The sequence below is a fragment of the Alkalihalobacillus sp. NPDC127517 genome, from assembly GCF_050276055.1.
GTDB lineage: Bacteria > Bacillota > Bacilli > Bacillales > Bacillaceae_D > Alkalicoccobacillus.
Genome location: NZ_JBNNQX010000009.1, coordinates 57,672 through 173,014 on the forward strand (window position 1 = coordinate 57,672; position 115,343 = coordinate 173,014).

General features: G+C 40.1%; 126 protein-coding genes, 1 other RNA gene, 1 pseudogene and 2 other annotated features (2 of these 130 cut by a window edge). Of the genes and pseudogenes, 96 read left to right on the top strand and 32 right to left on the bottom strand.

Annotated features, from left to right (window positions below; translation table 11 throughout):
- A protein-coding gene (locus tag ACQKKO_RS13415) for a hypothetical protein (RefSeq protein WP_498647989.1) crosses the window boundary here: on the top strand, positions 1-405 show its 3' portion. 12 nt of this gene lie to the left of the window's left edge; only the last 405 of its 417 coding nucleotides appear in the window; its start codon lies beyond the left edge, outside the window; the stop codon is at positions 403-405.
- 134 nt (positions 406-539) lie between these two features.
- Here the strand turns inward: ACQKKO_RS13415 and bla are convergent, their stop codons facing one another.
- Positions 540-1,478, bottom strand: coding sequence for a class A beta-lactamase (gene bla / locus ACQKKO_RS13420; protein WP_498647991.1), 939 nt, complete (start codon positions 1,476-1,478; stop codon positions 540-542).
- Positions 1,479-1,647: 169 nt separating this feature from the next.
- Between bla and ACQKKO_RS13425 the strand changes: the two genes are divergently transcribed.
- The 7 genes from ACQKKO_RS13425 (at position 1,648) to ACQKKO_RS13455 (ending at position 8,438) form a co-directional block, all read left to right on the top strand.
- Complete coding sequence (locus ACQKKO_RS13425) at positions 1,648-3,399, top strand: BlaR1 family beta-lactam sensor/signal transducer (RefSeq protein ID WP_498648294.1); 1,752 nt, start codon at positions 1,648-1,650, stop codon at positions 3,397-3,399.
- Between the two features lie 19 nt (positions 3,400-3,418).
- Positions 3,419-3,814 (top strand): penicillinase repressor BlaI, encoded by a 396-nt coding sequence (blaI, locus tag ACQKKO_RS13430; protein WP_498647993.1) that lies wholly within the window; start codon positions 3,419-3,421, stop codon positions 3,812-3,814.
- 125 nt (positions 3,815-3,939) lie between these two features.
- Positions 3,940-4,467, top strand: coding sequence for a GNAT family N-acetyltransferase (locus ACQKKO_RS13435; RefSeq protein ID WP_498647995.1), 528 nt, complete (start codon positions 3,940-3,942; stop codon positions 4,465-4,467).
- A 463-nt stretch (positions 4,468-4,930) separates the two neighbouring features.
- Positions 4,931-5,614, top strand: coding sequence for a response regulator transcription factor (locus ACQKKO_RS13440; RefSeq protein ID WP_479827260.1), 684 nt, complete (start codon positions 4,931-4,933; stop codon positions 5,612-5,614).
- On the top strand, positions 5,611-7,029 hold the full coding sequence (locus ACQKKO_RS13445; protein WP_498647997.1) for a sensor histidine kinase: 1,419 nt from the start codon (positions 5,611-5,613) through the stop codon (positions 7,027-7,029). Before ACQKKO_RS13440 ends, ACQKKO_RS13445 begins: the two co-directional genes overlap by 4 nt.
- Positions 7,030-7,137: 108 nt before the next feature.
- Positions 7,138-8,103 carry a 3'-5' exoribonuclease YhaM gene (gene yhaM / locus ACQKKO_RS13450; protein ID WP_498647999.1) on the top strand — a complete coding sequence of 322 codons (966 nt, stop codon included), beginning with the start codon at positions 7,138-7,140 and terminating at the stop codon, positions 8,101-8,103.
- A 62-nt stretch (positions 8,104-8,165) separates the two neighbouring features.
- Positions 8,166-8,438: a sporulation YhaL family protein gene (locus tag ACQKKO_RS13455; RefSeq protein WP_498648001.1), complete on the top strand. Its 273-nt coding sequence runs from the start codon at positions 8,166-8,168 to the stop codon at positions 8,436-8,438.
- 34 nt (positions 8,439-8,472) lie between these two features.
- On the opposite strand, the gene ACQKKO_RS13460 is transcribed toward ACQKKO_RS13455, so the two are convergent.
- Positions 8,473-9,417, bottom strand: coding sequence for a peptidylprolyl isomerase (locus ACQKKO_RS13460; protein ID WP_498648003.1), 945 nt, complete (start codon positions 9,415-9,417; stop codon positions 8,473-8,475).
- A 248-nt stretch (positions 9,418-9,665) separates the two neighbouring features.
- On the opposite strand from ACQKKO_RS13460, the gene ACQKKO_RS13465 reads away from it, so the two are divergent.
- Entirely contained in the window at positions 9,666-9,749 is an 84-nt protein-coding gene (locus tag ACQKKO_RS13465) for a YjcZ family sporulation protein (protein ID WP_203087454.1), read from the top strand.
- Positions 9,750-9,791: 42 nt separating this feature from the next.
- On the opposite strand, the gene ACQKKO_RS13470 is transcribed toward ACQKKO_RS13465, so the two are convergent.
- Positions 9,792-9,971, bottom strand: coding sequence for a hypothetical protein (locus ACQKKO_RS13470; protein ID WP_203086257.1), 180 nt, complete (start codon positions 9,969-9,971; stop codon positions 9,792-9,794).
- Positions 9,972-10,142: 171 nt separating this feature from the next.
- Between ACQKKO_RS13470 and ACQKKO_RS13475 the strand changes: the two genes are divergently transcribed.
- Complete coding sequence (locus ACQKKO_RS13475; RefSeq protein WP_498648005.1) at positions 10,143-10,727, top strand: YpmS family protein; 585 nt, start codon at positions 10,143-10,145, stop codon at positions 10,725-10,727.
- A 45-nt stretch (positions 10,728-10,772) separates the two neighbouring features.
- Here the strand turns inward: ACQKKO_RS13475 and ACQKKO_RS13480 are convergent, their stop codons facing one another.
- Together ACQKKO_RS13480 and ACQKKO_RS13485 are read right to left on the bottom strand one after the other, a co-directional pair.
- Positions 10,773-11,369 (bottom strand): HTH-type transcriptional regulator Hpr, encoded by a 597-nt coding sequence (locus ACQKKO_RS13480; RefSeq protein ID WP_203086259.1) that lies wholly within the window; start codon positions 11,367-11,369, stop codon positions 10,773-10,775.
- Between the two features lie 136 nt (positions 11,370-11,505).
- Entirely contained in the window at positions 11,506-11,862 is a 357-nt protein-coding gene (locus ACQKKO_RS13485; protein ID WP_498648008.1) for a YtxH domain-containing protein, read from the bottom strand.
- A gap of 71 nt (positions 11,863-11,933) precedes the next feature.
- Between ACQKKO_RS13485 and ACQKKO_RS13490 the strand changes: the two genes are divergently transcribed.
- Positions 11,934-12,095 carry a hypothetical protein gene (locus ACQKKO_RS13490; RefSeq protein WP_498648010.1) on the top strand — a complete coding sequence of 54 codons (162 nt, stop codon included), beginning with the start codon at positions 11,934-11,936 and terminating at the stop codon, positions 12,093-12,095.
- Here the strand turns inward: ACQKKO_RS13490 and serC are convergent.
- Both serC and ACQKKO_RS13500 read right to left on the bottom strand, forming a co-directional pair.
- Positions 12,092-13,177: a 3-phosphoserine/phosphohydroxythreonine transaminase gene (gene serC / locus ACQKKO_RS13495; RefSeq protein ID WP_498648012.1), complete on the bottom strand. Its 1,086-nt coding sequence runs from the start codon at positions 13,175-13,177 to the stop codon at positions 12,092-12,094. The genes ACQKKO_RS13490 and serC overlap by 4 nt on opposite strands.
- A 104-nt stretch (positions 13,178-13,281) precedes the next feature.
- A complete protein-coding gene (locus ACQKKO_RS13500) occupies positions 13,282-13,707 on the bottom strand; it encodes an HIT family protein (RefSeq protein ID WP_498648014.1) in 426 nt (141 codons plus the stop codon).
- A gap of 155 nt (positions 13,708-13,862) precedes the next feature.
- Here ACQKKO_RS13500 and ACQKKO_RS13505 point away from each other — a divergent pair, with 155 nt between their 5' ends.
- From ACQKKO_RS13505 to ACQKKO_RS13520, 4 genes are all read left to right on the top strand, one after another.
- On the top strand, positions 13,863-14,306 hold the full coding sequence (locus ACQKKO_RS13505; RefSeq protein WP_498648016.1) for a PCYCGC motif-containing (lipo)protein: 444 nt from the start codon (positions 13,863-13,865) through the stop codon (positions 14,304-14,306).
- A 114-nt stretch (positions 14,307-14,420) separates the two neighbouring features.
- On the top strand, positions 14,421-15,164 hold the full coding sequence (locus tag ACQKKO_RS13510) for an ABC transporter ATP-binding protein (protein WP_498648018.1): 744 nt from the start codon (positions 14,421-14,423) through the stop codon (positions 15,162-15,164).
- Positions 15,161-16,375 carry an ABC transporter permease gene (locus ACQKKO_RS13515; protein ID WP_498648019.1) on the top strand — a complete coding sequence of 405 codons (1,215 nt, stop codon included), beginning with the start codon at positions 15,161-15,163 and terminating at the stop codon, positions 16,373-16,375. The genes ACQKKO_RS13510 and ACQKKO_RS13515 overlap by 4 nt, the downstream gene beginning before the upstream one ends.
- A 12-nt stretch (positions 16,376-16,387) precedes the next feature.
- Positions 16,388-17,131 carry an EcsC family protein gene (locus ACQKKO_RS13520; protein WP_498648296.1) on the top strand — a complete coding sequence of 248 codons (744 nt, stop codon included), beginning with the start codon at positions 16,388-16,390 and terminating at the stop codon, positions 17,129-17,131.
- Positions 17,132-17,185: 54 nt separating this feature from the next.
- Here ACQKKO_RS13520 and ACQKKO_RS13525 read toward each other — a convergent pair whose 3' ends face one another.
- Positions 17,186-17,899 (bottom strand): cytochrome c biogenesis CcdA family protein, encoded by a 714-nt coding sequence (locus tag ACQKKO_RS13525; RefSeq protein WP_498648021.1) that lies wholly within the window; start codon positions 17,897-17,899, stop codon positions 17,186-17,188.
- A 227-nt stretch (positions 17,900-18,126) separates the two neighbouring features.
- On the opposite strand from ACQKKO_RS13525, the gene ACQKKO_RS13530 reads away from it, so the two are divergent.
- The 10 genes from ACQKKO_RS13530 (at position 18,127) to hemY (ending at position 28,781) form a co-directional block, all read left to right on the top strand.
- Positions 18,127-18,522, top strand: a complete 396-nt coding sequence (locus ACQKKO_RS13530; RefSeq protein ID WP_498648023.1) for a LiaF transmembrane domain-containing protein — start codon at positions 18,127-18,129, stop codon at positions 18,520-18,522.
- Between the two features lie 13 nt (positions 18,523-18,535).
- Positions 18,536-19,144: a PspA/IM30 family protein gene (locus ACQKKO_RS13535; protein ID WP_498648025.1), complete on the top strand. Its 609-nt coding sequence runs from the start codon at positions 18,536-18,538 to the stop codon at positions 19,142-19,144.
- A 93-nt stretch (positions 19,145-19,237) separates the two neighbouring features.
- Positions 19,238-20,041, top strand: coding sequence for a DUF4097 family beta strand repeat-containing protein (locus tag ACQKKO_RS13540; RefSeq protein ID WP_498648027.1), 804 nt, complete (start codon positions 19,238-19,240; stop codon positions 20,039-20,041).
- 29 nt (positions 20,042-20,070) lie between these two features.
- Entirely contained in the window at positions 20,071-20,814 is a 744-nt protein-coding gene (liaF, locus tag ACQKKO_RS13545) for a cell wall-active antibiotics response protein LiaF (protein WP_498648029.1), read from the top strand.
- Complete coding sequence (locus ACQKKO_RS13550) at positions 20,811-21,869, top strand: HAMP domain-containing sensor histidine kinase (RefSeq protein WP_498648031.1); 1,059 nt, start codon at positions 20,811-20,813, stop codon at positions 21,867-21,869. Before liaF ends, ACQKKO_RS13550 begins: the two co-directional genes overlap by 4 nt.
- Positions 21,862-22,494, top strand: coding sequence for a response regulator transcription factor (locus ACQKKO_RS13555; protein ID WP_498648033.1), 633 nt, complete (start codon positions 21,862-21,864; stop codon positions 22,492-22,494). The genes ACQKKO_RS13550 and ACQKKO_RS13555 overlap by 8 nt, the downstream gene beginning before the upstream one ends.
- A 68-nt stretch (positions 22,495-22,562) precedes the next feature.
- Positions 22,563-24,710 (top strand): transglycosylase domain-containing protein, encoded by a 2,148-nt coding sequence (locus ACQKKO_RS13560; RefSeq protein WP_498648035.1) that lies wholly within the window; start codon positions 22,563-22,565, stop codon positions 24,708-24,710.
- Between the two features lie 653 nt (positions 24,711-25,363).
- Positions 25,364-26,419 (top strand): uroporphyrinogen decarboxylase, encoded by a 1,056-nt coding sequence (hemE, locus tag ACQKKO_RS13565; RefSeq protein ID WP_498648037.1) that lies wholly within the window; start codon positions 25,364-25,366, stop codon positions 26,417-26,419.
- Positions 26,420-26,442: 23 nt separating this feature from the next.
- Positions 26,443-27,384 (top strand): ferrochelatase, encoded by a 942-nt coding sequence (hemH, locus tag ACQKKO_RS13570; protein ID WP_498648039.1) that lies wholly within the window; start codon positions 26,443-26,445, stop codon positions 27,382-27,384.
- Positions 27,381-28,781, top strand: coding sequence for a protoporphyrinogen oxidase (gene hemY / locus ACQKKO_RS13575; RefSeq protein WP_498648041.1), 1,401 nt, complete (start codon positions 27,381-27,383; stop codon positions 28,779-28,781). Before hemH ends, hemY begins: the two co-directional genes overlap by 4 nt.
- 196 nt (positions 28,782-28,977) lie before the next feature.
- Here the strand turns inward: hemY and ACQKKO_RS13580 are convergent, their stop codons facing one another.
- Positions 28,978-29,121 carry a YrzI family small protein gene (locus tag ACQKKO_RS13580; protein WP_343129938.1) on the bottom strand — a complete coding sequence of 48 codons (144 nt, stop codon included), beginning with the start codon at positions 29,119-29,121 and terminating at the stop codon, positions 28,978-28,980.
- A 634-nt stretch (positions 29,122-29,755) separates the two neighbouring features.
- Here ACQKKO_RS13580 and ACQKKO_RS13585 point away from each other — a divergent pair.
- From ACQKKO_RS13585 to pheA, 4 genes are all read left to right on the top strand, one after another.
- Positions 29,756-30,298 (top strand): Spo0B C-terminal domain-containing protein, encoded by a 543-nt coding sequence (locus tag ACQKKO_RS13585; protein WP_498648044.1) that lies wholly within the window; start codon positions 29,756-29,758, stop codon positions 30,296-30,298.
- Positions 30,299-30,352: 54 nt separating this feature from the next.
- A complete protein-coding gene (obgE, locus tag ACQKKO_RS13590; RefSeq protein WP_498648046.1) occupies positions 30,353-31,636 on the top strand; it encodes a GTPase ObgE in 1,284 nt (427 codons plus the stop codon).
- A 123-nt stretch (positions 31,637-31,759) separates the two neighbouring features.
- Positions 31,760-32,200: a transcriptional regulator ThrR gene (locus tag ACQKKO_RS13595; protein WP_343129941.1), complete on the top strand. Its 441-nt coding sequence runs from the start codon at positions 31,760-31,762 to the stop codon at positions 32,198-32,200.
- Between the two features lie 18 nt (positions 32,201-32,218).
- Positions 32,219-33,097: a prephenate dehydratase gene (gene pheA, locus ACQKKO_RS13600; RefSeq protein ID WP_498648047.1), complete on the top strand. Its 879-nt coding sequence runs from the start codon at positions 32,219-32,221 to the stop codon at positions 33,095-33,097.
- A gap of 37 nt (positions 33,098-33,134) precedes the next feature.
- Here the strand turns inward: pheA and ACQKKO_RS13605 are convergent, their stop codons facing one another.
- The gene (locus ACQKKO_RS13605) at positions 33,135-33,674 is read right to left on the bottom strand and encodes a transcription repressor NadR (RefSeq protein WP_498648049.1); all 540 of its coding nucleotides are present in this window, start codon (positions 33,672-33,674) and stop codon (positions 33,135-33,137) included.
- 154 nt (positions 33,675-33,828) lie between these two features.
- Here ACQKKO_RS13605 and safA point away from each other — a divergent pair, with 154 nt between their 5' ends.
- Both safA and ACQKKO_RS13615 read left to right on the top strand, forming a co-directional pair.
- Positions 33,829-35,130, top strand: coding sequence for a SafA/ExsA family spore coat assembly protein (gene safA / locus ACQKKO_RS13610; protein ID WP_498648051.1), 1,302 nt, complete (start codon positions 33,829-33,831; stop codon positions 35,128-35,130).
- 89 nt (positions 35,131-35,219) lie between these two features.
- Positions 35,220-36,143, top strand: a complete 924-nt coding sequence (locus ACQKKO_RS13615; protein ID WP_498648053.1) for a YhcN/YlaJ family sporulation lipoprotein — start codon at positions 35,220-35,222, stop codon at positions 36,141-36,143.
- A gap of 35 nt (positions 36,144-36,178) precedes the next feature.
- Here the strand turns inward: ACQKKO_RS13615 and ACQKKO_RS13620 are convergent, their stop codons facing one another.
- The 6 genes from ACQKKO_RS13620 to ACQKKO_RS13645 are packed head-to-tail and all read right to left on the bottom strand — an operon-like array spanning position 36,179 to position 41,195.
- Entirely contained in the window at positions 36,179-37,015 is an 837-nt protein-coding gene (locus ACQKKO_RS13620) for a carbohydrate ABC transporter permease (RefSeq protein ID WP_498648055.1), read from the bottom strand.
- A 15-nt stretch (positions 37,016-37,030) separates the two neighbouring features.
- Positions 37,031-37,543, bottom strand: a complete 513-nt coding sequence (locus tag ACQKKO_RS13625; protein WP_498648057.1) for a carbohydrate ABC transporter permease — start codon at positions 37,541-37,543, stop codon at positions 37,031-37,033.
- 6 nt (positions 37,544-37,549) lie between these two features.
- On the bottom strand, positions 37,550-37,966 hold the full coding sequence (locus ACQKKO_RS13630) for a carbohydrate ABC transporter permease (protein WP_498648059.1): 417 nt from the start codon (positions 37,964-37,966) through the stop codon (positions 37,550-37,552).
- A gap of 35 nt (positions 37,967-38,001) precedes the next feature.
- Positions 38,002-39,300, bottom strand: coding sequence for an ABC transporter substrate-binding protein (locus ACQKKO_RS13635; protein ID WP_498648298.1), 1,299 nt, complete (start codon positions 39,298-39,300; stop codon positions 38,002-38,004).
- Positions 39,301-39,319: 19 nt separating this feature from the next.
- The gene (locus ACQKKO_RS13640; RefSeq protein WP_498648061.1) at positions 39,320-40,429 is read right to left on the bottom strand and encodes a Gfo/Idh/MocA family protein; all 1,110 of its coding nucleotides are present in this window, start codon (positions 40,427-40,429) and stop codon (positions 39,320-39,322) included.
- 19 nt (positions 40,430-40,448) lie between these two features.
- Entirely contained in the window at positions 40,449-41,195 is a 747-nt protein-coding gene (locus tag ACQKKO_RS13645) for a sugar phosphate isomerase/epimerase family protein (protein WP_498648063.1), read from the bottom strand.
- A gap of 122 nt (positions 41,196-41,317) precedes the next feature.
- Here ACQKKO_RS13645 and ACQKKO_RS13650 point away from each other — a divergent pair, with 122 nt between their 5' ends.
- The 5 genes from ACQKKO_RS13650 (at position 41,318) to ACQKKO_RS13670 (ending at position 45,390) form a co-directional block, all read left to right on the top strand.
- Positions 41,318-42,223, top strand: a complete 906-nt coding sequence (locus ACQKKO_RS13650) for a helix-turn-helix domain-containing protein (protein WP_498648065.1) — start codon at positions 41,318-41,320, stop codon at positions 42,221-42,223.
- Positions 42,224-42,304: 81 nt separating this feature from the next.
- Entirely contained in the window at positions 42,305-43,300 is a 996-nt protein-coding gene (locus ACQKKO_RS13655) for a Gfo/Idh/MocA family protein (RefSeq protein WP_498648067.1), read from the top strand.
- Between the two features lie 190 nt (positions 43,301-43,490).
- Positions 43,491-44,810 (top strand): amidohydrolase, encoded by a 1,320-nt coding sequence (locus ACQKKO_RS13660; RefSeq protein WP_498648068.1) that lies wholly within the window; start codon positions 43,491-43,493, stop codon positions 44,808-44,810.
- 18 nt (positions 44,811-44,828) lie between these two features.
- Positions 44,829-45,137 carry a GNAT family N-acetyltransferase gene (locus ACQKKO_RS13665; protein WP_498648070.1) on the top strand — a complete coding sequence of 103 codons (309 nt, stop codon included), beginning with the start codon at positions 44,829-44,831 and terminating at the stop codon, positions 45,135-45,137.
- A gap of 13 nt (positions 45,138-45,150) precedes the next feature.
- Positions 45,151-45,390: a GNAT family N-acetyltransferase gene (locus tag ACQKKO_RS13670; RefSeq protein ID WP_498648071.1), complete on the top strand. Its 240-nt coding sequence runs from the start codon at positions 45,151-45,153 to the stop codon at positions 45,388-45,390.
- Here ACQKKO_RS13670 and ACQKKO_RS13675 read toward each other — a convergent pair.
- Entirely contained in the window at positions 45,387-46,307 is a 921-nt protein-coding gene (locus ACQKKO_RS13675) for a S66 peptidase family protein (protein WP_498648073.1), read from the bottom strand. The genes ACQKKO_RS13670 and ACQKKO_RS13675 overlap by 4 nt on opposite strands.
- A gap of 230 nt (positions 46,308-46,537) precedes the next feature.
- On the opposite strand from ACQKKO_RS13675, the gene ACQKKO_RS13680 reads away from it, so the two are divergent.
- From ACQKKO_RS13680 to ACQKKO_RS13700, 5 genes are read left to right on the top strand one after another with little or no spacing between them, the layout of a single operon-like run.
- Positions 46,538-47,434, top strand: coding sequence for a hypothetical protein (locus ACQKKO_RS13680; RefSeq protein ID WP_498648074.1), 897 nt, complete (start codon positions 46,538-46,540; stop codon positions 47,432-47,434).
- Between the two features lie 43 nt (positions 47,435-47,477).
- Positions 47,478-47,984: a GrpB family protein gene (locus ACQKKO_RS13685; protein WP_498648076.1), complete on the top strand. Its 507-nt coding sequence runs from the start codon at positions 47,478-47,480 to the stop codon at positions 47,982-47,984.
- A 23-nt stretch (positions 47,985-48,007) separates the two neighbouring features.
- Complete coding sequence (locus ACQKKO_RS13690) at positions 48,008-48,949, top strand: HD domain-containing protein (RefSeq protein ID WP_498648078.1); 942 nt, start codon at positions 48,008-48,010, stop codon at positions 48,947-48,949.
- 12 nt (positions 48,950-48,961) lie between these two features.
- A complete protein-coding gene (locus tag ACQKKO_RS13695) occupies positions 48,962-49,432 on the top strand; it encodes a GNAT family N-acetyltransferase (RefSeq protein WP_498648081.1) in 471 nt (156 codons plus the stop codon).
- A gap of 17 nt (positions 49,433-49,449) precedes the next feature.
- Entirely contained in the window at positions 49,450-49,836 is a 387-nt protein-coding gene (locus ACQKKO_RS13700) for a hypothetical protein (RefSeq protein ID WP_498648083.1), read from the top strand.
- Between the two features lie 54 nt (positions 49,837-49,890).
- Here ACQKKO_RS13700 and ACQKKO_RS13705 read toward each other — a convergent pair whose 3' ends face one another.
- Positions 49,891-51,105, bottom strand: a complete 1,215-nt coding sequence (locus tag ACQKKO_RS13705; RefSeq protein WP_498648084.1) for an MFS transporter — start codon at positions 51,103-51,105, stop codon at positions 49,891-49,893.
- A gap of 108 nt (positions 51,106-51,213) precedes the next feature.
- On the opposite strand from ACQKKO_RS13705, the gene ACQKKO_RS13710 reads away from it, so the two are divergent.
- Both ACQKKO_RS13710 and ACQKKO_RS13715 read left to right on the top strand, forming a co-directional pair.
- Complete coding sequence (locus tag ACQKKO_RS13710) at positions 51,214-52,929, top strand: ABC transporter substrate-binding protein (RefSeq protein WP_498648086.1); 1,716 nt, start codon at positions 51,214-51,216, stop codon at positions 52,927-52,929.
- A 17-nt stretch (positions 52,930-52,946) separates the two neighbouring features.
- Complete coding sequence (locus ACQKKO_RS13715; protein ID WP_498648087.1) at positions 52,947-53,315, top strand: YybH family protein; 369 nt, start codon at positions 52,947-52,949, stop codon at positions 53,313-53,315.
- Here ACQKKO_RS13715 and ACQKKO_RS13720 read toward each other — a convergent pair.
- Both ACQKKO_RS13720 and ACQKKO_RS13725 read right to left on the bottom strand, forming a co-directional pair.
- A complete protein-coding gene (locus ACQKKO_RS13720) occupies positions 53,278-53,838 on the bottom strand; it encodes a nucleotidyltransferase domain-containing protein (RefSeq protein WP_498648089.1) in 561 nt (186 codons plus the stop codon). The genes ACQKKO_RS13715 and ACQKKO_RS13720 overlap by 38 nt on opposite strands.
- Before the next feature lie 10 nt (positions 53,839-53,848).
- Positions 53,849-54,625, bottom strand: a complete 777-nt coding sequence (locus tag ACQKKO_RS13725; RefSeq protein WP_498648092.1) for a Cof-type HAD-IIB family hydrolase — start codon at positions 54,623-54,625, stop codon at positions 53,849-53,851.
- A gap of 85 nt (positions 54,626-54,710) precedes the next feature.
- On the opposite strand from ACQKKO_RS13725, the gene ACQKKO_RS13730 reads away from it, so the two are divergent.
- The 3 genes and pseudogenes from ACQKKO_RS13730 to ACQKKO_RS13740 all read left to right on the top strand — a co-directional run bounded on the left by ACQKKO_RS13730 (position 54,711) and on the right by ACQKKO_RS13740 (position 56,700).
- On the top strand, positions 54,711-55,556 hold the full coding sequence (locus tag ACQKKO_RS13730) for a GNAT family N-acetyltransferase (protein WP_498648094.1): 846 nt from the start codon (positions 54,711-54,713) through the stop codon (positions 55,554-55,556).
- Positions 55,557-55,579: 23 nt separating this feature from the next.
- Positions 55,580-56,119: pseudogene (locus ACQKKO_RS13735) on the top strand (tubby C-terminal domain-like protein).
- 11 nt (positions 56,120-56,130) lie between these two features.
- Positions 56,131-56,700, top strand: coding sequence for a DUF6434 domain-containing protein (locus ACQKKO_RS13740; protein WP_498648096.1), 570 nt, complete (start codon positions 56,131-56,133; stop codon positions 56,698-56,700).
- 115 nt (positions 56,701-56,815) lie between these two features.
- On the opposite strand, the gene ACQKKO_RS13745 is transcribed toward ACQKKO_RS13740, so the two are convergent.
- On the bottom strand, positions 56,816-57,118 hold the full coding sequence (locus ACQKKO_RS13745; protein ID WP_498648098.1) for a hypothetical protein: 303 nt from the start codon (positions 57,116-57,118) through the stop codon (positions 56,816-56,818).
- A 55-nt stretch (positions 57,119-57,173) separates the two neighbouring features.
- Between ACQKKO_RS13745 and ACQKKO_RS13750 the strand changes: the two genes are divergently transcribed.
- From ACQKKO_RS13750 to ACQKKO_RS13775, 6 genes are all read left to right on the top strand, one after another.
- The gene (locus tag ACQKKO_RS13750) at positions 57,174-57,437 is read left to right on the top strand and encodes a hypothetical protein (protein ID WP_498648100.1); all 264 of its coding nucleotides are present in this window, start codon (positions 57,174-57,176) and stop codon (positions 57,435-57,437) included.
- A gap of 91 nt (positions 57,438-57,528) precedes the next feature.
- Positions 57,529-59,007 carry a protein adenylyltransferase SelO gene (locus ACQKKO_RS13755; RefSeq protein WP_498648102.1) on the top strand — a complete coding sequence of 493 codons (1,479 nt, stop codon included), beginning with the start codon at positions 57,529-57,531 and terminating at the stop codon, positions 59,005-59,007.
- A gap of 344 nt (positions 59,008-59,351) precedes the next feature.
- Positions 59,352-59,747, top strand: coding sequence for a (deoxy)nucleoside triphosphate pyrophosphohydrolase (locus tag ACQKKO_RS13760; RefSeq protein WP_498648104.1), 396 nt, complete (start codon positions 59,352-59,354; stop codon positions 59,745-59,747).
- 28 nt (positions 59,748-59,775) lie between these two features.
- The gene (locus tag ACQKKO_RS13765) at positions 59,776-62,673 is read left to right on the top strand and encodes a DEAD/DEAH box helicase (RefSeq protein ID WP_498648106.1); all 2,898 of its coding nucleotides are present in this window, start codon (positions 59,776-59,778) and stop codon (positions 62,671-62,673) included.
- On the top strand, positions 62,670-63,152 hold the full coding sequence (locus ACQKKO_RS13770; protein WP_498648107.1) for a GNAT family N-acetyltransferase: 483 nt from the start codon (positions 62,670-62,672) through the stop codon (positions 63,150-63,152). The genes ACQKKO_RS13765 and ACQKKO_RS13770 overlap by 4 nt, the downstream gene beginning before the upstream one ends.
- A 367-nt stretch (positions 63,153-63,519) precedes the next feature.
- Positions 63,520-63,999 (top strand): hypothetical protein, encoded by a 480-nt coding sequence (locus tag ACQKKO_RS13775; protein WP_498648109.1) that lies wholly within the window; start codon positions 63,520-63,522, stop codon positions 63,997-63,999.
- A gap of 36 nt (positions 64,000-64,035) precedes the next feature.
- Here ACQKKO_RS13775 and ACQKKO_RS13780 read toward each other — a convergent pair whose 3' ends face one another.
- The gene (locus tag ACQKKO_RS13780; RefSeq protein ID WP_498648111.1) at positions 64,036-65,127 is read right to left on the bottom strand and encodes a metallophosphoesterase; all 1,092 of its coding nucleotides are present in this window, start codon (positions 65,125-65,127) and stop codon (positions 64,036-64,038) included.
- 163 nt (positions 65,128-65,290) lie between these two features.
- Between ACQKKO_RS13780 and ACQKKO_RS13785 the strand changes: the two genes are divergently transcribed.
- The gene (locus tag ACQKKO_RS13785; protein WP_498648113.1) at positions 65,291-66,370 is read left to right on the top strand and encodes a response regulator aspartate phosphatase; all 1,080 of its coding nucleotides are present in this window, start codon (positions 65,291-65,293) and stop codon (positions 66,368-66,370) included.
- 192 nt (positions 66,371-66,562) lie between these two features.
- On the opposite strand, the gene ACQKKO_RS13790 is transcribed toward ACQKKO_RS13785, so the two are convergent.
- A complete protein-coding gene (locus ACQKKO_RS13790) occupies positions 66,563-66,817 on the bottom strand; it encodes a hypothetical protein (protein ID WP_498648114.1) in 255 nt (84 codons plus the stop codon).
- A gap of 134 nt (positions 66,818-66,951) precedes the next feature.
- Between ACQKKO_RS13790 and ruvA the strand changes: the two genes are divergently transcribed.
- The 6 genes from ruvA to yajC all read left to right on the top strand — a co-directional run bounded on the left by ruvA (position 66,952) and on the right by yajC (position 71,393).
- On the top strand, positions 66,952-67,560 hold the full coding sequence (ruvA, locus tag ACQKKO_RS13795; RefSeq protein ID WP_498648115.1) for a Holliday junction branch migration protein RuvA: 609 nt from the start codon (positions 66,952-66,954) through the stop codon (positions 67,558-67,560).
- 18 nt (positions 67,561-67,578) lie between these two features.
- Positions 67,579-68,580 (top strand): Holliday junction branch migration DNA helicase RuvB, encoded by a 1,002-nt coding sequence (gene ruvB / locus ACQKKO_RS13800; protein ID WP_498648117.1) that lies wholly within the window; start codon positions 67,579-67,581, stop codon positions 68,578-68,580.
- Positions 68,577-68,789, top strand: a complete 213-nt coding sequence (locus ACQKKO_RS13805) for a DUF2905 domain-containing protein (protein ID WP_498648121.1) — start codon at positions 68,577-68,579, stop codon at positions 68,787-68,789. The genes ruvB and ACQKKO_RS13805 overlap by 4 nt, the downstream gene beginning before the upstream one ends.
- A 76-nt stretch (positions 68,790-68,865) precedes the next feature.
- Positions 68,866-69,891, top strand: coding sequence for a tRNA preQ1(34) S-adenosylmethionine ribosyltransferase-isomerase QueA (gene queA / locus ACQKKO_RS13810; RefSeq protein ID WP_498648123.1), 1,026 nt, complete (start codon positions 68,866-68,868; stop codon positions 69,889-69,891).
- 17 nt (positions 69,892-69,908) lie between these two features.
- Positions 69,909-71,048, top strand: a complete 1,140-nt coding sequence (tgt, locus tag ACQKKO_RS13815) for a tRNA guanosine(34) transglycosylase Tgt (RefSeq protein ID WP_498648125.1) — start codon at positions 69,909-69,911, stop codon at positions 71,046-71,048.
- Positions 71,049-71,135: 87 nt separating this feature from the next.
- Complete coding sequence (yajC, locus tag ACQKKO_RS13820) at positions 71,136-71,393, top strand: preprotein translocase subunit YajC (protein WP_498648127.1); 258 nt, start codon at positions 71,136-71,138, stop codon at positions 71,391-71,393.
- 50 nt (positions 71,394-71,443) lie between these two features.
- Here yajC and ACQKKO_RS13825 read toward each other — a convergent pair whose 3' ends face one another.
- On the bottom strand, positions 71,444-71,818 hold the full coding sequence (locus tag ACQKKO_RS13825; protein ID WP_498648129.1) for a TIGR04086 family membrane protein: 375 nt from the start codon (positions 71,816-71,818) through the stop codon (positions 71,444-71,446).
- A gap of 156 nt (positions 71,819-71,974) precedes the next feature.
- Between ACQKKO_RS13825 and ACQKKO_RS13830 the strand changes: the two genes are divergently transcribed.
- Both ACQKKO_RS13830 and ACQKKO_RS13835 read left to right on the top strand, forming a co-directional pair.
- Complete coding sequence (locus ACQKKO_RS13830) at positions 71,975-72,421, top strand: YetF domain-containing protein (RefSeq protein WP_498648131.1); 447 nt, start codon at positions 71,975-71,977, stop codon at positions 72,419-72,421.
- Positions 72,422-72,507: 86 nt separating this feature from the next.
- Positions 72,508-72,774, top strand: coding sequence for a hypothetical protein (locus ACQKKO_RS13835; protein ID WP_498648132.1), 267 nt, complete (start codon positions 72,508-72,510; stop codon positions 72,772-72,774).
- 501 nt (positions 72,775-73,275) lie between these two features.
- On the opposite strand, the gene ACQKKO_RS13840 is transcribed toward ACQKKO_RS13835, so the two are convergent.
- Both ACQKKO_RS13840 and spoVB read right to left on the bottom strand, forming a co-directional pair.
- Positions 73,276-73,500, bottom strand: a complete 225-nt coding sequence (locus tag ACQKKO_RS13840; protein WP_498648134.1) for a hypothetical protein — start codon at positions 73,498-73,500, stop codon at positions 73,276-73,278.
- 219 nt (positions 73,501-73,719) lie between these two features.
- Positions 73,720-75,276, bottom strand: a complete 1,557-nt coding sequence (gene spoVB / locus ACQKKO_RS13845; protein ID WP_498648136.1) for a stage V sporulation protein B — start codon at positions 75,274-75,276, stop codon at positions 73,720-73,722.
- Between the two features lie 134 nt (positions 75,277-75,410).
- Here spoVB and ACQKKO_RS13850 point away from each other — a divergent pair, with 134 nt between their 5' ends.
- The 13 genes from ACQKKO_RS13850 (at position 75,411) to aspS (ending at position 90,015) form a co-directional block, all read left to right on the top strand.
- Positions 75,411-75,695: a post-transcriptional regulator gene (locus ACQKKO_RS13850; protein ID WP_498648137.1), complete on the top strand. Its 285-nt coding sequence runs from the start codon at positions 75,411-75,413 to the stop codon at positions 75,693-75,695.
- A gap of 80 nt (positions 75,696-75,775) precedes the next feature.
- Positions 75,776-77,071 (top strand): protein translocase subunit SecD, encoded by a 1,296-nt coding sequence (gene secD / locus ACQKKO_RS13855; RefSeq protein ID WP_498648139.1) that lies wholly within the window; start codon positions 75,776-75,778, stop codon positions 77,069-77,071.
- On the top strand, positions 77,061-78,002 hold the full coding sequence (gene secF, locus ACQKKO_RS13860; RefSeq protein WP_498648142.1) for a protein translocase subunit SecF: 942 nt from the start codon (positions 77,061-77,063) through the stop codon (positions 78,000-78,002). Before secD ends, secF begins: the two co-directional genes overlap by 11 nt.
- 121 nt (positions 78,003-78,123) lie before the next feature.
- Complete coding sequence (locus tag ACQKKO_RS13865; RefSeq protein WP_498648143.1) at positions 78,124-78,441, top strand: LapA family protein; 318 nt, start codon at positions 78,124-78,126, stop codon at positions 78,439-78,441.
- Positions 78,442-78,504: 63 nt separating this feature from the next.
- On the top strand, positions 78,505-80,871 hold the full coding sequence (gene recJ / locus ACQKKO_RS13870; RefSeq protein WP_498648145.1) for a single-stranded-DNA-specific exonuclease RecJ: 2,367 nt from the start codon (positions 78,505-78,507) through the stop codon (positions 80,869-80,871).
- Complete coding sequence (locus tag ACQKKO_RS13875; protein WP_498648147.1) at positions 80,871-81,383, top strand: adenine phosphoribosyltransferase; 513 nt, start codon at positions 80,871-80,873, stop codon at positions 81,381-81,383. Before recJ ends, ACQKKO_RS13875 begins: the two co-directional genes overlap by 1 nt.
- 194 nt (positions 81,384-81,577) lie before the next feature.
- Entirely contained in the window at positions 81,578-83,761 is a 2,184-nt protein-coding gene (locus ACQKKO_RS13880) for a RelA/SpoT family protein (protein WP_498648149.1), read from the top strand.
- Between the two features lie 17 nt (positions 83,762-83,778).
- The gene (dtd, locus tag ACQKKO_RS13885; RefSeq protein WP_498648151.1) at positions 83,779-84,216 is read left to right on the top strand and encodes a D-aminoacyl-tRNA deacylase; all 438 of its coding nucleotides are present in this window, start codon (positions 83,779-83,781) and stop codon (positions 84,214-84,216) included.
- A 349-nt stretch (positions 84,217-84,565) separates the two neighbouring features.
- Entirely contained in the window at positions 84,566-85,558 is a 993-nt protein-coding gene (locus ACQKKO_RS13890; RefSeq protein WP_498648152.1) for a LacI family DNA-binding transcriptional regulator, read from the top strand.
- Between the two features lie 60 nt (positions 85,559-85,618).
- A complete protein-coding gene (locus ACQKKO_RS13895) occupies positions 85,619-86,338 on the top strand; it encodes a ThuA domain-containing protein (RefSeq protein WP_498648154.1) in 720 nt (239 codons plus the stop codon).
- A gap of 71 nt (positions 86,339-86,409) precedes the next feature.
- Positions 86,410-86,589, top strand: coding sequence for a hypothetical protein (locus ACQKKO_RS13900; protein WP_498648155.1), 180 nt, complete (start codon positions 86,410-86,412; stop codon positions 86,587-86,589).
- Positions 86,590-86,639: 50 nt separating this feature from the next.
- Positions 86,640-86,880: a binding site (T-box leader), on the top strand.
- Positions 86,881-86,941: 61 nt separating this feature from the next.
- Positions 86,942-88,228, top strand: coding sequence for a histidine--tRNA ligase (gene hisS, locus ACQKKO_RS13905; protein WP_498648157.1), 1,287 nt, complete (start codon positions 86,942-86,944; stop codon positions 88,226-88,228).
- Entirely contained in the window at positions 88,225-90,015 is a 1,791-nt protein-coding gene (aspS, locus tag ACQKKO_RS13910) for an aspartate--tRNA ligase (protein ID WP_498648158.1), read from the top strand. The genes hisS and aspS overlap by 4 nt, the downstream gene beginning before the upstream one ends.
- 165 nt (positions 90,016-90,180) lie before the next feature.
- On the opposite strand, the gene ACQKKO_RS13915 is transcribed toward aspS, so the two are convergent.
- Positions 90,181-90,486: a hypothetical protein gene (locus ACQKKO_RS13915; protein ID WP_498648160.1), complete on the bottom strand. Its 306-nt coding sequence runs from the start codon at positions 90,484-90,486 to the stop codon at positions 90,181-90,183.
- 135 nt (positions 90,487-90,621) lie between these two features.
- Between ACQKKO_RS13915 and ssrS the strand changes: the two genes are divergently transcribed.
- Positions 90,622-90,804, top strand: a non-coding RNA gene (gene ssrS / locus ACQKKO_RS13920) — 6S RNA.
- A 144-nt stretch (positions 90,805-90,948) separates the two neighbouring features.
- Positions 90,949-91,713: a tRNA threonylcarbamoyladenosine dehydratase gene (locus ACQKKO_RS13925; RefSeq protein WP_498648162.1), complete on the top strand. Its 765-nt coding sequence runs from the start codon at positions 90,949-90,951 to the stop codon at positions 91,711-91,713.
- 46 nt (positions 91,714-91,759) lie between these two features.
- Here the strand turns inward: ACQKKO_RS13925 and ACQKKO_RS13930 are convergent, their stop codons facing one another.
- Positions 91,760-92,404: an RsfA family transcriptional regulator gene (locus ACQKKO_RS13930; protein WP_498648164.1), complete on the bottom strand. Its 645-nt coding sequence runs from the start codon at positions 92,402-92,404 to the stop codon at positions 91,760-91,762.
- A gap of 230 nt (positions 92,405-92,634) precedes the next feature.
- Between ACQKKO_RS13930 and ACQKKO_RS13935 the strand changes: the two genes are divergently transcribed.
- Positions 92,635-94,788 carry a sensor histidine kinase gene (locus ACQKKO_RS13935; RefSeq protein ID WP_498648165.1) on the top strand — a complete coding sequence of 718 codons (2,154 nt, stop codon included), beginning with the start codon at positions 92,635-92,637 and terminating at the stop codon, positions 94,786-94,788.
- A gap of 46 nt (positions 94,789-94,834) precedes the next feature.
- On the opposite strand, the gene ACQKKO_RS13940 is transcribed toward ACQKKO_RS13935, so the two are convergent.
- Positions 94,835-96,106 carry a replication-associated recombination protein A gene (locus ACQKKO_RS13940; protein WP_498648168.1) on the bottom strand — a complete coding sequence of 424 codons (1,272 nt, stop codon included), beginning with the start codon at positions 96,104-96,106 and terminating at the stop codon, positions 94,835-94,837.
- A gap of 151 nt (positions 96,107-96,257) precedes the next feature.
- Here ACQKKO_RS13940 and ACQKKO_RS13945 point away from each other — a divergent pair, with 151 nt between their 5' ends.
- The 14 genes from ACQKKO_RS13945 to ACQKKO_RS14010 all read left to right on the top strand — a co-directional run bounded on the left by ACQKKO_RS13945 (position 96,258) and on the right by ACQKKO_RS14010 (position 108,819).
- Positions 96,258-96,965 carry a YczE/YyaS/YitT family protein gene (locus tag ACQKKO_RS13945; RefSeq protein ID WP_498648169.1) on the top strand — a complete coding sequence of 236 codons (708 nt, stop codon included), beginning with the start codon at positions 96,258-96,260 and terminating at the stop codon, positions 96,963-96,965.
- Positions 96,898-97,317, top strand: a complete 420-nt coding sequence (gene cymR, locus ACQKKO_RS13950; RefSeq protein WP_498648171.1) for a cysteine metabolism transcriptional regulator CymR — start codon at positions 96,898-96,900, stop codon at positions 97,315-97,317. The genes ACQKKO_RS13945 and cymR overlap by 68 nt, the downstream gene beginning before the upstream one ends.
- Positions 97,318-97,346: 29 nt before the next feature.
- Positions 97,347-98,507 carry a cysteine desulfurase family protein gene (locus tag ACQKKO_RS13955; RefSeq protein WP_498648173.1) on the top strand — a complete coding sequence of 387 codons (1,161 nt, stop codon included), beginning with the start codon at positions 97,347-97,349 and terminating at the stop codon, positions 98,505-98,507.
- A 23-nt stretch (positions 98,508-98,530) separates the two neighbouring features.
- A complete protein-coding gene (gene mnmA, locus ACQKKO_RS13960) occupies positions 98,531-99,637 on the top strand; it encodes a tRNA 2-thiouridine(34) synthase MnmA (RefSeq protein WP_498648175.1) in 1,107 nt (368 codons plus the stop codon).
- A gap of 38 nt (positions 99,638-99,675) precedes the next feature.
- Positions 99,676-100,335, top strand: a complete 660-nt coding sequence (locus ACQKKO_RS13965; RefSeq protein WP_498648179.1) for a tetratricopeptide repeat protein — start codon at positions 99,676-99,678, stop codon at positions 100,333-100,335.
- A 12-nt stretch (positions 100,336-100,347) separates the two neighbouring features.
- Positions 100,348-102,642, top strand: a complete 2,295-nt coding sequence (gene recD2 / locus ACQKKO_RS13970; protein ID WP_498648181.1) for an SF1B family DNA helicase RecD2 — start codon at positions 100,348-100,350, stop codon at positions 102,640-102,642.
- Between the two features lie 112 nt (positions 102,643-102,754).
- Complete coding sequence (locus ACQKKO_RS13975; protein ID WP_498648183.1) at positions 102,755-103,225, top strand: PRC-barrel domain-containing protein; 471 nt, start codon at positions 102,755-102,757, stop codon at positions 103,223-103,225.
- A gap of 14 nt (positions 103,226-103,239) precedes the next feature.
- On the top strand, positions 103,240-103,428 hold the full coding sequence (locus ACQKKO_RS13980; RefSeq protein WP_479823909.1) for a YrzR-like zinc ribbon domain: 189 nt from the start codon (positions 103,240-103,242) through the stop codon (positions 103,426-103,428).
- Between the two features lie 17 nt (positions 103,429-103,445).
- Positions 103,446-103,634 carry a DUF3918 family protein gene (locus ACQKKO_RS13985; RefSeq protein WP_498648186.1) on the top strand — a complete coding sequence of 63 codons (189 nt, stop codon included), beginning with the start codon at positions 103,446-103,448 and terminating at the stop codon, positions 103,632-103,634.
- Positions 103,635-103,690: 56 nt separating this feature from the next.
- A complete protein-coding gene (locus ACQKKO_RS13990) occupies positions 103,691-104,758 on the top strand; it encodes an AI-2E family transporter (protein WP_498648188.1) in 1,068 nt (355 codons plus the stop codon).
- A 43-nt stretch (positions 104,759-104,801) separates the two neighbouring features.
- Positions 104,802-105,006: a binding site (T-box leader), on the top strand.
- Positions 105,007-105,067: 61 nt separating this feature from the next.
- Positions 105,068-107,707 carry an alanine--tRNA ligase gene (gene alaS / locus ACQKKO_RS13995; RefSeq protein ID WP_498648190.1) on the top strand — a complete coding sequence of 880 codons (2,640 nt, stop codon included), beginning with the start codon at positions 105,068-105,070 and terminating at the stop codon, positions 107,705-107,707.
- Positions 107,708-107,789: 82 nt separating this feature from the next.
- Positions 107,790-108,062, top strand: coding sequence for an IreB family regulatory phosphoprotein (locus ACQKKO_RS14000; RefSeq protein WP_203086361.1), 273 nt, complete (start codon positions 107,790-107,792; stop codon positions 108,060-108,062).
- A complete protein-coding gene (gene ruvX / locus ACQKKO_RS14005; RefSeq protein ID WP_498648191.1) occupies positions 108,059-108,484 on the top strand; it encodes a Holliday junction resolvase RuvX in 426 nt (141 codons plus the stop codon). The genes ACQKKO_RS14000 and ruvX overlap by 4 nt, the downstream gene beginning before the upstream one ends.
- 17 nt (positions 108,485-108,501) lie before the next feature.
- A complete protein-coding gene (locus ACQKKO_RS14010; protein ID WP_498648193.1) occupies positions 108,502-108,819 on the top strand; it encodes a DUF1292 domain-containing protein in 318 nt (105 codons plus the stop codon).
- A 25-nt stretch (positions 108,820-108,844) separates the two neighbouring features.
- Here ACQKKO_RS14010 and ACQKKO_RS14015 read toward each other — a convergent pair whose 3' ends face one another.
- The gene (locus ACQKKO_RS14015) at positions 108,845-109,612 is read right to left on the bottom strand and encodes an HAAS domain-containing protein (protein WP_498648195.1); all 768 of its coding nucleotides are present in this window, start codon (positions 109,610-109,612) and stop codon (positions 108,845-108,847) included.
- A gap of 16 nt (positions 109,613-109,628) precedes the next feature.
- Entirely contained in the window at positions 109,629-109,946 is a 318-nt protein-coding gene (locus ACQKKO_RS14020; RefSeq protein ID WP_498648300.1) for a PadR family transcriptional regulator, read from the bottom strand.
- A 253-nt stretch (positions 109,947-110,199) separates the two neighbouring features.
- On the opposite strand from ACQKKO_RS14020, the gene mltG reads away from it, so the two are divergent.
- From mltG to ACQKKO_RS14045, 5 genes are all read left to right on the top strand, one after another.
- Positions 110,200-111,333 carry an endolytic transglycosylase MltG gene (gene mltG, locus ACQKKO_RS14025; RefSeq protein WP_498648196.1) on the top strand — a complete coding sequence of 378 codons (1,134 nt, stop codon included), beginning with the start codon at positions 110,200-110,202 and terminating at the stop codon, positions 111,331-111,333.
- An 81-nt stretch (positions 111,334-111,414) separates the two neighbouring features.
- A complete protein-coding gene (locus tag ACQKKO_RS14030; protein ID WP_498648197.1) occupies positions 111,415-112,053 on the top strand; it encodes an O-methyltransferase in 639 nt (212 codons plus the stop codon).
- Positions 112,054-112,112: 59 nt separating this feature from the next.
- Entirely contained in the window at positions 112,113-112,751 is a 639-nt protein-coding gene (gene udk / locus ACQKKO_RS14035) for a uridine kinase (RefSeq protein WP_498648199.1), read from the top strand.
- 73 nt (positions 112,752-112,824) lie between these two features.
- Positions 112,825-113,301 (top strand): transcription elongation factor GreA, encoded by a 477-nt coding sequence (gene greA / locus ACQKKO_RS14040; protein WP_498648201.1) that lies wholly within the window; start codon positions 112,825-112,827, stop codon positions 113,299-113,301.
- Positions 113,302-113,493: 192 nt separating this feature from the next.
- Positions 113,494-114,186, top strand: coding sequence for a YrrS family protein (locus ACQKKO_RS14045; protein ID WP_498648203.1), 693 nt, complete (start codon positions 113,494-113,496; stop codon positions 114,184-114,186).
- 43 nt (positions 114,187-114,229) lie between these two features.
- Here ACQKKO_RS14045 and ligD read toward each other — a convergent pair whose 3' ends face one another.
- A protein-coding gene (ligD, locus tag ACQKKO_RS14050) for a DNA ligase D (RefSeq protein WP_498648205.1) crosses the window boundary here: on the bottom strand, positions 114,230-115,343 show its 3' portion. The gene runs 680 nt beyond the window's last position; 1,114 of the gene's 1,794 nt are visible here — the last part of the coding sequence; its start codon lies beyond the right edge, outside the window; it ends in the stop codon at positions 114,230-114,232.

A 115,343-nucleotide genomic window follows, 5' to 3' on the forward strand; every position in this document is an offset into this window, starting at 1 on the left:
AGAAAAAAGGAGGCGATTGCCATGGATCAGCAAGCTACTTATCAGCAGCAGATGAAGGAAATGTGTGAGCAACATATGAATCAAGCCGTGACCATGCAAGCGAATGGAATGAATTATGAAGGTGTCGTTGAAATGGTGGATGACAACCACGTCTACATGATGGTGCCGGTGGATGAGCAAGGACAATTCATGAGTATGTATGAAGTAATGGCCGGAATGCAGCAGGAGCAACAAGAACAACAACAGCAGCAACAGCAACAAATGATGAACGGGCAAGAACGCTATGGTTATCCATATCAGCCGTACTATCCAGGATATTATCCATACTATCCACGTCCACGTCCTTACGGCTGGAGACGCCTAGTATTCCCACTAGCGGCGTTGACGGCATTGGCTATTTTATAGAGATATATGGGAAAGAGTAAACCAGCCGGAGTGGGCTGGTTTTTTTGGTGGGTGGAGGAGAGAACCAACAATAAATTATATAGTTCCTTTTCCTTTTCCATTTGAAGCACTTTAATAATCTAATTTTGTTTCTTTTAGTCATTATGAAATGTATGAGCAATTACTTCTGCAGCTTTCTCAATTAATTCATCATCATAACTGGCGTCCTCTTCTTCGCGACTAGACAGGATAGCCATAATAATGGGGTCACGATTTGGTGGCCATACAATCGCTATATCATTTCGAGTTCCATATCCAGCGGCTCCAGTTTTATCTCCAACCTCCCAATCTTCTGGTACACCAGCTCGAATTAGAGCATCCCCTGTAGTGTTTCCTTTTAACCAATTTTTGAAAATGTCTTGTTTTTCAGTAGGAAGATATTCAGTGACTCCAAAAACTTCTAGGTTCGTTGCGAGTGCTTTTGGGGTACTCGTATCTCGTAAATCTCCTGGAACGGCTTCGTTTAACTCTGGTTCTATACGCTCAGCCATGGTGGTAGTATCTCCACTATCTCGTAACGCTTGTTCAACGCCTTCAGGTCCTCCTAATTCTTCAAAGAGAAGGTTTGCTGCTGTATTATCACTATATTGAACAGCTGCTTTGGCTATATCTCCTAAACTCATCCCTTCGTCCACGAATTCTTCAGTAATTGGAGAATATGTAACAATATCTTCCGCAGTAAATGTCCTTACTTCATCAAGTACTGATAGCGGATTTTCTTTTAATAGAATAGCAGCCTGCAAAGCTTTAATTGTAGAAGCGTATGCAAAGCGTTCGTCTTCACGAAATTGAATCATTTTTTCCGTTCCTGTGTCTATTGCATAGATTCCTAGCCTAGCATCATATTCTTTCTCAAGTTGTTCAAAGGACTCTTTGGGCGTTTCTTTTAAAGTTATATCTTCAAAAGAATTGTTTACGCTTTGGCTTCCTAGTTCTACTTGCTGTTTGTCCTGCTGCCGCTCCCCTGAGCAACCTGCGATGATAAAAACTAAGCTTACTGATACTAGCATGTAATAAAAATGTCTTTTATTCATGATGTTTACCTCCAAATAGTTTAATTCTAAAACAAGATTACATTTGTAGTCTTGTTTTGCTTTTGATATGATATTACATGTGTAATCAAAGGAAGTCAATTGAAATTTTTGTTGCGACTAAGAACAAGAGAGTTGGTGTTATAAAGCTATGTTTTTAAATCATTTTATAATGGCATTATGTGTGTCTACCTTTTCCATCGTTGTCATACTATTTATAAAAAAATGGTTTGGAAAACAACTAACAGCAAAATGGCGTTATCATTTATGGATGTTCCTATTAATTATGTTGCTACTTCCATTTATTCCTACTCATATATATAGTTCTAGTTCTCTCTTTGATGCAAGGGGTACAGATCGTATGAGCACGTTACATTCGAATGAGGAATTAACGAGAACAAATATGGTAGAAGGGCTTAAACTTATTCAGGACTTCTCGGTATCTGTAAATCGTCTAGATCTATCCTTTGTTAGTATCACTGTTTTGGTATTATGGACATTGGGCGTGCTACTATTTACGTTTAATATGATTTTGGGATGGAACACACTTAGAAGGATAAAGAAACATTCTTTAGTCTTTGCGAACCAAGAAGTTCTTCAGCTTTTTGAAGAATGTAAGAAAAGGGTTGGGGTTAAGAAATCAATCACAATGTTCAGATCAAAACAAATTCAGTCTCCAATGATCGTTGGACAATTTAAACCATATATCATGTTACCTGCTCAACATGAAAATTGGCTCAGTTTAAAACATTACGAATACATTTTTCTTCATGAACTAAATCATTATAAAAATAATGATTTGATGATAAATTACGTGATAGTTTTTTATCAAATCATCTATTGGTTTAACCCTTTAATATGGTTTGCTTTCAGAGAAATGAGATTAGATAGAGAAATTGCCTGTGATGAATCTGTTTTATACTTACTAGATGAACACTCATTTAGTGCATACGGTAATACCATTATTAATTTTATAGATTCCTCGAAGCGCTCAAGAAAACTACATTTAGTAACTAAAATCAATGGTTCAAAAAGTCAAATCAAAAAAAGAATTGAAAGAATTTCTGTCTTTAAACCAAGCTTTAAAAAAACACGAAGTAAAAATGTTCTTATATACTTTGTAGCGAGTTTGGTAATGTTCGTTCAATTGCCAGTAGTATCTGCTTTTTCAACGCAGAACGATCGATACTATTTCGATTACGATAGAGCAGTTAACGAGGATTTGCAGTTACATTTTGAGGGGTACGAGGGAAGCTTTGTACTATTTGATCAAAATGCTCAACAATATCACTTTTATAATGAGGAGAAAAGTAAATTACGTGTATCACCAAATTCCACTTATAAAATCTACAGTGCCCTATTTGCATTAGAAAAAGAGGTGATAGCTCCCGAGGAATCAACCCTTATGTGGGATGGAACGAAGCAACCTTTTGAGGATTGGAACAAGGATCAAGATGTTTCATCTGCATTACAAAAATCTGTAAACTGGTACTTCAAAGAATTAGATTATAGAATGGGGTTTGATTCAATACAATCTAACCTTAAAAATATAAACTATGGGAACTCTGATATATCAGGTGGGTTAGGTGAATACTGGCTAGAATCTTCATTAAAAATATCTCCAATTGAGCAAGTACAATTGTTACAAGCCTTTTATTATAATCAATTAGGGTATAAAGATTTCCATATACAAACTGTCAAGGAATCATTACTCATTGAAGAGAAAAAAGATATTCGAATATCCGGAAAAACTGGAACAGGAGCAGTAAATGGAAAAGACATTAATGGTTGGTTTGTCGGGTATGTTGAGACGGCGAATAATACTTATTTCTTTGCCACTAATCTACAGAACGAAGATCAAGCTTCAGGAAGTAAGGCTGTAGAAATGACATTACAAATTTTGGAAGAATTAAGAATTTATTAAGTAATTGAAGGTGATAAATATGGCGATAAACATCCCTAATATATCTGAATCAGAGTGGGAGATCATGAATGTACTCTGGACTAAAGCTCCTCAAACAGCTAGTGATATTATAAGTTCTTTACAGGAGAATACCGATTGGAAGCCAAAAACCATTCGAACTCTTTTGGATCGTTTGGTTCAAAAACATGTAGTTGGAGTGAATAAAAATCAAAGAGTTTACACTTTTTTCCCTCTCTACACTCAGGAAGAGTGTCGGCGTGCAGAGACCGAATCATTTATAAAGCGAATATATGGAGGAACATTAAAATCCATGCTTGCTCAATTCATAGAGGAAGAAACGTTATCTAATGATGAAATCAACGAACTTCGCACGATGTTAGATAAAAACGTAAAAGATAATGAAACAAATAATTAGGATGATTTTCTAATCTAACTTCAATGGGATCCCTGTAAATCATGACTGCTTCATTGATCTTATATTTCAGGAGTTTTCGATTTTTAGAGATTTCAGACCAAAAGCGAGAAAGAAGGGGTTAAAAAGTGAACATTGAAATAAAACAATGTACAATTCAAGATGTTAATTTACTCCGCGAGGTAAGCATAGAAACGTTTATTGATACGTATAAAGATCAAAATACTGATGAAAATATGAAGCTTCATCTTTCAAAAGCTTTTAGTTTGAATCAACTAGAGATTGAAATTTCTTGTAAGAACACAGAATTTTATTTCATATTTATGAATGATAAGATAGCTGGATATCTTAAGATTAATTATAATGATGCTCAAACAAAAGATATTGGACCTGAATGCTTGGAAATAGAAAGGATTTACATCAAAAAAATCTACCAGGGTAAAGGCTTAGGAAAATATTTAATTGAACATTCACAAGAAATATTATTACAGTTAAATATGAAAAAAATATGGTTAGTTGTTTGGGAAAGAAATGAAAAAGCAATACAATTCTATTCAAAGAAGGGCTTTATACAGAGTGGTTTTCATTCTTTTTATTTAGGTGATGAAATACAAAAAGATATAATCATGTTAAAGGTTGTAGAAGGTAAAATCTAAACTTGCTTACTTATCAAAAGGATTATTAAAAAGGGTAGATCGAAATGCATTCAGATGATAGTAGATATCGTGATTGAGAACGAGAGACGAGAGATATTGGGAGTTTGCTCATGCAATCAATAGATTAAACTAATTTACATTACAGTGGAGAGCACTGTCACTATTTTGACTTGCTCTCTATTTCAATCAACAGAAGAGAGCTAGATATGAATAAATATAAAATAGGTTCTACGCTTTGCAGCGGGATTCCACGTGTTGTACTCATTCCTCCTTTCCTCAATCCTCTTATTCAAAGCCTCAGGAAACCCCTTCTAAACTACACACGGTTCATGTAAATGTTGTGGTACATTTCGTAAAAAGTCATCGAAACTCGCGATCAGTGGTTTAATGGGTTAAAATAGGTAGATATAGCTATTATATGATTACATGATATGATGTTTGTTGAAAAAGGAGGACTTAAACAATGGAACAATATTTGGTGTACCTTGTAGAAGATGAAGAGAACTTATCAGCTGTACTTCGAGCTTATTTAGAAAAAGAGAACTGGAATGTAAAGGTGTTTGATAATGGAAATGATGCGCTTGAGGCGATTGAGGACAAGCCTCATTTGTGGATTTTAGATATTATGCTGCCAGGAACAGATGGATATCAGTTACTTAAGGCCATTAAAGAAAAAGAAGATCGTCCGGTTATTTTCATTTCAGCTCGTGATCAGGATCTTGATCGTGTGTTGGGACTTGAAATGGGTAGTGACGATTATCTTTCGAAGCCATTCCTTCCACAGGAGTTAATTATTCGTGCGAAAAAGATTCTGAATCGTATTTATGGAACGTCCACACAGGAACAGAAAAAGATCGAGCTTAATCAATATTTGATCGATCCAATCGGACGTACAGTTACAGATACATTAGCTTCTGGAGAAGAGCTTGTAGATTTGACGACAAAAGAAATGGACTTAATTCTTCTTTTAACAGGGGATATTGGGAAAGCATTCTCTCGTGAGAAGATCATTGAGTTTGTTTGGGGCGAAAATTACTTTGGTTCTGAACGCGCCGTTGATGATGTCGTTCGCCGAGTTCGTAAAAAAATGAATCGAATTCATCTTGAGACACTTTATGGATATGGGTACAGGATCCTATCCTCATGATAAAGGTTAATCTGACACAGCGGATTTGGCTTGCCTTTATATCGCTTATTCTGCTGGTTGGACTATCCATTGCGATTGTTTATCCATTATCGATCAAAGGAACGTTAACGGAAGAAACCTATCGTATGATTGAGCAAATTCAGGCTCAAAACATTAACAGTCCTACGGATTTTAATCCGCCAGCGAATCAATATGAATTCATTGACGCACAAAATCAGTCAAGAGCTGTCAGTCATTTTGTTTATCCTGAATCCATTAGTCAGCAATATGGCTCGCCACCACCAAATGAATTATATGTGGAAATGGTCACAAATGCTGTGAATCAAGAGCCGCAGCGTGGCAGATATGAGATTCAATTTGGTGACGCGACCATCTTTTATGTGATTAGCCAGGTAAAAAACCCTGAGTCAAATGAATCTGGTTATTTGATCTCCTACATGTTTGATGAATATCGTAATTCGATGGTAGATCGTTTGTGGGAACGCCTTCTTTATTTATTGATGCTTACGAGTGTTCTAGCCCTTTTACCAGCGATTTGGTTAAAATACTACTTACAACAGCCTTTAACGATTCTTGGGAATCACCTTGATCAAATTGCAAACCGGGATTGGCAGGAGCCACTTCAATTGGAGGGCGATGAAGACTTTGAACGACTGTCTACTCAATTTGAGCGAATGCGATCAAACTTGAATAGCTATGACCGAGCACAGAAAACGTTCATCCAGCACACGTCGCATGAGTTAAAAACACCAATTATGGTGATTAAAAGCTATGCTCAATCCGTTAAAGATGGTATTATGCCTAAGGATAGTTTGGAGCAGACGATGGAAGTCATCACCGAAGAAGCAAATCGCATGGAGCGACGCGTCATTGAAATGCTCTATTTTACAAAGCTTGAGCAAATGAAGCAGAACCAGCTAAAACGAAGCACGTTTGTGTTTGGTAGCCTCGCCTATCAAATTGAAGAGCGGTTCCGCTATCAACGTGAGGATGTCACCATTCATGTGGTCTCTCCAGAGGTTGAAATCAATGGAGATGTGGATCAGCTTGAAGTTTTGCTTGAAAACTTAGTTGAAAATGCATTGCGATATGCAGAAACAAGCATTTGGATATCAGCAGAACCATACACAACAGGTGTTACCATCAGTGTGGAGAACAATGGTGAAGCGATTGATGACAATGAGATTAAAGAATTGTTTAAGCCGTTTTATAAAGGTAACAAAGGGAAATTTGGACTTGGTTTAGCGATTGTGAAACAAATTGCAGAGCTTCATCATGGATCACCTCGGGTTGAGAACACAGAAAAGGGTGTACGTTTTGTGATCACGATCCCAAATGAGACGTATGAAGAGTTAGTTGATACGGTATCAAAGTCTAAAAAAAGAGATCGTAAAAAAGAGAAAAAAACAGATTAGTAAGAAGACCAGGGCATTGTTGCTTTGGTCTTTTCTTGTATTTTTGGTGTAATGAGTAGTAGAGGGTATGGTATACTGACGTTGATGACAAGTTAAAGAGGTGACGGAATGAGCAAAGGAATACGAAATTATCAGGTCGGAGAAAAGGTGGAAAGTTATTTTCTAATTAAGTCTTCCACAAAAAGTATTGCAAGTAACAGCAAGCCTTTTTTGACGTTAATTCTGAGTGATAAGACCGGTGATATTGAAACAAAGCTCTGGGGTGCCTCGCCTGAGGATGAAGCAGCCTACGCAAGTAGAGCATTAATCTATGTGCAGGGAGATTTGATCGATTATCGTGGACGTAACCAGTTGAAACTATCAAGCATTCGCCCTGTTTCAGCCCTTGATAATGTAAAGATTAGTGATTTTGTTCGCTCAGCTCCTATTTCATCTGAGGATATGCATGAAGAAATAACTCAATTTATCTTTGAAATGAAGAATCCTAATATACAGCGTATTACAAGGCATTTAGTAAAGAAGCACCAGCAGGAATTCTTAGAATCACCAGCAGCTACCAGAAATCATCATGAATTCGTCTCGGGATTAGCTTATCACGTAGTGTCGATGCTAAGACTGGCCAAAAATCTATCTGAGCTTTATCCAAGTTTAGATACAGACCTATTATATGCAGGCGTTATTCTGCATGATTTGGGAAAGGTTCGCGAATTATCCGGGCCAATTGATACGAGCTATACACTAGAAGGAAAGCTTCTAGGTCATATCTCTATCATATCAAATGAAATTGATGCTGCAGCCAGAGAACTTAAGATTGAAGGAGAAGAAGTGACTGTGCTTCAACACCTTGTTTTAAGTCATCATGGTAAAGGTGAGTGGGGAAGCCCTAAGGTTCCAATCATACGTGAAGCAGAAGTGTTACATCTGATTGATAATGTGGATGCAAAGATTAATATGATGGACCGGGCGCTTGATCGAGTGATGCCAGGTGCTTTTTCTGAACGAGTGATGCCACTTGAAAATCGTAGCTTTTACAAGCCGAGCTTTCAAGCACCTCCACTAGACGAGAATAGCTAGTTCTAATCATTCTTCTTCTCTCATAGAATCTATCAAGTAGACAAGCGGGGGGAGAAAACCGAATGAGTGAACAGTTAAAACAAAGACTAGCCATCGCTTTTTTAGTTGTTTTAGTGATTGTGTTTATCACAACTCAAACTAATGTGTTATCCATTCTTGCACAAGATCCTTGGTGGATATACGTAGTCATGCTTGGTGTTGTGATTAGTGGATATTTTAGCCTTAAATATCTTCTTGAAGATAAACGACAGGAGCAAGCGTGGATTGAGCAAGAGGGTCACGTGTACATGGAACGTCTTGAAGAAGCAAGACAAAAGAAAGAAAGTAAATCATAATGAAAAAAGGATGCCATCTCGGCATCCTTTTTGTTTATCCTTGTGCTTCTTCTTCCTCTTCTTCAGCAGGTTCCTCATCCGTTTGCTCAAATGGAGTTAGCAAATCCTCATAACGAGAATCCTCAATCGTGATATCAGATTCTTTTACAAGATCTGAGAAGACGTCAGCAGACGATTTAGACTTTTGCTGTATTAACATGTCTTCAATCGCTTCAGCATAGTCCTCGTATGAATCACGACGCTCTAACACTTGAATAATGTGATAGCCAAAATCAGATTGAATAGGGGCACTAATTTCATCAATATCTAATGAGAAAGCTGCTTCGTCAAACTCGGGAACCATTTGACCTTCAGGGAAAAACCCTAGATCGCCGCCACTTGGTGCAGTGCCTGCATCGGTTGAATTCTCTTCAGCCAGCTCAGCAAAGTCAGCACCCTCATCAAGTTGAGCCTTTAGATCGTTCGCCTCATCCTCGTCTTCTACTAAGATGTGACGAGCGTGAACTTGTGTAGGGTAGCTCTCTTCTTGATCTTCATACATTTGTTTCTTTTCTTCCTCGGTCACTTCCACACCTTCAGAAGCAAGTCTTTCAATAACAAGCTGAGGTTTAATGAATTCATTAATAAGCTCATCTCTTGATTCAAGCACAACTTGACCTTGAGATTGCATAGTAATGACTTCTAACAAATCCTCATCGGATTCTGCTCCGAAGTTTTCTTTGAATTTTTCGATTTCTTGATCGATATCTTCATCAGTAATTCCCATCTCGTCTGCTTTATCATTTAATAGCTGAAGTTGAATGAGGGAAAGTAAATTTTGTTCTCCAGCTGTTTCTTTTAGTGATTCAACGAATTCTGCTTCAGTGATATCTGTGCCATTTACCTTAACAACGGCATCCTCTGGGGCAGCTTCATTATTACAAGCTGAAAAAACCGCAATACTTGCTAATCCTGCAATCGCTACAATTATTTTTTTCATTACGTACACTCCTCAAAGTTGTAATCTCATCACTATGGCTAACTTGTCCAACTTCCATCAGCCGTCAACACAACCCTTACTATACCATATTGAGGATATGAATAGAAAGTCATTCCAAAAAAACGATATTGGGCAAAAAAGGCTTTAGCCCAGTACCAATTGTGCAGGAGTGCATAGTATACATTAACAAAGCGCATGAAGGTCTTTTGCTTCATGATGCTTTCTAAAGAATAAAGGAGGCGTTCATTATGTCTGGTTACAATAATGGTTTTGCGTTAATCGTGGTGCTATTTATTCTTTTAGTGATCATTGGAGCTTCTTGGGTTTACTAAGTTAGAAATCTAGAAAAGGTGAGGGGTTGCCCCCTCACCTTTTTAAGTGAAAAACAGTTTTACATACGTAGATGTCAAAAGAATCGTTAGACATATATTTGTTACGCGAAACACTTTCGCCTGTTTTTCGGTCGGAACTTCTCTTCTTGCACAGAACGCATCTGCCATCGTGTTAATGATGTAAAGAATAAAGACCGCAAACATAATAAGAGGGAAGAGCATAAGACTGCCTCCTGTTAACCTTGTATTATCTTAAACTTTATCAAAAAAGCTAAGAAAAAGATAGAAAAATGATCTAACTTCTCTAGTTTTCTATTACTGCAAGCATTTGGACAAGCCTTTACACGGAGTCCGAACTACCCGTATCATACATAAAGAAGGGTGGTTGAGGTGATGATAAGAAACAAATGGAAAGTAGCGTTTATTGTTTTAGCTGTTATTGTAGTTGTTGCTATTATTGCTCTGTTTGTTATGATGAGGAGCATTTTACCAGAGGCCGAAGACGTGCCATATACCGAAAGTGAGCTAACAGATGAACAAGGTCTCGTGGAAATCCGTTCGACGAAAGCACAACTGAATGAACTCATTCAGGAAGCGACAAGTGAACTTCAAGAAGAAACGCCTTACACAGTTGAACTCTTATCAGACACGGTTGAATTTCAGTCAACGTTTCGTTTTTTAGGACAGTCGATCCCAATCACTATTAACTTTGATCCTGAGGTAGCAGATAATGGAGATTTACTTCTTCAAGCCGATTCTCTTTCATTCGGATTCTTGTCGATTCCATCAGAACAAGCCATGCAACTGGTGAAGAATCACACAGAATTACCTGAATGGATTGTTGTGCATCCATCTGAATCGTTTATTGAGGTTCAATTAACTGATGCGCGGTTCGATGACCTTTATTCATTTAGAGTGATTGAGTTTGACTTAGCTCGTGATGAGATTCAAGTAGAAATGTTTATGAACAGGGATTAAATAGAGGGGCTAGAAACAAACATACAGTTTCTAGCCTATTTTTTGTTACGAAGATTTTGATATGTCCTCTTGTTCATTATCAGATAATGATTTTATACAGAGATGCCCATCTTCTTCATTCAGGCAATCTTCAAATTTGAGGAGGGAACTCTCAAATCGATCAACAAAGTCACTCCCGTATACATGACGCACAATACTAAGTAGCTCAGAGAATTCAGGGAACTTCCCGTATAGCTCTTTAATGGGTAAAGCACCACCGTATACACTGTACGTATGTTCATCGTAGCTACGAAAGGTTTCAAGCAATAATTCTTTTCCTTCATCCGTCAAATAAATGTAAGTGTTTCGCTTATCATTTTCTTTTTTTGAAAAGGCGAGAAGACCACGAGCTTCAAGCTTTTTTGAAAAGTTAAAAGCAGTGGAGACGTGCATAACGCCGAAGTTAGCTATGTCTGTAATGGAAGCCCCATCTAACTGATAAGAAATCCAAAGAATGTGGTGTTCGTTCAAGTTCAAGTTAAAAGGCTTTATCCATGCCTGCCAATCCTTTTCAACTGACTTCCAGAGAGCTTTACTTAATTGGGCCAGGCGATGACTAAACATAACTGATTGCTTTAAAGAGTGCGGCGTTTGGTGTTCCATGTAATCTCCTCCATCCATAATCCGTCACAATACTTCCCTGCGTATATCTCTCTATCATTATTTTTGAATACTTTTATTATGACAAGAAATGGGTAAGAAATAAAGTACTAATTTTCGGAATATACAAAAATCCTACCTAATCTTTTTTGACTAGCTTCTGCAATTCTTCTACGTTTTTTTGTACGTCTTCAACTTCTGACTTAATTCGTTCAATAGAAGGAGCTGTTTCTTCTTGCCATTGATCGATTGAATGCTTGATCTCACTACCTGCTGTTTTTAAAATATCTCCACTCATTTTAAAGGTTTCAACAGCCTGTTCTTTGATCTCAATTCCTTCTCTAGACAATTGTTTTGCGGATTGACGCAATGAATTCACTGAACTCTGACAGCTGTTTCTGAGTTCTTTTCCAGAAGTTGGAGCTGTAAGTAACACAGCTACTCCAGATACAAGAGTACCTGCGAGTAACCCAACACCAATTGATTTAAAATTCATAATGGAACGCTCCCTTAAATGTAGTCTGTAAACCAAGCCCTTGCATATACATCACCAAAGGGGTGATACGTATGATTGAAGGAATTATCATGTTGTTTATTGCGTTTAGCCTTGTGGGGCTTTACTGCATCTTGCAAGCAGAGCATGTAAGAAAACACCGCCCATTGCTTCTTGCTTACAGTGTGGCGGTTGTTTTCTTTCTTGCTTGTGCCGTGGCTCTTATGCTGCGTTAGTGAGTGCTTTTAAATTCGTTCATTAGGTCACGTAGAGCAATACAAGCTTCTAATGGAACTGCATTATAGATGGATGCTCTGCACCCGCCAATTGAGCGGTGTCCATTTAGCCCGACAAATCCTCGTTCTTTTGCTAGAGATAAGAAGGACTTGCTAAGCTCTTCATTCGGCAGGGTAAATGTTACGTTCATGGATGAGCGAGAAGAAGGATGGGCATGTCCTTTGTAGAAACCATCGCTTGAATCGATCGTGTCATAAAGGATCTTTGCTTTTTCTTCATTCACCTGTTCTAGCTTTTCTAAACCTCCAATTGAGTCAGCCCACTCGAGCACTTTCCCGAGTAGGTAAATACCAAAAGTCGGTGGTGTATTATATAAGGAGTCATTATCTGCATACGTGCGATAACGAAGCATGGTTGGAACATGATCAACTTGTGCTTGTTGAACCAGTTCCTTTTTAGCTATGACTACAGTTACTCCGGAGGGACCTAAGTTCTTTTGGGCACCAGCATAAATCACTCCAAATTGATTCACGTCAATTTTTTTTGAGAGAATATCACTCGACATATCTGCAATAAGCGGAGCGTGCGAGAGGTCCGGGAATGCCTTCCACTGAGTTCCGTAAATGGTATTGTTTGACGTAATATGTACGTAAGCGTCGTTATCAGTAAACGAAGCATCACTTAAATCAGGGATTGTTGAGTAATTTGTTTCTTTTGCAGAAGCAAGGACGTTTGTCTCGCCAATTAACTTCGCTTCTTTTAGCGCTTTTTCAGACCAAGAGCCAGTGAGAACATACTGGCCCACCTTGTTTTGTGGTAACAAGTTATAAGCGGTCATTGCAAATTGAAGGCTCGCTCCACCTTGAAGAAACAAAATATCGTAAGTGTCTGGAATGGAAAGTAGCTTTTTTAACAGTTGTTTTGTTTGTTGATGAACGGCATCGTAATCTTGGCTGCGATGACTAAGCTCCATCACAGACATACCTGTATCATTGAAATTTAACAATTCTTTTTGTGCGGCTTCTAGAGCAGCTTTTGGTAATGCTGCAGGACCTGCATTAAAATTATATACTGTATTCATCTACGTACTCTCCCCTTTACCACTTTAGTGCGTGTCATTGTAACTCTATCCTACCATAGAAATGAAGGCTCGTTTCTTTTTTTTAGTTACCTAACAAAAATCCTCTAGTTAGAAATTCTTTTTAATACGTCTACACGCATTTCTTCAAACATTTCTTCGGAATACTCAGATCCGTGTTCTTCCCATTTTGCTCCAAATCCGTCTGTTACATCATATCTTGGTATGAGATGAACATGATAGTGAAATACTGTTTGCCCAGCTGCTTGTCCATTGTTATTCACTAAATTTAAGCCAGCAGGAGAAAACGCTTCTTTTAATGCGTGAGCAACTTTTTGTACTGATTGATACACGCTTGTTAACTCTGATTCAGGTAAATCAAACAGGTTTTCATGATGGTGTTTAGGAATGACAAGAGCATGTCCTTTTGTCACTTGACTAATATCAAAAAAAGCATAGGTGTCCTCATCCTCATAGATTTTCTTTGAAGGAATATCTCCAGCTACAATGCTACAAAATATACATGATGACATATCAGTTCATCCTTTCCGATTGGTTATTTCGATTATTCAATTAGCTTACTCTCTAACTTGAGGTTTTTCAATTAGAATTCGTTAGATTGTAAAAAGTGAGACAGTGAGCATGTGATATACTTTTAAGCGAATGGTTAGTTGAATGGAGTGGACAAATGAAACGATTATTTCTTATGGGCTTGATGTTGGTAAGTATATTAGTTGGTTGCCAGGCACAGCCTGAGCAAGTTCAAGAAGATGTACATGAAGAAACAGCTTCTGCTGCGAATCTACCCAGCTTCTTGGAATACTATCCTGATAATATTGGAAATCTTTATAAAGGCATCCCGGACTTTCGAGAAGTGTTAGAGCAGCTCCCAAGCTATGGTGTAGATGGGGAACCAAGTGATCTTGATCATTTGTACCAAGCCTTTGTCTATGAGCACCAAGAGGATGGAAGTGTAACATGGAATGATCATGGAGCCAGATGTAACGCATGTATTGATTCAGCGGCCTACAGCATAGAAGCGTGGCAAAACGGCTCATCCATTGAGGAAATTCGCGAGATGGTTGTGAATCAATACGGTGAGGGCACCGATCCTGAGACGGATAAAGAATAATACGACTTAGAGACTGTCTACGGGCAGTCTTTTTATCTTTTAAAAGATTACATGTGTTTGCTGGTTTTTCATTAGGCAATTTTGGTAAGATAGATACACAAAGGAGTGTTCACTATGGCAGAGCTTTTGAAAATTACTGGATTAACCGGTGGGTATCATCCTAAGAAGCCCGTCCTACATGATGTGAATCTTTCTGTTAATAAACAGGAGATTGTTGGATTGATCGGCTTAAATGGTGCCGGAAAAAGTACAACGATTAAGCATATCTTAGGACTTCTACAACCACAAAAAGGTGAAATTACAATAGATGGGATCAGCTTTAAACAAGATGCTGATCAGTATAGAAAATCATATGCATACATACCAGAAACACCTGTTTTATATGATGAATTAACACTTTGGGAGCATCTTGAACTAACAAAGGTTGCGTATGGACTTGATTCCAAGGATTTTGAAGAACGTGCTGAAAAGCTTTTAAAGGAATTTAAGATGACTAAAATGAAGAAGTGGTATCCAAGTCATTTTTCAAAAGGCATGCGCCAGAAAGTAATGATTATGAGTGCCTTCCTCATCGAGCCACCCGTGTACATCGTAGATGAGCCGATTGTGGGTCTTGATCCGCTGGGGATTCAATCGTTCCTAAACTTTATTTCGGACATGAAAAAAAGAGGGTCTGCTATTCTAATGTCCACCCATATATTAGCTACAGCTGAGCGTTATTGTGATCGGTTTATCATTTTACACCACGGTCGAAAAGTATTAGAGGGAACGCTCTCAGAAATGCAGCAGCATATTGGAAAGCCAAATGCGACGCTCGATGACATTTATATAGAAATGACCAAGGAAGAAATCCTATGAATGGACAAAGCTTATGGCAAGAACGAGTCCGATCATATTGGAAGGAAGCAGGTCGTTATTTAAAGTTGATAGGAAACAGTGGGTTTCTATTTACTGTTTACTTTCTATTTATTGTTGGTAGCTACTACTATCAACAAATTCTAGAGCAGCTACCAGCAGAGTTTCCGACTGTGGAGTTATTTACGGTTGTATTTTTACTTATCCTGACACGAAGTAGAGTACGAACCTTTGTCAAACAAGCCGATGTTGTTTTCTTATTGCCATTTGAAGCAAAAATGGGTGACTATTTCCGTTCAGCCATCCGATACTCCTTCTTTATGCAAGTAGGTGTCATCTTAATTGTGCTATTACTTTTAGGACCTTTATTTGTGCTTCGAATTGGAACGGGTATTGTGTTCTGGTCAACTCTCGTTGTGCTTGTGCTTGCAAAGCTATGGAACATTCTATCTAGCTGGGAAGAACAACGACTACAAAGCAAACAAGAACGAATTTCTCACATGCTCCTGCGTGGATTAGTTAATGTTGTACTACTTTACTTACTCTTTTCACAGGCAGGAGTCTCATTTGTAGTCATCATATTGTTACTCATGTTGGGATTGTACGTTTTTTATTGGAGGAAGATTGGTCAGGCATACTCCATCAAGTGGAATCATTTAATTGAAGTAGAAGAAAGTATGGTTATGTTCTTCTACCGGATTGCAAATGCGTTTACGGATGTACCTAAGCTTCGTAATCAAGTGAGAGAGCGTAGATACTTAAGCTGGCTTATCCCTTTATTAGCGGGGAAAGCTCAGTCAGTTTATTCGTTTTTAATGGCCAGGTCATTTGTTCGAGCCAATGATTACCTAGGCATTTATGTAAGACTTGTAGCAGTGGGAGCCTTTGTGTTAACGATTATCCCTAATGGATGGATTCAGGTTCCGGTATTCCTTGTCTTCATGCATATGGTCATGATGCAGCTCTCTACCATCTGGTACCATTATGATATGAATATGTGGGTTGATATTTATCCAATTGAGCCGGATGGAAGACAAAAAGCGCTCACTCACTTAAGTTTAAAGCTATTAACCGTAATGGCTATTGTGTTAACCGTTGTTCTTCTATTAAGTGGAGATCCACTAGTAGCAGTCGTTGCTTTAGCAGCAGGACTTCTTTTTGCATATGTCGGAAGTGTATCGTTAATTCATCGCCGAAAAAAACAAGCTGTATAGGAGGGGACTCTTATCGTATCTGTCTACGAGCAAGACGCAAAGGAAGAGATGATTCGTTGGAAGAGGAAGCTAGGAAAAAGTCAATCAATGACTGGTCGGTTCGCAAAAAAGTGGCAAAAGAAGGCGAATACCTTTATTCCAGAAAAGGTGCATACCGTAGTGACAGCGAGCGTCAAACACATGGTACAAGGCGCGCTTACTGGGTCAGAATATGTGTCTAAAAGAGAATTAGATCTAACAACAACCTTTGAAGAACGAGAAGATCAAGTACAGGAGCTTTTTCGAACGTACAAAAACACGGCTGTAGTAGAGGGGATTGGAACAGGGGCGGGTGGTATTATGCTTGGCCTAGCTGATTTCCCTTTGCTTCTCAGCATTAAAATGAAGTTTTTGTTTGATACAGCCATCACGTATGGCTATGATTGCAAGACATTTAAAGAGAGACTTTTCATTCTCACCATTTTTCAGTTAGCTTTTTCTGAGGGAGAAGAGCGAGCTTTGCTATTACAGAGAGTGGAGAATTGGGAAGATTATGCTAAAGAGTTACCGGAAGATCCAAACGATCCGCTTGCAATGGATTGGAAAGCATTTCAGTTAAGTTATCGGGACTTTATTGATTTACCTAAGATGCTCCAGCTTGTACCGGGTTTTGGAGCCATTGTAGGTGCTGCAGCCAATTCTCACTTTCTTGAGATTCTAAAGACCACTGCCATGAATAGTTACCGTATGCGCATGCTAAACGAACCAACTGAATAATCGACTGAAAGAGGCGAGTAATCCGCAGATGGATCCCTCGCCTCTTTTTACTTGTTAAATGGAGAATGGTACAAAACGTGCAAAGTATGCGGATAGAATTCGGAAATATCCAGTAAACAGCATAATTCCAAGAATAATCATCAATATACCGCTTACTCGTTGAATCGTTGGTAACCAGCGATTCATGATCTTTAGTTTTGAAAGGGACTTGGACCAGAAAAAGGCGACGATTAAAAACGGAACCCCGAGGCCTGCTGAGTAAATAAACAATAATAAGATTCCAAGTCCCATGGTTTCACTGCTTCCGGCGATGATTAGGATGGAGCCTAGAACCAGACCAATACAAGGCATCCAACCTGCACCAAATAAAAAACCTATCATCAGCGAGTTAGAGAAGCTGGCTGTTTTCCGAGGTTTAATCGGAAGTTTTTTCTCAGTTAAAAGCGATCGTAATGAGATAATACCAGCCATCTGCAAACCAAACAATACGATAAAGATACCACCAAGCTGTTCAATCAGTGTGCGGTTTGTTGAGAAAATCTGCCCGAGGAACGAAGACGACGCTCCCATCAGGACAAAGATAATCGTAAAGCCCAGGATGAACCCAACGCTTCTTGTTAAGATTAAATGTCTCTCAGCCTGTACTTGGCCATTTGATATGGAAGCTCCTGTTAACTGAGCTAAGTAGGCAGGTACCAATGGAAAAATACATGGAGACAAAAAAGAAATCATGCCAGCGAAAAACGCTAACCATATCGAAACCTCCATATGTTTCACTCCTTCTCTCACTTGCCATTCTATCATTCTATGTAGGTCGTTGAACTCTTAGTATAACGAAATTCTGTGCATATAACTATGACAAAATGAAGGCGGATACAGATTGAGGCGGATGAAAGGATCAGCCTTAGGGCGGAGTTAAAACCATGCTCTAGCTCGGCGTAATAACAACATGATTCTCCTACAATAAAGATAACAAAAAGAAAGGAGAGATTGCGATGGGTAACCGTAAGAATTCAGGACTCGGTATTGTCTTAATGACAATAGGAGTAATCATTTTACTTGGTTTGATTGGTGTGCACCTAGGTGGACTTATTCCGTTAGCCTTGGGTCTAGCACTTATGTATTGGGGTTTTAAGAAGTATCAACGAGTAGGAGGCCTGTCCGCAGGCAGTATCGTTCTATTTATTATCGGCGGATTGTTCGCCTTAAGTGGAGTTGGTGCGCTGATCCCATTTTTTATTGCTAGCTTACTTTTGTATTTTGGTTATCGTTCTATCAAATCAGATGATGATTCAGACGACACAAGCTATTCACCTTATCAAATGAAAGATGTAAAAAGAAAAAAAACGTTAGATGAAGAATTTAATCATCTAATGAATAAACAATCATAGGGGAGGAATTAACATGAGTATTTTTACTCGAGTTGAACGACTGGTAAAGGCATCAATCCACGAAGGGTTAGAGCGTATGGAAGATCCACTTTCTTTACTTAAACAAGAAATTCGTGATACCAAACATTCTATTGTAAAGAAAAAAGAGCAGGTAACGAAACAGGAAAGAATGTTTCAAACATTTGAACGTGCGATTGAAACGGCAGGAAAATTAGCCGATAAAAGACAACAACAAGCTGAAATAGCCATTGAAAAACAGGAAGAAGATTTTGCGAAAAGGGCTCTGATTGATAAGCGCCAAGCCCTTAACGAACAACAAAAATTCACAGCACTAATCGACCAGAATAAACAAGTGATCTTAGATTTACAGACGGACATTCATGAGCTTGAAGCTTCACTTAAAGTGAAGGCTGAACAGAAGCAAGAACTTGAACAGCAAAAGGAAGCGGATAAGGCAGGAACGCAGTTGAAGAAAATGTTTGCCGAAACCAGTCATTTTGCTTCAAATGACTCAAAGGAACTTGACCAATGGAGCAAAGCAGCATTTGAGATTGAAAATGACAATTTAAAAGCTGAAATTGAAGCTGAACTAGCTCAACTGAAAGCATCAAAACAAGGATAGTTGCAAGCGTGAGAGCGGGGGAGACCTCGCTTTCGATCTTGTGAAAACGAAAGAAAACAGATATAGTGACTAATAGATAAAGGCGGTGGCCGGATGAAAAAACTAATCGGTTTTGCTATGATCGTTGTTGGATTCATTTTACTCGTACTAACCACGTTTCCGCTATTCTTTTCAAACTTTGCAAATTCTCAGGTGGACCATGTTACGGAATCACTTGATGGAATAAATGACATATCACTCGAGAGTAAAGCTTTTCGTTGGACCATTGTACCTGTTGATGATAATGAACTACGCATTGAATTGTCTGAAGGTGAAACTGGTAAACCTTTTAAAGTAGAGCAGGGACGTAGTCAGCTAAAGGTTAAAACGGAACATAAGAGATTTGGTTGGTTTCCTTCTTTTTCTAACTCGTTTAAGAAAGGTGAAGCAACCGTATACCTACCAAAAAGCTTTACAAAGGACCTGGATATTTCGACTGTCTCCGGCGATATTACACTTGATGGAGACTTTACTTTAGGTGAGCTGACGATGGAAATGGTTTCGGGTGATCTTGTGAATTCAGGTGATCTACAGACGGATGAAATTGATATTGATTCCGTTTCGGGTAATGTTCATTTGGTACAGGTAACAAGCTCTGAGATCCAAGCTGATACCGTTTCAGGAAATGTTTCGGTGCAGTATGACAGAGAGCAAGGCGATCTTTCGGTTGATACCGTTTCTGGTAAGGTTGATGTAACATCTCCTACATGGAACGCAGAGTACGATCTTGATACATTAAGTGGAACAATTATGGACCAGGGAACTCGAATTAAAGCGAGAGAATATAGCAGTTCAATTAGTAATGGAAATGCTGAGGTTGAAATATCCACCCTATCCGGAGACATTACACTCAATTAAAAGTCAGTCAGCATAAAGGAGGGAAGATCTTGCGGAAAACCATTATAGGAAGTATCTTTGCCATTGTTGGTTTACTGATCTTGTTTAATATTCTTGCTTTCTTTTCAAACTCCTTTTTGGCGCCGTTGATCTTCCTCGCCTTAGGAGTATTTTTCGTTCGAGGTAAGAGACGAAGATTAGGCAAACTGTTTATGATGATTGCGTTGATCATTTTTGTTAGTCAGTTATTTCATATCTCTTTAATTACGGTTGTTTTTGCACTCATTTTTATCTATGTTGGTTTGAAGCTGGTTCGTTCTGAAAAACAAGGTAATAAAGTAAAAAAAGAAAAGCACAAAACTCCAAAACCCGTTCCAATCGATGAACATCAAAAATTGCGTCACCAAAATCTCGGAGATGACCAAACGTTTATTAAACGAAATTTGGTTGGTGAGGTTCGCTTTACGTCTACCCCATTTGAGTTAACCGATATGCAAATTTGGAATGGGGTGGGGGATGTACGCATTGATTTAACAAATGCAATTATTCCTGAGGGAGAGACGCTAATCATTGTAGAGAATGTGATTGGTGATGTTCAAATATACATGCCAGAGGATCTTGCGTATACCATTCAATCTTACGTATTGGTCGGTGATAGCTCGATCTTACATTCAAAACAAGGTGGATTTAATCAAACCACCCTTTTACGTTCGGAAGATTATCAAAGCGGCGTTCGCAAGGTCAAATTCGTTCTTTCCTGCGCGATAGGGTCTGTGAAGGTGCGTGAGATATGAAGAAACAATTCTCAAGCTTTTTATGGCAGTTTGTTGGTCATGGACTCGTGCATTCTTTGTTAGTAACCATTCTTGTTATTTTACTTATAACGAATAACGAGAATCGTGGGTTTCTCGTTATTTTTGATCATCAGTTACTTGGGATTCCGATCCTTGGCTGGCTCGCGCTTTTAATGATCGCTTCTGGGTTCTTAAGTGGATTTCTACAAGCAGATCCGCTAAAGCGCAGGATGGAAACCGTTCTGCATGGAGCCACTTTATATGATCGTGGAACCTTTTCTCATCGCATTCGTATAGAAGGTGAGGACGAACTAACAGAACTCGTCACCAAAATGAATTCAATGGCTGAACATGTGGAAGAGCAAGTGGCGTCTTTGCAACGTCTTTCGGCTCGAAATGCAACGATGCAGGACACAGTCAAGCGTGCTGCTATAACAGAGGAGAGACATCGTTTAGCCAGAGAGCTCCATGATGCAGTGAGTCAACAGCTTTTTGCAATTTCAATGATGACAGCTGCTGTGAAAGAAGGGGCAGAGTTAAACAAGGAAATGAATCTAACTCAGCTTCAAAGTGTAGAAAAAATGGCCAATTTGGCCCAATCTGAAATGAGAAGTCTACTCTTGCATTTAAGACCGACTCAATTAAAAGGAAGAAGTCTACAAGAGGGTCTCAATCAACTTTTTCATGAGATGAAAGAAAAGCAAGGCATTCAAATTATTCATGATATTGAACCAGATTTAAACATGCCTCAAGGATTTGAAGATCAACTCTTTCGGATGGTGCAAGAAGCCTTCTCAAATATATTAAGGCATGCGGAAGCTTCAAAAATCGAATGTCGATTAAAGGCAGGCAAAACAGAATGGAAGCTCTCTGTAATTGATAACGGGAAGGGATTCGATCCAACTCAGGTTAATCAAGGTTCATATGGACTTCAAACGATGAAGGAACGAATGAATGAGATCGGGGGGATCCTTCAAGTGAAATCTGCGATCGGTAAAGGTACTCAAATTGAGGCAAAGGTTCCATTCGCCTGGAGGGAAGATATTAGTGATTAAGGTGCTATTAATTGATGATCATGAAATGGTGAGAATGGGTGTGAGTGCCTATCTTTCAACGCAAAAGGACATTGAAGTGGCTGGCGAAGCAAGCGATGGAGAGCTGGGTTCAAAACTAGCACTTGAAAACGATGTAGATGTGATTCTAATGGACTTATTAATGGACAAAATGAATGGTATTGAAGCGACTAAAAGGATTATGGCGAAAAAACCAGAAAGTAAGATCATTGTTCTAACAAGTTTTATAGACGATGAAATGGTGATCCCGGTCATTGAAGCTGGGGCGTTTAGTTATCTATTGAAAACAACCTCTGCAGCTGATATTGCCAAAGCAATCCGTGCCGCAGCTAAGGGAGAGCCTGTTGTTGAGTCAAAGGTCGCAACAAAGATGATGAATAAGATGAGATCCCATCAAGTGAAGCTCTTACATGAAGAACTAACGGCGCGAGAGCTAGACGTTCTTTTATTAATTGGTGATGGAAAAACAAATTCAGAGATTGCAGAGCACTTATATATTGGAATTAAAACGGTTAAAACGCACGTAAGCAATATTTTGCACAAGCTAGATCTAGATGATCGTACACAGCTAGCTATCTATGCTCATCGCCATGGATTGGTAAAATAAATCATTACATGGAATAAGATCACATTGGGACATACTAATGGCATCTGCATCAGAGGGAGGGAAGAAACGTGTTCAAGAGAATAGTAACCTACGTTGTACTGGCTATCTCTGCACTATTAGCCGGTCTTCTTGTCTATGCCATTGTCATATTAGCAGGTAATTATGTCATTGATAACGAGAAGCTAGTTATGAATAATTCTAGCTCATTAGTTGACGAATCAGGAGAACTGATTTCTAGATTATATGTAGAGAACCGTCAGCCAGTGTCTATAGATGAGATTCCCGAACATGTTCAAGAAGCATTTGTAGCTGTAGAGGACAATCGTTTTTATGAGCATTCTGGTATCGATTTTCGTGCGATTGGACGAGCTGTCTTCAAGAACATTGAATCGGGTGGAAAGGCTGAAGGTGGAAGCACGATCACTCAACAATTAACGAAAAACGTATTTTTGACAAATGAAAAATCATGGCTTCGTAAAGTGAAAGAAGTCTTTATTTCTATAAATTTAGAACGACGGTACAGCAAAGATGAAATACTTGAAATGTATTTAAATCAAATCTATTTTGGCCATGGTGCATATGGCCTTCAAACAGCATCTAAGCTGTATTTTAATAAGGATGTTAGTGAGCTTACGGTTGATGAAGGGGCCTTGCTTGCGGGTCTACCAAAAGCACCAAATAGTTATTCGCCTATTAATGATCCAGACCGGAGTAAGGATCGACGGGATCTAATCTTAACGTTAATGGAAAATCAAGGCTTTATTACAGCGGATGAGAGTGTGCGATTAAAGGGAAGAACCATTGCTCTTGATGTGCAAACTCCAGTTGAAAACGAAGCGTTGTATACGTATATCGATATGGTTATGGAAGAAGCGGAGAACCGCTATCATCTCTCTCAGGAAGAATTAATGACAGGTGGCTATCAAATTGTTGTACCGATGAATAAATCATTGCAGCAGTCCACCTATGACAAACTACAGGACCCTATCTATTTTCCAGAAGAAAATGAAGATGCGCAAGCAACCGTTATGATGATGGATAGTGAGTCGGGTGGCGTTCTGGCTGTACAAGGCGGGAGAGATTACGTCCGCTTAGGATTAAATCGGGTAAATGTAATGCGTCAGCCCGGATCGACGTTTAAGCCTATATCTGTATACACACCTGCGCTAGAATCGGGTGCATACAGTCCTTATTCCATGCTTCGCGATGAGCGACTTGCATACAATGAGTTTATGCCAAAGAACTTTAACGACCAGTATAGCGGAGAAATGACGATGTATGATGCGTTAGTTCAGTCGGCAAATGCGCCTGCTGTATGGTTGTTAAATGAAATTGGTGTAAACCGATCGTTGCAGAAGGTAGGGGAATTTGGATTTAAGATTTCAGATCGAGGGTTATCCATCGCCTTAGGTGGATTAAAAGAAGGTGTTACTCCGTTTGAGCTTGTAAAAGCATATCGTGCGTTTAACGAAGAAGGTCGAATTATTGATCCTTATTTTATTAAAGAGCTCTATGACCGCAGCGGTGAAAAAATAGGTGGCGCGAGCCCAGTTCAAACGGAAGTGATGTCAAAGCAAAATGCTTGGAACATGACACGAATGCTTCAATCAGTTGTGACAGATGGAACGGCTAAAGCAGGAACTGCTCGAACGCCGATCGCCGGGAAAACAGGGTCTACGACATATCCCGGTGTGCCAGGTGCAACAATGGATGCATGGTTTGTTGGATACACACCAACCGTTGTTGGGGCAGTCTGGATGGGGTACGATTCTACGACAAAGACACAATACTTAAAGGAAGGTAGCTCTTATCCAACAGTATTGTTTAAAAATATCGTCAATGAATTACCTGACGAGATGCGTAATGTTGCATTTGAGAAGCCAGATGATGTAGAAGATTTGGCCCCGCCTATTCCTCTAATAGCAGTTGATGACTTGAACGCAACAATGCGAGTGGGCGGAAAAGGATTACTTACCGTTGATCTACAATGGACCCCTTCTGAGGATGAGCGTGTTCGCTATAACATTTACGAAGTACACAAAGGCGAGAAAGAGCTCATTGCCTCAGATGTGCAGGGTGGTAGCTACGCTCACTCTAGATTAAACCCATTCTCCTCAAAAACATATGAGGTAGTACCCTACGATGAAAACGCAGGAATCGAAGGAGACGCATCAAATATCGCAGAAGCTGATTTTGATATTGGCTTTTCATTTTAAACTGGGGAGTGAGCTCTCCAGTTTTTTTGGATTGGGGATGGGAGCTTCGGCCTCGCTCTGCCCTATTTTCCTAAGGGAGTCGTCCGCTCGTCTTGTTCGCTATTAATAGCATGTCATACTTTTTATGGATTTCGAGAAAGGATTGATTGTGAGCTTCGTCTTCGCTCCCGTGCCGAGCGGAACGCTTTCCTAGGGAGGGCGCTGAACTAAACCGGCTGCGCCAGGTTCATTTCAGCTTTGCCCTTTTTTCCCTAGGGAGTCGTCCGCTCGTCCCGTCCGCTTTTAATAGTACGTCAAACTATTTTAAAGGAGTAGAGTAGGGGGCGGTTGTGATAATTCAACAAAGAGAGGACGGAATCAACAAAGAGAGCGCGGAATCAACGAAGAGAGGATAGAATCAACAAAGAGAATACAGAATCAACAAAGAGCTTGCACATAATCCATTTCACACAAAATGAGACACCGCAGCCTTCCTATTTTTCATCAAATTTATGACAGTTGAGTGGTGGGTGTATACATAGCAAATTCAGGTTATTATAGTGAATGATAGATTATGATTCGCGTGGAATGCTTTTCTTATTGAAATAAAGTAAACTAGAGAGTGGATAAAAGATCGTTCGGCTTTTAGTTAGAGAGAAGGGTGGATACATACTATGGGAGAAAATCAATTTAATGATACGTTTTTAAAGGCATGCAGGGGAGAGGATCATACACACGTCCCGGTTTGGTACATGCGACAAGCGGGGCGCTCTCAGCCTGAATATCGCAAAATTAAAGAAAAGTATTCTTTGTTTGAGATTACACATCAGCCTGAACTATGTGCTTATGTGACAAAGCTTCCAGTTGATCAGTATAACAATGATGCAGCCATTCTATACAAGGATATTATGACGCCGCTTCCGGCCATTGGGGTAGATGTTGAAATTAAGTCAGGAATTGGTCCAGTTATACATAACCCGATTACATCGTTACAGGACGTGGAGCGCCTTGGCATGATAGAGCCGGAAAAAGATGTAGACTATGTGTTAGAAACGATTAGGCTGCTTAGAACACAACTCGATGTGCCTCTTATTAGCTTTGGCGGGGCACCATTTACTCTAGCCAGCTATATGATTGAAGGCGGGCCTTCTAAAAACTATCATCATACAAAAGCGTTTATGTACGCAAATCCTAAAGCTTGGTTTCTTTTAATGGACAAGCTTGGTGACGTTACCATTTCTTATATTAAGGCTCAAATTAAGGCCGGGGCCGAGGCCATTCAGTTGTTTGATTCATGGGTGGGTGCGTTGAGTCGTGAGGATTATGTCACGTATATTAAGCCGGTAATGGAGCGAGTGTTTAACGCACTTCGTTCCGAGAATGTACCTCTTATCATGCACGGTGTCGGAGCGAGCCACCTAGCAACAGAGTGGAATTCACTTCCTCTTGATGTTGTCGGACTGGATTGGAGACTTTCTGTAACAGAAGCAAGAGAGCTTGGTGTGACGAAAACGGTTCAAGGGAACTTAGACCCTGCTATTCTCCTTGCTCCATGGGAGGTCATTGAAGCGAAGGCAAAGGCTATTTTGGACCAAGGAATGAAGTCAAACCACTTTATATTTAATCTTGGTCATGGTGTCTTCCCTGAAGTGGATCCTGCGGTCCTAAAACGACTTACAGCATTTGTACATGAATATTCAGCTCAATATAAGCAAACACATACATTATAGGTGACTAGAAGGAGCGTTTTGTTATGGCTAAAAAGAAATTAGGAATTTTAATTATGGCTTACGGAACTCCGCGTTCAAAAGAAGAGGTTGAGCCTTATTACACACATATTCGACGTGGGCGTAAGCCAAGTGAAGAAGCCTTACAAGATTTAATGGATCGATATGAAGCCATAGGTGGCTTAAGTCCTTTAGCAGTCATTACAGAAGAGCAAGCCGAGGGAATTGAACATATTTTAAATGAGACGCTTGATGAGTATGAAGTAAAGGCGTATCTTGGTCTGAAGCACATTGAACCATTTATTGAAGATGCGGTAGCAGAAATGGTACAGGACGGAGTGGAGGAAGCGGTTAGCTTAGTTCTTGCGCCTCACTTCTCAACCTTTAGTGTGAAATCGTATAATCAGCGTGCGCAAACAGAAGCGGAGCGTTTGGGTGGGCTTACGATCCATAGTGTGGAGAGCTGGTACAAAGAACCTGGATTCTTAAATTATTGGTCAAGTCAAATTAAAGAGACGATGGACCGTGTTCCAAATCCAAATGAGACCTGTGTCATCTTTTCAGCGCATAGCCTTCCAGAAAAAATCATTGCAGCTGGTGACCCTTATCCAGATCAATTAAAGGAAACGGCGGACCTTTTAGCGGAAATGACAGGGATCAAGCACTATGAAATTGGTTGGCAGAGTGAAGGGAATACACCAGATCCATGGATCGGACCGGATGTTCAGGACTTAACAAGAACGCTTTATCACGATAAGGGATATAAGGCATTCGTATATTGTCCGGTAGGGTTTATAGCTGATCATTTAGAGGTTTTGTTTGATAACGATTATGAGTGTAAGGTTGTTACGGACGAGCTGGGTGTTGATTACTTTAGACCCAAAATGCCCAACACAGATCCTGAATTTTTAGCTAGTTTAGCCAATGTTATTCGGAAAAAGCTAATAGAAGGAAGGGACTCTTTGTGAAAAAAAGAGTAGCAATCATAGGTGGCGGCATAACAGGTCTTGCCGCTGCCTTTGAGATTGAAAAAGCAAACCAGCGTGGAGAAACTGAACTAGAATACAGTGTGATTGAAGGGTCCAATCGACTAGGTGGGAAAATTCAAACGTATAGACGAGACGGCTTCGTAATCGAGGCGGGTCCTGATTCATATTTAAAGCGAAAAACGAGTATGACCACTTTAATTGAAGAAGTGGGTTTGAAAGATGATTTGACTACAAATGATACGGGACAATCCTATATCTTAAAGGGGACAAGTCTGTACCCGATTCCTGCTGGAGCCGTAATGGGTGTGCCTACAGAAATAACACCATTCGTCCAGACAGGTTTGTTTAGTCCATTAGGGAAAATTCGTGCGCTTGGTGACTTTGTTATTCCTAAAACAATGGGACATAATGAAGATATCTCGCTTGGGCACTTTTTTAGAAAGAGACTAGGAAATGAAGTGGTGGATCATCTCATCGAACCTCTCCTATCCGGAATCTATGGTGGAGATATGAATAAGCTCAGTCTAAAAGCTACATTTCCTCACTTTCAACAAATGGAAGAAGCGAATCGCAGCTTGATCAAAGGAATCAAGAAAAGTCGTCCAAAAACACAAAAGGTAAACGGCGCACCAAAGAAAAAAGAAGGTATGTTCCAAACGTTAAAACATGGTATCGAATCGCTTGTTGAAGCAGTTGCTGATAAGCTTGATTCAGAGGCTATTCACCTAAATGAAAATGTGAAAAGTATCACAAAGACAGAAGCAGGCTTTATCCTTCAATATGAAGATGACAAAGAAGAAGTGTTTGATTACGTCATTGTGACCACGCCACCACCAGTCACTGCAAATCTATTAGCTCACTATCCTTATTTTGATTACTTTAAGCAAATGGAAATGACCTCAATTTCCACAGTGGCTATGGTATTCCCAGAAGAAGCGGTTGTTCAAGCTGAAGAAGGAACAGGTTTTGTTGTCTCTAGAAAAAGTGGGTACACCATTACAGCCTGTACGTGGACAAGTAAAAAATGGCGTCATACCACTCCTCCAGGAAAAGTGATCCTCCGTTGTTATGTTGGACGTCCGGGGCACAGTGAAATTGTCCGCAAATCTGATAAAGAAATCATTCAAACGGTGCTAAACGATTTATCGCGCGTAATAGAGATTAAGGAAGAACCAGAATTTTATTATGTGAGTCGCTGGTCTAATCCACAATACCAAGTGGGTCATACGTTCAAGCTAGACAAAATGAAAGAGGACGTTGAGGCATTCCTGCCAGGACTAGCCATCGCAGGAGCTGGACTTGAAGGCGTCGGTCTACCTGATTGTATTGATCAAGGCAAGGCTAGTGCAAAAGCGATTATTGAGGCAGAACGATAGAAATAAAGCTTGGACATAACAATCAATTACCTATGTAAACACGAACATAGCAACAAATTCGCTACAGGAGAATCCCTCGCGTTCTCCCTTCGCTTGTCCAATAAAATCACGAATGGCGAATGATTCTGCAATCGAATCATTCGCCATTTTTTCATTGTTTTTTAGTTGTGTTCCAAACTCCTTACGTAAACCGAAATTAGCGGGTATACGTAAGATATTTTGTGCGCGTTGCTTCTAATTCTTCAGAAAGCTTCTGCTGACGTTCAATTTCTTTTAATTCAGCATCTGTATACACGCGCTTTTTTATCACAATTGTAAAAAAGATAAAGTGCAAATTCATGTTCAATTCCTCCTGTCTAAGTCAATTCCTTCAGGTTAAGCCTTTCACCTTCTTATACCAATCTAATACGAGTGAGCCTTTCATCATGTTCGTCACATTTTCTTCCTCCTATTCTAATAATTTCTATTAAAAAAGAGCACAAAAAATCCGCAGCGTACACACCGCGGATTTCACAAGATATAAAAGCCGCAGGAATGATCTCATCCCTGCGACTATATCAAGATCCTAAACATTGGATTAGTGGTCTTTTAATAGCCAGTTTCTATCGAAAACAGATGGGCGTGAGCATATGAATATTTAGTTTGTGAAGAAGTTCTCATCATTGGATCTAGATGTAGATTAGTCATAGTACTCAGCTCCTTTCGATTTGTTAATACGTTTCAAAGTATAGCTAATAACAGACACAATGTAAAGGTTTTTTGTGAAAATAAGTTGACAATTTTATAAAAAGGGTTGACAAACTTAAAATTAAATTATATTAAGATAGTAAATATATGGATGTGGATGACGAATTTCACTAAGTCCTTATACACAGATTCCGAACTTTGCTGTTTGTACGGGATATTCTATGATAAAATGGTTTGTACACTTTATACACTCTGTTCATACAAGGTGAAAAACGAGGAGAGTTTGAATGACCCGACATGAGGATCTTTTATCGACACTTACACATACACGACATGATTGGTTAAATATTCTACAACTGATAAAAGGAAATTTAGCTCTTGGTCATTATCACCGAATTGAAGAAATCATTGAGCAAACAACTCAAAAGTCAATTTCAGAAAGCAAACTTTGTAATATTGGAGTTCCTGAATTGAGTCTTTTTCTGATCGGTTATAATTGGGGTAGTCAAAAGGTTGATTTAAATTATGAGATGACTGGCGAGGAATGGTCACTTGAAAGCTGGGGAGAATCCCTTCTTTTAATGACTCGCTCAATTATGAATCAATTTGATCAATCGTCTTCTTTTACATCTGAGAACAGCGTCATGATAACGTTTGACTATTCGGAGCAAGATTGCTTACTAACATTCCGTTTTATTGGGGAAACAGAGTTAAAAGAAGCCGATTGGAAAGACTTATTAAAAGTAGCAAACGATTCAAACTTAATATGTGCCCTGTTGCATCAAGATGAGTATGAATGCGTAATTACTATATTGATAAAGAAAGTGTAAAGAATAGCAAGAACGTTTGTTAAACGCGTTAAATACGTATTCGAGGTGAAAAACATGTTCGTAGATAAAGTAAAGATTTATGCTAAAGGAGGAGATGGCGGGAACGGTCAAGTCTCCTATCGTAGAGAAAAATACGTTCCTGATGGCGGGCCAGCTGGTGGAGATGGTGGTCGAGGAGCAAGTGTTGTGTTTATAGTTGAGGAAGGCTTACGTACGTTAATGGATTTCCGCTACAACAGGCATTTTAAAGCGCCTAAAGGAGAAAATGGTCGTCCTAAAAACCAGCATGGTAGAAACGCAGATGATATGATTGTTAAGGTTCCACCGGGTACCACTGTTGTGGATGAATTAACGGGTCAAATTATTGCTGATTTAACAGAAGCTGGTCAACAGGCTGTTATTGCAAAAGGTGGTCGAGGTGGACGTGGAAACACTCGTTTTGCGACACCTGCAAACCCTGCTCCTGATACGGCGGAGAACGGAGAGCCGGGACAAGAGCGTGAAGTTACTTTAGAACTAAAGCTACTCGCGGATGTTGGTTTGGTTGGATTCCCAAGTGTAGGTAAATCAACATTATTATCTGTTGTATCAGCGGCAAAGCCTAAGATTGGAGATTATCACTTTACAACGCTAGCTCCTAACTTAGGTGTAGTTGAGACAGTGGATCATCGAAGCTTTGTAATGGCGGATCTGCCTGGATTAATTGAAGGCGCACATGAAGGAACTGGTCTTGGACATCAATTCCTTCGACACATTGAGCGTACAAGAGTTATTGTCCATGTTATTGACATGGCAGCTATGGAGGAACGTGACCCGTATCAGGATTATCTAAGCATCCAAGATGAGTTAAAGCAGTATAATCTGCGTTTGACGGAACGTCCAAAGGTAATTGTTGCTAATAAAATGGACATGCCTGATGCTAGTGACAATCTTGAGAAGTTTCGTGAACAGCTAACAGAAGATACACCCATTTTCCCTGTATCTGCATTGACAAAAGATGGTTTAAAATCGCTGTTATCAAAAATTGCTGATGAGCTTGAAGGGGCTCCAGAATTTCCTTTATATGAAGAAGATGATGAAGAAACTCGTGTTTTATATAAGCATGAAAAACGAAAAGATCCATTTATCATTACTCGTGCTGATGACGGTGTATATGATATTGCTGGTGTGGAGCTTGAGAGAATCTTTAAGATGACTGATTTCCAACGTGATGAATCGGTTCGTCGCTTTGCGCGTCAACTTCGTAAAATGGGCGTAGATGCTGCGTTACGTGAACGTGGAGCTCAACATGGAGAACTTGTACGAATCTTAAATTACGAATTTGAATTTATCGAATAGCAGAAAAGGAGGTGCTTGCATCTCCTTTTTTGGTTGTCAAATGTAGATGTACCTCCTATAATAGGGGAGAGTACTTTTGTACACCCGTAGTGAACAGTGTATAAATCAGGGAGATGAAGTGGCATGTCAGCGAGACGGTTCTTCCTTATAAGAGAAGATATCTTAACAGATGCAATGATTAAAACATTAGAAGCTAAATCCATGCTACAGTCTGGAGAGGCAAAGAAAATTAACGAAGCGGCTCAGAAAGTCGGATTAAGCCGAAGTGCATTTTACAAATATAAAGACGGGATTTTCCCCTTTCATGCAATGGCAAAGGAAAAAATCGTGACATTATCAATTAATTTGGTGGACAAGTCAGGAACGTTATCAGAATTATTAATGATCGTAGCCAATACGGGTGCAAATATTTTAACGATTAATCAAACAATCCCATTACAGGGAAGAGCTCATATTACGTTATCTATTGATACGGCTCCGATAACGATGCAGCTCGATGAGTTATTTGAGCAAATGAAAAAACTGAAGGCTGTTGAGAAAGTGGAACTTGCTGGTTCAGGTTGAGAAAGGAAGAGTTTTTAAATGAAAGTCGGTTTTTTAGGACCAAAAGGAACATTTACAGAAATGGCGGCTACCGCCTTATTTCCTGAAGAAGAATTGATTCCTTGTCAAACAATTCCTTTGAGTATGGATAAGGTATCAAGTCGCGATCTAGATGTAACGGTTGTTCCAATTGAGAATACGATTGAGGGATCTGTTAATATTACGCTTGATTATTTAATTCATAAGCAAAGACTGCCAATTATTGCTGGTGTAACAGTTACAATTGCTCAGCAATTTCTGATGCACCCGGTACAGATTGAAAAAGGGAATCATCCGGAACGTGTACTGTCACATCCTCATGCCCTTGCACAGTGTCATGATTTCTTAAAAGAGACCTATCCAGACTCAACGGTTGAATACACAAATTCCACCGGATCGGCAGCTGCGTGGCTTGCGGCAAACCCAGCTGAGCCTGTTGCATGTATAGCAAATGAATTGGCTGCGAAAGAATATGGCTTAACGATGGTCCACCAGAACATTCAAGACTATAGCAGTAATCGGACACGCTTTTTAGTTCTTGGACGTCACGATGAATCACATGATGTGATTGGCCCATACAAAATCAGTGACAGGACCACTCTAATGATTACGTTACCAGAGGATTACACGGGGGCACTTCATCAAGTGTTGTCAGCTTTTGCTTGGCGTAAGCTAAACTTGTCCAAGATCGAATCAAGACCAACAAAAACAGGGCTTGGGAATTATTATTTTATAATTGACATTGATCAAAAGATGGACGATGTACTAATCCCCGGTGCCATTTCTGAGCTTGAGGTTCTTGGTTGCAAGGTAGAATTACTTGGAAGCTATACGTGCTATTCGTTAAGTGATCTAAAAGAAAATTCGGTTATACGTTAAAAAATGGAGGAGGTCATTTAGGACCCCCTCCATTTTTTTAATTGTCTTCGAGTAAGATGTGTTTATTGCGTAAAGCCTCTTTAGCCTGCTCTATCTGCGCTACCTCTTCCGCTTCAACGGTATGTAAGTGCACACCTTCTGTGAGTGCTGAAAGAAGCTGCGAGCCTGATTGGCTTATCTGGAGGTAAAAGAGGTCTGCATCAGCGCGTGTTTTGATCATAAGTGAGGCTGTTAATTCGCCATATAATGAATGTTCCACAATGACATCACGGATAGTTAGTCCATGATCAACCATGATGTATAATTCTTCTTTTGTTTGTGTAAGGTCATGTTTACAAGCAAGCAACTGAGTTACTTTGGATGTCTTGGGTTTGGGAAGTAGCATATATCCTTGAGCTGTTGCAAAGATTTCATGGTTTTTAGCTTTTAATATAGAAATATCCTGAACAATAATTTGTCTACTTACATTTGATCGTCTTGCAAGTTCACTTCCGGTAATGGGTTTGGAATCCTCTGATAACCAATTCAAAATGGCTGTACGCCTAGTGTCACCAACTAATTTATCACCTTTTGACATTTTCACAACTCCCCTTAGCCTTCTGTTATCAGTATAACATGGTCTATTTTAAAAATGGATCACATACACTATTGGCGGTAGGAAATTAAGCGAATGTGTCAATATGCCCAAGTCCCGCATACAATAAACGGATGACTAAGAAAGGGTTGATCATGTGAAAATTCATATCGTGCAAAAAGGAGATACGCTTTGGAAGCTTTCGAAAGCGTATGGTGTTGATTTCACGGAATTAAAGAAAGCAAACTCACAGCTGGCTAATCCTGATATGATCATGCCTGGAATGAAAATTAAAATTCCTTCAGGCAGTGTCGCTGTAAAAAAAGAAGCCGGAGTTGCTAAGGATTATTCAAAGGAAACAGTTAAACCTAAAGAAAGTAAAAAAGAACAAGTAAAAACAGAAGCGCCTAAAAAAGAAGTAAAAAAACCATCCATGCCTAAAGCACCACCAGTTATGATGCCACATAAACCAGCTAAAGAACCAACGAAAAATTATCAAGCAAATATGAACATTTATATGCAGGAGAAACCGGCAAATACACCACCACCCCCAAAAAAAGCAGCAGAAAAACCGACCGCTCAAAAGCCTGCTCAAACAAAAGGGAGTGCAGAGCCTACTGGAAAGCCAACGGCTCAAAAAGGAACGAGTCAGCCAAACCAAAGTATGCCAACTGCTGAGCAAGGTGCGATGAAGCCAAACCAAGGAATGCCTACTGCACAACAAGGATCGATGAAACCGAATCAAGGATGGCCAACCGCACAGCAAGGAGCAATGAAACCGAATCAGGGTGCACCAACCGCACAGCAAGGATCGATGAGTCCAAATCAAGGATGGCCAACCGCACAGCAAGGATCGATGAGTCCAAATCAAGGATGGCCAACCGCACAGCAAGGATCGATGAATCCAAACCAAGGATGGCCAACCGCACAGCAAGGATCGATGAGTCCAAATCAAGGATGGCCAACCGCACAACAAGGATCGATGAGTCCAAATCAAGGATGGCCAACCGCACAACAAGGATCGATGAATCCAAACCAAGGATGGCCAACTGCACAACAAGGATCGATGTACCCGAATCAACCAATGCCAATGGCACAACAAAATATGCCAGTTCCAAATCAATCATGGGGTGGGATGGAGTATGGTGCTAAACAGCCCTATACACCAATTAGTCCAATGATGCCAGGATGTGCTCCGTGCTCACCGCCTAGACCACATCATTCGGGCCACCATCATGGTCAATGGAATATGGGATCTATGCCAATGTATGGCAATCAACCAAATTCATACATGCAGCCCGAATCATACAAGAATGGGTATCAACAGCCTGAAGGGTTCGGCTATGCACCAACTGAACCTATGATGATGAATCCGCAAGGTCAGATGATTCCAATGTCTAGATATCAGCAGCCTGAACAAATTAATCAGTACAAGGAACAGGATGATTATGAGGATTAATCATTAATCCTTACAGTGTGCCCAAGAACTAACAGTGTAAGATGAGCCTCCTTTAGACAAAATAATGTCGAAAGGAGGCAAAAACAAATATGAAGAAACTAACGCTTACAGTCACAACAGCCGTGCTTTTATCAACTGGACTCTTAGGTGCGTGTGGTAATAACGATGATTCAGGTGTAAACTCTCAGGGGATGAACCGGACGAATCGTACGCATATGAATTCAGAAGGTCCGGTAACAGATATGATGACCCCAGATGATGGGTACGCAGGAATGCGCGGAAATCGTTATGGGACAAACTATCAGGGTGGCACTTACGGACAAGGGAATTATAGCGGAATGAATGGTACAAATGATCAAGGTGGCATGCATGGTCAAAGCGATCATGGTGGCGCATATGGGAAAAACCAAAATCGTGGATTGAAAATGGACGGGACAAGTGTCAAACGTTCTAACTACGAAAACCGCAACCACATGAAAGGTCTTTCACGTGGAATTACTGGTAACGACCGTGTCGGAATGATTGATGATAACGGGATGATCTACCGTGGTGCTACGCGAATGGAAACAGGTCATGGGAAAAAACTTCCTAGAGACGATCGTTTTGGAGTAGAGAGCCGTGACAATATGCATAATCAAGGCGCGCGTTCAATGAACTATGCTGATGGTTATGATGGCGAAACGGTTGAAAACGTCCGTGCACATGTAGCGAAAATGGATGGCGTAAAAGATGCACGTGTGGTATCTTACGGCGACCAAGTTGTTATTGCTGTGATGCAAGACGGAAAACACAAAGAAGACGTAACTGAGAAGATCAAAAATGGAGTCAAAGACTTAACGAATGGAAAAGATGTTCGTGTAGTAACCGACTCAGAAGCCTTTAACAAAGTACAAAATGCAGACGATAAGCTGCGCAATGGCGAAGCGTTTGATAACGTCCGTGACACAATGGACGACATGATGAAAGATTTAGGCGATGCTGCAAAACGTCCTTTTGAAGGAATGCGTCGTTAATAGAAAAAAATCGATGAGGTGACTCATCGATTTTTTTATCCCTTAATACCAGTGAATGTAATCCCTCGTATAAAGGTTTTTTGCATGAAAAAGAACAAAATAATGATAGGAAGAGTCATTAACGTTGATACAGCCATCATCATATGCCACTGTGATCCTTGTTGATTTTGGAACTGTTGAAGTCCTAAAGAAAGTGTGTAAGACGTTTCATTTGTTAAATAGATAAGAGGTCCAAGAAAATCAGTCCAGGATGCCATAAACTGAAATAAAGCGATAGCTAACACTGCTGGCCTTGCGAGCGGGAACATAATTTGCCAATAAATTCGCCATTCACTGGCTCCATCAATTTTTGCAGCTTCGCGTAAAGTATCGGGTAGCCCCTTAAAAAATTGTCTCAACAAGAAGATTGAAAACGGAACTCCAAAAAATGCCGGGACAATTAAAGGTAAATTTGTCCCTACCCATCCGAGCTGGTTAAAAAGCAGAAAAAGGGGAATCATTGTAACCTGGGCAGGTATCATCATCACACCAATAGTTATGACAAACAAAACATTTCGTCCACGCCACTTTAGTTTTGCAAAGCTATAAGCGACGAGAGGGCAACTAATAATGACGCCGATCGTACTTAATATGGTGATTACCGCCGTGTTAAATGTATATTTCCAAAATGGAATATACTTTGTAGATTCAACATAATTCTCCCATTGAACAGGACGTGGGATAAATTCTGGAGGGAAGCTAAACACTTGTGTAAGAGGTTTTAGTGAAGTCGATACCATCCAGATAAAAGGAACAAGAAATAGGATGGAAGCTAAGATTAACACGGAATGAGCATAATTCGTCTTCATTCTTTTCTGGGTGATCGCACTCATATTCTTGAACCTCCTTTAATCTCCTTGGTAATGTACCCAACGTTTTGATGTCCAGAAGACAAAAGCTGTTAAACCCATGATTATAATGAAAAGGATCCAAGCCATTGCTGAAGCATAGCCCATTCGGAAATAATTGAAAGCGTTATCATAAAGATACATGACATAGAATGTTAAAGAATCGGCGGGGCTACCCGAACCGTTTGTCATTGTGTAAGGCAGTGTAAACTGTTGGAATGCTCCTATGAATCCCATGACAAGATTAAAGAAAATAACTGGAGTTAAGAGTGGGAGTGTAATTTTGAAGGTTTTTTGTAGGAAGCTTGCACCATCGACATCTGCAGCTTCATAATATTCTTCTGAGATATCGCCTAGTCCAGCTAGGTAAATAATAATCGCTTGGCCCATGCCCCATAAAGACATAAGTATTAATGAAGGTTTTGACCAAAATGTACTGCCCAGCCAAGCGGGACCATCAATTCCGATTAATCCAAGACCTGCGTTAATAAGACCAAATTCTGGATTTAACAACCATATCTAAAGAATAGCGAGGGCGACATGTGGAACAAGTGTCGGTAGAAAAAAGATCGTCCGATACACCGACATTCCTTTAATTTTCATATTTAACACCATCGCTAAAGCAACGCCAAATATAATGCTTAGTGGAACAAAAAGTACTGCAAAATAAATGGTGTTACCTATGGATATCCAGAACAATTCATCAGTCATAAGCTCTTTATAGTTACTCATCCCAACGAAATCCCCGGCCTGAAAAATACTATAATCCGTAAAGCTGTAGTAAATAGAAGAGATCAGCGGATAGGCAAAAAACAATAAAAGCCCTATGACCCAGGGTGAAGCAAACAACCAACCTGTTAAGGTCTCATTTGAACGTTTTGATTTAGGAGCACGAGCAATTTTTTTATGTACGGAAAGCTTTTGATCAGTTTTCATTTCAAATCCCTCCACTCAAAATTAGCGAGTGACGACTACTGTCTCTCGTTTACTCGTTTGTGGACCTTTTCCAGCAACTCTTCGGGCTCTCCTCTGCCATGAATTGCGTATTCTACCATTTTGTCGAGTTGGTTCCATAAGAACTGACCATTTGCAATAGGAGGGCGCGCATTCGATTGAGGTAGTATATCAATGAACTCGCTCATAATAGGGTCATCTCGATATAATTCCTCATTTACAGTATCAATTACAGACATTTGGTTATCGATTTCACTATTTGTTCGTTGACCCTCTTCACTTCCAAAATACTTCATGAACTCCCAGGCTTCATCTTTATTCTTTGCTCCTTTTGGCATAATTAATGACGTGCCTCCAGACCAAGTTGAGAACTGATCACCAATAGGAGTAGGGATTGGAGTGACTCCAAAATTCAAATCAGGGTTGTATTGTTTGATGTTAGAGATAGCAAAAGGACCGTCAATTTTCATGCTGTATAATTCAAGATTAAATGGGTCCATTTCGTTGCTTCCTTGAGCAGTATCGAAACTAGTGATCGTAGCCGCATCATATTTATTTGCAAAGCTGACTAACCATTCAAGTGCTTCAACGTTTTTTGGATCTGTAAGCGTTAATTCACCTGTTTCTTCATCATAAAATTCGCCACCGAAGCCCCAACCCCATGTATAGAACCATCCTTGAGCAGTCCATGGAACCATACCCATTTGTTTTATGTTACCGCTTTCAAAAACAGTGAGACGTTCAATTGCATCTTCTAATTCACTAATGGACGCTGGAGGGTTATCAGGATCAAGTCCAACTTCTTCAAAACGATCCTTATTATAGAACAGCAAACGTGAATCAGTTGTTAGGGGGATGGCATAATATTCATCCTCATACATAGTTTCGAGTGAGGCATAATCATAGTACTTTTCCATCTCAAATTGATCTCGTTCTATAAAAGGTGTTAAGGATTCCAGTGAATTCTCCGAAGCATACTGAGCCACCTTGAATCGATCGAAATGAGCAAGATCAGGAGGGTTACCACCGGCAATAGCCGTTAGTAACCGTTGATCGTCTCCTTCAGATGAGGCGCTGTATATAGCTTGCACGAAGATCTCATCCTGACTCCTATTAAAATCCTCAACAACTTGTTCTAGAGCTTCTAGACCTGACCCTGTACGGTTGTGCCAATAAGAAACCGTTGTTTTACCTTCTACAGTAATAGGTGCTTCAATCTCTTCTGTAGTCTCTTGAGCTTGACAGCCGGCAGTGATTAAGATTGTACTGAATCCAATGCAATACAAGGAACGTTTATAAGCAGTTACGTTCATCATAGCCAAGCGGCATCACTCCTTAGATGGAAGTAGTGGATTCTTCTTTCTGATCAAAATAGATCGTTTTCCCTGTTTTAGATGATTCGTAGATCGCTTCTAAGATTTCACTGACAACGAGTGCCTGTTCCGGTTTTACAAATGGTTCTTTATCTTCTAGAATGGCTTCAATCCAAAGTCTTGCCTCGCGATCAGCCTGGCTTTCTGAGCCTCCACTGTAATAAGCAACTCCGCCTGCATTCAGGTCTGGTTTCGTTACATAAAGTCTGCTAAGCTTCTCACCGTTAATGCGAAGACCATCGCGCATATCTGCACCAGCTTTTGTTCCACAAAGCGTTGCTTTTGCTTCGTCCACATCCAATGTATTTAAAGCCCAGCTTGCTTCAAGTGTGACGGTCGCTCCATTCTCCATTGTAATGAATGCGAACGCAGAATCCTCTACCGTAAACTCTTTAGGATCCCAAGGTCCAAAAGCGTTCGCTGCATTTTCTGTTTGAGAAAGCTTGTAGTATACATTTCCGACTACACTTTTTACTTTGTAGTTGTTCATGGTCCAAAGCGTCAGATCGATTGCGTGAGTCCCAATATCAATAAGTGGACCGCCACCTTGTTCGTCTTCATTTAAGAACACACCCCAGGTTGGAACAGCTCTTCGTCTTACAGCGTGCGCCTTTGCATAATATACTTCACCCAGTTCATCTTGCTCTACTAACTCTTTAAGGTAAAGTGAATCATTACGATAACGGTTGTCGTAGCCAATGGTAAGCTTTTTACCAGTACGCTTTGAAACCTCAACCATTTTACGAGCTTCTTCAGCTGTTTTTGCCATTGGTTTCTCGCAGAGTACGTGCTTGTCAGCTTCCATAGCAGCGATACTGATAAAAGAGTGTGATTTGTTTGGTGTGCAAACGTGAACAACATCAATCGACGGATCTTTTAATAGTTCCGTGTAGTCTGTGTATACTTTAGCTTCTTCTGTACCATACTCTTCAGCAGCTTTTTGAGCTTTTTCGTAAACGATATCACAGAATGCAACCATCTCGACTTCCTTCACCTTTGCAAGGCTTGGCATTTGTTTCCCATTCGCAATTCCACCGCAACCAATCATTCCAACACGGACAACTCTTTCCATTATGAACACTCTCCTTTAATTATAAGATTGTTTTTAAATATGAAGCACTTTTAGTGATGGATTCTAGTTGATCGATTGAAAATTCTTCTTGCTCAACAATAAACCAGTTAATGTTGTAGGGGCGTGCAGCGGAGACAATGGATTCGAAGTCCATGACGCCAGACCCAATCTCTACATTTTGTTTTTCAGTTAGATTATTCATGTCTTTTATATGGAGGGCTTGGATACGCTCCTGATAAAGATTCATCCAGTCAACCGTTTTTAATCCTGTCACTTCAAGCCAATACGTATCAAGTTCCATTCGAACATTTTTCGCATCGCTGTGAGAGAAGAGGAGGTCAAGACCATAATGACCATCAAATGTTTGAAGCTCAATGTCATGATTATGATAGCCGAATGTAATACCTTGTCGCTTGCACGACTCTCCGATGCTGGAAAATAATTCAGCTGTTTTTTTATAGGCGTCCAAAGAATTACGATAATGATCAGGTAAGCCAGGACAAACGATGAAAGGGTTTTCAATTTCGAGCGAATAATCAATGACTTGATCAAGATTTGATTCAAGCTCATTGATGCCAATGTGACTACCCGCTACTTGTAAACGGTTTGCATCAAGCTGCTTTTTTAACTCTTTGCTTGAAACACCGAAATATCCAGCAAATTCAACACCGTCATATCCTGCTTTCGCCACATCTGCAAGCGTGCCAATTAAATTCTCTGCACAACGTTCTTTTAACGAATAAAGCTGTAATCCAATTTTACTCATTCAGACACACCCTTCTGATCTTTGCTTCAGTAAAAATGTATCACGAGGACGATGTAGGTGATATAGTGAAACTATTATAAAGTATCAGATATTTGTCATTCTTATATAAGGAGCGATAATAAATGTCTAATAGTGAGGTACAGCATGAACCTGTTTTAGAAGAAAATACTTTAAAGCAACCCATTCAATGTCACATGGAGCATAGCTCTCCATTGCTTCAAATTGCCAAGCCCCATTTTCATGAAGCAATTGAATTGCTCTTTTCATTTTCAGGAAAGGCCCGTATCTTTGTTGGTGGTGAAACGTTTTTTATGCAAGAAGGGGATTTAGTCATTATAAACTCTAATGAGGTTCATTCTATTTTTGCAGATGAAGGAGAGGATACTCGTTATTTAGTTATTAAGCTAGAACCTGAAGTCTTGTATTCAACCTCTCGCTCCATCTTTGAATCAAAATATGTACTCCCGTTTACTATGGCTAAGACTAGTCCACAAACGCTACTTACTAAAGAGGAAACTACAGCTACACGCATTGCGATCATAATTGAAGAGATGATGAAAGAGTTTTACATGAAAGCGTATGGGTATGATTTTGCAATACGTATTCATATTTGTTCCATTTTCTTAGAGGTTCTTCGTTACTGGCGGAATCAAGGGGTGGTCGTCAGAGAAACGGACCCTTATAGTGAAACCGAATTTACACTGATGCGTGAAGTGTTTGATCTAATCGAAAAAAATTACGCTTCATCCATTACGGCGAGGGACGCTGCAAAGGAATGCAAACTAAGTTACAGTTACTTTTCCCGGAAAATAAAAGCAATTACTGGACGATCATTTACAGAGCTATTAAATTATGTGCGTATAACAGAAGCTGAAAAGCTATTATCTACCTCCAGTGCGACCATAACAGAAATTGCTGTGACGGTTGGTTATTCTAGTACGAGCTACTTTATCCAGCAATTTAAACAGTTAAAAAAAAGCTCACCTTATCAATTCAGAAAAAAGCTTGAAGCAAACGATTTAAAATAAATATCAGATTTTTGTCTTGACATCATTTGTGCATTCTCATTAGGATAAGAATGAAAGCGATTACGTAATGGGAGTGATTCGATGGTAAAAGTAGCAATGTTGAGTAGGTGGCATGTTCATGCAAATGACTATGCAAGAGAAGCACTTGAACACAAGGACTTGGAAATCACTGCCGTTTGGGATGAAGACGCAAAAAGAGGCCAGAACTGGGCAAATGAACTTAACGTACCTTTTGTTGCTGATCTAGATAAACTTCTTGCACAAGATGATATTGAGGGGGTCATCGTGGACACACCAACGGTCATGCACCGAGACGTCATCATAGCGGCAGTTAAGGCGAACAAACACGTGTTTTCTGAGAAGGTATTAGCTCTAACAACTGCTGAATGCGAAGAGATACTAGAAGTGGTTAAGGATCAAGGTGTTTCTCTAATGCTTTCCTTACCACGACTAAACGATCCGACTTACCTTTATGCCGAAGAAGCTCTGAAACAAGGACTTATAGGATCGTTAACATCGATCCGCTGTAGATTAGCACATGGTGGTGCTGTAGCAACAGAAGCAAATCCGAATGGTTGGCTACCTGAGCACTTTTTTAATAAAGAACAATGTGGCGGGGGTGCGTTAATTGACTTAGGTGCTCATCCGATTTACCTAACAAATCGGTTGGCTGGTGAAATCGAATCGGTCATGTGTGAGATGGGGAGCTTTACGGATAAAGATGTTGATGATCATGCGTCGGTCATTACTCGTCATAAATCAGGTGTTATTGGAGTGATTGAAGCTGGCTTTGTTGCCGGTGGCAGTCCGTTTATCCTCGAATTGCATGGAACCAAGGGTAGTATTTTAATTGAGGAGCAGGAGTTACGAATTCGTTCAAGTGAGCTGGAACGTGATGGATGGCAGACCCCTAAGCTTCCTCAAAAAGAAAGTAGTGCTATGCAACAATGGATCAATGAAATCCTGCACAATCAGACTCCACGAATTACTAGGGATGACATGATCCAATTAACCAAACTAAACGAAGCAGCGAAAAAATCTGCAGAGGAAGGTACAAGGGTATTATTAACTTCGTAAGGTGCATGACAAGAGAACCTGTGAATAACACTTCACGGGTTTTTCATATTAAATCTTTTATCAGAAAATACGATATATTCATAAAGGTAACAAACGGTTAGTTGTGAAACATGCTATACTCTGAATTATAGACTTTAATTTTCCATTTATATAAGAATATAAGCTTACTCAGTAAAGGAGACTGCGAGTCTTGAGACACATATTACACACTTGGACAGGGATGATTGAACCTGAATTAAAGTGCTGGAGACGTGAATTACATCAACATGCGGAAGTGGGTTTTTGCGAGTATGTAACAACCTATTATATCTATAAGAAATTACTAGCACTAGATTTTACGTTACATATTGGTAAAGATGCACTCGACACGGAGTCGCGTTTTGGTGTGCCTAGTCAAGCGACGTTAGAGGAGCATGAGAAGAGGGCGCTTGTTCAAGGTGTACCTAGAGCTTTTCTAGATCAAATTCAAAGCGGTCACACGGGTGTAGTCGCTACACTGGATACTGGTCGGCCAGGCAACCATATTGTGTTGCGGTTTGATATTGATGCGCTTCCGATAGAGGAAGCGGAGGAGCGCACTCATATTCCGAGCAAAGAAGGATTCCGTTCACGCAATGCTGGTATGATGCATGCGTGTGGCCATGATGGTCATACCACTATTGGTTTAGGTATTGCACGGTTCCTTCATCAACATAAGGAGCAATTAAATGGTCGGTACACATTACTTTTCCAACCAGCTGAAGAAGGAAGCAGAGGAGCGAATGCAATGGTTGCTAAAGGGTGGCTTAAGGATGCCAACCTTTTTTTAAGTGGTCACTTAGGCATTAAATCATTGCCAATTGGTACCATTGTTGCACGAGCGACAGGTATATTGGCTACTTCAAAGTTGGATGTCAAGATTAAAGGGAAAACGGCGCATGCTGGAATGAGTCCGCATGAGGGCAAAAATGCTCTTTTGGCTGCATCAACTATGGTTTTAGCCCTTCATTCGATTGCTCCACATGGGGAAGGGGCTACTCGAATAAACGTGGGAACCTTGCAAGCTGGCACAGGCAGAAATATTGTTCCCGGGGATGCGACGCTTCAACTGGAAACAAGAGGTGCGACAACTGTAGAAAATCAGTACATGAAAGAAGAGGCAATTCGTCGAGTTCAAGGAGCAGCTTTGATGTACGGTGTTGAAGTAGACGTAGAGGTTGTTGGAGAAGGAGTAACAGCAGAAACCGATTCGTATTGGGCTAAGCAAATTCCAAAAGCCTTAGCGCATAGTACTGTGGTTAAGTACATTCAACCAGAGATTGAATTAAATGGTTCAGAGGATGTGACCTACATGATGCGAGCTACCCAGCAAGTAGGTGGAAAGGCCGCATATATGATATATGGGACACCGCTCGCAGCGGGGCACCATCATCGGTTATTTGATTTTGATGAGGGAGCATTGGCCGTTGCCGTCAATGGATTAGCTTATTTAATTTGTGCGGAGAATGGTCAAGGAATTCTTCAAGTTTAAGGGGAGAGAAATAAATCAATGAAGCTAGATATAACAGATCAGTTAAGTGTCATACCTTTTACTTCAGAAGATGCACAAGCATTATTTGAATTAACGGACGAGTCTCGTGCTTCCTTGCGTAAATGGTTACCATGGGTTGATCGAATCCAACGAGTGGAAGACACAAGGCAATTCATTCGATTTGCTGAAATGGATAAAGAGGCTCAAAAGCGTTTAATTGGAGCCATTAAGCTTGATAACTCGATCATCGGAGTAGCCGGCTTTAACGAATTTGATTGGACAAATCGAATGGCCAAAATTGGTTATTGGTTGGGGTCTGAAATATGAGGGTAAGGGATGGATGACAGCTGTTGTAAAAGAACTAATCCATTATGCGTTTAATGAGCTGGAGCTAAACCGAGTCGAGATACGAGTAGCTGTTCATAATAGTAGGAGTCAGAGCATTCCAAAGCGATTAGGGTTTGTGAATGAAGGCTGTATCCGACAAGCAGAAAAACTCTATGATCAGTACGTTGATCATACATTATACGGATTGTTAAAGACCGAATGGAAACAGCCGACTGAGAACGTATCACTTTAAGTGACAGTCGGCTCAAGAATTGTAATAATCGAGTTTACCGCATCCATGTTTACATTAGCTCCAATGGGCACACACGCTTTGTAGAATCCATGAGCGGTAGAGAGATTTGTGATTAAAGGTTTTCCTAAAGGGACTAAAAAGCGGCGGATGAGTTCATTGTAATTAACGCCGTAAGCCTCCTGGCAATTTGTGCATTCCCCCATAATGATCCCTGCCACATCATCAAAAACGCCTGCCGCATTTAAATGACTCATGTATCGATAGACGGTATTTATCGGTTCATGAGTTTCTTCAAGCACAAGAATCTTTCCTTTCGTATCAATCTCAAACTCTGTTCCAAGAGTGTCCACAAAAGACGTTAAATTTCCTCCAATTAATTCTCCCGTTACGTTGCCTGGTACTAGACTGATTAAAGGAATATCTGGAGGGTTTGTTAAGAGCTTGCTTGGAATCGGTGCAGAAACAGCTCCGAAAAACTGATCAAAGTTATAAACAGGTGTAGTTGGTCGGAAGTCGATCAGTAAAAGACTCTGAAAGCTTAAAAGATCCGCATATTGATACAGAACATTTTGTAAGACCGTAATGTCACTATACCCTGTTAATATTTTCGGGTTCTCTTTAATGGTATCGAAATCTAGATAAGGCAGGATCCCTGCCACTCCAACCCCACCCCGACTAGGTAAAATCATCTTAACAGCTGGATTTCGAAACATACTCATAAGATCTGAGGCGCGCTGCTGCGGTGTTCCTGCAAGAAATCCATCTTGCTCAAACACATAATCACCAAATAGAACATTGTATCCCTGTGACCTGAGGTAATCTGCACGTGCATTAATGATAGTTGGATCTAGGGGGCTGCCAAGAGTCACAATTCCAATCGTATCACCAGACTGCAAGGGAGCTGGTTTATTTGCCATGGGAGGACCTCCTTTTTATCTACGTGAACATATATATGCAACAGAATAAAAGGAAATCCTTTTTTCTGAAAAGAAGTGTCATTAAGAAAGTGAAGAAAAGGGGGATGAAGACTCACGCATGTTTTTGTTAGTCTTCTTATTCTCTTCTTAAGTGTAAACAATGAAAATCCTTTCTTGAGAAAATGTGGGATCATTTGTTACTCTTATATTAGAAAAGGGGGATGAGAATTTTGAAGAAACATTCGATGACTTTTCTTATCGCTTTTACATGTGTACTAGCAGCCTGTGGTGAACAGGAAACAGAGCCTTTATCGGCTACTAATTCCGAATCAAAAACCTTTGCTCAGGAACAGAAAGAGTCGCTAGCTCTTCAGGAAAACGAAGAAGAATCTGAAGAAGAGAGTAAAGAAGAGTCTACAGAAGAAAGTACAAAAGAGACCGAAGAGAATGTGACGACAAAAAAGGAAGAGGAGCAGGTGGAACCTGAAGATGATTTAACATCCGTTGCAGATCAGAAAGAAAATGATGAGAAAGATGTAGAAACAGAGACAAAGGAAGAAGAACCTGAACCCGAGCAAGAATCAGAACCAGAACCAACCTATGAAACTATTCATCATACAAGAGGGGCTTTGACTGTAGATGGATCAACTGGTGCGACTGTTCAAACAGACTCTGGAACATTTACGGTTGAAGCTTCTCTCAAGAACATTCAAACGCTTCAATCTGGACCCGTACAAGTGCAGTTAAAGAGTGCGAGTAAAATCAGTGGTGAAATTACAGAACCAAGCCTTGCCGGAGTAGCGGGAGAAAACGTCGAGTACATTCAATTAGATGCGGTTGTGACTAATAAAAGTGAAGATCCGATCTTATTTTATCTTGATAATACAAGGTTAGATTCAGGAAGCCAGTCTTTTTATGCTAACGAGATGTTTAGTGGGTCTGGAAGAGGTTACGGGGACCTTCAGCCCTATACAGAGCATCATATTACGTTATTCTATATGCTAGATGGAGTGAGCATAGGAGATGTTTATTCAATTTATGGATTAACAGATGCACCAACAAATCAAACAACTGGAGAATCAGTAGGGGAACCAATGAAATTTCAGTTTTCATTTACAGGGGCTTAGAATAATAAATTTCACGTACCGAATTTAAAGTGAGGCGGAATCGATGCAAACCTTTGAACTGAAGTCAGTGGATCAAACGATACTGAATCGAATGGTGAAAAAGCATTCGATTCAGATTCAACGGTTGATACCGAACGCTGATATTCATCATGTTGGCAGTACGGCTGTACCAAATTCATTAACAAAGGGTGATCTTGATTTTCAAGTACGAGTAAAACAGGATGATTTTCAACCAGCTAAACAATCACTACTATCGCTCTATGAATTAAATACAGGTAGCTCTCAGACATCTTTCTTTAGCGCATTTGAAATAGATGATACCCTGCCAATCGGGATTCAATTAACAGTCATCGATTCAGAAATTGATCACTTTTGGAAAGTAACCAAATACCTCATAGAAAATCCCACCATTCAAGAGCAGTATAATCAACTTAAACGATCTAATAATGGTCAACCGATGGACAACTATCGTCAGAAAAAATCTGCATTTATCGAGTCAATTCTCGAATCAGAAGCATTTATACATTTTTCAAGAACTTTAACAGAATAGAAGTTTAGTAAAGTGAGATGGTCATGATGCTTTTACAGGAACCCCTTTATCCAGATGTCACACCCTTCTTTTGGGAAGTTGAGATCATGCAATCTTCTTATTTCCAGAGACTAAAGCACCTGGCACACTACGGAGCCGGTTCCTTAGTTTCTTCCGTTACTCACAGTCGATTGGAGCACACAGTAGGTGTTTGGAAGCTTACTGCACATTTTTTTTCCGATTGGGTTGAACTCAGAGCGGCCGCCTTATTACATGATATTGGACACCTGCCTTTTTCTCATGCGATTGAGCGTACACTTGGTTACGATCATCATCAGCTTACAGAAACCTACATCCAACGTGATGAAATAAAAAACCTTTTACATAAAGCTGAGATAACATCTAATCAGATCTGCGATTTGCTAAATAAGCAGTCCCCATTAACGGGTACGAAGGCTACCTTAGGGTTGGATCATTTGGACAGCTTTGTGAGAGACACTTATATGATGGGTGAATTAGATGGCAGTTCCTTCGATTTGCTTTCAACACTCTCATGTACAGATGAAGGAATTTCAACCGATATTCAAACGGCAGAGTGGATCCTTGACCTCATTCTTAAAGATCATCACATCATGCATGCGCCATTGTTAAAAGCAGTTGATCAATTACTTAGTGAGGCTGTTCGACTGCACCAGCAACTGGTGGAGGATGATATTTCCTTTTTAGTTGATGCTCAGTTGACTGCCAGGCTTTTGCAATCACCTAGTCAGAAAGCGCAAGACATCATACATACCTTACTGTTTGAGCCGTATCGTATTCGAGTATCAGATAGAATCTCATCTGAAGGTCTCCATGTCCAAAAAGGGAAAGTATACCATCGCTTCCCATTGGTTTTAGGTGAAGATATGTCACACACAAAACGTGCCTTAACGCATACACAACAATTACATCAATTAAGAAAAGAGTATAGAATTACCATCCAATGAGGTGAAGTGAACATGCAGATTCGCACACTAAAAATCAGTGATCAACAACCAATCATCTCTGTTGTAAATGAGTGGTGGGGGGGAAGAGAGATGGAACAAATGCTGCCAGCTTTATTCTTTCATCACTTTAATCAAACAAGCTTTATCATGGAAGTGGAGGGAGAGATGGTTGGCTTTTTAATTGGCTTTCTCTCGCAGGCTCATCCTCTTGAGGCCTATATTCACTTTGTTGGAGTTCATCCGAATTATCGTAAACAAAAAATAGGACAGACACTGTATCAGCATTATTTTCAGAAGGTTCAAAAAGAAAAACGTCGCATCGTACGTTGTATTACTTCTCCACAAAATAAGAACTCAATTGCCTATCATCAAAGAATGGGTTTTGAGGTTTGTTTAGGTGATAAGGTTGTAGACGGGATACAGGTACAAACAAATTATGACGGGACAGGTAATGACCGAGTTGTATTTGAAAAGAGACTATAGCAAAAGGAGAATCATAGATGGAAAATGGTTGGACAGTTGATTTAAAACAAACTCTTTCTAATATATACAGCTATCTAAAACCAAATGGCACATTTATCTTTAGCTGGGAGCATCCAATGCATGACCGCGTCTCATATAAAGAAGGGAACTACATTCTTCACAAATCATATCTCGAAGAAGGGCCTGAGTGGAATGAAGCGTGGCCAGATCGCGTCATTACGCATCATTTGAAGCTAAGCACCTATGTAAATACTTTGGTTGAATGTGGGTTTAAGATTGAAAAGATTCTTGATGATGTGTACCTTCCTGAAGAAACTAGCACAGGTGATCCAAGTAAATGGTATGCCACGCAAAAAGCAGCTCTGCTTCCTGCAACGTTTATTGTGAAGGCAAGAAAAGGATGAAATCGTTTAGAGACTTAAAGAATAATTATTAACTCCCTTTAAGTCTCTAGTTTTTTAGGACGTTAACTCAGCCTTTGAATGGGGAGATCTGATCCTGTGCATGTTGCCTAATCTTCTAAATTGAATCACCGCTCCTAACGACAGGAGGCCGAGAGTAAAGAAAATCCATCTTATATTGATAATCTCAGAAAGAAGCCCTGTGAAGAAGCCGGCCAAAGGCAACGAGGCGAGTCCAATCATCATCACTAAACCATTAACTCTTCCAAGAAGATTCGAAGGAACGATCTGTTGTCTAAACGTTTTATTTAAGACATTAAACATAATGACTGGTGCACTTTGAATGGAAATACAAATCATCAAACTGAACCAATTCCAACTGAAAGCTGTTAGTATAATGCCAATCGCACTAACAAAAAGGACAGTCACCATTGCTTGGATCGTCTCTTTTGAAGCTTTTACAACGTTTAATAACAAGATCCCAGCAAACTGAGCGATACCGGCACCTGCGTAGATCCAACCTAGCTCAGTAGAAGTAACACCAATCTCGTCACGTGAATAAAAGACGAGCATACTAACTAATGCGCCGTTTGCGATATTTACAATAAAGATCAGCCAGGTTAATGATCGAAGGATAGGGTGTGACCAAAGATAACTTGCGCCCTCCTTAAGGGATTGCCAGCTTGTCTTTTTACTGTTTTGACTAAATGAGTGAATCATCGTTAGGAAAAGCAACGAGATCACAATTGGAATATAAGCTACGCCTAGCACAACAAATAATGAATACACCCCCAAGGAACTGATAAGAATTCCTGCTGCCATACTTCCGAATAAAACAGAACTGGTATCAATGATCTGAAAAAGAGAGTTTACACGCATCAACGATTCTTTTTTGAACAGCTGTGGGATGACGGTGCTATTTGTCACATTAAAACAAGCACCTGCGCTTGCCACCAGAAAGCCAATGAGATAAAGAAATCCAGTCTGGAGAAGCTCAAATTGATGCAAGACTGGGATAAGCAAAACTAAGCTCCCTTGAAACATGGCACTGTATACCATAACCTTCTTTCTGGAAAACCGGTCAGCGAGAGTACCAGCAACAGGAGCCATACATATAAGTGGTACTGTTTGCACAAAAAACATAAGTCCAGTGCTTATTGAGGATTGTGTAAGCTCGTAGATTAACCAAGGAATAGCAATGACATACATTTTGTCACTTAGTTTAAACAGAATTGTCACTAAGAAATACAGGATATAGTTCTTTTTAATCACTCAACATCTCTCCCATCTAGTTTAATCGTTTTCATTATCATCTTTTTGAAAAGAGGTAAAAAGACTAGAGAAAAGCGATTGATGTCCCCTTTTAGGAAGGTGAAGAATGTGGACGAGAAGTATTTATTACTTAGAGCGTTTTTATATGAGAAGGAAGTTACGCTATCTGTACAGTTTACACACGAAATGCTAGAGGAGTTGTGGTTTTGTACTAAGAGGAATGTGAAACGAATCCTTAAGCAGCTAGAATCAGAGGGATATATTTTGTACTTGCCAGGTAAAGGCCGAGGGCATTATTCTGCTGTAACCTTTCATAAACCTTTTAGAGATGAAATTAGGGATTATGTAAATGAATATCTACAAACAAATAATCTGGATCAGCTAGCCTTCATTTTAAGGCTGCCTATACCTAAATCATGGATTATTGATGTCTCCGCAGAATTTCAAAAGCTATTAGGATTTAAAAGAAGTGAAGAATCAAAGGACATTCTTTATACCTTCAAGTCACGTGAAATTACCTCGCTTGATCCAGCACGTTCAGCTATTGCTTTGGAAGTACATTTAATTAGGCAGCTCGGTGATACGCTCGTTCAGTACGACGCGCAACAGAACCAGATCGTTCCACATTTGGCGCATCACTTTAAAGTAGATGCATCAGAGCATATCTATACCTTTTATCTTCGTAAAGATATTTATTTTCACAATATGGAAAAGTTGAGTAGCGCAGATATTGTTTATACCATTCGTAGACTTAGAAAAAGCAAACGTTACTCTTGGCTAGTTGATTCCATAAAGGAAGTCAAAGCTGAGTCACCATATAGAGTGAGCTTTTATCTGCGAAAAAAGAATGCCTTCTTTTTGCAAATGCTTTCTACGCCAACTCTTGTTATCCTGCCTGAGGCTAACTCATTTAATGAGTACGAGTGGCTAGGATCGGGTCCCTTTATGCTGAAAGAAAGAACAAAAACCAAGTTAGTATTACAAGCATTCGAACATTATTTTAAAGAACGAGCCTTAATAGACGAAGTACATTTTCATACCATTTCAAAAGAAGCAGAGAATGTTATGTACTTACAGCATCTGCCCGAACAGACAATGCAGCCTGAAGAGTATTTAGTGCATGACATGTGTGTAGTGAGTGTACTCTTTAATCAGCGAACAAATTCTGTGCTACAAGATACATTACTTAGACAAGCGATTTACCAACTATTAGACGTTTCAAAATTAGCTGCAGACTTATCATTTGATGTAAAAGAAGCAAGCACCTTTAGTGGGAATCGTTCAAATCAGGTTATTAAACAAAAACAGAGTATACCAAATCTACTGATACGATCTACTTATCGTGGAGAAGTATTAAAAGTGGGCTATCTTACCAATGAACTCACTCAAAGAGAAGCATTATGGTTGATTGAGGAAGCAAGAGAATATGGTATAAATTTGATCCTCAATCCGATTGCTCACGACCAATTTTATGAACCGACAATCATGAATGAGGTAGATCTCCTCTTTATGAAAGTGGTCTTTTCTGCTGATTGGCATTTATCGTTTTTAAGTATGTTCAAAAATGAACAACTCTATTTTCTACCGTACCTACAAGAAGCGGAAAAAGATAAATTACAGAAATTGATTCAAACATTTGAAGAAACTACTTCGTATCAAGAGAGAGAACAAATCATCATAGACGTTGAATTATTATTAAAAGAAGGCTTTCACCTGATTTTTTTATATCATCCAGTAATAAAACGAAAACTAGATCCAATCATTCAGAATGCTACACATCATTCGTATGGACATCTGGATTTTAGTAAGCTGTGGTTGTCATAGAAAAGGGGGGAAAGAATATGGTTGAATTTGCACTTGAGGAGTATATCCGAGCAACAAACACCCATGATTTTCAAGAGGTTGCGAAATGCTTGCACCCGAATGCGGTGTATTGGTTTAGTGATCAAACATGTACTAGTTTAAAAGCGATTAAACTGTACTTTGAGCGTAGTTGGAGTGCGATACCGGATGAAGTGTATCGTGCAGAAGAGGTAGTTTGGCTCTCTAAAGAGACGACAAGTGCAAGTTGTGTTTACACATACCACTACCAGGGACATGTAGGTGGAGCTTTTAGAGCTGGCAGTGGTAGAGCGACAAACGTTTTTATTTATGTTGAAGGTAAGTGGAGCCTCATTCACGAGCATTCAAGTCCATCTGCGAATGAGTAAGCACCCGTTCGATTCTATTTATAACAGAGGAAGGTAGTGACTGAGTCAGTGCCTGTTTTAGTAGGTAGGACTTTGATACGCCATGCTTTTGAAAGTAATCTTCAATTAAGGTTACTTTGCTTTCTCTATTTGGCATAAGAAGGTAGAGAACATACCAGTCTTCAAGCGAGCTGAGTGGAAATGGGGATTGTTCCAGCGCTTCTACGTGTAAAGGACTGACATACATGCCTTTTTCATGTTTTACACCAAAGTTAGCCATAACATCTATGCCGATTTCATCTATATGAAACTGAGAAAAATAACTTGAAAAAAGGTGAGGATGACTAGACTTCGGCTGTTGTTTTGGTCCTATGGTCTCTAGTACTTGAATAAGTTTGGGTGCATCGCTTTCGGTTACTAACAAATCAATATCATTTGGCGTGGTTTCAAGTCCCCGAATTGAGAGCATAAGTGAGCCACCTACTGCCCATGTTATATTGTGGCTATTTAAGTGTTCGGTGATCTTTAGTAAAGTATCTTGCATCATCTTCCTCCTAAACAGGTAATACTTTAAATGTCTGTAGGGCAAACGTGATTCCGTCATCAATTGAGGATTTCGTCACAAAGTCGGCGATTGATTTCAGCTGATCGTTTGCATTTCCCATCGCGATACCCGTTCCAACTTTTCTAATCATATCCATATCATTTGAACCGTCTCCAAATGCAATGGCTTCAGATGCATCAAGATCGAAGTGAAATAGAACCTTGTCAATCGCAATTGATTTATCAACCTCTTCTTGTAGAACATTACAAATAGAAGGGTGCCAGCGACTAAACGTAAGATCTGGAAACCGATCCTCAAAATGCTTGCTGCCTGCATGATCTTCATACAAGCACATTAAGTATACATCTTTTTTGTGAATGAAGGGATCACACTCAGGATAGTCCTCTAATAACAATGTTTCTTGCAGCGCTGCTTGAATTCTTTCATTTTTAACCCCATTCATACTTAACTCTTCAGTAAAAAACAATAGCCCTGAATGATGTTTTGTTGCATAGTCACTGACATCACTTAAGGTCGTCGGGTCCACCACATTTTTATGTATCACCGTATCCTTATGTTTTACGTATGCGCCATTTGCAGTAATAAATGTCTGAATGCCTAAGCTTACTAATTGGTTACAAATAGACAAAGGTCTTCCAGTGGCTGCAACAACATGAATTCCACTTTTAAGTAGTGCACGCACAGTATGTTGAGTATTTTTAGGGATTGAGCCATCTCTATGATCCGTTAATGTTCCATCGACATCAAAGAAAACAATTTTATACATAACGAATTCCTCCTTCTTGAGTCCACTCTATTTATACCACTTGTGATAAAATTAGGAAATGGATTCATAGAATAGGAGACTGATTATGGTTCAAGTTAAACGATTACAAATACAGGACATCCCCGGTTTGATCAGGCTATCAGAAGAAGTAGGGTGGGATTATACCAGACGTGAGCTGTTAACGATTTTTAATACAGGAATGGTGTTTGGTTGCAAGGAAGAAGATCAACTCATAGCCTGTGCCGCTATTATTCCTTATGATCTGCAGACAATTGCATCACTAGGCCTAGTCATTGTCCACCCTGAATGTAGGGGGTTAGGGCTAGGGAGAAAGGTAACGACAGCTTGTATTCAGTCTGTTAACTTATCTCAGTCTACTGTTATCCTTGTTGCCACCGAGGAAGGCAAGGTGCTTTATGAAAAGATAGGCTTTAAAACGGTTCATTCTATCTACAAATACACACATACGATCAGAGAATCGATTCATGTGCAAGGTAATCCACAGATCCTTCCGTATCAAGATAAACAGTTTCATCAAATGGTTGATATAGATGAAAAAGCCTTTGGGGACAGAAGAGAAGGATTTTTAAGAAAGCGAATAAAGCAATCTGAGAAAAGTGTTGTCTTAATGGATGAAGCTGGAGAGATGAAGGGCTATTCACTTCTAATACAAACGTCTCAAAATGCGATTATAGGACCTGTTGTAAGCGAAAACCGATCCCAAGCAGTGGCTCTAATCCAAGAGCAACTGGTGAATTTATCAGGAAATGTCCGCATCGACCTAACGAATCCTGATCAAGAGATCATTCAATTTTTAAAAGGAATGGGCTTTGAACAAGTTACTCAACCACCTCTAATGGTACTCGGAAAAGGAATTCTGTCTTGGCGAAACAATCAGCTAGTAGCTCTTGCATCACAAGCATTTGGGTAGTTAAGCAAAAGGAGATAAGTCTAATGGAATATGATTACACTTATACATTGCCTGCTCTTCGTAGATCTACAAATTCCATACAGATTTATGATGCGAAGGGAAACGAATGTGGACAGATTCAACCATATTTTAAAGGTACGTTAGACAAGGTCTTATGCAAGTACTTAGCCATTTTAGATAAATAAAATTATACATTTAACTCTACTAAATATAGGGATGGAATGGATTTACAGGTACTATCATTTAAAGAAACCTTATTTAAATTACGATGGCATTTTTATGATCACACAATGCAAAAACAAGGCTTGTTAGTAAATGAATCCAAAACCACACTTAATCCAAAGTTCGCTTATTACAAAGGCAGTCGTACCTATTTCTTTTCAAAAAGCCTTCTTGACCATCAAACCATTCTAAGAACAGATTCGGGTAGAGAGCTTGCTATGATTTATTATAAGCGGTTATCCATTAAGAGTACCTATTACATCAAAATCTATCATGAAGACGAATTATTGTTAGAAGAGATCTTATTACTAAGTCTAGTTGCTGTTAAACCTATGAGTTAGGAGAGATACATATGAGACCTGAATTAACAAAAAGTTGTCGATCAGAAGAGTTTAAACAGTATTATTGGTTAAAAGAAGAGTTGCAAACGTTTTGTAGAGAGCATGGACTAAGTACATCTGGTTCTAAGCAAGAAATCTCAACTCGTATTGAACATTTCTTAGAGACAGGAGAAATCTTAAAGCCGCAACGAAAAGCAAAAGTACATAAAACAAATGTGAGGACTCTTGAATTAAGCTTGGATACAGTCATTATGGGAGATCATCGCTGCAGCCAAGAGGTACGAGCTTTCTTTAAATCAGTCATTCCCTCCTTTCATTTTTCTACAGCTATTCAGACATACTTCAAAACGAATGTAGGAAAAACGTATCGTGATGTGGTGGAGTGTTGGTATGAGGAAGAAAAGCGTAAAAAGAATCCTTCTTACAAAAAAGAAATCTCTCCGCAATTTGAATACAACCAATATATTCGAGATTTTTTTTCTGATCCGGCAAACAAGGGGAAAAATCGTGAGGAAGCAATTCAGGGCTGGAAGGAAATGAAGAAGGGTCCAGGGAGTAATAAATATCTATTCAAAAATTGAAACGCTCTCACTCACATTACGTAAATAGTTTTAGAAGGTGATTCTTTATGGGAGTGAGACGAATGAAGGCAGAGTATTTTGGTGATACCGCAGAAAGCTTACAAATCCTTTGCGATCAAACGGTTTCTTCTCTATCCTTTTTAAACTTATCCTTAAACAATTTTACAATAGCAAAGACTAGAAAGTATCCTGCAGCAGAAAGCAACCATTGAACAAGTTGAAAAGAAGTACGATGAAAGGTAAATAGCTCCCACCTTGCTGGTTCTTCTCCTTCAAAACTATGATAAACGATAAACTGAACGGGAAAGCCGTACGAAATGGTTGTCAAATGTTCGGTTACATATCGACTAGGTGGAGCGATAAAGACTGAAATCAACGCTAGACCTAAACAAATTAAATAGATTCGACCTAAAGACATAGGATCACCCTTTTTGTTTTTTAACAAATCTGATCATGTAAGGAGAGACAGAAAATTGAGTCAATGGCGTAAAAGAGATCTCATCATTCGACTAGTAATTGGCATACCACTTATTACAATCTTACTTATTTATATGAATATAGAGGGTGAACATTTAGTTCCTGTTAGTAGTTATATTGTTTCGTTTGGACTTTTAATTTTAATCGTTGCATTAAGCATTAATTCATGGATGCACGAGAAATACAAACGAGCAATGTGGGGATTCATTTTTGGCGGTTTGTTTCTTATCTTCCTTCTGGTTACTATTTTCTCATTATAACAGACAATAAAGGATAATAAGCCAAAATGTGTGAATTGTAAGGGGGAGACCTGTTAAGCTAACATTAACTCATTGAAAAGAAGGGGATTACATGTATAAACAAGATCTTGGGCAACATGTAGGCTGGAATTTTGATCATACGTACATCCAATTACCAAAGAATTTTTATAGTGAATTGGAACCAAATTCAGTGAAGGAACCTAACCTCGTTTTACTAAATGAGCGTCTTGCGGAGTTGTTAGGCTTAGAAGCCGATCAACTAAAAGAAGACAAGCAAGTCAACGTATTAGCAGGTAACGACATTCCTGAAGGGGGCCACGCGCTTGCCCAAGCGTATGCAGGGCATCAATTTGGCAACTTCACAATGTTAGGCGATGGACGAGCTTTACTAATTGGTGAACAAATCACACCTGATCGCAAGCGATTTGATGTTCAGTTAAAAGGATCTGGACGAACCGTTTTCTCAAGGGGAGGAGATGGACGGGCTGCGCTTGGACCGATGCTAAGAGAGTACATCATCAGTGAAGCGATGTATCACTTAGGCATACCTACCACCAGAAGCCTAGCTGTTGTAACAACTGGTGAACTTGTTCTCCGTGAAATAGGATTACCAGGAGCTGTTATGACAAGAGTGGCTTCCAGTCACTTGCGGGTTGGTACCTTTCAATACGCTGCTGCTAATGGGAATGTAGAAGAGTTAAAAAAACTAGCTGATTATGCCATCCAGCGTCATGATCCGGCTCTTGAATCAGAAGAGAATCCCTACCTTGCTTTTTACCGAAGCGTGTTGAAGCGTCAGGCAGAGTTAATTGCCAAGTGGCAGCTGGTTGGATTTATCCATGGGGTTATGAATACTGATAACATGACAATTAGTGGGGAAACCATTGACTATGGGCCGTGTGCATTTATGAATACGTATAAGCCAGATACCGTATTCAGTTCGATTGATGTTCAAGGACGTTATGCATATGGAAATCAACCATATATCGCCAACTGGAATCTTGCTCGTTTTGCTGAGACACTACTGCCACTTATAGATAAAGACCAGGAAAAAGCAATTGAGCGTGTTCAAGAAGAGCTGGCTACGTTTAAAACAACGTATTTGAATCACTGGTATGAGGGAATGAGCAAGAAACTGGGTTTATTTACTATTGAGCAGGGTGATCAAGACTTAATTGATCAGCTTCTCACCATAATGGAGTCTGCAGAGGCTGACTTCACAAACACATTCAGAGCATTAACTTTAGTCGATTTCAGTGAAGAACCTGCACTATCGTGTTCAAAAGAGTTCTCCGAATGGCATAATCAATGGAATCAAAGACTGACTCGACAATCACAGTCAGATGAAGCCGTTCAACAGCTTATGAAGCAGAACAACCCGGCTATCATTCCAAGGAATCATCGCGTTGAGGAAGCATTAGACGCTGCTGTTGAGGATGATGACTATACAGTATTAAACAAGCTGTTACATGTTTTAAAGGAACCATTCGCTTATTCCTCTGAACAAGAGTCGTACAAACAAGGACCGGGCGATGAAGGAAAGGATTACCGGACATTCTGTGGAACATGACGGGGGTGAGTCTGGGACATAACATGAATGGAGATAGCAAAACACGAACATAGCACAATATCCGCTACAGGAGAATCCCTCCCACCCGCGGAAACGGCCTCAGCCCCCTCCGCGGAAAGGTCGCTGCTACAGTGTCTTCACCACGTTCTGTTCCGTAGGGAGTCTCGGGTTCTCCTTCCGCTCATTTTAAAAAAACGAATGGTGAATGATTCGACAGTAGAATCATTCGCCATTTTTTTTGATTATTAGTTTTGTCCCAGCTCCTTTTTTGAATTACTATGCAATTTTTAATGGATTAATATGTTAAAATGAGTAACGATCTTAAGAAAAAGGAAGAGTGAAAAATGAAGAAGAATATATACGTGGTTGGAGCGGTCATAGTTAAAGAACAACTTATCTTGTGCGCACAGCGAGGAGATTCAAAAGCACTACCATATAAGTGGGAGTTTCCTGGCGGGAAAATAGAAGAGGGAGAAACTCCAGAAGAAGCACTAGCAAGAGAAATTAAAGAAGAAATGAATTGTGAAATTAAAATAAACGATAAGATTGAAACGACTGTATACGAATATGACTTTGGGATTGTTCACTTAACAACATTTTTCTGTGAACTATTAAAGGGAACTCCTGTTTTAACCGAACATAATGAAATTAGGTGGTTACCTGTTACTAAACTGAATGAACTAGACTGGGCACCAGCCGATATTCCTGCAATTGAAAAGATAATAAATCAGATGAGATGATTTAAAGACAGAGTTAGGTAGGGTGAATATGTTTAACTTCTTGGAGAATTTAGAGGCATCTTTACATAAAGGGTTTGTCAATCAGCATCATACAAAAGCTACAACCTACCATCCTCAATTGTTAGTGAACCATTCAAGTGTGAGTAAAACGGTATTAGACACGTTAGTCAGCGAGCTTGAAAGTAGTCAATCATTCTTATTTTCAGTAGCATTTATTACTGAAAGTGGTCTGGCTACTCTGAAGTCTGTTTTATGGGATTTAAAAGAAAAAGGGGTCAAAGGAAGAATATTAACTTCAACGTATTTGACATTTAATCAACCAAAAATTTTTAGAGAATTAAAGAAACTTGAAAATGTAGAAGTGAGATTAACTACCCTTAAAGGGTTTCATGCAAAAGGGTATATTTTTGAGAAAGATACTCACTATTCTTTAATAGTAGGTAGCTCTAACTTAACCGCTCATGCTTTAAAAGTTAACTATGAATGGAACGTTAAGCTTACGTCCCATGTAGACGGAGAAATCATTCATCATTTTCAAGATCAATTTGAACATGTATGGAGTATGTCCGATCGCTTAACTAGTTCGTGGATAGAAACGTACGAAAAAAATTACGCGTTGGAAAAACAACGACAAGAAATTGAACAAGTCATTGAAATGCCAGGACAGTATGTAAATTCAATTGAAGAAGCGCTTCGTATTGAACCTAATAAAATGCAGGAATCTGCATTAATGGAGATCCAAGCCATACGAAGTGAGGGAAAAAGAAAGAGTCTTATCATTTCAGCTACAGGAACAGGGAAAACCTATCTCTCTGCATTTGATGTGAGAAGGTTTGCACCTAAGAGAATGCTATTTATTGTCCACCGTGAACAAATTTTGCTCAAATCGAAAGAAGATTATAAACGTGTACTTGGCGGGTTTGATGAAGAATTTGGTGTGTTGAGTGGTACTTCCAGAGACTTAGAGAAAAAGTATCTGTTTGCAACCATTCAAACGATCTCAAAGCCTGATATCTTAAGCCAGTTTGACTCTGATACTTTCGATTACGTATTAATTGATGAAGTACATAAAGCTGGTGCTTCTTCATATTTAAGAGTGATGAATTATTTTGAACCTGCCTTCTTAATGGGGATGACCGCCACTCCTGAGCGCAGTGATGATTATAATATCTATGCATTATTTGATTATAATGTTGCGTATGAAATACGTCTTCAAGAAGCTCTAGAAGAAGAAATGCTTTGCCCATTTCATTATTTTGGTGTGACCGAGCTGGAGGTTGATGGTTCAGTTATTGATGATTTAACATCAATTAATCAATTAGTGAACGTAGAACGTGTGAGACACGTTATTGAGAAAATAAACTATTATGGATATTCTGGGAAGCGTGTACATGGTCTTATGTTCTGCAGTCGTAAGGAGGAAGCGCACTCCCTGTCAAATGCTTTAAATATATATGGATATCGAACGGCTGCGCTAACAGGTGAGCACTCTCAAAGTGAGCGTGAACAAAGAGTAAAAGAACTTGAAGCAGGTGAACTAGATTACATCCTCACTGTGGACATATTTAATGAGGGAATAGACATCCCGTGTGTGAATCAAGTGGTAATGCTTCGTCAAACAGAATCTAGCATCATCTTCATTCAACAACTGGGGAGAGGGCTGAGAAAACATTCTTCAAAAGAATATGTGACAATCATTGATTTTATAGGTAATTACAAAACCAATTATCTTATACCAGTCGCATTGTCAGGAGATCAATCCTTGAACAAAGATACGATTAGAAGAAAGACCAAAGATACAAGCTATATTAAAGGCGTGTCTACAATTAATTTTGAGGCTATTGCTAAAAGTAGAATTTTCAATTCAATTGATACAAGCAAATTATCTACTATGAAGGTATTAAAGGAAGCATACATTGAATTGAAAAACAGGCTAGGAAGAGTGCCGTATCTTAAAGACTTTCTTGAACATCATTCGGTGGATCCGGAGGTTTTAGTTGGAAAAAGTAATTACTATGAATATCTAGAAAAAGTGAAGGAAGAAATCCCATTTTTGGATGGGTATGAGAAGCAAGTGTTGACGATGCTTTCTCAAGAAATTTTAAATGGAAAAAGGTTACATGAAGTAATTTTACTTGAATTGCTTTTAAAAAATGAAGTTGTAACTCATTCTGAATTCAAACATGCACTTATAACACATAACTTACAAACAGATCATAAAACCCTAAATTCCATACAGAGGCATTTAGATTTAACTTTCCATGCTCAAGTGTATCGAAAAAAATACGGAGAAGAACCAATAGTTATTACTTCAGGCGAAGGATATTCCTTTAGTAAAAAAATATTTAATTGCATTTCAACAAATTATTATCTTCATCAATTGATGAAGGATATACTAAGTAGCGCTCGTATTAAAAATCAAAGGTATTCAAACGTTCGACCACTAACCTTGTATGAAAAATACTCTCGTAAGGATGCATGTAAGCTATTAAACTGGGAAGATGATGAAAGTTCAACGATTTATGGCTATAAGACTAAACATCAGACATGTCCTATTTTTGTAACGTATCACAAACAAGAAGATATCGATGAGAGTATCAGTTATAATGAAGAATTTTTAAATCAAGAAGTGTTGAGATGGAGTACAAGAAGTAAACGAACAAAAGCATCGAAAGAAGTCATCGAAATCATGCAAGCGAAAGAAGCGAGCATTGACTTACATTTATTTGTTAAGAAGGATAACGATGAAGGAACAGATTTCTATTACTTAGGTACGGCACATTATGCAAAAGAAAGCGCAGTGGACACAAAAATGCCGGGTAAAGATGGCCAATTGCTTGACGTCGTTCATATGGACTTAATTCTTGAAAATAAAGTTGAGGATAAACTCTATTCATATTTAGTTGAAGGGACGTTAAATCATTGAAATCTCAAACCCACACTAAAGGTCCATTTCTTATTTCTACGGATAAAACCCAACTCGACACCGAAGTCATTCACCGTTTTTTGACAACGGATTCTTATTGGTGGCCAAACGATACACCAAAGGAACTAATCATCGAGGCCATTCAGAACTCTGTACTTTGTTATGGCGTTTATAGTCACGAAGAAGATAAAGGAGATCTTAAACTAATTGGCTTTGCTCGGGTTATCTCTGATCTGGTTCGCTTCTCTTGGTTATGTGATGTTTTTATTCTTCCTGAGTTTCGCGGTAATGGCTTGAGTAAGTGGTTAGTTAGTGTAATCGTTGAACACCCAAAGCTTAGTGGCACTCGCTTTAACTTGGGGACAAATGATGCTCATGGTTTGTATGAGCAGTTTGGTTTTAAGCCATTGCAAGAGCCAGAGAGAAGAATGGAGCGTGAGATAGATTGGGAGAGGATTTTTAACTCTGTGATTAGTTAACTCATGTGTTAATAAGGCGAGTTAGGATACGCTCGCCTTATTTTTTCTTTATAACATGCAAATAAAATAACGAACCCAGTGTAATATGTGTCATTGATCTAATGATCACACCAATAAAATAAATAAAAGCTCCGTCTTCTTTTGGCAGGAATTCTTTTGTATAGTACTCTATTGCAAGAGCGAACCCAAAGAATAAGATGAATCCAATCCATTTTAACCATTTGTTCCGTTTAGCTTTGATTTTAAGACGATAGGTTTCTATTCTAGATAGAGGGTTAATGTGTTGATCTCGTATACTGTTAATATTAATTAGCCTCCGTGTTAAGACAATTTTCTTTTGTATATAACTGAAAAAGGTGGGGACATCTTGATTGGAAACAAGCTTTCTAAAAATCATCTCCTTGAAACGTCACTAGCCATACTAACCTTACTTTGGTTCTTATCCCATATGGTTAATCTTCTAACTTACTGGCCTGAACTTTCACAAGAGGTCCCGATCCAATCTAATGATACAGAAAGCAAGTGGCTGTTATGGTTATTGCCGACGCTTGCAATCGGATTATGGTTGTTTATACATAGACTCACTCGTTACCCTGAACGCCTTAATTACATTGGCCTTACTGAGGAGAACAAACAGGTAATGTACGCAAAGGGTAGGCGGATGAGTTTGATTTTAAAAAACGGCGGGAGTTTAAGTCTCTTGTTTGCAAATCAGGCTTTTCTTCATTCTGTCGTGGGTCAAAGTCAGGCAATTCCTTTAACGATGGCAATCGTACTCAGTATAATGACTGTGCTGTATCCTGTTTATTTTCTCGTGTGGTCTGCTTTCATGCAAGGAAAGAAGTAATTCAGCTCTCTCAATCACTTGAGAGAGCTGAATTTTTTAATATTGAAGCGTAACTGACATCACTTCAGAACGGCTGCCAATTCGAATGGCTGGTCCCCAGAAACCGAAACCGGATGTTGTAAACGAATGAAGCTGATCGCGCTGGAGATAGCCCCAATCATTTTCATAAATCATGCTTGTAATCAGATTTGCAGGGAACACCTGGCCTCGATGTGTGTGACCTGAAACGATAAGGTCCGCACCTGCCGCATGGGCTTCGGTAATCTCTTTTGGCTGATGATCAATAACGATTACTGGTAATGAATCATCTGCATCTTCCATTAAGGAAGAGATCGATCGTCTATTTTCATCCGTTTCATCTTTTCGGCCAATAATTGTTAAGTCCTCATTTACAGTTACGGCTTCGTCCATTAAAAAGTCAAAGCCGATGTCTTTAAACTCATCCCGTAATAAGAATAGATCGCCACCATAGTAGTCGTGGTTACCAGGAGACACATACACCCCTAGAGGAGCTTTTAGTTGCTTCATTGTTTCTGTTAAATTATTAGCCATATAGGGGGTAAAACTGTTTTCAATGATATCTCCAGCAAGGAGTACGAGATCGGGCTGTTCTTCTTGAACTAGTTGCACAAATCGCTCAAGGTGTCGTTCCCCAATGACTTCACCAAGGTGTAGGTCTGCTGCAATTAAAAGCTTTATTTCTTCTCCTTTTATTTCTTTAGTCGGGTTATTTAGCTCAATCGTATAGTTTCTTACGGTTGGGTTCCATGCGTTAAATGAACCGTAGATCATCACAAACAGAAGGAATGAAAGCGTCACATATCCACTCCATTTTTTCCATGCGTAATTCTTTTTAGTTAGAAAATATACTAGATTAATAACGGGAAGCAGGACACATAAGTAACCGAAGATAATAAGCCAGTAGCCACCTATTAATTCTAGGGTCCTTGAAGTGAGGAACATGGCCAAGATATAAGCTGAGGACAGAAACACAAGTATCACGCAATAGGTTTTGAACCATTTAAACCCTAGCGTTGCCTTGGCCCATTTCCAACCATTGTATCCGATGTAAAAGTTGATTGCTGCATACACAATCATAAAGATGATAAGTCCTAAAGTAGTATTCATTCATATTCTCCTGACATTTACGTTCTATGATTCTTAATTAGTATAACGAATGTTAGTCATACAGGATAGAATGAACAAGCAAGAAAAAGTGAAGATTTTCCAAAACTTAGTGATTGTCAATATGAAAATTTTACCGGTATAATAGATGCAGGGAGGTGGTTGTTTGAGAACAGCAATATCGGCGGCTATGGTTGGAGCAAAGTGCGCAGAATGGTATAGCTTTATGATCGCTAGAGAGATAGATAAATCCATTGCTATAAAAGAAGAAATTACAATGATGCTATCAGACATGGAACAAAGTGATAAAGTCTTGGCCTACTATTCATTGCTGGAATTCAGACATCAACTGTTACTACAAGAGTCTAGAAGTGGAAATCACTCAGATTCATCTGTTGTGACCATACATCAACCTGACCCCTTTTTAGAGTTTTTGTACTATTTTATGAACGGTCAAAACGAATTTTATCATAATCGTTTTAAATCAGCGATCCGATTGTATGTAAGGGCCGAGGCCTTGCTTGAGCATGTGACAGATGATTATGAACGGGCCGAATTTTATCAACGAATCGGTGAAGGGTATTACCGAATTAATCAATATACATTTGCCGTTTCCTATTTGGAAATGGCATTGTCCATCTTCTTAAAAGATGAATCATATAGAGAAAAGGTTCTATACGCTGAACTCGTTTTAGCGGCCATTGACACGGAAATTGTTCGATATGATGAAGCGGAAGTCAGATACCAACGTATTATGAAAGATTCTTTTGATCTTCCTTATGCGCATTCTCTCATTGTACGAGGGCTTGGAATTAATCGATTACGGCAAAACCTTCAAGAGGAAGCAAAGTATTATATGGAGAAGGCTCTTGCCATTCCAGATCATAAAGAATCAATTGTCAGTATAAAAACAAAAGCAGACCTGGCTTTTATTACATTACGTTTAGGAGAAAAAGGTGCCGAGAGCTTGCTTTTGGAAGCAGAAGAGTTAGCATTTGAACATAAAAACGTTGAATATCAAGCAAGATGTTTAATCTGTCGCCATCTACATGTCAATCCTGACGAGGAAGCTGTAAATAAAGGCGTTCAAATGCTAATCCAAGAAGAATTATATTTTGATGCGTCAGAGGTTTGCGAGGAAATCGCCTATTTTTATGAAAAAAGAGGAGATTTTGAATTGGCGTTGAAGTATATGAAGATAGCTCGTGATATGAATGTTCTTCAATTTACACTAGGGAGTGATTAACTATTAAGAAATGGACAAGCGCACTTTGTTTGACCATTTTGTTAATCGGTATTTCAACAGGATTCTCTCACCATGTGCATGCTGCTGATAACAATTCGGTCCAGGATGTAAGCATTACAGGTAAAGTCGATACTGGAAGATAGAAACCATAGGTTGTATTTCCTTTTTAACGTCCTTTCGCGAGGACGCTTTTTATTTGCTTTTTTCTTCTTTTTCAAGCTCGAGCTGTGCTTTTGCTCTTCGGAAATTAACGATTAAGCGCCATATTACTAAGGCAATCATAATGCCAGAGACAATGATTTTTACAGGGAGATTCCAGTTTCCTCCTGGCACAATAAAGATCAGGGCAACTAGAATGAGAATAAACGGAACTAAGAGTAATGTTCGGTAAAAACGTTCCTTAGGCTGGAGTGTCATTAAGGCATTTTCCATATCCCGTCTAAACATGAGCAGTCTCCTTTCGTTTCATCCATATGCTTCCATACCCGTTTCGCGCGTATTCACACCTGAATTCTGGTGTGACCGAACAAGGGGTATGTGCTAAAATAGAAATAAATGTTCGCATAGGAGAGGTTCTACTTTTGATTGATTACGTAAAAGGAACACTTGTTGCAATCGACACACAGTATGTGGTCGTTGATCATCATGGGCTTGGCTATCAGTTATATTGTCCTAACCCATATATATATCAACACGAGCTACATAAGACGATTCAGATCTTTACACATCATTATGTGAGAGAAGACCAGATTCGTCTATTCGGCTTTCCGACGCGTAAGGAGCGTACGCTTTTTGAAAAGCTTCTAAACGTTTCTGGTATAGGACCAAAAGGAGCGCTAGCCATTTGTGCATCAGGTCAGCCAGAACATGTGGTAGCAGCCATTGAGGAAGAGGATGAAGCTCTACTCACTCGATTCCCTGGTGTAGGTAAAAAGACAGCCAGACAGATTATTTTAGATCTAAAAGGAAAGCTGATTGATTTTACCGATGAAATGCCATCTAAAGAGCCAAACTTATTCACACCATATAGCGAGCCAAAAACAGATGCCTTAGATGAAGCATTTGAAGCTCTGAAAGCACTTGGATATGTAGATCGAGAATTAAAGAAAATTAGACCTAAGCTAGAAGAGGAAACGTTAGAAATTGATGAGTATATTAAAAAGGCGCTTCAACTTCTCCTTAAACGTTAAAGAAAGGAGCGTGAGCAAATGGAAGAACGCTTAGTTTCAGCCGAAAGCCAACCGTTGGAGGATTCAATTGAGGGCGGAATTAGGCCCCTGAGCTTTAGTCAATACATTGGTCAGGAAAAGGTTAAACGTAACCTTGAGGTCTATATTCAAGCGGCTAAGATGCGAGAAGAGAGCTTGGACCATGTGTTGTTACACGGACCACCTGGATTAGGTAAAACAACATTATCGGCCATTATTGCCTCGGAAATGGGCGTACAAATGCGAACAACCTCTGGTCCTGCGATTGAGCGACCGGGAGATTTAGCAGCGATTCTTACGGCTCTTGAACCGGGTGATGTGTTGTTCATAGACGAGATTCACCGATTGAATCGCTCTGTTGAAGAAGTACTGTATCCAGCGATGGAAGATTTTTGTTTAGATATTGTGATTGGGCAAGGACCAACGGCCAGGTCTGTTCGACTTGATTTGCCGCCGTTTACTTTGGTTGGTGCGACTACTCGGGCGGGAATGATTTCTGCGCCGCTTCGTGATCGATTTGGAGTCGTTGAACGATTAGAATATTATAACGAAAACGAGTTAGCGGACATTATCCGGCGTACAGCTGATATTTTTGTGACGGAGCTTGAAGAAGGTGCCGCAGAAGAGCTGGCACGTCGTGCGAGAGGCACACCAAGAATTGCTAACCGTTTGTTAAAAAGAGTACGTGACTTCGCACAGGTAGATGGTGAAGGAATTATTACGTATGAACTAGCAACGGGTGCCCTTGAAAGACTCCAAGTAGATAAGCTGGGTCTCGATCACATTGATGATAAACTACTTCGTGGAATGATTGAAAAGTTCAAAGGTGGGCCGGTAGGGTTGGATACCATCGCTGCAACCATTGGGGAAGAGTCAGATACGATTGAAGATCTTTATGAGCCTTATCTTTTACAAATTGGGTTTATCCAGCGTACGCCTCGAGGTCGGGTTGTTACACATTCGTGTTATGAACATTTTCAACTTGAGGTGCCAGGAGAATGAATGAGGCACCCAAGTTCCTGATCATAGCTGGTATCGTTTTAGTGATTGTAGGCTTGCTATGGTATGTAGGGGGTAAATTTCTGCCTATTGGAAAGCTACCTGGTGATATTGTGATTAAACGTGAGAATATGACGTTCTATTTTCCGCTAATGACGTCTATCGTTGTGAGTGTTGTTCTTAGTTTGTTGCTCTTTCTCTTTAGACGGTAAGAGCTTGATTTGACAAGATAAGTCCGTTATTCTAATGAAGGACTTATGAATGACTAGATAAAAAGGTGACATAGATATGAATGTAGAAGATTTCGATTTTGATTTACCAGATGAACTCATTGCGCAGACGCCGCTTCTCGATCGAACGGCGTCTCGTTTGCTTGTTTTAAATAAAGAAACAGGTCAAACGGAGGATCGAACTTTTTCTTCCATCGTTGATGAGTTTAAGTCAGGCGACACGTTAGTCATTAATGATACACGTGTGATGCCTGCACGACTCCGTGGTGCGAAGAAGGATACAGGTGCAGTGATTGAGCTGCTTCTACTTAAACAGGTAGAAGGTGATCGTTGGGAGACGTTAGCGAAGCCTGCAAAGAGGGTGAAGGTTGGTACGGTGGTTGAGTTTGGTGACGGCTTACTTAAAGCAACGTGTGTATCAGAAGGAGATCAGGGCGGTCGAGATTTTGAGATGAGCTATGATGGGATCTTTCACGAAGTGCTCGATCAGCTTGGAGAAATGCCCCTTCCACCATATATCAAAGAGACGCTAGATGATCGCGAACGTTATCAAACGGTTTACTCTAAAAATATTGGCTCTGCTGCGGCACCTACGGCCGGCTTACATTTTACAGATGAATTATTGGATCAATTGAAACAAAAAGGAGTGAGCATCGCTCCTATTACACTGCACGTTGGACTTGGAACGTTCCGTCCGGTTAGTGTGGATACCATTGAAACGCATCAAATGCATTCTGAATTCTACCAAATGACTGCTGAGACTGCCGCAAACCTTCAAGCAACAAGGGAGCGAGGGGGGCGAATTATCGCTGTAGGTACAACCTCAGCTCGTACGCTTGAAACCATTGCATCGGCTCAAGCAGAGTTTAAGGAAGCATCAGGGTGGACTGATATCTTTATTTATCCTGGATATACCTTTAAGGCAGTCGATACGTTAATTACAAACTTTCATCTTCCTAAGTCAACACTCGTGATGCTTGTGAGTGCACTTGGAGGACGCGAAAACATATTACGTGCGTATGCTCACGCCGTACAAGAGAACTATCGCTTCTTCAGCTTTGGCGATGCGATGCTGATTAAGTAACAAGAGGGGACAAATGTATGACAGCTATTCGATATGAACACATCAAAACATGTAAACAATCCGGTGCAAGACTTGGAAAAGTTCACACACCACATGGTACCTTTGAAACACCGATGTTTATGCCGGTTGGAACACTTGCAACAGTAAAAACAATGAGTCCAGAGGATTTGCATCGAATGGATGCGCAAATTATTTTAAGTAACACGTATCATTTATGGCTTAGACCTGGTCATGAAATTATTCGTGAAGCAGGTGGCTTACACAAGTTTATGAATTGGGATCGTCCGATTTTAACGGATTCTGGCGGTTTTCAGGTATTTAGTTTAAGTAACTTGCGTAAGATTACTGAAGAGGGTGTTGAATTCCGTAACCACTTAAATGGTGCAAAGCTTTTCCTAAGTCCAGAAGGGGCTATGGACATTCAAAATGCTCTAGGCTCTGATATTATGATGGCATTTGACGAATGTCCACCATTCCCAGCTGAGCATGATTATATGAAAAAGTCTGTGGAACGGACAAGTCGGTGGGCAGAGCGTTGTTTAGAAGCGCATGCTAGACCGCAGGATCAAGGGTTATTTGGAATTGTGCAAGGTGGAGAATACGAAGATTTACGTAAGCAGAGTGCTCGGGATCTCGTTTCTCTTGATTTTCCTGGGTACGCTATTGGTGGATTATCTGTTGGCGAACCGAAAGACGTGATGAACCGCGCACTAGAATTCACGACACCATTACTTCCTTTTGACAAACCTCGTTATCTCATGGGAGTGGGTTCACCAGATTCATTAATTGATGGAGCGATCCGTGGAATCGATATGTTTGATTGCGTATTGCCAACACGTATTGCCAGAAATGGAACATGTATGACAAGTAATGGACGACTTGTCGTTCGTAATGCAAAGTATGCTCGTGATTTTGGCCCGCTTGATGAGAATTGTAGCTGCCATGTTTGTCAGAATTACTCAAGAGCATACATTCGTCACCTAATTAAATGTGAAGAAACGTTCGGATTTAGACTTACTACTTATCATAATCTGCATTTCCTGTTAAACTTAATGGTGGACGTTCGCCAAGCAATTATGGAGGACAGGTTGCTCGACTTTAAGGAAGAATTTTTTGAGCAGTATGGGTTCAATAAGGCGGATGCTAAAAACTTCTAATTGAAATTTTGTGAAACAGATGATAGCCTTTTCGATCTTTGTTTGGAACAGCTGACATCTTATACACCAGAAAGGGGGGAAATATAAATGGAACTAGCACCACTACTCTCCATCGTGCTGATGATTGTTGTTTTCTACTTTTTCTTAATTAGACCTCAACAAAAACGTCAGAAACAAGTGCGTGAGATGCACAGCTCACTGCAACGCGGAGACAAAATTGTTACAATCGGAGGTCTTCACGGAACGATTGATGCGATTGACGAGGATACGGTTATCCTTCTAGTAAACGATAATCGCAAGCTAACGTTTGATCGCTCAGCTGTTCGTGATATTTCTAAAGATTAATAAAGTGTAAAAGCACAAGCTGATTCATCTCAGCTTGTGCTTTTTTATGGTTAAGCCTTCATTAAGTTTACTCCAATCATTCCTCCTACAGCACCAGTTAATAGATATCCGCCATGAAGCATAAACTGTGTACTCGTAAAGGCCACCTCATATCCCAGTGTGGATATCAGATAAGCAACGGTTGTAAAAAGTAACGCGGTAAGTCCACCAGCTAACCATCCTTTGGTTTTGGCTCTTGCCCCAGATACAAATCCACCAATAAATAAACAAAGAAATGATAAAAATAGGATCAACCACTTTATGGACTGTTCGGTATAGCTTGTCAAGCTTAAAAAGCTAGCTAGCAACAAACTGGCCATAATAGCGCCTGCCATAATGACAACTAATCCACTAAATACTGCTGGGAAAAATAGACGATTATTCATTTAGTAGCCTCCTTCTTTTACATACCTATTGCTATGACTATATTCAGGCTTGGCTAACCTTAGAATGATTTTGTCTAAATTAATCCGTTGGAAGATGCTTCATCACATGCTTTTGCTCTCAAAAGGGGAGAGTAGAAATGTGAGGAGTGAATCGAAATGGGCCATCAACTAACGCTAGCAATTGCTACATTTAGTACGCTTAGTTTATTTCAATTAATGAACCGGGAAAATCAGTTTCAACCGGTATTAATTTTTAGTTTTACATTTATCCTATTACTTCTAAAACCAATTGTTTATACACCTAAAATGAGTGTTGTCCTCCTTCTCTTAAGTGGTCTGCCATTCATTTATCTAACCATGATCAAGCTCATTCGTACTCAAACCACTCTGGAACCAATCGAATCTGTTTATACAAACGCTGTTCCAATGCCTGTCATAATGGACGGCCAAATTCAACACGCGCAGCTAAAACAGATTGATCAGAACGAATTTTGGCTTCGTAAACAAATACGAGATCATGGATTTAAAGATATTAAACGTATCTCTTATTGCAGTGTTAGAGGCGATCAACTATTTTATATTGATGTAAAGGATAAGAATTAGGTGAATGTCCGAGGGGATGAGCGTATACCGTTATACCTGTGCCCCCATATGCTACTCATGAACGCTGATAATGAGGAGGGGAAAGTATGGGAGCTTCTTTGTATCAACAATGCTGTAGCTACAAAGGTCGTTATGTGAACATCCAACACAAAAACGGACAAAGCTATTACGGGCGAATTGTAGAAGTAGACGATCAAAATGTTTATGTAGACATGGGGCGTAACGGTGGAGGACGTGGTTTCGGATATAATGGCGGTTATGGCTATTATGGTGGATATGGATCAAACGTCGTACCATTTGCATTCGGTGCAATTGCCGGATTAGCGCTTGCTGGAGCGTTCTTTTTCTGGTAGGAACATTTGATAGTGGACCGTGGGAGTGTGATGCTCTTGCGGTTTTTTAGTGTAGTGGAAAAGAATCGTCTATGTATGATTCTTATAGAAGCCAGTGGAGGTAGGGCAGTGTTATTTGGGGATGGAATGGGCAAGCTTTGGTGACGTGAGGTTAAGGAATTTGTGAAGATCTCGGTTTGTAAGAGTTGGGTGGATGAGGAGGTGGTAGTCGTTTAGGGCTTGGAGTGGGTCGGAATCATTTTTGGTGTGGCAGTGATTGCAAATCCAAGAACGTTTGAAGCGGATGACTGTGAATGTTTTGCACTCTATACAAAAGAGTCCTCTCCTAAGGTCTTGGGGAAAAAGAAGATGTTCTTGCATGATCGCAAATTCCATTTCGGTATGATGCTGAACAAAAATTGTAGCAAGATCGTAAAGTTTTGTTTGACTTAAAATGGAGTGTGATGATATGGAGCTAAAAAGCTTTCGAAGTATTTCAGGCAGTCTAGCAGCATGAATTTTTTACAACATTAAATGCTGATTAGTTGAATCAGCAACTAAACGGGTTGTCGGGTCACTTATCACAACTAGATCATATATATTTAATAAAGGCCATTTTAAAGACGTAACCCATTCTTTTAATTGGTGTTTTTGCATTTGAGTTTGCAGTAGGGGGTAAGGAAGAACCTCATCTACTGTTTGAAAGGTTCGGATCAATGGTTGTGTAAGAGGGTTTAAAATGATCAATAAAACTCCTCCTTTTAGAAGATCTATTCCATTTTATTTTTAGAAAATCCTTCTTTTATTTTTATTTGTGATAGGTTTATTCATCGGTTTAGCAGAAAATACATCGAGAAAAGAGCAAATACATCGGTTCAACGGAAAATACGTCGATTCAGCAAAGGCTCATGATTTAATTCTAATCACTAAAGAACCCCAGCCCACTCAAGCCAGAGTCCCTCAAATTCATCTTTTCTGCAACTTTCGAAAAAGAGGAAAGTGCTGTATTTCGCTCTTTTTCAGTAGATTCAGCACGAGCATTAAAACTACATACAAAACAGCGGTAAGGGAAAGTTGCAGTAATAATTCAGCTAACGCATTGCTCACAACATGCACGTATGTTTTAAAGAGTGAACTCATATAGATCGTTCCACCAATTAATACGATTAGCTTTAAGACCATTCGAAGTTCGATGCTAAAGCCTGCATTTTTTGCGATGGTTGCGAGGTGGAGTAATGTTACTAATACGAATCCGATCACGATAGCGAGTGCAGCTCCCATTATTCCGAATTCGGGTCTGGTGGCTAAGGCGAAAATGGCGGCTGTTTTAACAACTGCGCCAACCAAGCTATTATACATGGCAGGCTTGGCTAAATCGAGTGCTTGAAGAGCTGCCTGCAAGGGTCCTTGGATGTACAAAAAGAGACAGAAAGGAGCCATTACTTTTAGAAAGCCTGATGCCTCAGGAGCGTGGTACATAAAATTCATAATTTGCTCAGGATAGACGAGTAAGACTACCATGGCTAGTCCTCCGGCCACAAAGGAGAGTCGCATGGCCTGCTCTAGTCTTGTATGAATGAGATTCTGTTGATTCTTTGCTGCGGCTTCGCTAATGGAAGGCAACAAAGAGGTTGATAATGAGAATGTGATAAATGTTGGTAATGTTAATAAGGGAATAATAAACCCGGCGAGTTCTCCATATTGCTTGGTGGCAACCACGGTCGCTACTCCTGCGATGGCTAAGCTTTGAGCAACAATAATTGGTTCAAAAAAAAGTGAGACAGTTCCAATTAGACGGCTACCTGTTGTCGGCAGTGCGATCTTAAGTAATTGTGAAGATGTTTGTTTGCCCTCTCCTAAGTAAGAAAAAAACTTTCGACGCAGTTTGAAGCTTTTCTTTCGTTTGAATAAAAATAACATATAAAGGAGAGAGGCGAATTCACCAGCAATGACTGAAAGCATAGCCCCGGCTGCTGCATACTCGATTCCTAGTGGCAAAAAGGCGGTTGATAGGACGGCTACTAGTGTGATGCGTACGATTTGTTCAAGCATTTGTGAGTAGGCAGTAGGCTTCATATTTTGTCTGCCTTGGAAATAGCCTCGTAGGACTGCTGAAACGGCAACAATTGGAACAATTGGTGCAATTGCAATAAGTGAATAGTACGCTCTGGCATCTGTGAGCAGATGAGACGCTACGTAAGGAGATAAAAGAATCATCGCTGTAGTAAAAATAGCGCCTAGGCTTATTGTGATCGTTAGAGATACAACAAGAATTTGTTTAATTTTACTTGTTTCTCCGCGTGCTTCTGCCTCTGCAACAAGTTTTGAGATAGCAACAGGTAGTCCCATTTGAGTTAATGTTAATATAAGAAGCATCGTTGGGACTGCCATCATGTAAAGACCTACACCTTCAGAACCCATAATGCGTGCCATTACCATACGGTTAATAAAGCCGAGAATTTTGGTGACAAACCCAGCCAATATTAAGATAATGGTTCCCTTAAGAAAAGTTTGCTTGGACATTGGTCACCCTGCTTTCAAAAAAATGATGGAAATTTGGTTTGTTTATTTATATGCTTAGGGAGTGGTCAAGCATGACAAGTCGTTTAAGATCAGATCTATTTTCCTGGCATGATAAGTAGAAAGGGCGAGATCAGATGGATGAGAAGCAGCAATTTGAGGTTTGGAAAGAAGACATGGAACCCGTTTTAACAAGTAAAGTGGAAGAATTCCATATGCTTGGGTATGATAAAGCGACTAAAGATGAAATTTGGCGTTGTGTAACAGAACGATTGCGCAAGAAAAAAGCGTACGTTCCTTTTTATTCGTTTACGGATGAACTGCTAAATCTTAAAGTAAGTGTGTACATGACGTGGCTGACTGTGAATTCTTACAAGGAGCCTGAAGATTGGTTTAGTGAGTTTGAGGAGTCTGACAAGTAGTCGTGTAGTAATTTTCTGATTTACCATAACTTGTGGTAGGATAGAAAGAGTGCTTTATACATAAGGAGGCAAAGAAAGACATGGTTAAAAAAGGCCGCATCTTTGCTTTTTTTCTCATTGTACTTGCTTTTGCTGTATTGATTTCAACAACAGTGATGAGTATAACGAAGGAAACAAAGCTAGGGCTTGATCTTCAAGGGGGCTTCGAGGTTTTATATGAAGTGACTCCAATTGATGATACTGAGATTACTGAACAAACATTATCCGCAACGGTTACGGCTTTAAACCAACGTGTTAACGTTCTTGGTGTATCTGAACCGGTTATTCAAATTGAAGGAGATGACCGCATCCGCGTTCAACTCGCTGGTGTCGAGGATCAAGAAACCGCTAGACAACTTCTTGCTACAGAGGCGGAACTAACATTTCGAGATGTAAATGATAACATTCTTCTTGATGGAAGTGACCTTCAGCAAAACGGTGCAGCCGGTCAGTTTGATCAAACAAACCGTCCCATTGTTACGCTCAAGCTAAAGGATGCTGAACGCTTTGCTGAAGTAACAAGAGACCTTTCGCAGCGTCCTATTGGAGAAAATGTATTAGTGATCTGGTTGGATTTTGAAGAAGGAGATTCGTATGCAGAAGAGGCGAATAGTGCCGAGCCTAAATTTTTATCAGCAGCTAATGTGAGTGAAGTGATTAATAGTCAAGACGTTCAAATTAGCGGGAATTTCACGCCAGATGAAACTAAGCATATCTCTGAAATCTTAAATGCTGGGTCACTCCCAGTGAAGCTGGATGAGATGTTCTCGAATTCAGTTGGGGCATCTCTCGGTGAAAAATCAATGGTGCAAACGGTCTATGCAGGATTAATAGGTATTGCATTAATCTTTGCTTTCATGTTGTTCTATTATCGTTTACCAGGATTTATCGCAGTAGTTACGCTTAGTGTGTATACGTATTTAGTTATCGTGATTTTGAATTTAATGAATGCAGTGATGACGTTACCTGGTATTGCAGCTTTGGTGCTAGGTATTGGGATGGCTGTAGATGCAAATATTATTATGTATGAACGAATCAGAGAAGAACTACGTTCAGGTAAATCAACGATGTCTGCCTTTAAAGCGGGAACAAGACGTTCGTTTGCGACAATTTTGGACTCGAACTTAACGACGATTTTGGCGGCAAGTGTGATGTTCTATTTTGGTACAAGCGCCGTTCGAGGCTTCTCAATTGTTTTGATTGTCAGTATCTTAACGAGCTTCTTAACTGCCGTTCTTGGCTCAAGATTGCTGCTTGGAATGTGGGTAAGCAGTAAGTTCTTGAATAAACGACCAGGCTGGTTTGGCGTAAAGGAGCGTGATATCGATGAGCTTTAATAATCGAAAATGGAACCTTGATTTTATTACGCACCGGAATAAATTTTTCGCCGCTTCGGTCATTTTTGTAATCGCTGGTATTATCTCCTTGTTTACGCTTGGTTTGAATTTAGGTGTAGATTTTGAAAGTGGTTCAAATATCACAATTGATACTAACGAAACCTTAACAAATGAGCAGATCCAAGAGGACTTTGCAACAATAAAAGAAGAGTATTCTCCAAACATTACGTTGGCTGGTGAGAATAATGAAATTGCCACCGCGCGTTTTATTGATGTATTAAATAATGATCAGGTCGCAGAAGTCCGAGCTTATTTCATTGAGAAATATGATGCAGAGCCAACCGTTAGTACTGTTTCTCCTCAAGTAGGGAAGGAATTGGCTCAGAATGCGATCTATGCGGTGTTGATTGCCTCACTCGGTATTGTTATTTATTTAGCATTCCGGTACGAGTTTTTGTATGGAGTGGCAGCGATCGCTGCATTACTCTATGATGCATTCTTTATCATTGCATTATTTAGCTTTTTGCAGGTTGAAGTGAACGTGCCATTTATCGCTGCCGTATTAACGGTTGTTGGGTACTCAATTAATGATACGATCGTTACATTTGATCGAATCAGGGAGAATGTGAAAAAAGCAAAAGTTATTGAGGGATTTGAGGATCTGGCGAAGATCGTCAATAAGAGTTTAATTCAAACGATATCACGCTCGATAAATACAGTTCTTACTGTTGTTTTTGCGGCTTTGTCACTTTTAATTTTTGGTGGAGACGCAATCTTCTCATTCTCGCTTGCTCTTGTTATCGGTCTCGTTGCTGGAACTTATTCATCCATGTTTCTTGCGGCGCAGCTTTGGCTTGTAATGAAAGCCAGATATATTAAGAAACAAAAGTTAAAACCGGCTGAACCTAAAGAGGAAGAGCCTATTGTTTAATAATAAGTGGACCAGATTTAATTCTGGTCCACTTCATTATTTTTACACGCGAGTTTTAAAAAGAGAAGAATAAGGGTATTTACTAAGTGTAGTAAGAATGCTTTTAAAAGGAGAGAGTGGTATGAGAGGACAAAGTGCATTTATTATAGGTATTATTGCCGCTATTATTATTGCGATCTTTGCTGTGATTAACGTAGATCCAGTTCCGGTGAACTACATGTTTGGTACATCTGAATGGCCATTAATCCTTGTTATTTTAGGGTCGGTCTTTTTGGGAGCTGCTGTTGCTGGTGCAATGGGAATGGTTCGGATTCTTAAGTTGCAGTCAGAGATTAAAAAGCTTAAAACAACACCCGTGAGTAAAAAGGAATCACCACCTACAACACCGCCACCAAGCAGTCAACCTAAGGCGCCTGTAACAGATTCGACTAAGAGTTAAAATAGGTTCGCATTGTCACCCCTTGATCCCTCTTGTATAATAGGAGGGTCGAGGGGTGAAGTTATGTTAAAGCCACGAGCAAGATGGCAGGTTCAAACTCAGGACCAGGCTGAGATTGACGCTCTTTGTGAGAGTTGTCAGCTACCGCCATTAGTAGCAAAGCTTCTGTTAAACCGTGGAATCAAAGAGAAAAAGGATGTACAACGGTTTTTAGATAAAGACGGGTTAGCTTTTTATGACCCTTATTTAATGGACGGAATGAAGGAAACCGTCAATCGAATTCATCAAGCGATTAAGCAACAAGAACATATAGTAGTCTTTGGAGACTATGATGCAGACGGGGTAAGCAGCACGGCTGTGTTAATGCATGCGCTTAAAGAGCTAGGAGCAATCGTAAAATATTATGTACCTAATCGGTTTACAGAAGGCTATGGTCCAAATGAGCCGGCTATTCGCCATGCAAAGGCAGAAGGCTGTTCGCTTATGATTACAGTAGATACTGGGATATCAGCTGTGCATGAAGCAAGTGTCGCCAAGGAAATTGGTCTGGATTTTATTATTACAGATCACCATGAGCCGCCGCCGGTTTTGCCTGATGCGCTTTATATTTTAAATCCTAAGAAGCCAAACTGCACATACCCATTTAAGTCGTTAGCAGGCGTTGGGGTTGCTTTTAAACTGGCACATGCGCTCCTAGACCGCGTACCTGTTGATTTGCTAGATATCGCAGTAATTGGTACAATTGCAGACTTGGTGCCTTTAGTGGATGAGAATCGACTGATTGCACGTATGGGTCTCTCTGCCCTGCAACAAACGGAGAGAGCCGGATTAATTGCAATTAAAAAGGTTTGTGGACTTGGTGCGGACGTAATGGAAGCCGATCATGTTGGGTTTGCAATTGGACCTAGAATGAATGCAGCAGGCAGATTGGATTCAGCCGATCCAGCTGTTGATTTATTGCTTTCAGAGGATGCTGAAATGGCAACAGCTTTAGCAGAATCAATTGATCTTCTGAATAAAGAAAGGCAAGCCATTGTAAACGAAATGACCAAAGAAGCGATAGACATGGTCGAAGAATCTTATCCCATTGCCGATAACAATGTACTTATCATTGGGAAAGAGGGCTGGAATGCAGGAGTCATCGGTATTGTCGCTTCAAGGCTTGTTGAGCGCTATTATCGTCCAGTGATTGTCATGAGCTTTGATACAGAGCTAGGAAAAGCAAAAGGCTCTGCTAGAAGTATTGAAGGTTTTAACATGTTTATGGAGCTTTCAAAAAATCGAGACATTCTGCCACACTTCGGTGGACATCCAATGGCTGCCGGTCTGACGATGGAGTTAGCGCTTGTGGATGAGCTTAGAGCCCGTCTTCATAAACAGGCGGACGAGGTGTTAACGGAAGAAGATTACCAACCCATTGCAAAAGTTGATGTGTTAGCTCGAGTGGACGAAGCAACCCTGTCTATTGTTAAACAAGTAGAGAAATTAGCGCCTTTTGGTGTGGGGAATCCAAAACCTAAAATCATGTTTGAAAATGTACAATTAGGACAAATTAGGCGTATTGGAAGTGATTCCTCTCATTTGAAATTGAGCATAACGGATCACGGAGCATCACTTGATGGAATCGGATTTCGAATGGGTCACTTACATGAAGAGATTACACGGTCTGCGGCAATCAAAGCGCTTGGTACCTTATCCGTGAATGAATGGAATGGGACTGTCAAACCTCAATTAATGATTGAGGACTTAGCTGTTGCCGAATGGCAGTTGTTTGATTGGAGAAGTTTAAAACCACCTCGCATCTCTGAAAAAGTGGGCGAGCTTCCAGATGAGCAAACGGTATGTGTTGCGTTTCGTGGGCAGCCTACTCAATCTTTAGTGCCAGATACAACAGTGTATCATTTCGAGGAAACCGACTGGAATCGCGATTTTCTAACCGATAAATATCTTGTGTTACTTGATGTCCCGAGAGAAGAAAAGCAATTGTTAGAACTATTTCAATTGGCTGGTACACCTAGTCGCATTTACTCTATTTTTTATCAAGAGGAGGATTCGTTTTTCTCTTCAAGTCCGACTCGAAACGACTTTAAATGGTTTTATGCGTTTATTCTGCAGCGCAAGCAAGTGGCTTATAAGAAACAGCAGAAGCAAATTGAGCAGCACAAAGGCTGGTCCCAAGGTACAGTTCAGTTCATGGCTGACGTATTTGAAGAGCTTGGATTCATTGAGTGTTCAGATGGTGTCGCCATTCCAGTTGTGCAACCATCTAAGAAAGATTTAAGTGAGTCCTTACTTTATCGTAGTAAGCTAAAACAAGCAGACTTAGAAAATGAGTTTGTTTACTCATCGTATGATCAATTAAGAAATTGGTTTGAAGCCGCATTTCTAAAAGCAGCCGATCCCAACCAAAATGTGAAGGAGCAAGTATAATGGATTTTAAACAATATGTGACGATCGTAGAGGACTACCCTAAAGAAGGAATTCGTTTTAAAGATATTACAACATTAATGCAAGATGGTCCTGCGTATAAAGCAGCGATTCAAGCACTTGGAGACTATGCCGCAGATCTTGATGCTGACTTGATTGTTGGACCAGAGGCTCGTGGATTTGTTGTTGGTTGTCCACTAGCTGTTGAGATGGGAAAAGGGTTCATCCCGGTAAGAAAAGCTGGTAAGCTGCCACGTGAAGTCCTATCAGTTGATTATGGTTTGGAATATGGGAAGGATAGCTTAACAATTCATAAGGATTCCATTACTAAAGGTCAAAAGGTCTTAATTACAGATGATTTACTTGCAACTGGCGGAACGATCGAAGCCACCATTAAAATGGTTGAAGAACTAGGCGGAGTCGTTGTAGGAATTGCATTCTTAATTGAACTTTCATACTTAAACGGAAGAGACCGTTTAAAGAATTACAATACATTTAGCTTAATGACATATTAATTTTAGGAAGAATGATCTGAACTATGTGCGGATCATTCTTTTTTTACCCTTATTTTCCTTATGAACCAAAAACAAGTGGTGGTTCCAACGGTAACTGAGCGATTCTGTCAAAATTCTTCTGTTTATGACTTTACAGCGGTGGTTAAAATCAAGGATAATAGTAGGAAATATTGTTTCGTGAATAAGGTGATGGAATGACCATAGAACAGGTGATTGAAAAGGCAAGTGAATATTTAGGTGATGAAGATATAGCCTTTTTAAGAAAGGCGTATGAATATGCTGAAAAGCACCATGGTGGGCAGTACAGAAAGTCAGGAGAGCCCTATATTCTCCACCCCATCCAAGTAGCTGGAATCATAGTTGGTTTGCAACTGGATCCGAATACAGTAGCAGCGGCTTTTTTACATGATGTCGTTGAAGACACAGATGTGACCATTGAAGACATTACTGCTGAGTTTAATGAAGAAGTGGCAATGCTTGTAGATGGTGTGACAAAGCTAAAGAAATTCAAGTATAAGTCCAAGGAAGAACAGCAAGCAGAGAACCACCGAAAAATGCTAGTTGCCATGGCTAAAGATATACGAGTGATCCTGATTAAATTAGCTGATCGCTTACACAATATGCGTACACTAAAATTTATGCCTCCAGCAAAACAGAGGGTCACCTCAAATGAGACGCTGGAGATTTTTGCGCCCCTTGCGCATAGATTAGGAATTTCAGCGATTAAGTGGGAGCTTGAAGATATAGCCCTGCGTTATTTAGATCCGCAACAATACTATCGAATTGTTAATTTGATGAAAAAGAAACGTGCGGAACGTGAAAGCTATCTTGAGGAAGTTATTGAACGAATCAATGAACAGCTTGTTGATATGGATGTAACCTGTGAGCTATCAGGACGTCCAAAGCATATCTATAGCATCTATCGAAAAATGGTTCTTCAAAACAAACAATTTAATGAGATTTACGATCTACTAGCTGTTCGTATTATCGTAAAAAATATTAAAGACTGTTACGCCGTATTAGGTGTGATTCACACCTGTTGGCGCCCAATGCCTGGTCGTTTTAAGGATTATATCGCAATGCCTAAGGCAAACATGTATCAATCTCTACACACAACGGTTGTTGGTCCATACGGCGATCCATTAGAGGTGCAGATTCGTACTGAGGAAATGCATCGTGTGGCAGAGTTTGGGGTGGCTGCACACTGGGCTTATAAAGAAGGTAAAGTCAATTCCAATCAATCAAATTCGTTTGAGGACAAGCTTACTTGGTTCCGTGATGTCATTGAGTCGCAGGTCGATACAAATGATGCTCAAGAATTTATGGAATCAATGAAAATGGACTTGTTCTCTGACATGGTCTTTGTGTTTACGCCAAAAGGCGATGTAGTTGAATTACCTAGAGGATCAGTACCACTTGATTTTGCATACCGTATCCACAGTGAAATTGGTAATCGATGTATTGGAGCTAAAGTGAATAGCAAAATGGTGCCACTTGATCATCAATTAAAAACCGGTGATATTGTTGAGGTCATGACTTCTAAGCACTCGTATGGTCCAAGCCAGGATTGGTTAAAGATAACACAATCTTCTCATGCGAAAAACAAAATTAAGCAATGGTTTAAGAAAGAAAAACGAGAAGAGAATGTCCAAAAGGGTCGAGAAATGCTTGAGAAAGAAGTAAGGCTTCTTGAATTTGATCCTAAAGAAGTACTGACAGCTGAGAACATAGCTGAAACAGCGTCTAAGTTTAGTTTTGCGGGCGAAGAGGATATGTTTGCAGCAACGGGTTACGGCGGAATAAGTGCTAAGCAAATTGTTAATAAACTAACTGAAAAAGTGCGTAAGAAAAAGGATCAAGAGCAAGAGGATCAGACACTCGACAACGCGTTATCCGATATGAAGACTTTTACTCCGAAGAAAAAGACGAACTCTGGCGTTCGCGTAAAAGGTGTAGAAAACTTGTTAATTCGCATTTCACGTTGCTGTACCCCTGTTCCGGGTGATAACATTGTTGGTTTTATTACAAAAGGTCGTGGCGTTTCAATTCACCGTGCCGACTGTCCTAACATTCTCTCGGAAGATGAAAGTCGTTTTCTTGATGTCGAATGGGAAGGAACGGAACAAGAGAACAAAGCGTATCCAGTTGATATTGAGATCACTGGTTTTGATCGGAATGGTTTATTAAATGAAGTACTGCATACGATGACTGAATCACGTACTTCCATTAATGCCGTAACAGGTCGTTCTGATCCTAAAAATAAGATGGCGACAATTCATATGAGTATTTCCATTCAAAATCTCGGTCATCTACAAAAGGTAGTAGAGAAAATAAAGCAGCTAAAAGATATTTATTCTGTAAGACGTATGATGCATTAAGGCAAGAGGTGTAGGCGATGAGAGTCATTTTACAACGATCAAAAGAAGCAAGTGTAACCATTAATGGAGAACAAGTAGGTGCCATTTCTCATGGTCTTGTTCTCTTAGTGGGTGTCACACATGAGGATTCCCCAAAAGAAGTTGACTACTTGGTTGATAAAATTGTTAACCTTCGAATCTTTGAAGATGAACATGGAAAGATGAATCATTCCCTACTTGATACGGGAGGAGCCATCCTGTCAGTGTCTCAATTTACATTGTATGGTGATACGCGAAAAGGTCGTCGTCCAAGCTTTACAGAAGCTGCGAAGCCTGATGTAGCTAGCGACCTTTATGATTCATTTAATGAACGCCTTAAAGAAAAAGGTGTTTCTGTGGAGACTGGTCGCTTCGGAGCAGATATGGATGTACAATTAATTAATGATGGTCCCGTCACATTAATTTTAGAAAAATAAAATGGTGTAGTAGCGTTTTGAACATATTGCAAACATAAAAAACTGATGATTCTCCTATATGTAGAGTCATCAGTTTTTTGCGTTTTTATCTATACTAGCGTAAGAGGTTATGTAAACTACTGAGAATACAGTACGCTAGCGATACCCTTCCGCGTCATAGGCTGAGACTGTATCCCGCGGTGCAAATGTTCACGGGAGAAGATTCCTTCCTAAGTTAAGGCATCTAACAAAAACAATTAGCTAGATGCTGTCGTTTTAAAAAAAGATTGATTTTTTAAAATCGACATAATAAACTGTATATGATGATAACGCTTACAATTATGCATATAAGGGGAGGGGGATTGGTTCGTTGTCAACGATTAAAGATGTGGCCAGATTGTCGGGGATATCAAGGTCGACGGTATCTCGTGTCATTAATAATCACCCATATGTGAACGAGGAGAAGCGAATCCGTGTGAAAGCTGCGATGAAAGAACTTGGTTATGTTCCTAATTCATCTGCGCAGCGGCTGAGAGGTAGTAAAACAAAAACAATTGCCGTCTTAATTTCCCGGATCGTAAACCCGTTTTTTAGTGGGCTGGTTGATGCAATGGATTCGGTGGCTACAGAAGCAGGCTTTCAATTAATTTTATGTAACACAAGAGGAAGCAAAGAAAGAGAAATGACGTATTTGAACTTACTTAGAACAAAGCAGGTTGATGGCGTTGTCTTTGCTTCAATTGAAAACAATTGGGATGACATCAAACCATATTTGGCGTATGGTCCTATTGTTCTGTGTAATGAATATACCGATCAGACTGACATACCTTCCTTCCGCATTAATCATTTTCAAGCAAGTTACGATGCAACCCTACACTTTATTAGACAAGGTAAAACAAGGATTGGTTTGTGTCGTGGAGATGAAACACTTGGTTCCAATCTAGGAAGCGACCGTGAAAAAGGGTTTCTAAAGGCGCTTTTAGATCATCAGCTTATATTTAACGAACAATGGCTATTCCGAAATGCAACAAACTTTAACGACGGTCGACATGTGTTCCAAAAGGTAGAACGAATGTCTGAGCGACCAGATGCCATCTTCACAGGAAGCGATGAAGTGGCTACAGGTATCATTTCAGAATCAAGAAACTCAAGCATTCATGTGCCGAATGATCTATCCGTTATAGGGTTTGATGATCAGCAAATCGCGGATGTCATTACACCAGGATTAACAACCATTCGTCAGCCCATTCAGAAGATGGGAGAGCAGACGATGCAGCATATGATTCATATCCTCACAAATCAACTGTCCCTTGTAGGACATACGGAATTGCTAAAAACAGAATTGATTGTGCGAGACACATGAGATTTTGTGTTAGCACTGCATGTATGAGAACGATACCACATTTTAAGGAGATGATTTGTTATGAAAGTCACAGTATGGAACGAAAATCGTCATGAACAAACAAATGCGAGTGTACAAGAGGTTTATCCAAAGGGGATTCACGAAGCCATTGCAAACTTTCTAACGCAAGCTGGAATAGTTACAACCACAGCTACTCTAGATGAACCTGAGCATGGGCTTACTGAAGAAGTGTTGCAGCAAACCGATGTGCTGGTCTGGTGGGGCCATGTTGCTCATCATGAAGTATCGGATGAGGTTGTTACACGTGTTCAACAAAGGGTATTGGATGGCATGGGATTAATTGTCCTCCACTCAGGCCATTTCTCCAAAATTTTTAAAACTTTGATGGGAACGACGTGTGATTTAAAATGGAGAGAAGCAAATGAAAAGGAAAGATTATGGGTCGTTCAACCTAATCACCCAATTGCAGAAGGTATAGGTGAGTACATTGAGCTTGAAAAAGAAGAGATGTACGGGGAGCATTTTGATATTCCTGCACCAGATGAGCTTGTGTTTGTAAGCTGGTTTCAAGGTGGAGAGATCTTTAGAAGTGGATGCACATTTCACCGTGGAATGGGGAAAATCTTTTATTTCCGACCTGGTCATGAGACGTATCCAACTTACTATAACAAGGATGTTCAACAAGTCATTATTAATGCGGTAAAGTGGGCGGAACCTTCAAATCGAATAAAGCCTGTGTATGGAAATGCTAAGCCGCTTGAAGAGGTTCCTGGAGAATAAATGAAGGAAGATGTTTAATAAGCGCCTAATTTGGTAACCCTACTATTATCATTTGTTAGGGAGCTGAGTGAATGCGCACAAACGGCAAGTTATCGCAGTTCTTTGAAGTTAGCAATCATCCGATTTTAACTGTAACTGATTTGTCTCACATAGAAGAGTCAGGTTATGTTTCAGGACGATGTCAAACCGAATTTGGCTACAATCATAATGAAAAAAATCTTGCGAAGATCGATCGGATCCTTATTAAGTAGTTGACAGCCCGTCTATTCATTCGTATGATAGATAGCATTAGTAATTCTATACGAGTCCGATGAAAAGGCAGAGTAATTAAGAACAACAGATACCCAGAGAAGAGTGGCCAAGGCTGTAAGCCCTCCTGTCTGTCTTAATGAACGAACACCTTAGAGGAGCTTTCTGAACGGTCCAAGTGACTGAGTAGGAACAGCCGTTTAGCAGACGATACCTGCTTTAAAGCGGAGGCAACGTTTATACGTTTGTCTTAACTAGGGTGGCACCACGGGAATCTAACTCTCGTCCCTGATGAATGCATGCATTCATCAGAGACGGGAGTTTTTTATTTGATAAAAGCAGGGGGAGAAAAGGATGAACATACAAATTCCACGCGGAACCCAGGATATCTTACCTGGAGAAAGTGAGATTTGGCAATTCATTGAAGCAAAGGCACAGGAAGTATGCCGTCGCTATAATTTTAGAGAAATTAGAACGCCAATCTTTGAACACACAGAAGTATTTAAGCGAGTAGTAGGAGATACAACAGATATTGTTCAAAAAGAAATGTACACATTCAAAGATCGTGGTGATCGTGATTTAACGCTACGGCCAGAAGGAACAGCTTCTGTCGCTAGATCTTACGTACAGCACAAACTATTTGGACAAGCTGCACAACCAACGAAGTTGTTCTATCACGGGCCAATGTTCAGATACGAGCGTCCACAATCAGGGAGAATGCGTCAGTTTGTTCAATTTGGTGTAGAGGCAATGGGTAGTGCGGATCCAGCAATTGATGCTGAAGTACTGGCACTCGTTATGGATATTTATAAAGAGGTTGGCATTACAAATACAAAGCTTGTTTTGAATAGCTTAGGTGACAAAGAAAGTAGAGAGGCGCACCGTCAAGCGTTGATCACTCACTTTAAACCAAGCATTCACGAGTTTTGTGGTGATTGTCAGATGCGATTAGAGAAAAATCCTCTCCGTATTCTTGATTGTAAAAAAGACCGTGAGCACCCTTTAATGAGTACAGCTCCTTCTATTTTAGATTACTTAAATGAAGAGTCGAGTGACTATTTTGAACAAGTGAAGGCTCACCTTGATCGTATTGGACTTCCTTACGTCATTGATCCAACTCTTGTGCGTGGACTCGATTATTACTACCACACAGCATTTGAAGTAATGGCTGAAGGCGAGGGCTTTGGTGCCATCACCACCTTATGTGGTGGTGGTCGCTATGATGGGTTAGTTCAAGAATTAGGCGGACCAAGTACACCTGGAATTGGGTTTGCATTCAGCATTGAACGTCTGATTATGGCGCTTAAAGCAGAAAACCTAGTCAGTGTGGAGGAGCCTTCCATTGATTGTTATCTTGTTGCGTTAGGTGAGGAAGCAAAATCAGCATCTGTTGAGCTCTTATACAACTTAAGACAAGCTGGCATTGTAGCAGACAAGGATTATCTTGATAAGAAAATGAAGGGTCAGTTTAAAGCGGCGGATCGTTTAAACGCTAAGTTTACGGCCGTGTTAGGTGAAAACGAATTGGCTGAAAACCGTATCGAAGTGAAAAACATGGAGACTGGTGAACAAGTATCACAGCCATTGGCTGAGTTCGTTGAATATATAAAGAGAGAACTTAGAGGAGGACAAGCAGGATGAGTGGAAGAACGCATCAGTGCGGAGAATTAACAGCACAGCATGAAGGAGTACAGGTTGAATTAAAAGGGTGGGTGCAACGTCGCCGTGATCTAGGACAAGTGATTTTCCTTGATGTACGCGACCGTTCAGGCATAGTACAAGTTGTATTTAGTCCAGATATTAATCAAGAGGCTCTAGCCATCGCTGAGAAAATCAGAAATGAATATGTGGTTTCCGTAACGGGTACCGTTGTAAAACGGAATGAAAAAACAATCAATGATAAATTAGCAACGGGTGAAATTGAAGTACATGTATCTGAGATCGAGATCTTAAATGCGTCAAAATCGTTGCCGTTCCAGATTGAAGCTGATACAGATGCATCAGAGGATGTTCGCTTAAAATATCGTTACTTAGACTTACGTCGTCCGGATATGCAAGATGTATTTAAATTACGTCATCAAACAACGAGGTTTATCCGTAACTTCCTTGATGAGCAAACATTCTATGAGATTGAAACACCGATGCTAACAAAGAGCACACCTGAGGGAGCGCGTGACTACTTAGTTCCAAGCCGTGTTCATCATGGTAGCTTCTACGCATTACCGCAATCTCCACAAATCTTTAAGCAGCTTTTAATGGTTTCTGGATTTGAGCGTTATTATCAAATTGTTCGTTGTTTCCGTGATGAAGACTTACGTGCAGATCGCCAGCCTGAGTTTACGCAAGTGGACATTGAGACTTCATTCATGAGTACGGAAGAATTAATTAAAATGATGGAAGACATGATGTCAAGTCTTCTTAAACAGGTGAAGGGCATTGATATTCCTACACCATTCAAACGCATCTCTTACGATGATGCCATGAACCGATATGGCTCTGATAAGCCTGACACACGTTTTGGAATGGAGTTAATCGACTTAAATGAAGTAGCAAAAACAACTGAATTTAAGGTTTTCCAAAACGCGCTTAACTCTGGAGGTATGGTGAAGGGCCTTAACTTAAAAGGTGGAGCCACAAAGCTATCTCGTAAAGAAATTGACGCATTAGGAGATTTTGTGAAGTCTTACGGAGCAAAAGGACTTGCTTGGTTAAAGGTTGAGGCTGATGGTTTAAAAGGACCAATTGCTAAATTCTTTGATGAAGAAGGAGCAGCAGCCCTTCAATCAGCTCTTGATGCAGAAGCAGGAGACTTACTATTCTTCGGAGCAGATAAAGCAAATGTTGTTCAAAATAGTCTAGGAGCTCTTCGGATGAAGTTTGGTAAAGAATTTGACCTAATCGACAAAGATGCATTCAACTTCTTATGGGTTATGAATTTCCCACTTCTCGAGTACGATGAGGATGCTCACCGTTTTGTTGCTGCTCATCATCCATTTACTAGCCCATTAAAAGAAGATCTTCATCTTCTTGAAACAGAGCCTGAAAATGTACGCGCTGAAGCCTATGATCTTGTATTAAATGGCTATGAGCTAGGCGGGGGATCTCAACGTATTTACAAGCGTGATGTACAGGAAAAAATGTTTAAGGCACTTGGATTTACAGAGGAAGCGGCACGTGAGGAATTTGGTTTCTTAATGGAAGCCTTTGAATATGGCACCCCTCCACATGGTGGAATTGCACTTGGGCTTGACCGTATGGTAATGCTGTTAGCAGGTAAGAGCAACCTACGTGATACGATTGCTTTCCCGAAAACAGCAAGCGCAAGCGATCTATTAACTAACGCGCCTTCTGAAGTAAGTGTAGAACAATTAATTGACTTAAACTTATCTGTTATCGGTAAGAAACGGACAGAAGAAGTGAAACTGTAAGATTAAACGAAATGAGTCTTGAGTATAACTAACAACTAATAAAAAATGGCGAATGATTCGATTGCTGAATCATTCGCCATTTTTTTTATGAATTGAGCAGTAGGAGAACCTGAGTCTCCAGTGAAAAGTGCGAGGTGAAGACTCTTATCTTCACCTCTTTTTTCTCTACATATTGTACTTAGTTGAAGGCATAAGCACTTTAAATTCTTTGATTAAGTCTGTCGGTTCTGTCTTAATATAATAAGTTCGAATGCCACCAGTTGTATGAAGATAAAGGAACCCCATTTTATTATCTCGTTCATCCAAACGATACGAGATATCAAGTACTTGTTTAATAGGATAGCTCGCATCCTTTACTTTGATACGATCCTCATACAACAGTAAGTCAAAGGATGTCTCTACGGTACGTTTCTCAATCCAACCAATCTCTTGTTTCACTTCAACACAGCGATGCACAGCAAGTGGTTCCATGGCGTTCCTCCATACAATTTATTGTCTTATTCGTATCATACCTCATTTATCAACTGAACTAAACTAATCGCAATTAAGTGATGCCTAGTGATTGCGTGAGCGAAGCTTTCGTGATATACTCATTTCAACAAAAACATAATCCTGAGATGTTCGTATTCTCTTGTTCTTTTTTGAGCCAACACTTTTTGATAGGGAGCCTGTCGTTATTTATAGGATTACAAGCCTTGTTAGATAAGAGGACGTAAGAATATAAGTACATGGCACCCACCTGCTTCGCAGGTTCAAAAACCATAGACCTACGGCATATTCGGGATTGATGTTTTCTATATGATTTGTACATGGTTACGCCCTTTTATAGGCGTTTTTTTATTTGTCTTTAAATTGGATTTACCTGATGAAAAGCTCATGATATAGTTATTCGAGGATAATGTACTTTAATGTAAGGAGAAAGGGGCAATACGCTTGTTACATCAATTTTCGCGTAATGAATTAGCGATTGGTCATGACGGACTTGACCAATTAAAAGGAAGTACGGTTGCTGTGCTTGGTATAGGAGGCGTTGGTTCTTTCTCAGCTGAAGCATTAGCGCGTTCCGGAGTGGGTCGTTTAATATTAGTGGATAAGGATGATGTAGACATTACCAATGTGAATCGTCAAATTCACGCCCTACTCTCAACTGTAGGCAGACCTAAGGTAGAATTAATGGAAGAACGAATTCGAGACATTAACCCCGATTGTGAAGTAATTGCGGTAAAAATGTTCTATACAGAGGAAACGTATGAACAGTTTTTTGCATACGGGCTTGATTATGTGATTGATGCTAGTGACACCATTTCCTATAAAGTACATCTTATGAAGGAATGTATTAGTCGTAAAATACCAATTATTTCTAGCATGGGTGTTGCGAATAAGATGGATCCGACTAAATTACGTATCACCGATATCTCTAAAACGTCCTATGATCCAATTGCTCGCGTGGTTCGTCGTAAATTACGTGAATCAAAGATATATAAAGGCGTGGAGGTTGTTTTCTCTGATGAGCAACCCATTCAAATTAGAGAAGATATTCGGAAGGAAATTGTCTCTGAACAAGCGGAGAGTGGACCCATTCGAAAAGCGAAAATGCCTCCGTCCTCAAATGCTTTTGTTCCGTCCGTCTGTGGTTTAATTATGACTGGACATGTTATCACGAATCTTTTAGAGGGTATTGAAATTAATCGTTCATAAGAAAAAGATGTTTGCTACACCTTAGGGTATGAGCAAACATCTTTTTCTATTTCGCAACTTTTTCTAGATTCCCATTCTTATCCATCTTAAATGCTGCACTTGAGAGGGCTTCCTCATCCTCTAAAATAGCCATTCGTCTTGCTCGATTCATAATCTGAATAAGTGACTGGTAATCTTCTTCAATAATACTATTATCTTGTTTAATCTTTTGTAGTTCCTGCTGCATTGTGTAGTTCTGTCTTTTTAATTCTTCATTCTCAGCAAGAATCAGTTTCATCTCACTAGAATTTAAATGTTGGCTGTCTTGATTTTCTGCGTATTGATGAAGTGCTTGAATGATATCCTCTAAAGAATGGTCCTGATCAGATGCCGTTTGAACAGCTGTTGGCACTGGATTTGGATACAGTAAGGAAGCGGGTGCCCAGACTGGTTTTTTAGAAGAGTAGTACGTGAAGCCTGCTGCTCTTTTACGTTCTTTACGCTCTCTCTTAGAATCTTCAATTGCATTAAGATGTTTCTGCCTAACTACGGCATTCCATCTGAAGCCACAAGCGGCTGACGTGCGATTTAATTTATCTCCAACTTCATCAAAAGCTCTTAACTGAGTGCTCCCATCTTTAATGTGAGCGAGTACGGTTTCTGCAAGTAATACATCATCCTCGTGGGACCAAGCATCCTGTCTAATTTTCAAGTAGATCATCCTTTCATTCTACAACGGTGGAATGTGTGAGTTATAAGAATAGTGGTACTACTACTTTTTCCAAATAAAACAGGTTGTATACCAGTGTGATAGAAAAAAAGTCTGTCTGATTTAATGTATTATAAGTAGATCGGTTTTGTCGGTTACTTTCGTTTTTGTCGAAAAAAGTGTAAACTAAGACAATAGTCTTAGTTAGCAGATTCCATACATATGAGGTGCCTATGTTTAAAACGTTACGATCAAAACTGATTTTGTTTTTTTCTTGTGTAACTTTTCTGCCTCTTTTATTAATAGGTACAATTATGTATCAATATCAACGAGATGATCTATCATTACATATGGAAGATCACTTGGTTAGAGTGCTAGAAAGCCGAGTGGCTGCATTAGAAGATTTTCTAACGGAGAGACAGTCAAATTTAGAACATCTAGCTAGAAACCCAATTATACAAGAGCCTAGTTCAAATACATCTGATATACAAGATGAATTAATTTCATATGAAGCAGCATATCCATATTTTCTTGATTCGCTATTTATAAATGAAGATGAATTCATAACTTTACATAATCAAGGTGTGACCTCAAGTTTTACTGCTGAGGAATCTGCCTGGTATACACAAGCTCAGCAAAATGGAATGGGAATGGCGAAAATTGAAAGAGAGGTTTTTGAAGAGCCAACTTTTATTTTAAGCCAAGCTGTATATGATGAGAATGATGCCGTTATTGGAGTGGTTGCGTCCTTTATTGATTTTACTAAGGTTAAAGATAAGTTAAACCAAGCCAGTATCCATTATACAGAAGATAAACAAAGTGAGTATGCGTTTATGTTTGCTCAGGATGGGGAGTTATTAGCTCACCCAGACGATAACCTCATTTCAAGTCAGTTCAACTATTTTGAAGCAAATGATTTCACTGCTCAGAGCTTTGTTGATTTTTTTGAAGATGGTGAGCTTTACTATAATTCGACCAATGAGATGATTCAAACGTACCAGGAGATCTCAACGCCAAGTGGAGATGACAATACGTGGTATGTTGCAATCTCTGTACCTCAAACAGATCTGTACACTTCTCAAAACCATCTATTATTGAGCTATATCGGTTTATTCAGCTGTGTGTTTATGATTACATTGTTCGCTGTTCTTAAACTCGCTAATTATATTGTAAAACCATTGGAACAGTTAGTTGTAGCGACAAAAACCTTTACTTTTTACAGTAAGGTCGATCCGATTACGCAAGGTTTTTATCAAGAGGCGGATACATTAACTCGGGCATTTCGGTTAATGACAACGAAGCTGTTGAATCGTGAGCGTAGTCATCAAAAATCAAGCTTAATTCTTGAAACAACAGAGAATGGAATTCTAGCATATAGGGTTGAGGATCAAGTGATTACAACCTTTAATTCAGCATGTGAAGAGCTTTTTAATATTAAGAGAGATCAGATCGTGGGATTAAACTTGACGGAAGCAGCTATCATCAACCGTCGATTCAAAATCTTTTTGCAATCGGCAGAACTAGAGATGCATACGTCTCCCGAAACTGATCGAAGATATGAATTTAGCTGTCCTTTTCCAGGGGATCATGATCCTCATACATTCTTCATAAGTGTTTCTAAACTTACAGAGAACAAGGAAGTATGTGTAGATCAGGATGTGTTAATAGTCTTTAATGATGTGACGGAAAAACGAGCCATGCAGCAACAACTTGTTCGTTCAGAGAAATCAAAAGTGGTTGGGGAACTGGCGGCAGGATTTGCGCATGAAATTCGTAATCCTTTAAGTACAATTAAGGGGTTTCTACAAATCTTTCAGCGTGAAGAACTTCAGGAAAGTAAAAAGAGTCAGTTTGAGTTGATGGTAAAGGAAATCGACCGTGTCAATAATATCATTAAAGATTTATTGAATATGGCTCGACCAGAACCGCTACAAAAAGTAGAGACCAATGTGTTGGAGATTCTTAATCAAACAAAGCAAATGTTTTTGGCGGAAGCGAATGAACGTAATATCAGCTTCACCTTGACATATGCTGCTGATTTACCTGTGGCGTGGGTAGATGCTGATAAGGTGAAGCAGGTAATGATGAATCTGGTAAAAAATGCGATGGATTCAATGGTAAACCAAGGGGAGTTATCCATTCATGTAAAAGAAAATGAATCAAATCAATTGCTTATTATTGTGCAGGATAATGGAGTTGGTATGAGTGAGGAGACTCTTGAGCGAATTGGGACACCGTTCTTTACAACCAAGTCAGATGGGACAGGACTTGGGTTAATGACGTGTTTCCGGATTGCAGATGAACTAAAAGGTTCATTATCAGTTGAAAGTAAAGAAGGAGAAGGAACGTCATTCTTCTTTCAGTTACCAGTCTATCGAGAAAAGTAAAAAGAAGGCGAATGTTCATTTAATGTGGACATTCGCCTTCTTCTTTTTATCGAGTATTTTTAAGCCGGCTATATAGTTGGGCTAATGTTGCTTCAAATTTCCCCGTTTGTTTAGGGGAATAATAGGATCGATCCTTTAATGCGTTCGGTAGGTATTGTTGTTTCACCCATCCATTTTCATAGTCATGCGGATACTTATAGCTGACGCCGCGTCCAAGATCCTGAGCTCCCTTATAATGAGCGTCCTTTAAATGAGCGGGTACATCACCAACGCCTCCCTTTCTTAAATCAGAAAGCGCATGATCAATAGCCTGAATGGCACTGTTTGACTTGGGTGAGAGACAAAGCTCAATAACCGCATTCGCAAGTGGAATACGTGCTTCAGGGAAGCCTAATCGTTCTGCCGCTTCAATTGCAGATAGCGTTCGTTCGCCTGCTTGAGGACTGGCAAGCCCAATGTCTTCGTAGGAAATGACTAGTAAGCGTCGAGCGATACTCACAAGATCACCCGCTTCAATCAAGCGAGCTAAATAATGCAGGGCCGCATCCACGTCACTACCACGAATGGATTTTTGGAAGGCTGAAAGAACATCATAATACGCGTCTCCATCTTTATCGTGCTGATAGCTTTTCTTTTGGATGCTTTTTTCAGCTATTAGTTTAGTGATCCGTTTAGGGCTATCTTTTGGCTTAGGGGTGGAAAGAATGGCTACTTCCAGTCCGTTCAAAGCAGATCGAGCGTCGCCTCCGCAAGCTGCTGCCAGGTGATCGAGTGCCGCGTCCTCTACATCAAGCTCGTCTTTTCCATATCCGTTTACAGGATCTTGAATCGCTCGAATGAGAGCTTTTTTTATTTCATTTGGTTCGAGCGGTGTTAATTCAAAGATATGACATCGGCTTCTGATGGCAGGGTTAATGGCATGGTAAGGATTTGATGTAGTCGCACCAATCATAATAATTAAGCCGTTTTCTAAATGAGGCAACAGAAAATCCTGTTTTGTTTTGTCTAACCGGTGTACCTCGTCCATTATCACAATCATTTGTCCGTGCATTTTTGCCTCTGCAACAAGAGTTTCCATGTCTTTTTTGTTATGCATCACTGCATTTAATAATTTAAATGGCAGATTCATTGTCCCGGCAATGGCTCGAGCGATCGATGTCTTACCCGTTCCGGGGGGACCGTATAAAATCATGGAGCTAAGTTGGTTAGCATCTATCATTCTTCGTAAGAGCTCGCCTTCTCCAAGTAACTGCTCTTGTCCGATCACATCATGAATGGACTGTGGTCGTATTCGATAAGCAAGTGGTTGCTTTTTCAACGAACTTCTCTCCTTTAAGTATCTTACTCTAACACTAGAGTAACATGTAAAAGGAGGAACGAGAAACGTTTATGAATTGCTATCTTATCAGTATCATCTGATGAGTGAATCATGATATAATAGCTAGGAATTATCGGGAAGAAGGGATCATTTGTTACATGTTCGAAATGGACTACGGGTCCAAACATTAGGGCTTCGTTGGCTCTTTTTTCTTTTTGGCCTGATGGTGATGTCTTTTGGCATCGCACTGATGATTCGTGCAGAGCTAGGAATTGCTCCGTGGGAAGTGTTACACGTTGGACTGATGCAGCAGTTCGGTTTAACTGTAGGCTCATGGTCAATCCTAACTGGAGTTGCGATTTTGATTGGTTCAGGTTTAATGTTAAGAGAGTGGCCAAAAGTAGGAGCAGTTGTCAACATGATCTTAGTCGGTGTGTTTATCGACTTATTTTTATTCATTCTGCCAACGGTTGATCATACAACGCTTCGTTGGATCATGTTAGTTGCAAGTATTTTCATTAATGGATACGGAATTGGATTATATATTGCACCAGGTCTTGGTGCTGGACCAAGAGATAGTCTGATGCTTGCATTAAACAAGCGTACAGGCTGGAGTGTTCAGCGGGTTCGAATTGTACTTGAGATTACGGTATTAACTGTAGGATGGCTATTGGGTGGACCTGTATTTTTGGGCACACTATTATACTGTGTAGGAATTAGTTACGTGGTAGGGATTACATTACCGCACGGGAAACGATTGGTTCAATCATTTTTAGAAAGAGGGATACAATATGAAGATATCAACAAAGGGTCGTTACGGGTTGACCATCATGATGGCACTAGCAAAGAAATCAGGTGATGGTCCAGTCTCGCTAAAATCCATTGCTAAGGAATATAATTTATCCGAACATTATCTAGAGCAGCTTATCGCACCTCTGCGAAATGCGATGCTTGTAAAAAGTGTGCGTGGAGCATATGGCGGCTACATGCTAGCAAAAGAGGCAAGTCATATTACGGCAGGAGATATCATTCGCGTGCTAGAAGGACCAATATCTCCTGTAGAAGTACTGGAAGATGAAGAGCCCGCTAAGCGCGATCTATGGATTAAAATTCGTGATGCTGTAAAGGACGTGTTGGACTCTACAACGCTTGATGATTTAGCGAACTTTAAAACAGAGGGCGAACAAGAATATTACATGTTCTACATTTAAATCAGTTTTAATAAAAAGTAGGTGATTTTTTGGAACGAATCTATCTAGATCATGCTGCAACCTCGCCGTTGCATCCGGATGTACTAGAGGCCATGATGCCGTATTTAACAGAGGTGTTTGGTAATGCGTCAAGCATTCACCGGACGGGCAGGAGAGCAAGGCAAGCATTAGACGAGGCCCGTGCGCGTATTGCAACCGAACTACATGTCACTCCAAGCACCATTCTTTTTACAAGTGGTGGGACGGAAGCCGATAATATTGCGCTCATTGGATACGCCCAGGCAAACCAGCATAAAGGTCGCCATATTATTACAACAAAGATCGAACATCATGCCGTTCTGCATGCGTGTGAACAGCTTGAACAGAAAGGTTTTGACGTAACCTATTTACCGGTGGATGAAACTGGGATGATTTCTCTTGATGATTTTGACCTGGCGTTACGACCTGACACAATTCTTGTTTCAGTTATGTATGGGAATAATGAAGTAGGGTCGATTCAGCCGATACCAGAGATTGGTTTGCGATTAAAGGATCATCAAGCTGCCTTGCACACGGACGCTATACAAGCGGCAGGAAGTCTTGATTTATCTATACATCAGCTTCATGTAGATCTTCTATCTGTTAGTGCTCACAAGCTTAATGGGCCAAAGGGGATCGGTTTTCTGTATGTGGGTGAAGATATGACGATTACTCCTTCATTTTTTGGAGGGGAGCAAGAACGAAAAAGGCGTGCGGGAACAGAGAATATTGCCGGTATTATTGGATTGGCAGAAAGTTTTGTACGAGCCTCAAAGGAACAAAAACAAAAAACCGAGCAATATCGTACCTATAAAGAGCTTTTTTCTGCTATTCTTAAGCAGGAAGAAATTGATTTCTCGGTGAACGGCGAACCGAGTAAATCTCTTCCTCATATTCTAAACATTAGTTTTCCCCGAGTGAACGTTGAATCAATGCTTGTTAATCTTGATTTGGCTGGGATTGAAGCTTCGAGTGGATCTGCTTGTACAGCAGGTTCCATTGAGCCATCGCATGTATTAACAGCTATGTTTGGCGATAACAATGAACGGGCAAAAACAGCTATTCGATATAGTTTTGGGATCGGTAATTCCGAATTTGAAATAGAGACAGCTGCACGTGAAACGGCTAAAATCGTCAAACGTTATCAAAAGCAGCAGCCTTTTATTGTGTAGCATAAAGAAATGGAGTGAGCAAGGTGACTAAACGCCCTGAAGATACCCGTGTGGTTGTTGGGATGTCTGGAGGAGTGGATTCGTCTGTCACAGCGCTATTGTTAAAAGAACAAGGCTATGACGTGATCGGCATGTTCATGAAAAACTGGGACGATACAGATGAGTCAGGTTTCTGTACAGCAACAGAAGACTATAATGACGTGATTCGTGTATGTAACCAATTAGATATTCCGTATTATGCAGTGAATTTTGAAAAGGAATATTGGGACAAGGTATTTACCTATTTCCTTGAAGAATATAAAGCAGGTCGTACCCCTAATCCGGATGTGATGTGTAATAAAGAAATAAAGTTTAAGGCGTTCCTTAATCATGCGATGACCCTTGGTGCAGATTATGTAGCAACTGGTCATTATGCGAGAGTGGAAGAAGTGGATGGTGTATTCCAATTAATTCGCGGTGTGGATAATAATAAGGATCAAACTTACTTCTTAAATGCATTAAGTCAACAACAGCTGCAAAAGGTAATGTTCCCGATCGGAGATATGCCTAAATCAGAAGTGAGAGAACGCGCGCATGCAGCCAATCTTGCCACAGCAGCTAAAAAAGATAGCACAGGAATTTGTTTTATTGGAGAGCGTGACTTTAAAGAATTTTTAAGCACGTATCTTCCAGCTACGCCGGGTGAAATTCGTACGCTTGAAACGGATGAAGTAAAAGGAACACATGACGGATTAATGTATCATACATTAGGACAACGTCAAGGCCTTGGCATCGGTGGAGCCGGTGAGCCATGGTTTGTTGTTGGCAAGGACTTATCCAGAAACGTACTTTTAGTAGGACAAGGGTCAAATCATTATGGATTGTTTTCAAGCGGTCTTGAAGCAATTGGTATGAACTGGATTATGGACGCGGCGCCAACCGAGCCATTTACATGTACAGCTAAATTCCGCTATCGTCAAACTGACCAAGTGGTTACCGTGCATCCTCATGCTGATGGAACGGCAACGGTATCGTTTGATGAAGATCAACGAGCGGTTACGCCAGGTCAAGCAGTGGTCTTTTATCAAGGAGACCGTTGTTTAGGTGGCGGAACGATTGATGTAGTGAAAACAAATTGGGAAAATGCCTGAATGGTGTTTTCCCTTTTTTCAAGTGAGGAGAATAAATGATGAGTACATTAAATGAAAAAGGTATTGAACACATGAGAAATCAGCAATATGAAGAAGCAGGCAAAGCATTTACTGAAGCGATAGAAACTAATCCGAGTGATCCTGCTGCATATATTAATTTTGGGAATTTGCTTTCATTATTGGATGAAAATGAACGTGCCCTCGTTTTCTTCGATCGAGCAATTGGGCTTGATGAGGAAGCTGCTACTGCCTACTATGGTGCAGGGACAATCTATTACAAGCAAGACCAATTTGAAGAAGCGGTAAAAATGTTTAAACAAGCATTGATGAAACAGCTTGATGAAGCGGACTTGTATTTTATGTTAGGGATGAGCTACTACCAGCTTGGTTCGCTCCCTCATGCATGTGCAAACTTCCAACGCGCTGTTGAATTAAACGAAACAGACGTGGACGCAAACTTCCAGCTTGGATTAACGTTTGCTCAGCTTGAACAGCTTGATGAAGCAATGCCTTACCTACTGAAAACAGTTGAGCTAGATCCAAATCATGCAGATGCCTATTACAACCTGGGGGTTGCTTACGCAAGCAAGGACCAAGCGGAAGAGGCCCTTGCTTCCTTCGAGAAGGCCCTTCAAGTGCAACCAGATCACGTACTTGCTGGGAACGGGAAAAAGATTATTGAACAAGCCTTAAATTGAGGGTGAGGAACGTTGGAACAATCAGGAGAGCAAATAAATGACGTACAACGGGGATTTGTAAAAGGAGAGATCTCTCACGTTGTGTTTAGAAACGACGAAAACTTTTACACTGTTGCCGTTGTGCGCGTTCGAGAAACAAATGAAGATCTCGATGAAAAAAAACTAACCGTTGTCGGTGTGCTGCCTCATGTTGAACAGGATGAAACATTTATCTTTTTTGGGAGCATTGCCGACCATCCGAAATTTGGCATCCAATATAAAGTGGAGCAAAGCCGAAGAGATATTCCGCAAAGTAAGCAAGGAATCATCAAATATCTTGCCAGTGATCGGTTTCCAGGAATCGGAACAAAAACCGCTGAAGCGATTGTTGAAAAGCTTGGAGACAAAGCGATTTCTAGAATTGTTGAAAATCGAAAGGTCTTACTTGATATCCCTGGTTTAAAAGAAGAAAAAGCTGCTCAGCTTTACGAAAATTTATACGAACAGCAAGGCGTCGAGCAGGTCCTGATTGTCTTATCTGAACATGGCTTTGGTGTAGATCTTGCCTTGAAGATTTTTCAAGTCTACAAAACACAAGCACTTGAGATTATTAAACACAATCCATACCAGCTCATTCACGATGTGGATGGCATAGGTTTTAGGAGAGCAGATCAACTAGGTGCTTCCATTGGTTTGACAGGGAATCATCCAGACCGCCTGAGAGCTGGCTGTTCTTTTCTCGTTCATGAGTTATGTATTCAGGAAGGACATATGTATATTGGGTCAGATGTCTTAACGAATCAAGCTGTCGCATTATTGTCGTCGCCTACTGACAAAATTACTCAAGAAGAAATTCAAGAACAGCTTGTCCTAATGAACGAAGAAGGATTGCTTGTTGTTGAAGAAACGAGAGTATACACAAAATCATTATATGGCGCGGAAAAAGGCATTGCTTCAAACATTCGTCGTTTGCTTTCGGCAGAGGTAAAGGATGAATTTCCTGAAGCGGAATTTTTAAAAACGTTAGGTGATCTTGAAGAAGAGTGGGGATTGGAATACGCACCCTCTCAGAAGCAAGCGATTCAAGAAGCGATCGCTAAGCCGCTTATGCTGTTAACGGGAGGACCAGGTACAGGGAAAACCACTGTTATTCGCGGAATCGTTGAAGTTTACGCTCGCTTGCACGGGTTATCACTGGATCCTAGGGCGTACACGTCAAGCAACCCTTTTCCAATTTTGCTGACTGCTCCAACCGGTCGTGCTGCCAAACGAATGTCTGAAGCAACAGGTCTTCCCTCAGCTACCATTCACAGTATGCTTGGCTGGAAAGGCGGAGCTGGTGGATTTGATAAAGGAGAGCATGAACCACTTAATGGAGAGTTACTCATTATTGATGAGATGTCGATGGTTGATAGCTGGGTAGCCAATTCATTGTTTAAAGCGATTCCTAAAGGTATGCAGGTTGTGATTGTAGGGGACGAAAATCAATTACCATCTGTTGGTCCTGGTCAGGTCCTGAGGGATTTGATCGAATCTAAAACGATGCCGCTTGTTGCGTTAACCGATATTTATCGGCAAGCAGAGGGCTCATCTATCATCGAACTAGCGCATGCGATGAAGGATGGTTATGCTCCGCCAGATTTAACAGAAGCTCAATCAGATCGCCGCTTTTTTCCATGTAAAGTTGATCAGGTGAAAGATGTTGTCTGGCAGATCTGTGAAAATGCTGTAAAGAAAGGGTACGACGCTAGGGATATACAAGTGCTTGCTCCAATGTATAAGGGCGGTGCTGGGATTACAGAATTAAATGTTATGCTGCAGGAGCTTTTTAATCCAAAGAAAGAAAAAGTGCGTGAGCTTGCATTTGGTGATCTCATTTACCGGACTGGAGATGTGGTGTTACAGCTAGTGAACAATCCGGAAGAGCGCGTATATAACGGGGACCGTGGCGAAATTGTTGCGATTTTTTATGCAAAGGAAAATGCCGAACGTAAAGATCAACTTGTTGTTTCATTTGATGGAACAGAGGTTGTTTATAATAAGACAGAGCTAAATCAATTAACTCACGCTTATTGCTGTTCAATTCATAAAGCGCAGGGAAGCGAATTTCCGATTGTCGTTCTTCCTGTTGTACGCAGCTATAGTCGCATGCTACGTAGAAACCTTCTATACACAGCTGTTACACGTGCGAAGCAATTTTTGTTAATGTGCGGGGAACAGCGCACAGTTGAATATACGATTACAAGTGGAGAGGACCTCAAGCGTCATTCTCAGCTTGTAAACAGACTGCAGGTATTACTTGCAGAGCCGAAGTCGCAGAAAGCATAGCCTTTCAGCGGCTTTTTTTATTTGTTTTGAGCAAACCATTTACCTCATCAGCTTTCCTCATACAAGCAAGCGTTTTGGTTAAACTAAAAACGTTCGGAAGGAAGGTGACTCGTTGCGAACATTTGCTTTTGTTGAGGGTTTGCCTGTGATTGAGATGGAGCAGGGAACAGAATGTGGTCGAATTATTGATATATTAATTTCAAATAATCGGATCACTGGACTGCTCGTTAATATGCGTGGCTGGTTTAATCGTCATCGCCTGCTGTTACTTGAGCACGTATCAAGTATCGGGGATCAAGCCATTATGATTCAAAAAAAGGAAGTACTCGCAACCTGTCAGACAGGGATGTCAGGTGATATCCCACTAAAGCTTGGACGGTGCAAGCTAAAAGGGATGGAGCTTTTTTCTCATTCAGGAGCGATGCTTGGTTTGATTGAGGATGTATATTTCAGCACGGAAATGGGCACGATTGTGGGGTATAAAGTGACGGACGGTTTGCTTGCCGATTTGACTACTGGACAAAAGATGTACCGGGGTCAGCATTTAATTGTAGGTAAGGAGCGAGCCATCCTCTCTAATTAAAGGAGGCCCCCGCAATGCGCTGCCCAAATTGTCGAAGTATAGATATAGGAAAGATCGGAACAAATCAATACTACTGCTGGAGCTGCTTTGTTGAAATGAGTATCGTTCAAGGCAGACTATCTCTTCATCAAGTGGAGGAGGATGGTTCGTTAAGCTCGTTGGATGACTTATTTGAAGACGAACAGCTTCGGATGGAAAAGTAAACCGAGGAGATGAGTGAATGCGTCGAACGATGAAACCATTATTATTAGTGGGGTTAGGTGCGGCAATCTATTCAATGAATCAAGCTAAGTCTACGTCAATGCGTGACGAGTGGCTTCACAAGATAGAAAAGTTTACCTCAGAACCACTCATTTCGAAAAAACAATGGAAAAAAACGAGAAAAAAAGTCATGAAAGCATTTCGTTAAATGGACTTGCCGGGACAAGCTTTTGTTCCGGCTCTCTTTATATAAGGAGGAGAAAATTGAGGGAGAAAAAACAATCTTTTTCATTTATCTTTCGAGCACTTCATCTATTTATTTGGCTCCTCATTCTGTATGCATTCTTTGTGTTATGGCCCTTTATATTGCCTATCTTACATGTGGTTTTAAAGATCATCACACCTCTACTTCTGGCAGGTCTGTTTGCATACATACTGCATCCACTTATAGAGGGACTTCATCAGTGGAGACTTCCTCGGATTGCTGCGATATTACTTGTATTTGGGTTATTCTTAGGCAGTTTAGCTTTAGCTATAATATATGGAGTGCCTGTCTTTATTCGCCAAGTGCAGGAAGTCATGCAGGTGTTACCAAGTCAAGTAGAGCGTGTAATGGATCTTGTGCATTCATGGGAGGATTCCGTTGAACGAATGCCACTTTTTTTAAGAGAGCATTTAGACGATTGGTCTGACGAACTAATTATTGCATCAGAAAAGTGGTTGGATCGACTTGAAATTGGCTTATTGGCTGGACTCAAATCAATTCCATCTCTGGTAGTCATTCCATTTTTAGTTTTTTACTTTTTAAAGGATGTTTCCTTACTTAAAAAGTCAGTTTGGTATCTAACGCCTGTTAAATGGAGAAAACCACTTACATTATATGGCCGAGATGTCGACCACACTTTTGGTAGCTACATAAGAGGACAAATGCTCGTAGCAGCAGGAGTTGCGACATTATCAATCATAGGATTATGGCTTGTTGGCGTACCTTACTCTGTTTTACTCGGACTGTTTATAGGGGCAACAAATATCATTCCATACTTTGGTGCAATCATTGGAATGGTACCTGCATTAATTGCTGCTCTACTCATTTCCTGGGACAAAGCATTGTATACTTTAATTATACTTGCTGTCATTCAGCAGATTGAAGGAAATGTACTTTCTCCACTCATAGTAGGAAAGACCTTACACCTTCACCCCTTGTTTATTATTGTGGCTCTCCTTGTAGGGGTGGAACTCGGAGGAATCATTGGCCTTCTTCTTGCAGTTCCGTTTCTAGCTGTGTTAAAAGTGACGTTATTCCACGTGCGTCAACACTTTCAGAATGATTGACTTTTAGAAAAATGATTTTTATAATGACTATGACAAGCCTATAACCAAAACATTGATGGAACAAGTAAGCGACAGTCCGTTTTAAGAGAGAACCTCCTTTGGCTGTGAGAGGTTTAACGAAGGGTCGAAGAACGCTATTCCGGAGTGCAGTTGCTAAACAACTGCCGTTTGCCGCGTTAAGGTACTTAAGCGATGAATTGTTTTGATTCATAACTAGGGTGGTACCGCGTGATAATCTCGTCCCTTCTATTAGGGAGGAGTTTTTTTGTTATGTTGGAATGGTTAATTTGTAAAGGAGATGAGTAGACGATGAAACATTTAACCTCTGCTGAAGTAAGGCAGATGTTCTTGGATTTCTTTAAGGAAAAAGGGCACGATGTAGAGCCGAGTGCACCTCTTGTTCCTTTTGAAGATCCTACCTTACTTTGGATTAATAGTGGAGTGGCCACACTTAAGAAATATTTTGATGGAAGTGTGATTCCAAACAATCCTCGTATCACAAATGCTCAAAAATCAATTCGTACGAATGATATTGAGAATGTAGGGAAAACAGCTAGACACCATACGTTTTTTGAGATGTTAGGAAACTTCTCGATTGGTGACTATTTTAAAAAAGAAGCGATTGTATGGGCGTGGGAATTTCTTACAAGCGAGAAGTGGATTGGATTTGATCCTGAGAAGTTATCTGTTACGATCCACCCTGAAGATGATGAAGCCTACGATCTATGGATAACGGAAATTGGAATTCCAACTGAACGAATCATCCGCCTTGAGGGAAACTTCTGGGATATTGGTGAAGGACCAAGTGGACCAAACTCTGAGATCTTTTTTGACAGAGGGCCTGAATACGGGGATGATCCTAAAGATCCAGAGCTTTATCCGGGTGGAGAAAACGATCGTTATCTAGAGATTTGGAACTTGGTATTCTCTCAATTTAACCATAATCCAGATGGCTCTTACACACCGCTTCCAAAGAAAAACATCGATACAGGTATGGGTCTTGAGCGTATGGTATCGGTTATTCAAAATGTACCAACAAACTTTGAAACAGATCTGTTTATGCCGATCATTAAGTCTGTTGAAAAACTAACATCAGTAAACTATACAGACCGTGTGGAAACAGATGTTGCGTTTAAAGTGATTGCTGACCACATTCGTACAGTTGCCTTTGCAATAGGAGACGGAGCCCTGCCATCAAACGAGGGCCGCGGTTATGTTCTAAGAAGACTTCTACGTAGAGCCGTTCGTTTTGCTAAACAGATTCAAATTGAACGTCCATTTATGTATGAACTGGTACCAGTTGTTGGGGAGATCATGAAGGACTTCTACCCAGATGTGAATGAAAAAGCTGATTTCATCCAACGTGTAATTCGGACGGAGGAAGAGCGTTTCCATGAAACGTTGAGTGAGGGACTTACGATTCTTGATAAAATTGTGGCTGAAACAAAAGCTGCTTCAAAAGGGATCGTGATTGGTGAAGATGTGTTCCGCCTGTATGACACGTACGGATTCCCCGTCGACTTAACAGAGGAATATGTAGAAGAAGCAGGACTTGCTATTGACCGACCTGGGTTTGAAGAAGAGATGAACAAACAACGTGAACGTGCTCGTGCAGCAAGACAAGACACTGGTTCAATGAATGTTCAGAGTGACCTGTTAAGCAAGATTACAGAGCCAAGTGAGTTTGTAGGGTATGAAACACTCAGAGTAGAAGCAACGATTCAAGCACTAATCGTGAATCAGGAGCTTGTGGAAGAGACTATCGCGGGCCAAGAAGCTCAATTGATCCTGGATCGCACACCTTTCTACGCAGAAAGCGGTGGGCAGGTTGCTGACGGTGGGTTCATTCGCACTGAATTGGGTGTGGCTGAAGTGATTGATGTGAAAAAAGCACCAAACGGTCAACATCTCCACACAGTTCAAGTGAAAGAAGGAACGATCTCTAATAATACAAGCGTTGAGGCGGGCGTCACACGTACAGAACGTAGTGGAACGATTAAGAACCACACTGCGACACATCTTCTGCACCAAGCGCTTAAAGATACATTAGGAACACATGTGAATCAAGCCGGGTCCCTTGTTTCGGAGAATCGCTTACGTTTTGATTTCTCTCACTTTGGACAGGTCACTCAAGAAGAGCTTTCTCAAATTGAGTCTATTGTAAACGAAAAGATCTGGTCAGCTCTTTCAGTCGATATTTCTGAAAAGAAATTGGATGAAGCGAAGCAGATGGGCGCCATGGCTCTATTTGGAGAAAAATATGGTGATACTGTTCGAGTTGTCCAAGTAGGAGACTACAGCTTAGAGCTATGCGGTGGGATTCACGTACAAAATACAGCTGAAATTGGCCAATTTAAAATTGTTTCTGAAACAGGAATTGGAGCTGGCGTTAGACGTATTGAAGCCGTAACTGGAAAGGCTGCCTACTTATATGTGCAAGAGCAGTTGGATATACTGCAGGAAGCAGCTACTTTGGTAAAAGCTAAATCAGTCCGTGATGTTCCAGCGCGTATGGACAGTGTTCTTTTGCAACTGAAAGCTGTTCAACGTGAAAATGAATCATTGTCTGCTAAAGTTGGAAACATGGAAGCTTCAAACATAACGGATTCGGTTGTAGATGTGAATGGTGTATCTGTCCTTGCTAAAAAGGTGAATGCCCGTGATATGGATGCGTTGCGTGCGATCATGGATAAACTGAAGCAAGAAACAGAATCAGGTATTCTTGTTTTAGGAGCCGAAACAGGTGGGAAGGTATCGATTGTTGCAGCTGTAACAAAAGATCTTATCGAACAAGGCTTCCATGCCGGGAAAATTGTGAAGGAAGTAGCTTCACGCTGTGGCGGAGGCGGCGGAGGTCGTCCTGATATGGCACAAGCCGGCGGGAAAAATCCTGATCAGCTTGATAGCGCGCTTGAATTTGTTGCTGAATATGTAAAATCAATTTCCTAATTCATTGATTTTGATGTACAATAAACGAAACAAGCTCCAATTGAGAGCTAAGTCCGGAATTTTCAAGAGAGAGGTGCATGTGATGAGCTCTATGGACAAAACAATGCAGTTTGATTTTCATGACGACTCTGTTAATGTAGATGTCCAGGAGGTGCTGCTGACGGTTTATGCTGCCCTTGAGGAAAAAGGGTACAATCCCATTAATCAGATTGTAGGATATCTATTATCTGGTGATCCAGCGTACATTCCAAGACACCAAGAGGCCAGAACATTAATTCGAAAGTTAGAACGAGATGAATTAATTGAAGCGCTTGTGAAGTCTTATTTAACACATCACCGTAAGGAGAACGAATGAAATCATTAGGTCTTGATGTAGGTACAAAAACGATTGGTGTCGCTTTAAGCGATGCATTTGGCTGGACGGCGCAGGGTGTAGAAACCATGCAACGAACTGAAGGACAAGCTGAGCAGGATTACGAAGCGATTGCTCGGCTTGTGAAAGATAATGAAGTAAGTACGGTTGTCATCGGACTTCCTAAAAACATGGATGGTTCCATCGGTGGCAACGGTGAGTATTGCCAAGCGTTTGCAAATGATTTATCATCGTACATTGACGCGGAAATTGTCATGTGGGATGAGAGGTTAACAACAATGGCTGCCAAGCGTGTCCTTGTTGATGCAGATGTTAGCCGTAAAAAACGGAAAAAGGTCATTGATAAAATGGCAGCAACCCTTATCCTGCAGGGTTATCTTGATCGCGCAGGAAAAACTTTGTAATAGAGAGGTGTCCAATCATGGCACAAGAAGAAAAAGAACGTATTATCATTCCAGACGAACACGGAACCGAGCATTTATTTGATGAGCTATTCCGTTTTACAGTGGATACCACAGGAAATTCATATCTTCTTGTAGTACCAGTAGGGGAAAATGAAGAAGAAACAGATGAAGACGAAGATGAAGAGCAAGAAGTATTCGCGTTCCGTTACGAAGATCGTGAAGGCGAAGAAAATGACATCGCGCTTTTCCCTGTTGAAACAGATGAAGAGTGGGCTGTCATTGAAGAGATGCTTAACACCTTCTCTGAAGAGCAAGAGGACGAAGAAGAAGAATAAAAATGTAAGACGCTTGAGGGATAACTCAAGCGTCTTTTTCTTTCTTTTTCTCGGATCGATTAAATAGTAGTAGATAAAATGCAATACCACCGTAAGTGATAATCATGCTCACAATCAGCTGTGTCTCATAAGCTAACTGAGTAAATCGAAGCAAGTACTCAGGTAACGTTAAAAAGGCTACAATGATGAGACACACCCATGATTTTGCCCAGATGGAAATGAGAATGAGCGCAAGTGCAGCAAGTACACCGATGAGTGCCGTACCAAACGGATTAATGGTAAAGGTAGGGGATGAAATCATTTGATCTGTTAAAAGGACCGTTATGAACAATGATAGAGGTACTGCAGATAGTATACCAAGTAATACAATGGATCTGATTGTAGAAACAGTGTGTGTGGCTAAATATCTAAAGCAAAGTGCGGTACCAACTAAAAAGAGCAACATAATGGTTATGTTTGAAAGAATATAATATAACGAATAAGATAAATTGCCTCGTAACACATCTGGAATTATACTCATTGAGAAAGCACCAATTAAGATCAAGACTCCGTATTTCATCCAACCTCGCACATCATCGTTCATTTCATTTGAGAGTGATTCCATATATTCTTTAGGCGATTGGCCCACAATCCGTTCAATGGGTGTGCCAGATTTCTCAGCTTCAATAAGATGGTCTTCTAGTTCATTCACAATATCATTGATTTCTTCCTCATTTTTTCCACTAGAGAATAAGTAAAGCCTTAAGTTTTCTAAAAAGGATTGGCTTTCTTTTGATAATAATGTGTTCTCCATTAAGTGAAGTTCCCTCCTATTTATCTAATACGTTATGATTCAATACACGATTCACGTTCTCCTGAAGTCCTACCCATCTTTCCTTAAACAATTGAAGCTCTTTTTCCCCTTTGGGTGTGAGTGCATAGTATTTGCGCTTCGGTCCTGCTGTTGATTTACGCAGAGTGGAAGTAACAAGATCTTCTTTTTGCATTCGTAGCAGTAAGGGGTAAATTGTTCCCTCGCTAAATGATTCAAAACCGTACGCTGCAAGCTTTTTGGCTAGCTCATATCCATACACCTCGTTTTCATCTATGATGGACAGCAAGCATCCATCAATGATTCCTTTCATCATTTGCGTTGTAGACAAGCAAGCACCAACTTTCGTTCAACCCTTTATCTTGTATTACAAGGTATATTCATAGTATAAAATGAACTAACTTGTTATGCAAGGGTTATTTATCTTGTTATACAAGATAGTGAGTCAGGTGTACTTTTTTTAAACAAGGAAATACTAAAAGATGTGTAGGATCATTGAATTTCCGCAATTCTATACTGACATTTCTCACATGTATTAGTATAATGGGAACGGCGGAGGGAGGAGAACAATGTCTGATTCCAAAGAAAAGCCGCGAAACACGTTATATGAAGAACGCGTGTCGCAGGCGAAGGTTGTCCGAAAGTGGGTATTCATCTCTTTCATTGCGATTATTATAATCGGTGCTATAATTGCTGTAAGTGGATATGCTTATTTAAAAGGTTCAATTGAACCAATGGACAAGGATAATGGTGAACAAATTGAAGTAAGTATTCCGATTGGTTCAACACCGGGTGGTATAGGTGGAATCCTAGAGGATGCTGGACTCATTTCAAATGGGACAATCTTTAAATATTATGTTCGATATCTAAACGAATCAGATTTCCAGGCTGGCGACTATGCGTTATCAACGGATATGTCAATGGAGGAAATCATTCATGCATTAAAAGATGGTAAGGTGGAGCAGGAGTCTGTTTTTAATTTTACGATTCCAGAAGGCTTCTGGCTTGAGGATATTGTGAAACGAATAGCAGAAGCTACGCAATATAACGAGGACGAAATTCTTGAGAAAATGCAAGATGATGAATACATAGAATCACTGGTTGATCGCTTTCCGATCCTTGGAAAGCAAGTATTAGATGGTGAAATTCGTCATCCATTAGAAGGGTATTTATTCCCTGCAAGATATGACTTCGTAGACGAAAATGCTTCGATCGAAACGATTATTGAAACAATGCTTGAACGGACTCAATCTGTACTGGATCAATATTCGGATCAAATTGAAAGCAGTAATTACACATTGCATGAAATTATGACGCTTGCTTCTATAATAGAACGAGAAGCGCAAACATCTGAAGATCGCTATCTAATCTCAGGGGTGTTATACAATCGTTTAGATGATAATATGAAGCTTCAGGTTGATCCAACAGTTGCTTATGCCGCAGGATCACATCTTTATATGACTTCGTTAGATGATTTAGACGTTGATTCACCATATAACACGTATATGTATGAAGGTATACCAATTGGTCCTATCGCAAGTCCTGGTGAGGATTCAATTAAAGCAGCGCTTGAGCCAAGAGTGACGGATTATCTATTCTTCTATGCACGAGTGACTGGTGAAGTTATCTACAATAGCTCGTATGAAGACCATCAACAGGTTGTAGAAGAGTATCGTCAGGAATGGATCGATGCGGGAGAATAAGTAGTTGAAGAAATAGAATAGAGGATGGAAGGAATGGATTACTCATTCCTTCCTCTTTTTAATCATAAGGAGTAGAACGTCATGTTTGATCAAGAAATACTTGATTATTTAGTTGCTCTTACACCTAAGCGAACTGAATTAATTGAGGAAATGGAACAATATGCCGAAGAACATTCGATTCCGATCATGGATTTGGTTGGGATAGAGAGTCTCCTGCAATTAATGCAGTTAAACCCACCTAAACGAATTCTGGAGATCGGTTCGGCAATTGGCTACTCAGCCATTCGTATGGCTACAGCGCTTCCAAAAACGGAGATTATCACGATTGAGAGGGATCCTGAGCGTGCGCTTAAGGCAAGATCTTATATTAAGCAGGCAGGTTTAGGAAATCGCATTCATCTGATTGAAGGGGATGCGTTAGATGTAGTGGGAATACTTGAAAAAATGCCATTGTTTGATGTATTATTTATTGATGCGGCTAAGGGACAATACAAACGTTTCTTTGAATTATATACTGAGCTGATAGCTTCTGGTGGTATTGTGTTCTCGGATAATGTATTATTCAGGGGGCTGGTTGCAAAAAGCGATCTATCGAACAAGCGGCTCTCAAAGCTTGCTGGTAAGATTCATTCGTATAATCAATACTTGATGGAACATCCTGATTTTATGACTCGAGTTCTTCCAATAGGTGATGGACTAGCAGTAAGTATCAAGAAATAAAGGATAATGAGTAAACGATCTAGAAGAATAGATTTAATTATTGAAAAGAGGATTGCAACATGAATCATAAGCCTATTATCATCGGGGTTGCGGGCGGTACGGGCTCAGGCAAAACAACCGTAGCTAAAGAAATTTTTCGTCAGTTTAATGAACAATCCATCGTATTAATTGAACAGGATGCATATTATAAGGATCAAAGTCATCTAAGTATGGAAGAGCGTTTGCAAACAAACTACGATCATCCACTTGCTTTTGATAATGAATTGCTTTTACATCAGTTGGAACAGTTGACCAACCAGAAGGCTGTGCAAAAACCCATTTACGATTACGCAAATCATACACGCTCAGATGAAATGATTCCGATTGAGCCAAAGGATGTTATTATCCTTGAAGGCATTTTAATTCTTGAGGATGAGAAGTTGCGTAATATGATGGATATTAAGCTATTTGTTGATACAGACGCTGATATCCGTATTATTCGTAGATTGTCACGTGATATTAAAGATCGTGGACGATCCATTGACTCGGTTATTGACCAATATACTAATGTGGTAAGACCGATGCATCTACAATTTATTGAACCAACGAAACGTTATGCTGATTTAATTGTACCTGAGGGTGGCCAGAACAAAGTTGCGATTGATCTAATGGTTACAAAAATCCGGGCAATTATTGAGGCTAAATCATTGCTAACTTAATAAGTGGGACCATTGTCTTAGCTTATCTAGTATAGGAACTATTATAACTTGTATCTTATGAGGAGTGAGTCAAGTGGCAGAAGAGAAAAAGCACTATATGACATTGGATGGTAAGAAGAAGCTTGAAGAGGAACTTGATCACCTGAAAACTGAACGACGTGCAGAAGTCGTTGAACGTATAAAGGTTGCTCGTAGTTTTGGAGATCTTTCTGAGAACTCTGAGTATGATTCTGCGAAGGAGGACCAAGCATTTATAGAGGGTCGTATCCTACAAGTGGAAAAAATGATTCGTAATGCGATTATTATTGAGGAAGAAAGTTCTCCAGAAAACATCGTTTCTCTTGGGAAAACAGTTCGTTTCATTGAGCTTCCTGACGGTGACGAAGAAGAATATATCATTGTGGGAAGTGCAGAATCTAACCCATCTGAAGGCAAAATTTCAAATGATTCTCCGCTCGCACAAAGCCTGCTTGGTAAAACAATTAAAGACCGAGTAACAGTAAGTACACCAGGTGGAGACATGGAGATTGAAATTAAAGAAATCAAGTAAGACAGCAGAAGCGAAACCTATGGAATATGGTTTCGCTTTTTAATTTGTAGCTAGTACTTCTTCACTAGTTTGTTTATATAAGACCTCTTGAACTTCCAGATGAAGACGATATAATGAGAAGGAAGATTACTTTTCATTCATAGAATCCTATGTATAATAGAGAGAGAATGAGTATGAAGGGATGATTCAGGTATGGTAGGAAATCGTTATGAAACACGTAAGCGAAAAAAAATGAGTCGGATCTTAAACATAGCCATTGGTGTGGTTATTGTACTTATACTATTAGTCGGTGGTTCAATTTTCTTAAATGGGAATAGTAATGAGACCGCTAACGAAAGTGATGACACTACAGCTGATAATGATTCAAATCAAACAGGTAGCGGAAGTGCTGGTATAAAAGATCCGGCCTCACCTGATAGCAACGACGACGCTACATCAAGCGACGATGATGAAGATGAAAACCAAGACAGCGTAGCGGATGGTCGCACAGAAGACGATGATGATGCTAACGCTGAGGATGATACAGATACGGATGATGCGACGGAAGACGAAGATCGTGAAGAGGACGGTCAAGAAGACGAGGAGCAAGATCCGCTTGGTACTGAACAAACAGGTGAGTTTAAGCCCGACTTTACCCAAGGCAGTCAAAACTGGAACGAGATGGTAGCTGCAGTCGGTTCACCTCAAGGACTATCTAGTGAAAGTGAAATGACTCTTTGGAGACTAGAAAATGGCGGATCCCAAACTTCGGCAGTAGGTACATTCAGTGATAAAAATGAACAGGATAGTTACAGCAACCCATACCGCGTTCGTATTGAATGGCAGGATGGGCAAGGCTGGCAGGTTGTCTCCACTGAGCAGTTATCAAGCAATCCATACAGATAAACAAAAGCTTGTTTAAAGGGTCTCACTCTTTAAACAAGTTTTTTTATTGATTGTTTATTCGCTCTAACACATCACGGAATGGTTGGTGCATTCTGGCATCATTAAATGTAGAAAATGGGTCCTGCCTCGATTCTAAGCGTTCGAGTACTGTCCAAATCGTGAATTGTGAAGGATGAAGAGATATGTCCTCAAGCTCTTCCCATTCGAGTGGAGTCGCGACATAGCCAGTCTCTCCACGAGTAGAGTAAGGAGCAATAATGGTTTTGCCTGCGTCATGCTGCAGGTAATCAAGATATAAGCGTCCCTTTCTTTTTTTCTTTAGACGTTCCAACGTAAAGAGTTCTGGACGTTGCTCACAAAGAAATGTACACAAGAAAATCAGAAAAGAGCGCGTTTCTTCATACGAAAATTGATTAAAAGGCAGAGGGATGTACAACTGTAACCCCTTTCCACCTGACGTTTTAACAAAGGCTTTGAGCTTAAAATAATCAAGAGCCTCTTTTGCCATTTTCGCCGCTTTAACAGCAAGATGAAAATTCTCAACAGACGGCGGATCTAAATCGATGACCATCTCACAAGGAAGATGGTCAAAGTATGGTTGAAATGGAATATGAAATTCTAATGCCAGCTGATTTCCTAGCCAAAGCAGTGTATCAAAGCTATTACACAGAATGTAGTTAATATCCTCATGCAAAACAGATCTTACATAATCAGGTGCCGATTCCGGCCGATTTTTCTGGTAGAATCGCTTATCTCCACCTCCGTGAGGGAACCGAATAACCGTAAGAACACGATTTGTTAAAAAGGGTAGAAGATGTGGCGCGATCTGTTGAAGATAAAAGAGATAATCACCTTTTGCGGCGTAATCCCAAATTGGTTTATCTGGATGTGTGATCTCAAAGTACTCTTTTGGAAGTGATAAATCTTTTTTCAGTTGATTGTACGTACAGTCATCAGGGTTCGTCGACAAATTAAAATCTAAGAACCTGGGTTCCCGCATGTTCTCATCATTTAAACCAATACTTGTAATGTCTGCACAAATTCCAGGTGGTAAAACCCAACCGTTTGTTCCATACTTTTCACCTTTCTGTTTAAAAAGAGCAATGAGGGTTTGACGTTTTTCCTCTGAGAACCCGTGTGCTACTTGTACAACAGGT

Coding starts and splice junctions, on each gene's coding strand:
- bla (WP_498647991.1), bottom strand. CDS start 1,478: ATGAATAAAAGACATTTTTATTACATGCTAGTATCAGTAAGCTTAGTT.
- ACQKKO_RS13425 (WP_498648294.1), top strand. CDS start 1,648: ATGGCATTATGTGTGTCTACCTTTTCCATCGTTGTCATACTATTTATA.
- blaI (WP_498647993.1), top strand. CDS start 3,419: ATGGCGATAAACATCCCTAATATATCTGAATCAGAGTGGGAGATCATG.
- ACQKKO_RS13440 (WP_479827260.1), top strand. CDS start 4,931: ATGGAACAATATTTGGTGTACCTTGTAGAAGATGAAGAGAACTTATCA.
- ACQKKO_RS13445 (WP_498647997.1), top strand. CDS start 5,611: ATGATAAAGGTTAATCTGACACAGCGGATTTGGCTTGCCTTTATATCG.
- yhaM (WP_498647999.1), top strand. CDS start 7,138: ATGAGCAAAGGAATACGAAATTATCAGGTCGGAGAAAAGGTGGAAAGT.
- ACQKKO_RS13455 (WP_498648001.1), top strand. CDS start 8,166: ATGAGTGAACAGTTAAAACAAAGACTAGCCATCGCTTTTTTAGTTGTT.
- ACQKKO_RS13460 (WP_498648003.1), bottom strand. CDS start 9,417: ATGAAAAAAATAATTGTAGCGATTGCAGGATTAGCAAGTATTGCGGTT.
- ACQKKO_RS13465 (WP_203087454.1), top strand. CDS start 9,666: ATGTCTGGTTACAATAATGGTTTTGCGTTAATCGTGGTGCTATTTATT.
- ACQKKO_RS13470 (WP_203086257.1), bottom strand. CDS start 9,971: ATGCTCTTCCCTCTTATTATGTTTGCGGTCTTTATTCTTTACATCATT.
- ACQKKO_RS13475 (WP_498648005.1), top strand. CDS start 10,143: ATGATAAGAAACAAATGGAAAGTAGCGTTTATTGTTTTAGCTGTTATT.
- ACQKKO_RS13480 (WP_203086259.1), bottom strand. CDS start 11,369: ATGGAACACCAAACGCCGCACTCTTTAAAGCAATCAGTTATGTTTAGT.
- ACQKKO_RS13485 (WP_498648008.1), bottom strand. CDS start 11,862: ATGAATTTTAAATCAATTGGTGTTGGGTTACTCGCAGGTACTCTTGTA.
- ACQKKO_RS13490 (WP_498648010.1), top strand. CDS start 11,934: ATGATTGAAGGAATTATCATGTTGTTTATTGCGTTTAGCCTTGTGGGG.
- serC (WP_498648012.1), bottom strand. CDS start 13,177: ATGAATACAGTATATAATTTTAATGCAGGTCCTGCAGCATTACCAAAA.
- ACQKKO_RS13500 (WP_498648014.1), bottom strand. CDS start 13,707: ATGTCATCATGTATATTTTGTAGCATTGTAGCTGGAGATATTCCTTCA.
- ACQKKO_RS13505 (WP_498648016.1), top strand. CDS start 13,863: ATGAAACGATTATTTCTTATGGGCTTGATGTTGGTAAGTATATTAGTT.
- ACQKKO_RS13510 (WP_498648018.1), top strand. CDS start 14,421: ATGGCAGAGCTTTTGAAAATTACTGGATTAACCGGTGGGTATCATCCT.
- ACQKKO_RS13515 (WP_498648019.1), top strand. CDS start 15,161: ATGAATGGACAAAGCTTATGGCAAGAACGAGTCCGATCATATTGGAAG.
- ACQKKO_RS13525 (WP_498648021.1), bottom strand. CDS start 17,899: ATGGAGGTTTCGATATGGTTAGCGTTTTTCGCTGGCATGATTTCTTTT.
- ACQKKO_RS13530 (WP_498648023.1), top strand. CDS start 18,127: ATGGGTAACCGTAAGAATTCAGGACTCGGTATTGTCTTAATGACAATA.
- ACQKKO_RS13535 (WP_498648025.1), top strand. CDS start 18,536: ATGAGTATTTTTACTCGAGTTGAACGACTGGTAAAGGCATCAATCCAC.
- ACQKKO_RS13540 (WP_498648027.1), top strand. CDS start 19,238: ATGAAAAAACTAATCGGTTTTGCTATGATCGTTGTTGGATTCATTTTA.
- ACQKKO_RS13550 (WP_498648031.1), top strand. CDS start 20,811: ATGAAGAAACAATTCTCAAGCTTTTTATGGCAGTTTGTTGGTCATGGA.
- hemE (WP_498648037.1), top strand. CDS start 25,364: ATGGGAGAAAATCAATTTAATGATACGTTTTTAAAGGCATGCAGGGGA.
- hemH (WP_498648039.1), top strand. CDS start 26,443: ATGGCTAAAAAGAAATTAGGAATTTTAATTATGGCTTACGGAACTCCG.
- ACQKKO_RS13580 (WP_343129938.1), bottom strand. CDS start 29,121: ATGAATTTGCACTTTATCTTTTTTACAATTGTGATAAAAAAGCGCGTG.
- ACQKKO_RS13585 (WP_498648044.1), top strand. CDS start 29,756: ATGACCCGACATGAGGATCTTTTATCGACACTTACACATACACGACAT.
- obgE (WP_498648046.1), top strand. CDS start 30,353: ATGTTCGTAGATAAAGTAAAGATTTATGCTAAAGGAGGAGATGGCGGG.
- ACQKKO_RS13595 (WP_343129941.1), top strand. CDS start 31,760: ATGTCAGCGAGACGGTTCTTCCTTATAAGAGAAGATATCTTAACAGAT.
- pheA (WP_498648047.1), top strand. CDS start 32,219: ATGAAAGTCGGTTTTTTAGGACCAAAAGGAACATTTACAGAAATGGCG.
- ACQKKO_RS13605 (WP_498648049.1), bottom strand. CDS start 33,674: ATGTCAAAAGGTGATAAATTAGTTGGTGACACTAGGCGTACAGCCATT.
- ACQKKO_RS13615 (WP_498648053.1), top strand. CDS start 35,220: ATGAAGAAACTAACGCTTACAGTCACAACAGCCGTGCTTTTATCAACT.
- ACQKKO_RS13620 (WP_498648055.1), bottom strand. CDS start 37,015: ATGAGTGCGATCACCCAGAAAAGAATGAAGACGAATTATGCTCATTCC.
- ACQKKO_RS13630 (WP_498648059.1), bottom strand. CDS start 37,966: ATGAAAACTGATCAAAAGCTTTCCGTACATAAAAAAATTGCTCGTGCT.
- ACQKKO_RS13635 (WP_498648298.1), bottom strand. CDS start 39,300: ATGATGAACGTAACTGCTTATAAACGTTCCTTGTATTGCATTGGATTC.
- ACQKKO_RS13640 (WP_498648061.1), bottom strand. CDS start 40,429: ATGGAAAGAGTTGTCCGTGTTGGAATGATTGGTTGCGGTGGAATTGCG.
- ACQKKO_RS13645 (WP_498648063.1), bottom strand. CDS start 41,195: ATGAGTAAAATTGGATTACAGCTTTATTCGTTAAAAGAACGTTGTGCA.
- ACQKKO_RS13650 (WP_498648065.1), top strand. CDS start 41,318: ATGTCTAATAGTGAGGTACAGCATGAACCTGTTTTAGAAGAAAATACT.
- ACQKKO_RS13655 (WP_498648067.1), top strand. CDS start 42,305: ATGGTAAAAGTAGCAATGTTGAGTAGGTGGCATGTTCATGCAAATGAC.
- ACQKKO_RS13665 (WP_498648070.1), top strand. CDS start 44,829: ATGAAGCTAGATATAACAGATCAGTTAAGTGTCATACCTTTTACTTCA.
- ACQKKO_RS13670 (WP_498648071.1), top strand. CDS start 45,151: ATGACAGCTGTTGTAAAAGAACTAATCCATTATGCGTTTAATGAGCTG.
- ACQKKO_RS13675 (WP_498648073.1), bottom strand. CDS start 46,307: ATGGCAAATAAACCAGCTCCCTTGCAGTCTGGTGATACGATTGGAATT.
- ACQKKO_RS13685 (WP_498648076.1), top strand. CDS start 47,478: ATGCAAACCTTTGAACTGAAGTCAGTGGATCAAACGATACTGAATCGA.
- ACQKKO_RS13690 (WP_498648078.1), top strand. CDS start 48,008: ATGATGCTTTTACAGGAACCCCTTTATCCAGATGTCACACCCTTCTTT.
- ACQKKO_RS13695 (WP_498648081.1), top strand. CDS start 48,962: ATGCAGATTCGCACACTAAAAATCAGTGATCAACAACCAATCATCTCT.
- ACQKKO_RS13700 (WP_498648083.1), top strand. CDS start 49,450: ATGGAAAATGGTTGGACAGTTGATTTAAAACAAACTCTTTCTAATATA.
- ACQKKO_RS13715 (WP_498648087.1), top strand. CDS start 52,947: ATGGTTGAATTTGCACTTGAGGAGTATATCCGAGCAACAAACACCCAT.
- ACQKKO_RS13720 (WP_498648089.1), bottom strand. CDS start 53,838: ATGCAAGATACTTTACTAAAGATCACCGAACACTTAAATAGCCACAAT.
- ACQKKO_RS13725 (WP_498648092.1), bottom strand. CDS start 54,625: ATGTATAAAATTGTTTTCTTTGATGTCGATGGAACATTAACGGATCAT.
- ACQKKO_RS13730 (WP_498648094.1), top strand. CDS start 54,711: ATGGTTCAAGTTAAACGATTACAAATACAGGACATCCCCGGTTTGATC.
- ACQKKO_RS13740 (WP_498648096.1), top strand. CDS start 56,131: ATGAGACCTGAATTAACAAAAAGTTGTCGATCAGAAGAGTTTAAACAG.
- ACQKKO_RS13745 (WP_498648098.1), bottom strand. CDS start 57,118: ATGTCTTTAGGTCGAATCTATTTAATTTGTTTAGGTCTAGCGTTGATT.
- ACQKKO_RS13755 (WP_498648102.1), top strand. CDS start 57,529: ATGTATAAACAAGATCTTGGGCAACATGTAGGCTGGAATTTTGATCAT.
- ACQKKO_RS13760 (WP_498648104.1), top strand. CDS start 59,352: ATGAAGAAGAATATATACGTGGTTGGAGCGGTCATAGTTAAAGAACAA.
- ACQKKO_RS13765 (WP_498648106.1), top strand. CDS start 59,776: ATGTTTAACTTCTTGGAGAATTTAGAGGCATCTTTACATAAAGGGTTT.
- ACQKKO_RS13780 (WP_498648111.1), bottom strand. CDS start 65,127: ATGAATACTACTTTAGGACTTATCATCTTTATGATTGTGTATGCAGCA.
- ACQKKO_RS13790 (WP_498648114.1), bottom strand. CDS start 66,817: ATGTTTAGACGGGATATGGAAAATGCCTTAATGACACTCCAGCCTAAG.
- ruvB (WP_498648117.1), top strand. CDS start 67,579: ATGGAAGAACGCTTAGTTTCAGCCGAAAGCCAACCGTTGGAGGATTCA.
- ACQKKO_RS13805 (WP_498648121.1), top strand. CDS start 68,577: ATGAATGAGGCACCCAAGTTCCTGATCATAGCTGGTATCGTTTTAGTG.
- queA (WP_498648123.1), top strand. CDS start 68,866: ATGAATGTAGAAGATTTCGATTTTGATTTACCAGATGAACTCATTGCG.
- tgt (WP_498648125.1), top strand. CDS start 69,909: ATGACAGCTATTCGATATGAACACATCAAAACATGTAAACAATCCGGT.
- yajC (WP_498648127.1), top strand. CDS start 71,136: ATGGAACTAGCACCACTACTCTCCATCGTGCTGATGATTGTTGTTTTC.
- ACQKKO_RS13825 (WP_498648129.1), bottom strand. CDS start 71,818: ATGAATAATCGTCTATTTTTCCCAGCAGTATTTAGTGGATTAGTTGTC.
- ACQKKO_RS13830 (WP_498648131.1), top strand. CDS start 71,975: ATGGGCCATCAACTAACGCTAGCAATTGCTACATTTAGTACGCTTAGT.
- ACQKKO_RS13835 (WP_498648132.1), top strand. CDS start 72,508: ATGGGAGCTTCTTTGTATCAACAATGCTGTAGCTACAAAGGTCGTTAT.
- spoVB (WP_498648136.1), bottom strand. CDS start 75,276: ATGTCCAAGCAAACTTTTCTTAAGGGAACCATTATCTTAATATTGGCT.
- ACQKKO_RS13850 (WP_498648137.1), top strand. CDS start 75,411: ATGGATGAGAAGCAGCAATTTGAGGTTTGGAAAGAAGACATGGAACCC.
- secD (WP_498648139.1), top strand. CDS start 75,776: ATGGTTAAAAAAGGCCGCATCTTTGCTTTTTTTCTCATTGTACTTGCT.
- secF (WP_498648142.1), top strand. CDS start 77,061: ATGAGCTTTAATAATCGAAAATGGAACCTTGATTTTATTACGCACCGG.
- ACQKKO_RS13865 (WP_498648143.1), top strand. CDS start 78,124: ATGAGAGGACAAAGTGCATTTATTATAGGTATTATTGCCGCTATTATT.
- recJ (WP_498648145.1), top strand. CDS start 78,505: ATGTTAAAGCCACGAGCAAGATGGCAGGTTCAAACTCAGGACCAGGCT.
- ACQKKO_RS13875 (WP_498648147.1), top strand. CDS start 80,871: ATGGATTTTAAACAATATGTGACGATCGTAGAGGACTACCCTAAAGAA.
- ACQKKO_RS13880 (WP_498648149.1), top strand. CDS start 81,578: ATGACCATAGAACAGGTGATTGAAAAGGCAAGTGAATATTTAGGTGAT.
- dtd (WP_498648151.1), top strand. CDS start 83,779: ATGAGAGTCATTTTACAACGATCAAAAGAAGCAAGTGTAACCATTAAT.
- ACQKKO_RS13895 (WP_498648154.1), top strand. CDS start 85,619: ATGAAAGTCACAGTATGGAACGAAAATCGTCATGAACAAACAAATGCG.
- ACQKKO_RS13900 (WP_498648155.1), top strand. CDS start 86,410: ATGCGCACAAACGGCAAGTTATCGCAGTTCTTTGAAGTTAGCAATCAT.
- hisS (WP_498648157.1), top strand. CDS start 86,942: ATGAACATACAAATTCCACGCGGAACCCAGGATATCTTACCTGGAGAA.
- aspS (WP_498648158.1), top strand. CDS start 88,225: ATGAGTGGAAGAACGCATCAGTGCGGAGAATTAACAGCACAGCATGAA.
- ACQKKO_RS13915 (WP_498648160.1), bottom strand. CDS start 90,486: ATGGAACCACTTGCTGTGCATCGCTGTGTTGAAGTGAAACAAGAGATT.
- ACQKKO_RS13935 (WP_498648165.1), top strand. CDS start 92,635: ATGTTTAAAACGTTACGATCAAAACTGATTTTGTTTTTTTCTTGTGTA.
- cymR (WP_498648171.1), top strand. CDS start 96,898: ATGAAGATATCAACAAAGGGTCGTTACGGGTTGACCATCATGATGGCA.
- ACQKKO_RS13965 (WP_498648179.1), top strand. CDS start 99,676: ATGAGTACATTAAATGAAAAAGGTATTGAACACATGAGAAATCAGCAA.
- ACQKKO_RS13980 (WP_479823909.1), top strand. CDS start 103,240: ATGCGCTGCCCAAATTGTCGAAGTATAGATATAGGAAAGATCGGAACA.
- ACQKKO_RS13985 (WP_498648186.1), top strand. CDS start 103,446: ATGCGTCGAACGATGAAACCATTATTATTAGTGGGGTTAGGTGCGGCA.
- alaS (WP_498648190.1), top strand. CDS start 105,068: ATGAAACATTTAACCTCTGCTGAAGTAAGGCAGATGTTCTTGGATTTC.
- ACQKKO_RS14000 (WP_203086361.1), top strand. CDS start 107,790: ATGAGCTCTATGGACAAAACAATGCAGTTTGATTTTCATGACGACTCT.
- ruvX (WP_498648191.1), top strand. CDS start 108,059: ATGAAATCATTAGGTCTTGATGTAGGTACAAAAACGATTGGTGTCGCT.
- ACQKKO_RS14010 (WP_498648193.1), top strand. CDS start 108,502: ATGGCACAAGAAGAAAAAGAACGTATTATCATTCCAGACGAACACGGA.
- ACQKKO_RS14015 (WP_498648195.1), bottom strand. CDS start 109,612: ATGGAGAACACATTATTATCAAAAGAAAGCCAATCCTTTTTAGAAAAC.
- ACQKKO_RS14020 (WP_498648300.1), bottom strand. CDS start 109,946: ATGATGAAAGGAATCATTGATGGATGCTTGCTGTCCATCATAGATGAA.
- mltG (WP_498648196.1), top strand. CDS start 110,200: ATGTCTGATTCCAAAGAAAAGCCGCGAAACACGTTATATGAAGAACGC.
- ACQKKO_RS14030 (WP_498648197.1), top strand. CDS start 111,415: ATGTTTGATCAAGAAATACTTGATTATTTAGTTGCTCTTACACCTAAG.
- udk (WP_498648199.1), top strand. CDS start 112,113: ATGAATCATAAGCCTATTATCATCGGGGTTGCGGGCGGTACGGGCTCA.
- ACQKKO_RS14045 (WP_498648203.1), top strand. CDS start 113,494: ATGGTAGGAAATCGTTATGAAACACGTAAGCGAAAAAAAATGAGTCGG.